This is a genomic window from Mycetocola sp. Y719 (assembly GCF_056713205.1).
This window is the reverse complement of sequence record NZ_JBWYGY010000003.1, coordinates 1-111,276: the sequence shown is the minus strand read 5'-3', so window position 1 is coordinate 111,276 and position 111,276 is coordinate 1. Positions and strand designations below refer to the sequence as shown.

Annotated in this window: 109 protein-coding genes, 1 tRNA gene and 1 pseudogene (1 of these 111 only partly in view); 59 read left to right on the top strand and 52 right to left on the bottom strand. The window is 66.9% G+C overall.

Annotated features, from left to right (window positions below):
* The 3 genes from AC1M0F_RS12420 to AC1M0F_RS12410 form a co-directional block, all read left to right on the top strand.
* Positions 1 to 159, top strand: partial view of a DUF2306 domain-containing protein gene (locus AC1M0F_RS12420; protein ID WP_480238568.1) — the final stretch only. Its footprint begins 537 nt before the window's first position; the window shows 159 of its 696 coding nt (coding positions 538-696); its start codon lies off the left edge, out of view; it ends in the stop codon at positions 157 to 159.
* A 74-nt stretch (positions 160 to 233) separates the two neighbouring features.
* Positions 234 to 1,313, top strand: a complete 1,080-nt coding sequence (locus AC1M0F_RS12415; protein WP_480238567.1) for an NAD(P)-dependent alcohol dehydrogenase — start codon at positions 234 to 236, stop codon at positions 1,311 to 1,313.
* Between the two features lie 219 nt (positions 1,314 to 1,532).
* A complete protein-coding gene (locus tag AC1M0F_RS12410; protein WP_480238566.1) occupies positions 1,533 to 1,952 on the top strand; it encodes a DUF7144 family membrane protein in 420 nt (139 codons plus the stop codon).
* Positions 1,953 to 1,973: 21 nt separating this feature from the next.
* Here the strand turns inward: AC1M0F_RS12410 and AC1M0F_RS12405 are convergent, their stop codons facing one another.
* Positions 1,974 to 2,462 (bottom strand): heme-degrading domain-containing protein, encoded by a 489-nt coding sequence (locus tag AC1M0F_RS12405; protein WP_480238565.1) that lies wholly within the window; start codon positions 2,460 to 2,462, stop codon positions 1,974 to 1,976.
* A 132-nt stretch (positions 2,463 to 2,594) separates the two neighbouring features.
* On the opposite strand from AC1M0F_RS12405, the gene AC1M0F_RS12400 reads away from it, so the two are divergent.
* On the top strand, positions 2,595 to 3,467 hold the full coding sequence (locus AC1M0F_RS12400; RefSeq protein WP_480238564.1) for an SGNH/GDSL hydrolase family protein: 873 nt from the start codon (positions 2,595 to 2,597) through the stop codon (positions 3,465 to 3,467).
* A gap of 21 nt (positions 3,468 to 3,488) precedes the next feature.
* Here the strand turns inward: AC1M0F_RS12400 and AC1M0F_RS12395 are convergent, their stop codons facing one another.
* Genes AC1M0F_RS12395 through AC1M0F_RS12385 form a run of 3 tightly spaced genes read right to left on the bottom strand, consistent with a single transcriptional unit; the run spans position 3,489 to position 5,883 of the window.
* Positions 3,489 to 4,211 (bottom strand): CE1759 family FMN reductase, encoded by a 723-nt coding sequence (locus tag AC1M0F_RS12395; RefSeq protein WP_480238563.1) that lies wholly within the window; start codon positions 4,209 to 4,211, stop codon positions 3,489 to 3,491.
* Positions 4,208 to 4,693, bottom strand: a complete 486-nt coding sequence (locus AC1M0F_RS12390) for a MarR family winged helix-turn-helix transcriptional regulator (protein ID WP_480238562.1) — start codon at positions 4,691 to 4,693, stop codon at positions 4,208 to 4,210. Before AC1M0F_RS12390 ends, AC1M0F_RS12395 begins: the two co-directional genes overlap by 4 nt.
* 2 nt (positions 4,694 to 4,695) lie before the next feature.
* On the bottom strand, positions 4,696 to 5,883 hold the full coding sequence (locus AC1M0F_RS12385; RefSeq protein WP_480238561.1) for a CE1758 family FMN-dependent luciferase-like monooxygenase: 1,188 nt from the start codon (positions 5,881 to 5,883) through the stop codon (positions 4,696 to 4,698).
* Between the two features lie 156 nt (positions 5,884 to 6,039).
* On the opposite strand from AC1M0F_RS12385, the gene AC1M0F_RS12380 reads away from it, so the two are divergent.
* From AC1M0F_RS12380 to AC1M0F_RS12355, 6 genes are all read left to right on the top strand, one after another.
* Complete coding sequence (locus AC1M0F_RS12380; protein ID WP_480238560.1) at positions 6,040 to 6,960, top strand: ketopantoate reductase family protein; 921 nt, start codon at positions 6,040 to 6,042, stop codon at positions 6,958 to 6,960.
* Positions 6,961 to 7,026: 66 nt separating this feature from the next.
* Positions 7,027 to 7,431: a TOBE domain-containing protein gene (locus AC1M0F_RS12375; protein WP_480238559.1), complete on the top strand. Its 405-nt coding sequence runs from the start codon at positions 7,027 to 7,029 to the stop codon at positions 7,429 to 7,431.
* A 3-nt stretch (positions 7,432 to 7,434) separates the two neighbouring features.
* Entirely contained in the window at positions 7,435 to 8,214 is a 780-nt protein-coding gene (gene modA / locus AC1M0F_RS12370; RefSeq protein WP_480238558.1) for a molybdate ABC transporter substrate-binding protein, read from the top strand.
* Between the two features lie 4 nt (positions 8,215 to 8,218).
* Positions 8,219 to 9,037 carry an ABC transporter permease gene (locus AC1M0F_RS12365; protein WP_480238557.1) on the top strand — a complete coding sequence of 273 codons (819 nt, stop codon included), beginning with the start codon at positions 8,219 to 8,221 and terminating at the stop codon, positions 9,035 to 9,037.
* Positions 9,034 to 10,083 carry a sulfate/molybdate ABC transporter ATP-binding protein gene (locus AC1M0F_RS12360; protein WP_480238556.1) on the top strand — a complete coding sequence of 350 codons (1,050 nt, stop codon included), beginning with the start codon at positions 9,034 to 9,036 and terminating at the stop codon, positions 10,081 to 10,083. The genes AC1M0F_RS12365 and AC1M0F_RS12360 overlap by 4 nt, the downstream gene beginning before the upstream one ends.
* 23 nt (positions 10,084 to 10,106) lie before the next feature.
* Entirely contained in the window at positions 10,107 to 10,298 is a 192-nt protein-coding gene (locus AC1M0F_RS12355; protein ID WP_480238555.1) for a hypothetical protein, read from the top strand.
* 25 nt (positions 10,299 to 10,323) lie between these two features.
* On the opposite strand, the gene AC1M0F_RS12350 is transcribed toward AC1M0F_RS12355, so the two are convergent.
* The 3 genes from AC1M0F_RS12350 to AC1M0F_RS12340 are packed head-to-tail and all read right to left on the bottom strand — an operon-like array spanning position 10,324 to position 13,602.
* On the bottom strand, positions 10,324 to 10,953 hold the full coding sequence (locus AC1M0F_RS12350; RefSeq protein ID WP_480238554.1) for a class I SAM-dependent methyltransferase: 630 nt from the start codon (positions 10,951 to 10,953) through the stop codon (positions 10,324 to 10,326).
* 23 nt (positions 10,954 to 10,976) lie between these two features.
* Positions 10,977 to 12,842, bottom strand: a complete 1,866-nt coding sequence (locus AC1M0F_RS12345) for a D-apionate lactonase family protein (RefSeq protein ID WP_480238553.1) — start codon at positions 12,840 to 12,842, stop codon at positions 10,977 to 10,979.
* A gap of 7 nt (positions 12,843 to 12,849) precedes the next feature.
* Positions 12,850 to 13,602 (bottom strand): SDR family NAD(P)-dependent oxidoreductase, encoded by a 753-nt coding sequence (locus AC1M0F_RS12340; protein WP_480238552.1) that lies wholly within the window; start codon positions 13,600 to 13,602, stop codon positions 12,850 to 12,852.
* A 233-nt stretch (positions 13,603 to 13,835) separates the two neighbouring features.
* Between AC1M0F_RS12340 and AC1M0F_RS12335 the strand changes: the two genes are divergently transcribed.
* From AC1M0F_RS12335 to AC1M0F_RS12320, 4 genes are all read left to right on the top strand, one after another.
* Positions 13,836 to 14,483: a DUF2291 family protein gene (locus AC1M0F_RS12335; protein WP_480238551.1), complete on the top strand. Its 648-nt coding sequence runs from the start codon at positions 13,836 to 13,838 to the stop codon at positions 14,481 to 14,483.
* Positions 14,480 to 16,033, top strand: coding sequence for a sugar ABC transporter ATP-binding protein (locus AC1M0F_RS12330; RefSeq protein ID WP_480238550.1), 1,554 nt, complete (start codon positions 14,480 to 14,482; stop codon positions 16,031 to 16,033). Before AC1M0F_RS12335 ends, AC1M0F_RS12330 begins: the two co-directional genes overlap by 4 nt.
* On the top strand, positions 16,030 to 17,163 hold the full coding sequence (locus AC1M0F_RS12325; RefSeq protein WP_480238549.1) for an ABC transporter permease: 1,134 nt from the start codon (positions 16,030 to 16,032) through the stop codon (positions 17,161 to 17,163). Before AC1M0F_RS12330 ends, AC1M0F_RS12325 begins: the two co-directional genes overlap by 4 nt.
* A gap of 65 nt (positions 17,164 to 17,228) precedes the next feature.
* Positions 17,229 to 18,215, top strand: a complete 987-nt coding sequence (locus tag AC1M0F_RS12320; RefSeq protein WP_480238548.1) for a substrate-binding domain-containing protein — start codon at positions 17,229 to 17,231, stop codon at positions 18,213 to 18,215.
* Positions 18,216 to 18,278: 63 nt separating this feature from the next.
* Here AC1M0F_RS12320 and AC1M0F_RS12315 read toward each other — a convergent pair whose 3' ends face one another.
* Positions 18,279 to 19,016, bottom strand: a complete 738-nt coding sequence (locus AC1M0F_RS12315) for a FadR/GntR family transcriptional regulator (protein ID WP_480238547.1) — start codon at positions 19,014 to 19,016, stop codon at positions 18,279 to 18,281.
* Positions 19,017 to 19,273: 257 nt separating this feature from the next.
* Here AC1M0F_RS12315 and AC1M0F_RS12310 point away from each other — a divergent pair, with 257 nt between their 5' ends.
* From AC1M0F_RS12310 to AC1M0F_RS12280, 7 genes are all read left to right on the top strand, one after another.
* Positions 19,274 to 20,545 (top strand): MFS transporter, encoded by a 1,272-nt coding sequence (locus AC1M0F_RS12310; protein ID WP_480238946.1) that lies wholly within the window; start codon positions 19,274 to 19,276, stop codon positions 20,543 to 20,545.
* A gap of 63 nt (positions 20,546 to 20,608) precedes the next feature.
* Positions 20,609 to 22,339 carry a dihydroxyacetone kinase family protein gene (locus AC1M0F_RS12305; RefSeq protein WP_480238546.1) on the top strand — a complete coding sequence of 577 codons (1,731 nt, stop codon included), beginning with the start codon at positions 20,609 to 20,611 and terminating at the stop codon, positions 22,337 to 22,339.
* Positions 22,339 to 22,806, top strand: coding sequence for a ribose-5-phosphate isomerase (locus AC1M0F_RS12300; protein WP_480238545.1), 468 nt, complete (start codon positions 22,339 to 22,341; stop codon positions 22,804 to 22,806). Before AC1M0F_RS12305 ends, AC1M0F_RS12300 begins: the two co-directional genes overlap by 1 nt.
* On the top strand, positions 22,806 to 23,576 hold the full coding sequence (locus AC1M0F_RS12295) for a triose-phosphate isomerase family protein (RefSeq protein ID WP_480238544.1): 771 nt from the start codon (positions 22,806 to 22,808) through the stop codon (positions 23,574 to 23,576). Before AC1M0F_RS12300 ends, AC1M0F_RS12295 begins: the two co-directional genes overlap by 1 nt.
* The gene (locus AC1M0F_RS12290) at positions 23,573 to 24,367 is read left to right on the top strand and encodes a sugar phosphate isomerase/epimerase family protein (RefSeq protein ID WP_480238543.1); all 795 of its coding nucleotides are present in this window, start codon (positions 23,573 to 23,575) and stop codon (positions 24,365 to 24,367) included. The genes AC1M0F_RS12295 and AC1M0F_RS12290 overlap by 4 nt, the downstream gene beginning before the upstream one ends.
* Entirely contained in the window at positions 24,364 to 25,227 is an 864-nt protein-coding gene (locus AC1M0F_RS12285; protein WP_480238542.1) for a phosphogluconate dehydrogenase C-terminal domain-containing protein, read from the top strand. Before AC1M0F_RS12290 ends, AC1M0F_RS12285 begins: the two co-directional genes overlap by 4 nt.
* 93 nt (positions 25,228 to 25,320) lie before the next feature.
* Positions 25,321 to 26,067 carry a hypothetical protein gene (locus AC1M0F_RS12280; RefSeq protein WP_480238541.1) on the top strand — a complete coding sequence of 249 codons (747 nt, stop codon included), beginning with the start codon at positions 25,321 to 25,323 and terminating at the stop codon, positions 26,065 to 26,067.
* Here AC1M0F_RS12280 and AC1M0F_RS12275 read toward each other — a convergent pair.
* On the bottom strand, positions 26,046 to 26,384 hold the full coding sequence (locus tag AC1M0F_RS12275) for a nuclear transport factor 2 family protein (RefSeq protein WP_480238540.1): 339 nt from the start codon (positions 26,382 to 26,384) through the stop codon (positions 26,046 to 26,048). The two genes, AC1M0F_RS12280 and AC1M0F_RS12275, sit on opposite strands and share 22 nt — an antisense overlap.
* A gap of 271 nt (positions 26,385 to 26,655) precedes the next feature.
* Here AC1M0F_RS12275 and AC1M0F_RS12270 point away from each other — a divergent pair, with 271 nt between their 5' ends.
* Positions 26,656 to 27,939 carry a vanadium-dependent haloperoxidase gene (locus AC1M0F_RS12270; protein WP_480238539.1) on the top strand — a complete coding sequence of 428 codons (1,284 nt, stop codon included), beginning with the start codon at positions 26,656 to 26,658 and terminating at the stop codon, positions 27,937 to 27,939.
* 145 nt (positions 27,940 to 28,084) lie between these two features.
* Here the strand turns inward: AC1M0F_RS12270 and AC1M0F_RS12265 are convergent.
* A tRNA-Gly gene (locus tag AC1M0F_RS12265) sits at positions 28,085 to 28,155 on the bottom strand.
* A gap of 73 nt (positions 28,156 to 28,228) precedes the next feature.
* On the opposite strand from AC1M0F_RS12265, the gene dcd reads away from it, so the two are divergent.
* The 5 genes from dcd to AC1M0F_RS12240 all read left to right on the top strand — a co-directional run bounded on the left by dcd (position 28,229) and on the right by AC1M0F_RS12240 (position 32,787).
* Positions 28,229 to 28,834 (top strand): dCTP deaminase, encoded by a 606-nt coding sequence (dcd, locus tag AC1M0F_RS12260; protein ID WP_480238538.1) that lies wholly within the window; start codon positions 28,229 to 28,231, stop codon positions 28,832 to 28,834.
* 16 nt (positions 28,835 to 28,850) lie between these two features.
* Entirely contained in the window at positions 28,851 to 29,372 is a 522-nt protein-coding gene (locus AC1M0F_RS12255) for a hypothetical protein (protein ID WP_480238537.1), read from the top strand.
* A gap of 183 nt (positions 29,373 to 29,555) precedes the next feature.
* Complete coding sequence (locus AC1M0F_RS12250) at positions 29,556 to 30,632, top strand: sugar ABC transporter substrate-binding protein (protein WP_480238536.1); 1,077 nt, start codon at positions 29,556 to 29,558, stop codon at positions 30,630 to 30,632.
* Positions 30,633 to 30,754: 122 nt separating this feature from the next.
* Complete coding sequence (locus AC1M0F_RS12245; protein WP_480238535.1) at positions 30,755 to 31,507, top strand: ATP-binding cassette domain-containing protein; 753 nt, start codon at positions 30,755 to 30,757, stop codon at positions 31,505 to 31,507.
* On the top strand, positions 31,504 to 32,787 hold the full coding sequence (locus AC1M0F_RS12240; RefSeq protein ID WP_480238534.1) for a sugar ABC transporter permease: 1,284 nt from the start codon (positions 31,504 to 31,506) through the stop codon (positions 32,785 to 32,787). The genes AC1M0F_RS12245 and AC1M0F_RS12240 overlap by 4 nt, the downstream gene beginning before the upstream one ends.
* A gap of 38 nt (positions 32,788 to 32,825) precedes the next feature.
* On the opposite strand, the gene AC1M0F_RS12235 is transcribed toward AC1M0F_RS12240, so the two are convergent.
* The 3 genes from AC1M0F_RS12235 to AC1M0F_RS12225 all read right to left on the bottom strand — a co-directional run bounded on the left by AC1M0F_RS12235 (position 32,826) and on the right by AC1M0F_RS12225 (position 35,342).
* The gene (locus AC1M0F_RS12235) at positions 32,826 to 33,623 is read right to left on the bottom strand and encodes an isocitrate lyase/PEP mutase family protein (RefSeq protein ID WP_480238533.1); all 798 of its coding nucleotides are present in this window, start codon (positions 33,621 to 33,623) and stop codon (positions 32,826 to 32,828) included.
* A 79-nt stretch (positions 33,624 to 33,702) separates the two neighbouring features.
* Entirely contained in the window at positions 33,703 to 34,452 is a 750-nt protein-coding gene (locus AC1M0F_RS12230) for an SDR family NAD(P)-dependent oxidoreductase (protein ID WP_480238532.1), read from the bottom strand.
* A 14-nt stretch (positions 34,453 to 34,466) separates the two neighbouring features.
* Positions 34,467 to 35,342, bottom strand: a complete 876-nt coding sequence (locus AC1M0F_RS12225; protein WP_480238531.1) for a fumarylacetoacetate hydrolase family protein — start codon at positions 35,340 to 35,342, stop codon at positions 34,467 to 34,469.
* 183 nt (positions 35,343 to 35,525) lie between these two features.
* Here AC1M0F_RS12225 and AC1M0F_RS12220 point away from each other — a divergent pair, with 183 nt between their 5' ends.
* The 5 genes from AC1M0F_RS12220 (at position 35,526) to AC1M0F_RS12200 (ending at position 41,214) form a co-directional block, all read left to right on the top strand.
* Positions 35,526 to 36,806 (top strand): L-fuconate dehydratase, encoded by a 1,281-nt coding sequence (locus AC1M0F_RS12220; RefSeq protein WP_480238530.1) that lies wholly within the window; start codon positions 35,526 to 35,528, stop codon positions 36,804 to 36,806.
* Positions 36,803 to 37,759, top strand: a complete 957-nt coding sequence (locus tag AC1M0F_RS12215; protein ID WP_480238529.1) for an aldo/keto reductase — start codon at positions 36,803 to 36,805, stop codon at positions 37,757 to 37,759. Before AC1M0F_RS12220 ends, AC1M0F_RS12215 begins: the two co-directional genes overlap by 4 nt.
* Complete coding sequence (locus AC1M0F_RS12210) at positions 37,756 to 38,598, top strand: amidohydrolase family protein (RefSeq protein ID WP_480238528.1); 843 nt, start codon at positions 37,756 to 37,758, stop codon at positions 38,596 to 38,598. The genes AC1M0F_RS12215 and AC1M0F_RS12210 overlap by 4 nt, the downstream gene beginning before the upstream one ends.
* 31 nt (positions 38,599 to 38,629) lie before the next feature.
* The gene (locus AC1M0F_RS12205) at positions 38,630 to 39,049 is read left to right on the top strand and encodes an RbsD/FucU family protein (RefSeq protein WP_480238527.1); all 420 of its coding nucleotides are present in this window, start codon (positions 38,630 to 38,632) and stop codon (positions 39,047 to 39,049) included.
* 122 nt (positions 39,050 to 39,171) lie between these two features.
* Positions 39,172 to 41,214: a MinD/ParA family ATP-binding protein gene (locus tag AC1M0F_RS12200; RefSeq protein ID WP_480238526.1), complete on the top strand. Its 2,043-nt coding sequence runs from the start codon at positions 39,172 to 39,174 to the stop codon at positions 41,212 to 41,214.
* Positions 41,215 to 41,449: 235 nt separating this feature from the next.
* On the opposite strand, the gene AC1M0F_RS12195 is transcribed toward AC1M0F_RS12200, so the two are convergent.
* Complete coding sequence (locus tag AC1M0F_RS12195) at positions 41,450 to 42,319, bottom strand: sugar phosphate isomerase/epimerase family protein (RefSeq protein ID WP_480238525.1); 870 nt, start codon at positions 42,317 to 42,319, stop codon at positions 41,450 to 41,452.
* 211 nt (positions 42,320 to 42,530) lie between these two features.
* On the opposite strand from AC1M0F_RS12195, the gene AC1M0F_RS12190 reads away from it, so the two are divergent.
* The 4 genes from AC1M0F_RS12190 to AC1M0F_RS12175 all read left to right on the top strand — a co-directional run bounded on the left by AC1M0F_RS12190 (position 42,531) and on the right by AC1M0F_RS12175 (position 47,311).
* Complete coding sequence (locus AC1M0F_RS12190) at positions 42,531 to 44,039, top strand: sugar ABC transporter ATP-binding protein (protein WP_480238524.1); 1,509 nt, start codon at positions 42,531 to 42,533, stop codon at positions 44,037 to 44,039.
* Positions 44,040 to 44,044: 5 nt separating this feature from the next.
* Positions 44,045 to 45,067: an ABC transporter permease gene (locus AC1M0F_RS12185; RefSeq protein WP_480238523.1), complete on the top strand. Its 1,023-nt coding sequence runs from the start codon at positions 44,045 to 44,047 to the stop codon at positions 45,065 to 45,067.
* 220 nt (positions 45,068 to 45,287) lie between these two features.
* A complete protein-coding gene (locus tag AC1M0F_RS12180) occupies positions 45,288 to 46,268 on the top strand; it encodes a substrate-binding domain-containing protein (RefSeq protein ID WP_480238522.1) in 981 nt (326 codons plus the stop codon).
* Positions 46,269 to 46,348: 80 nt separating this feature from the next.
* Positions 46,349 to 47,311 carry an aldo/keto reductase gene (locus AC1M0F_RS12175; protein ID WP_480238521.1) on the top strand — a complete coding sequence of 321 codons (963 nt, stop codon included), beginning with the start codon at positions 46,349 to 46,351 and terminating at the stop codon, positions 47,309 to 47,311.
* Here the strand turns inward: AC1M0F_RS12175 and AC1M0F_RS12170 are convergent, their stop codons facing one another.
* The 9 genes from AC1M0F_RS12170 to AC1M0F_RS12130 form a co-directional block, all read right to left on the bottom strand.
* Positions 47,312 to 48,271: a phosphotriesterase family protein gene (locus tag AC1M0F_RS12170; RefSeq protein ID WP_480238520.1), complete on the bottom strand. Its 960-nt coding sequence runs from the start codon at positions 48,269 to 48,271 to the stop codon at positions 47,312 to 47,314. It abuts the gene before it with no gap.
* Entirely contained in the window at positions 48,268 to 49,182 is a 915-nt protein-coding gene (locus tag AC1M0F_RS12165) for a shikimate dehydrogenase family protein (protein WP_480238519.1), read from the bottom strand. Before AC1M0F_RS12165 ends, AC1M0F_RS12170 begins: the two co-directional genes overlap by 4 nt.
* On the bottom strand, positions 49,179 to 49,805 hold the full coding sequence (locus AC1M0F_RS12160) for a bifunctional 4-hydroxy-2-oxoglutarate aldolase/2-dehydro-3-deoxy-phosphogluconate aldolase (protein ID WP_480238518.1): 627 nt from the start codon (positions 49,803 to 49,805) through the stop codon (positions 49,179 to 49,181). Before AC1M0F_RS12160 ends, AC1M0F_RS12165 begins: the two co-directional genes overlap by 4 nt.
* A gap of 2 nt (positions 49,806 to 49,807) precedes the next feature.
* A complete protein-coding gene (locus AC1M0F_RS12155) occupies positions 49,808 to 50,764 on the bottom strand; it encodes an NAD(P)-dependent oxidoreductase (protein WP_480238517.1) in 957 nt (318 codons plus the stop codon).
* Positions 50,764 to 52,263 carry a xylulokinase gene (gene xylB, locus AC1M0F_RS12150; RefSeq protein ID WP_480238516.1) on the bottom strand — a complete coding sequence of 500 codons (1,500 nt, stop codon included), beginning with the start codon at positions 52,261 to 52,263 and terminating at the stop codon, positions 50,764 to 50,766. The genes AC1M0F_RS12155 and xylB overlap by 1 nt, the downstream gene beginning before the upstream one ends.
* 5 nt (positions 52,264 to 52,268) lie before the next feature.
* The gene (locus AC1M0F_RS12145) at positions 52,269 to 52,847 is read right to left on the bottom strand and encodes a glucose-6-phosphate isomerase family protein (protein ID WP_480238515.1); all 579 of its coding nucleotides are present in this window, start codon (positions 52,845 to 52,847) and stop codon (positions 52,269 to 52,271) included.
* Positions 52,848 to 52,945: 98 nt separating this feature from the next.
* Positions 52,946 to 53,764 carry a GntR family transcriptional regulator gene (locus tag AC1M0F_RS12140; protein WP_480238514.1) on the bottom strand — a complete coding sequence of 273 codons (819 nt, stop codon included), beginning with the start codon at positions 53,762 to 53,764 and terminating at the stop codon, positions 52,946 to 52,948.
* A gap of 22 nt (positions 53,765 to 53,786) precedes the next feature.
* The gene (gene rbsD / locus AC1M0F_RS12135) at positions 53,787 to 54,191 is read right to left on the bottom strand and encodes a D-ribose pyranase (RefSeq protein WP_480238513.1); all 405 of its coding nucleotides are present in this window, start codon (positions 54,189 to 54,191) and stop codon (positions 53,787 to 53,789) included.
* Positions 54,188 to 55,150, bottom strand: a complete 963-nt coding sequence (locus AC1M0F_RS12130) for a ribokinase (RefSeq protein WP_480238512.1) — start codon at positions 55,148 to 55,150, stop codon at positions 54,188 to 54,190. The genes rbsD and AC1M0F_RS12130 overlap by 4 nt, the downstream gene beginning before the upstream one ends.
* A gap of 163 nt (positions 55,151 to 55,313) precedes the next feature.
* Here AC1M0F_RS12130 and AC1M0F_RS12125 point away from each other — a divergent pair, with 163 nt between their 5' ends.
* Positions 55,314 to 55,970: a transaldolase family protein gene (locus AC1M0F_RS12125; RefSeq protein ID WP_480238511.1), complete on the top strand. Its 657-nt coding sequence runs from the start codon at positions 55,314 to 55,316 to the stop codon at positions 55,968 to 55,970.
* A 15-nt stretch (positions 55,971 to 55,985) separates the two neighbouring features.
* Here AC1M0F_RS12125 and AC1M0F_RS12120 read toward each other — a convergent pair whose 3' ends face one another.
* The 4 genes from AC1M0F_RS12120 to AC1M0F_RS12105 all read right to left on the bottom strand — a co-directional run bounded on the left by AC1M0F_RS12120 (position 55,986) and on the right by AC1M0F_RS12105 (position 59,994).
* Positions 55,986 to 56,660 (bottom strand): FadR/GntR family transcriptional regulator, encoded by a 675-nt coding sequence (locus AC1M0F_RS12120; RefSeq protein WP_480238510.1) that lies wholly within the window; start codon positions 56,658 to 56,660, stop codon positions 55,986 to 55,988.
* A 35-nt stretch (positions 56,661 to 56,695) separates the two neighbouring features.
* Entirely contained in the window at positions 56,696 to 58,036 is a 1,341-nt protein-coding gene (locus AC1M0F_RS12115) for an MFS transporter (RefSeq protein ID WP_480238509.1), read from the bottom strand.
* A 73-nt stretch (positions 58,037 to 58,109) separates the two neighbouring features.
* Positions 58,110 to 58,784 (bottom strand): LuxR C-terminal-related transcriptional regulator, encoded by a 675-nt coding sequence (locus tag AC1M0F_RS12110; protein WP_480238508.1) that lies wholly within the window; start codon positions 58,782 to 58,784, stop codon positions 58,110 to 58,112.
* Entirely contained in the window at positions 58,771 to 59,994 is a 1,224-nt protein-coding gene (locus AC1M0F_RS12105; RefSeq protein ID WP_480238507.1) for an ATP-binding protein, read from the bottom strand. The genes AC1M0F_RS12110 and AC1M0F_RS12105 overlap by 14 nt, the downstream gene beginning before the upstream one ends.
* A 114-nt stretch (positions 59,995 to 60,108) precedes the next feature.
* Here AC1M0F_RS12105 and AC1M0F_RS12100 point away from each other — a divergent pair, with 114 nt between their 5' ends.
* The 9 genes and pseudogenes from AC1M0F_RS12100 to AC1M0F_RS12060 form a co-directional block, all read left to right on the top strand.
* Positions 60,109 to 61,596, top strand: a complete 1,488-nt coding sequence (locus AC1M0F_RS12100; RefSeq protein ID WP_480238506.1) for a PspC domain-containing protein — start codon at positions 60,109 to 60,111, stop codon at positions 61,594 to 61,596.
* A complete protein-coding gene (locus AC1M0F_RS12095) occupies positions 61,593 to 61,997 on the top strand; it encodes a hypothetical protein (RefSeq protein WP_480238505.1) in 405 nt (134 codons plus the stop codon). The genes AC1M0F_RS12100 and AC1M0F_RS12095 overlap by 4 nt, the downstream gene beginning before the upstream one ends.
* 250 nt (positions 61,998 to 62,247) lie before the next feature.
* Positions 62,248 to 64,119 (top strand): molecular chaperone DnaK, encoded by a 1,872-nt coding sequence (dnaK, locus tag AC1M0F_RS12090; protein WP_480238504.1) that lies wholly within the window; start codon positions 62,248 to 62,250, stop codon positions 64,117 to 64,119.
* A gap of 2 nt (positions 64,120 to 64,121) precedes the next feature.
* Positions 64,122 to 64,748 (top strand): nucleotide exchange factor GrpE, encoded by a 627-nt coding sequence (locus AC1M0F_RS12085; RefSeq protein ID WP_480238503.1) that lies wholly within the window; start codon positions 64,122 to 64,124, stop codon positions 64,746 to 64,748.
* A gap of 5 nt (positions 64,749 to 64,753) precedes the next feature.
* Entirely contained in the window at positions 64,754 to 65,743 is a 990-nt protein-coding gene (locus tag AC1M0F_RS12080) for a DnaJ C-terminal domain-containing protein (protein WP_480238502.1), read from the top strand.
* Between the two features lie 5 nt (positions 65,744 to 65,748).
* Positions 65,749 to 66,162: a heat shock protein transcriptional repressor HspR gene (locus tag AC1M0F_RS12075; RefSeq protein ID WP_480238501.1), complete on the top strand. Its 414-nt coding sequence runs from the start codon at positions 65,749 to 65,751 to the stop codon at positions 66,160 to 66,162.
* 216 nt (positions 66,163 to 66,378) lie between these two features.
* Positions 66,379 to 67,497: a DUF2062 domain-containing protein gene (locus AC1M0F_RS12070; protein ID WP_480238500.1), complete on the top strand. Its 1,119-nt coding sequence runs from the start codon at positions 66,379 to 66,381 to the stop codon at positions 67,495 to 67,497.
* Between the two features lie 4 nt (positions 67,498 to 67,501).
* The gene (locus AC1M0F_RS12065; protein WP_480238499.1) at positions 67,502 to 68,644 is read left to right on the top strand and encodes a class I SAM-dependent methyltransferase; all 1,143 of its coding nucleotides are present in this window, start codon (positions 67,502 to 67,504) and stop codon (positions 68,642 to 68,644) included.
* A 9-nt stretch (positions 68,645 to 68,653) separates the two neighbouring features.
* Positions 68,654 to 69,502, top strand: a pseudogene (locus AC1M0F_RS12060) (DUF817 domain-containing protein); the annotation flags it as partial.
* Here AC1M0F_RS12060 and AC1M0F_RS12055 read toward each other — a convergent pair.
* From AC1M0F_RS12055 to fgd, 3 genes are read right to left on the bottom strand one after another with little or no spacing between them, the layout of a single operon-like run.
* Positions 69,503 to 70,147 carry an NADPH-dependent F420 reductase gene (locus tag AC1M0F_RS12055; protein WP_480238498.1) on the bottom strand — a complete coding sequence of 215 codons (645 nt, stop codon included), beginning with the start codon at positions 70,145 to 70,147 and terminating at the stop codon, positions 69,503 to 69,505.
* Positions 70,144 to 70,902 carry an MBL fold metallo-hydrolase gene (locus tag AC1M0F_RS12050; protein WP_480238497.1) on the bottom strand — a complete coding sequence of 253 codons (759 nt, stop codon included), beginning with the start codon at positions 70,900 to 70,902 and terminating at the stop codon, positions 70,144 to 70,146. The genes AC1M0F_RS12055 and AC1M0F_RS12050 overlap by 4 nt, the downstream gene beginning before the upstream one ends.
* Before the next feature lie 60 nt (positions 70,903 to 70,962).
* Positions 70,963 to 71,967 carry a glucose-6-phosphate dehydrogenase (coenzyme-F420) gene (fgd, locus tag AC1M0F_RS12045; protein WP_480238496.1) on the bottom strand — a complete coding sequence of 335 codons (1,005 nt, stop codon included), beginning with the start codon at positions 71,965 to 71,967 and terminating at the stop codon, positions 70,963 to 70,965.
* A 156-nt stretch (positions 71,968 to 72,123) separates the two neighbouring features.
* Here fgd and clpS point away from each other — a divergent pair, with 156 nt between their 5' ends.
* From clpS to AC1M0F_RS12020, 5 genes are all read left to right on the top strand, one after another.
* Positions 72,124 to 72,408, top strand: coding sequence for an ATP-dependent Clp protease adapter ClpS (clpS, locus tag AC1M0F_RS12040; RefSeq protein ID WP_480238495.1), 285 nt, complete (start codon positions 72,124 to 72,126; stop codon positions 72,406 to 72,408).
* Positions 72,405 to 72,932 (top strand): DUF2017 family protein, encoded by a 528-nt coding sequence (locus AC1M0F_RS12035; protein ID WP_480238494.1) that lies wholly within the window; start codon positions 72,405 to 72,407, stop codon positions 72,930 to 72,932. The genes clpS and AC1M0F_RS12035 overlap by 4 nt, the downstream gene beginning before the upstream one ends.
* A 32-nt stretch (positions 72,933 to 72,964) precedes the next feature.
* Entirely contained in the window at positions 72,965 to 74,179 is a 1,215-nt protein-coding gene (locus tag AC1M0F_RS12030) for a glycosyltransferase (protein WP_480238493.1), read from the top strand.
* Between the two features lie 129 nt (positions 74,180 to 74,308).
* Entirely contained in the window at positions 74,309 to 75,688 is a 1,380-nt protein-coding gene (locus tag AC1M0F_RS12025) for an LLM class flavin-dependent oxidoreductase (RefSeq protein ID WP_480238492.1), read from the top strand.
* Positions 75,689 to 75,738: 50 nt separating this feature from the next.
* Entirely contained in the window at positions 75,739 to 76,092 is a 354-nt protein-coding gene (locus AC1M0F_RS12020; protein WP_480238491.1) for a hypothetical protein, read from the top strand.
* Positions 76,093 to 76,257: 165 nt separating this feature from the next.
* Here the strand turns inward: AC1M0F_RS12020 and solA are convergent, their stop codons facing one another.
* Complete coding sequence (gene solA / locus AC1M0F_RS12015) at positions 76,258 to 77,421, bottom strand: N-methyl-L-tryptophan oxidase (RefSeq protein WP_480238490.1); 1,164 nt, start codon at positions 77,419 to 77,421, stop codon at positions 76,258 to 76,260.
* Between the two features lie 126 nt (positions 77,422 to 77,547).
* Between solA and AC1M0F_RS12010 the strand changes: the two genes are divergently transcribed.
* The gene (locus AC1M0F_RS12010; RefSeq protein WP_480238489.1) at positions 77,548 to 79,695 is read left to right on the top strand and encodes an ATP-dependent Clp protease ATP-binding subunit; all 2,148 of its coding nucleotides are present in this window, start codon (positions 77,548 to 77,550) and stop codon (positions 79,693 to 79,695) included.
* 104 nt (positions 79,696 to 79,799) lie between these two features.
* Here AC1M0F_RS12010 and AC1M0F_RS12005 read toward each other — a convergent pair whose 3' ends face one another.
* The 4 genes from AC1M0F_RS12005 to acs form a co-directional block, all read right to left on the bottom strand.
* Complete coding sequence (locus AC1M0F_RS12005; RefSeq protein WP_480238488.1) at positions 79,800 to 80,390, bottom strand: nitroreductase family protein; 591 nt, start codon at positions 80,388 to 80,390, stop codon at positions 79,800 to 79,802.
* A gap of 163 nt (positions 80,391 to 80,553) precedes the next feature.
* Entirely contained in the window at positions 80,554 to 81,546 is a 993-nt protein-coding gene (locus AC1M0F_RS12000) for an LLM class F420-dependent oxidoreductase (protein ID WP_480238487.1), read from the bottom strand.
* Positions 81,547 to 81,660: 114 nt separating this feature from the next.
* Complete coding sequence (locus AC1M0F_RS11995) at positions 81,661 to 83,568, bottom strand: RICIN domain-containing protein (protein ID WP_480238486.1); 1,908 nt, start codon at positions 83,566 to 83,568, stop codon at positions 81,661 to 81,663.
* Between the two features lie 192 nt (positions 83,569 to 83,760).
* Positions 83,761 to 85,809, bottom strand: a complete 2,049-nt coding sequence (gene acs, locus AC1M0F_RS11990) for an acetate--CoA ligase (RefSeq protein ID WP_480238485.1) — start codon at positions 85,807 to 85,809, stop codon at positions 83,761 to 83,763.
* A gap of 138 nt (positions 85,810 to 85,947) precedes the next feature.
* On the opposite strand from acs, the gene AC1M0F_RS11985 reads away from it, so the two are divergent.
* The gene (locus AC1M0F_RS11985) at positions 85,948 to 86,925 is read left to right on the top strand and encodes an SDR family oxidoreductase (RefSeq protein ID WP_480238484.1); all 978 of its coding nucleotides are present in this window, start codon (positions 85,948 to 85,950) and stop codon (positions 86,923 to 86,925) included.
* Between the two features lie 17 nt (positions 86,926 to 86,942).
* Here AC1M0F_RS11985 and AC1M0F_RS11980 read toward each other — a convergent pair whose 3' ends face one another.
* The 6 genes from AC1M0F_RS11980 to AC1M0F_RS11955 all read right to left on the bottom strand — a co-directional run bounded on the left by AC1M0F_RS11980 (position 86,943) and on the right by AC1M0F_RS11955 (position 92,739).
* Positions 86,943 to 88,415 (bottom strand): amino acid permease, encoded by a 1,473-nt coding sequence (locus AC1M0F_RS11980; protein ID WP_480238483.1) that lies wholly within the window; start codon positions 88,413 to 88,415, stop codon positions 86,943 to 86,945.
* A gap of 92 nt (positions 88,416 to 88,507) precedes the next feature.
* Complete coding sequence (locus AC1M0F_RS11975; RefSeq protein WP_480238482.1) at positions 88,508 to 89,596, bottom strand: threonine aldolase family protein; 1,089 nt, start codon at positions 89,594 to 89,596, stop codon at positions 88,508 to 88,510.
* Between the two features lie 75 nt (positions 89,597 to 89,671).
* Positions 89,672 to 90,208 carry an SRPBCC domain-containing protein gene (locus AC1M0F_RS11970; protein WP_480238481.1) on the bottom strand — a complete coding sequence of 179 codons (537 nt, stop codon included), beginning with the start codon at positions 90,206 to 90,208 and terminating at the stop codon, positions 89,672 to 89,674.
* 85 nt (positions 90,209 to 90,293) lie between these two features.
* Entirely contained in the window at positions 90,294 to 90,644 is a 351-nt protein-coding gene (locus tag AC1M0F_RS11965) for a hypothetical protein (protein ID WP_480238480.1), read from the bottom strand.
* Positions 90,645 to 90,748: 104 nt separating this feature from the next.
* Complete coding sequence (locus AC1M0F_RS11960) at positions 90,749 to 91,858, bottom strand: ABC transporter permease (RefSeq protein ID WP_480238479.1); 1,110 nt, start codon at positions 91,856 to 91,858, stop codon at positions 90,749 to 90,751.
* A complete protein-coding gene (locus tag AC1M0F_RS11955; protein WP_480238478.1) occupies positions 91,855 to 92,739 on the bottom strand; it encodes an ABC transporter ATP-binding protein in 885 nt (294 codons plus the stop codon). The genes AC1M0F_RS11960 and AC1M0F_RS11955 overlap by 4 nt, the downstream gene beginning before the upstream one ends.
* Before the next feature lie 143 nt (positions 92,740 to 92,882).
* Here AC1M0F_RS11955 and AC1M0F_RS11950 point away from each other — a divergent pair, with 143 nt between their 5' ends.
* Positions 92,883 to 94,079, top strand: a complete 1,197-nt coding sequence (locus AC1M0F_RS11950) for an MFS transporter (protein WP_480238477.1) — start codon at positions 92,883 to 92,885, stop codon at positions 94,077 to 94,079.
* A 95-nt stretch (positions 94,080 to 94,174) separates the two neighbouring features.
* On the opposite strand, the gene AC1M0F_RS11945 is transcribed toward AC1M0F_RS11950, so the two are convergent.
* From AC1M0F_RS11945 to AC1M0F_RS11930, 4 genes are read right to left on the bottom strand one after another with little or no spacing between them, the layout of a single operon-like run.
* Positions 94,175 to 94,849 (bottom strand): response regulator, encoded by a 675-nt coding sequence (locus AC1M0F_RS11945; RefSeq protein WP_480238476.1) that lies wholly within the window; start codon positions 94,847 to 94,849, stop codon positions 94,175 to 94,177.
* Positions 94,846 to 96,231 (bottom strand): sensor histidine kinase, encoded by a 1,386-nt coding sequence (locus AC1M0F_RS11940; RefSeq protein ID WP_480238475.1) that lies wholly within the window; start codon positions 96,229 to 96,231, stop codon positions 94,846 to 94,848. The genes AC1M0F_RS11945 and AC1M0F_RS11940 overlap by 4 nt, the downstream gene beginning before the upstream one ends.
* A gap of 52 nt (positions 96,232 to 96,283) precedes the next feature.
* Positions 96,284 to 96,946, bottom strand: a complete 663-nt coding sequence (locus AC1M0F_RS11935; protein ID WP_480238474.1) for an SDR family oxidoreductase — start codon at positions 96,944 to 96,946, stop codon at positions 96,284 to 96,286.
* Positions 96,939 to 98,354 carry a DUF6421 family protein gene (locus AC1M0F_RS11930; RefSeq protein WP_480238473.1) on the bottom strand — a complete coding sequence of 472 codons (1,416 nt, stop codon included), beginning with the start codon at positions 98,352 to 98,354 and terminating at the stop codon, positions 96,939 to 96,941. The genes AC1M0F_RS11935 and AC1M0F_RS11930 overlap by 8 nt, the downstream gene beginning before the upstream one ends.
* A 163-nt stretch (positions 98,355 to 98,517) precedes the next feature.
* On the opposite strand from AC1M0F_RS11930, the gene AC1M0F_RS11925 reads away from it, so the two are divergent.
* Complete coding sequence (locus AC1M0F_RS11925) at positions 98,518 to 99,255, top strand: DNA alkylation repair protein (protein WP_480238472.1); 738 nt, start codon at positions 98,518 to 98,520, stop codon at positions 99,253 to 99,255.
* Positions 99,256 to 99,397: 142 nt separating this feature from the next.
* On the opposite strand, the gene AC1M0F_RS11920 is transcribed toward AC1M0F_RS11925, so the two are convergent.
* Together AC1M0F_RS11920 and AC1M0F_RS11915 are read right to left on the bottom strand one after the other, a co-directional pair.
* Positions 99,398 to 100,564 carry a Glu/Leu/Phe/Val dehydrogenase family protein gene (locus tag AC1M0F_RS11920; protein WP_480238471.1) on the bottom strand — a complete coding sequence of 389 codons (1,167 nt, stop codon included), beginning with the start codon at positions 100,562 to 100,564 and terminating at the stop codon, positions 99,398 to 99,400.
* 135 nt (positions 100,565 to 100,699) lie between these two features.
* Positions 100,700 to 101,515, bottom strand: a complete 816-nt coding sequence (locus tag AC1M0F_RS11915; protein ID WP_480238470.1) for a class II glutamine amidotransferase — start codon at positions 101,513 to 101,515, stop codon at positions 100,700 to 100,702.
* Positions 101,516 to 101,595: 80 nt separating this feature from the next.
* Between AC1M0F_RS11915 and AC1M0F_RS11910 the strand changes: the two genes are divergently transcribed.
* Positions 101,596 to 102,702: a carboxylate-amine ligase gene (locus tag AC1M0F_RS11910; protein WP_480238469.1), complete on the top strand. Its 1,107-nt coding sequence runs from the start codon at positions 101,596 to 101,598 to the stop codon at positions 102,700 to 102,702.
* A 21-nt stretch (positions 102,703 to 102,723) separates the two neighbouring features.
* Here the strand turns inward: AC1M0F_RS11910 and AC1M0F_RS11905 are convergent, their stop codons facing one another.
* The 3 genes from AC1M0F_RS11905 to AC1M0F_RS11895 all read right to left on the bottom strand — a co-directional run bounded on the left by AC1M0F_RS11905 (position 102,724) and on the right by AC1M0F_RS11895 (position 105,697).
* Positions 102,724 to 103,650 carry an ABC transporter permease gene (locus tag AC1M0F_RS11905; protein ID WP_480238468.1) on the bottom strand — a complete coding sequence of 309 codons (927 nt, stop codon included), beginning with the start codon at positions 103,648 to 103,650 and terminating at the stop codon, positions 102,724 to 102,726.
* A gap of 66 nt (positions 103,651 to 103,716) precedes the next feature.
* Positions 103,717 to 104,757 carry an aliphatic sulfonate ABC transporter substrate-binding protein gene (locus AC1M0F_RS11900; protein ID WP_480238467.1) on the bottom strand — a complete coding sequence of 347 codons (1,041 nt, stop codon included), beginning with the start codon at positions 104,755 to 104,757 and terminating at the stop codon, positions 103,717 to 103,719.
* Positions 104,758 to 104,812: 55 nt separating this feature from the next.
* Positions 104,813 to 105,697 (bottom strand): ABC transporter ATP-binding protein, encoded by an 885-nt coding sequence (locus AC1M0F_RS11895; RefSeq protein ID WP_480238466.1) that lies wholly within the window; start codon positions 105,695 to 105,697, stop codon positions 104,813 to 104,815.
* A 130-nt stretch (positions 105,698 to 105,827) separates the two neighbouring features.
* Here AC1M0F_RS11895 and AC1M0F_RS11890 point away from each other — a divergent pair, with 130 nt between their 5' ends.
* Both AC1M0F_RS11890 and AC1M0F_RS11885 read left to right on the top strand, forming a co-directional pair.
* Positions 105,828 to 106,844, top strand: a complete 1,017-nt coding sequence (locus tag AC1M0F_RS11890; RefSeq protein WP_480238465.1) for a magnesium and cobalt transport protein CorA — start codon at positions 105,828 to 105,830, stop codon at positions 106,842 to 106,844.
* Entirely contained in the window at positions 106,835 to 108,217 is a 1,383-nt protein-coding gene (locus AC1M0F_RS11885; protein ID WP_480238464.1) for a cryptochrome/photolyase family protein, read from the top strand. The genes AC1M0F_RS11890 and AC1M0F_RS11885 overlap by 10 nt, the downstream gene beginning before the upstream one ends.
* Positions 108,218 to 108,227: 10 nt before the next feature.
* On the opposite strand, the gene AC1M0F_RS11880 is transcribed toward AC1M0F_RS11885, so the two are convergent.
* Complete coding sequence (locus tag AC1M0F_RS11880) at positions 108,228 to 109,046, bottom strand: alpha/beta fold hydrolase (protein WP_480238463.1); 819 nt, start codon at positions 109,044 to 109,046, stop codon at positions 108,228 to 108,230.
* 90 nt (positions 109,047 to 109,136) lie between these two features.
* Here AC1M0F_RS11880 and AC1M0F_RS11875 point away from each other — a divergent pair, with 90 nt between their 5' ends.
* Positions 109,137 to 110,057: an AEC family transporter gene (locus AC1M0F_RS11875; protein WP_480238462.1), complete on the top strand. Its 921-nt coding sequence runs from the start codon at positions 109,137 to 109,139 to the stop codon at positions 110,055 to 110,057.
* A 205-nt stretch (positions 110,058 to 110,262) separates the two neighbouring features.
* Here the strand turns inward: AC1M0F_RS11875 and AC1M0F_RS11870 are convergent.
* On the bottom strand, positions 110,263 to 111,276 hold a 1,014-nt coding region (locus AC1M0F_RS11870; RefSeq protein ID WP_480238461.1), incomplete at its 5' end, for an HNH endonuclease signature motif containing protein.

Sequence of the window (111,276 nt, the reverse complement as noted above, 5' to 3'; positions counted from 1 at the left end):
TTCGGCCCCACTCACGAGCCGTCGCGCGCGGTCCTCATGGGCGCCGCCTGGGTGGCGAACCTCGCCACCGCCGAATTCATCATCCGTCGCCGGTCGGCGCGTCCAGCCGGACCGACACATCGCAGGGCGGCGCATCGCGAAACTGCCAGGCCCTCTTGACAGGCGTACGCCGTACACTTTAGTCTCCTCGTGAGAGGTGTATACCGTACACCTTCTGATCCAAGGGACTCGTCATGAAAACCACTTCTTCTCCCACCGCATCCATGCTGCGCCAGACCGACAGCGAACGCGCGGAACCGGCGGGCACGATGGCGGCCGCCGTCTACCGCCGCTTCGGGTCGCCGGACGTCGTGCGGATCGAGACCGTCGCCAGGCACACGCCAGGTGAGGACGAGATCCTCATCAGGGTCGAAGCGAGCACAGTGAGCATCGCCGATCATCGCGCCCGCAGCCGTTCCGTTCCGAAGGGCCTTGGACTGCTTGCCGCGTTCGGACTCGGATTCTTCCGCCCCCGCCACCGCATCCTGGGGATGGACGCGGCCGGCGTGGTTGCAGCAGTCGGATCGAGAGTCACCCGATTCGCCCCCGGTGACGAGGTCATCACGATGCTCGGAGCCCACTGGGGTGGGCACGGGGAATACGTCTGCGTGAATCAGGATGCCGCCGTCACGGCGAAGCCACGCAACATGACGTTCGAGGAGGCGGTTGCGCTCGTCTTCGGCGGGATCACCGCCCGGATCTTCCTGAACCGGGCGGACATCAGGCCGGGCGACCGCGTCCTCGTGAACGGTGCGTCCGGGGCGGTGGGAACGGCGGCCGTGCAACTGGCGAAGCACCTGGGCGCACACGTGACCGGAGTCTGCAGCGGCGGCAAGGCCGACCTCGTCGCCTCCCTCGGCGCCGATCGGGTGATCGACTACAACACGGAGGACTTCGCCGCAGACCCGGCCACCTACGACGTCATCGTCGACTGTGCGGGCACCGCCACGTTCACGCGGGTGGAAGCATCCCTCAGGCCGGGTGGCGCGTTGCTGATGGTCGTCACGGATCTCGCGGGGATGATCCGGGCCGCGAGCCGCACCCGGAAGAGCGGAAAGCTGGTGACATACAGCGGCGGTCCGAATCGGGCGGAAGACCTCGCATACCTCGTCGACCTCGCGGAATCGGGCCGGTTCCGTCCGGTGATCGACCGCACGTTCGACCTCGAAGACATCGCCGAGGCCCACCGGTATGTGGATGCCGGTCACAAGACGGGGAACGTCGTGCTGCGAGTATCGTCCAGCGCACGTCGCCATACCGCGGCGATGGAATGACTCCCATCCGCCCCACGACTTCGGCCCGGCGATGCCTGCCTCAGGCCGACACTGTCATCCGCAACGGGTGAACTTGGGCCGCGGTGGGTGCAACCGGTGTCCACTCCGTTGACCGTGTGGCTGTGCCAGGAGAATAATCGGTGCCGTCACGAGCAGTTATGCACGTCTGCGCCGACCACGAGGCCGGCTGCAGGGCATCAATGGAAAGTGGTCGGGATCATGAGTGCTTCCTCAGGGACACAAGAGTCAACGTCGGTCGGCTGGGCCGGTTGGGCCTATTTCGCGGCGGCAATCCTCTTCGTCAACGGCATGTTCAGCACCACCCAGGGCCTCGTGCTGCTGATCGGACCGGAGAACTACCACTCGGCAAATGTGAACGGCGAACTCGTGCTGTTCAACCTGGTCGGCTGGGGGTGGTGGAACCTGATTCTCGGCGTGCTTCTGATGATCGCCGCCAGCGCGCTCTTCGCCGGGGCCACGTGGGCGCGCGTCGTCGCCGTCATCTTCGCCGTCATCAGCGCAACCCTGCAGCTCCTGCTGATTCCGGTGCAGCCGTTCTGGTCATTGATCGTCATCGCGATCGACGTCATCGTCATCTTCGCGATCGTCGTTCATGGCGACGAACTCCGCAAGGCCTGAGCCGACCCGCTGAGCTCTCGGTCAGCGCGACCCTGCAGCGAGGTACTCGGCGATCGAGTCGACGACCAGTTGGTGGTCGTCGTCCGAGGCCAGCCCGGACACGGTGATGACCGCGACGACACCGGCGCCGGCGACCCGCACGGGAAAAGCGCCGCCTGAGGTCGAATACTGGGTGGGGTCAAGCCACCCGTCGACGGACGGGTCCACCCCATTGGCGGCGAACTGCTCGCCGAGAAGCGCCGTGCTCGACTCGAACCGGAAGGCGGATGCCGACTTCCGCTGGATCCAGGCTTCCTGATCGGCGGTCGACCCAGGCAGGGCTGCCCGGAAGAGAATGAGCCCGGGGCGGCGGATGTCGATGGCGATCCGGTGGCCGGCATCGAGTCCGCGCTGAGCGACCAGCGAACCCAGCCGCCAGGCATCTGTGTTGTCGAAGGACTCGAAGACGAGTTCTTCCTCGTGCCTTCGGAGTTCTGCGATTCTGGCGGTCCGGTCTTCGTTCGTCGTCATCCCGCCAGCATCCCACAGGAGCGTCGTTCGCGAGGGGGCGGCCGGTCCGGCCATCGAGCAGCGAAGAAATTCAAACATGAGGAAAGCTCAGACCCCGTGTCTTTTCGGCCCGAAGAGGAGTAGCTTGGCGCGATGAATCGCAAAAGCCGCCACTTCGCCGACGTCGGGGTCATTGCCCTCGCTGCGTCCATCCTGACCACAGGAATTCTCCTCCCGGCAAGTGCGCAGGCCTCGCCGTCCACAACCGCCACCGCCACGACGACAACGTCCGTCACCACCTACGTTGCACTCGGTGACTCGTACGCAGCCGGACAGGGTGGAGGGGCATACGAAAACGCCTGCCTGCAAACGCCCAGCAGCTATCCCGAGTTGCTCGACGACGCGGCCGGCATCGCGCTCAAAGCCGATGTCAGTTGCAGCGGAGCGACGACGACGACCGTGCTCACCCGCCAACTCCCCGCCGTCGTCAAGGCCGTGAAGAAGACCAGGGATATCGGACTGGTCACCCTGACCGTCGGAGCGAATGACCTGGGCGTCGGCACCATCACGGCATATTGCTCTGTTTCGTTCGTGTCGCCCGAATGTCAGGCGGCCCTCAACAAGGCGTATGCGCTCCTGACCCCGCAATCGCCACGCATCCCGAGCAAGCTGGCCTTGCGACTCGCCGCGACATTCGCTGGCGTCGCGCTCGTGGCTCCGAAGGCGAAGATCCTGGTGACGGGGTACCCCTACCTCTTCGAGACGCCTCCGCCGACGGATCCGAACTACGCCGCCATCGTCCAGCTCAATACTGCGACGGCCACGATGAACGCCACCATCCAGGGCGTCGTCGGCCAGCTCGCCCGAGCGCGCGTCAACATCCACTACGTCGACGTCACCACGGCATTCGCCGGGCATGGGATCGGCAGCCCGGTGTCGTGGATTCACGCAACGGGTCCTGACGCCTATCACCCGACAGTGGCCGGCCACCAGGCGTACGCCGCTGCGCTGACAGCGGCGCGCTGACACTCGGCGCTCGCGGCGGGGCTAGCGGGAGATTCCGCCGCCCGCCGCGAGTCGCATGAGGTCGGTATCGAAATCGACATCCGACGCGGCGCGCTCCGACCGCGTCGCGTTGCCCGAGAACTGGTGCTGGTACCCGGCCCAGGCGTCGTCGGCGATCGACCGGCCGACTCCGCTGCGCAGGAACAGGACGAGTTCGGTGGCGGCCCTTTCGATGCGGTCCCCGAGCGCTGAAGAGCCCCAGTCGTCCGGCGCGGCGAACAGCCCTGTCGGCACGGGCAGGGCACGGAGGAAGGCGAAGAGCGGCCGCAGGTGCTCGTCGACGACCATGGCGTGCCTGGAGGTCCCGGCCGTTGCGGCGAGGATGACGGGTTTGGCGATGAGCAGGTCGTTGTCGAGCAGGTCGGCGAACGATTTGAACAGGCCACTGATGCCGGCTTTGTACACAGGGGTGCTGGCGATCACGGCGTCTGCGGAGGCAAGGCGTTCGATCGCCGCCTGCACCCGCTCGTTGGGGAAACCGGAGACGATGGCCTGGGCGATGTCGACCGCGAGCGGACCGAGTTCGATGACGCCGACGGATGCCTGAATCCCACCTTCGCGCAGCAGGTCGAGTGTCTTCTGCGCGGTGCGATCGGCGAGCAGGCGAGTGGATGACGGGTCGCTGACCCCCGCGCTGACCACGACCAGACGCACCGGGGTGCCGTCTGTCGTCGTCTCGAGCGCGATGGACTGGCCGATGGTCATGAGAATGTCCTTTCAATGGCTGCCCGCTGCACGTCGGCGGCGGTTCCACTCGCACCGGCGAGAAGGGTCAGGCTGAGGTCGCGGAGTGTGATCAATTGGTCGGTGTCGAGGGCGCGGGTCATCGCCCCGGCGATCGTGCCGGTCAGCGCACGGCCGACGAGCCGCTGGATGGCGACGCCGTCTGCGGTGAGGCGGATGCGACGCGCGCGCGCGTCTGCGGCATCGCCACGTCGTTCGACGAGTCCGCGCTCTTCGAGGCGTGCGATGAGCCGGGACATCCCGGGCTGGGTGAGGAGCACGTCGTCACCCAGCTCGGTGATCCTGAGCCCGTCAGGTGCGGTGGAGAGGGCGTGGAGCACGGCGTACTCCTTCGGCTGCAGGCCGTGCCAGATGTCGGACTCGCTGAACTCCTGCGCGAGGGTGGCTTGGGCGCGGAAGTACGCCTCCCAGGCTTCGTTGGCGAGGCGTTTGTCGCTGATCACCCTCACACCGCCAGCGGGAACGACGCCCGCACATCGGCCGGGCTGTCCTGATAGGGCGAGGCGCCGGAGAGGTTGTCGCCGCGGTTCGGGTTCGGGCGGGGCTGTCGGGGCTCTGCGTCACCGTACTTCTCGGTGATCAGGCTGGAGTGGGTCGGGGCATCGGATGCTCCGGCTGCGCGCCTGGACGCCATCTCCTTGCGCAGCACTGGCACGACTTCGGTGCCGAGCAGCTCGACCTGCTCCAACGCCATCTCCAGGGGAAGTGCGAGTCCGTCGACGGCGAAGAGTTGACGCTGGTAGTCGCCGAAGCCCTCCTGGAAGGTCAGCGTCTTGTCGATGACCTCCTGTGGGCTGCCGACCGTCAACGGTGTGCGGGACATGTAGTCGTCGAGTGAGCTGCCCCTGAACACCGGGTAGTTCTCGAAATACGGTCGGAATGTCCTCACGGCATCCTGCGAACGTCTGGCGATGAACGCCTGACCACCGAGGCCGACGATCGCCTGCTCCTTCGTCCCGTGGCCGTAGTGCTCAAAGCGTTCGCGGTAGAAGTCGACCAGCGGCTTGAAGTGCAGGTTCGGGGCGAGGATGTGATTGGCGAAGTATCCGTTGCCGTAGTACGCGGCCTGTTCAGCGATCTCCGGCGTGCGGATGGAGCCGTGCCAGACGAACGGCGGGACGTCGTCGAGTGGACGGGGAGTGGAGGTGAAGCCCTGCAGCGGGGTGCGGAACGTTCCTTCCCAGTCCACGACATCCTCCCGCCACAGCCGGTGGAGCAGGTTGTAGTTCTCCAACGCGAGGGCGACGCCCTGTCGGATGTCCTTGCCGAACCAGGGGTAGACCGGGACGGTGTTGCCGCGGCCGACCATGAGGTCGAGCCTGCCTTTGGCCACGTGCTGCAGCATGGCGTAGTCCTCGGCGATCTTGACCGGGTCGTTCGTCGTCATCAGGGTGACAGAGGTGCTCAACATGATCTGCTTGGTCAGCGCGGCGATGTGGCCGAGAAGCGTCGTGGGGGATGAGGGGACGAAGGGGGGATTGTGGTGCTCCCCGATGGCGAACACATCCAACCCGACCTCATCGGCGCGTTGCGCGACGCGAACGATGTTGCTGATGCGCTCAGCCTCGCTCTGCGTGTAACCGGTGGTCGGGTCAGGGGCGATGTCGCCGACGGTGAAGATTCCGAACTGCATTGTGTCCGCCTTTCTGCGGTGTCTCACCGAAGTCAAACAACATGACTGCGCATGTATTCCCATCGCTGCGCATGTGGCCGCCGGCATCCGACTTCGCTGTCGTGCTGGGATACTGAGGGCTGGACCGACCTTCCTCCCCACCACCGAATCGAGCGAATGATGCGTGTACTCATAGCTGGAGCCGGCGCGACCGGCGGAGCGTTCGGAACCCGACTCCAGGAGGCCGGCCGCGAGGTCACCTACCTGGTCCGCCCGAATCGTGCCGCCGCTCTTCGCGACCACGGCCTGACGTTCGACGCGCCGGACGGCAAACGGATGAATCCCGTGCGGGTGATGACCGCCGCCGAGGTGTCGGAGCCGTTCGACATCGTCATCGTCGCGGTGAAGTCCAACGGATTCCCGGCCGTGATCGACGACATCGCACCGGTGGTCGGGGACGACACGTTCGTCATTCCGTTCCTCAACGGCATGGCCCATATCGACCAGCTGCAGGCGAGGTTCGGCGATCGCGTCCTCGGCGGGCTCGTCAAGATCGTGGCGACGGTGCGAGGCGATGAGATCGTGCAGATGACTCCGCTCGCGACCATGACGCTTGGCCCGCTCGGTGAGCGCCCCGAGAACTTCGATGCCGTCATGGACGTGATGCGTGTGCAGGGAATCGAGGTCACGGAATCACACGATGTGGTCGGAGCGCTGTGGGCCAAATGGGCGTTCATCGCCGCGGCCGGAGTCGTGAGCTGCCTGTTCCGTGGCTCGGTCGGCGACGTCATCGAGGCCGGCGGACTGGGCTACATTCACGCTGCGATCGATGAGACGGAAGCGGTCGCGGCGGCAGCCGGGCATCCGGTGAGTTCGAGCGCGCACGAGCAGGCGGTCGGGCTGCTGAGAGAGCCGGGCTCCTCGTTCACGTCGTCGCTGTACCGCGACGCGGCTGCCGGCAACCCGACGGAAACCGAGCACATTCTCGGCGACTACGCGTTCCGCGCGGCTGCACGGGGAATCGATACCCCGTTGCTTGACCTCACGCTGGTCCAGCTCCGTGCAGGCGAGATCGCCCGCATTCGCGGCTCGATCTGAGTCGAAGCCGCTGATGCGTCACCGGTACGCTACTTTCTCCGCGAATGCGGCGATAGCATGGGTCCTATGTCGCAGATAAGCGTGAAAAATGCAGCACTATATCTCGGCGTGAGCGATGACACCGTCCGTCGGTGGATCGACAACGAGCTGCTCTCGAGTGGCAAGGACGAGTCAGGTCGGACAGTCGTCGACGGCCTCGAGCTGGCGCACCTCGCGCGCAAGAACGCCGTCCTGCCCGTTGATCCTTCAGAAATCGGTCGGTCGGCACGCAACAGGTTCGTCGGGCTGGTCACCGACATCGTCGTCGACACAGTCATGGCGCAGGTCGAGCTGCAGTGCGGCCCGCACCGCGTCGTCTCCCTGATGAGCAGCGAGGCCGTGCGGGAACTCGGGCTGGAGCTCGGGTCGGTGGCCATCGCGGTGGTGAAGGCGACGACGGTCATGGTGGAGACCCCCGGGGGGAAGGTCTAGCGGATGCGCCGGAAGGTTCCCGGAGTCCTGCTCGCTGCGGCCGTCGCTGTCGGGCTCGGCGCCTGCTCGAGCGGTGAACCGTCATCACGACAGCCTGACGATGCTCTTTCCGGCTCGATCACCGTGTTCGCGGCTGCATCGCTCACGTCGACATTCACAGAACTGGCTGCCGAATTCGAGAACGCACACCCCGGGGCATCCGTCGATCTCAACGTCGCCGGCTCGGCAGACCTGGCCACGCAGATCATCGAGGGTGCGCCCGCCGACGTGTTCGCCTCCGCCGACGGGAAGAACATGGCGAGGCTGACCGAGGAGAACCTCCTCGACGGCGAGCCCACCGACTTCGCGACCAACGTCCTCCAGATCGCGGTCCCTCCGGCGAACCCCGCAGGTATCGAGACGTTCGCCGACCTCGCCGACGCCGACGTGCGGCTGGTCGTCTGTTCTCCCGAGGTCCCGTGCGGTGCTGCGACCGTGACGGTCGAGGAAGCGACGGGTGTCGTGCTGAGGCCCGTCAGCGAGGAGTCGTCCGTGACCGATGTGCTCGGCAAGGTCACTTCGGGTGAGGCGGACGCCGGCCTCGTGTACGTCACGGATGTCATCGCAGCCGGTGATGCGGTGAAAGGCATCGAGTTCGACGGGGCAGGTGAGGCGGTGAACACCTACCCGATCGCCACGCTGACGGCATCCGGGGCTGCGGACGTGGCTGAGGCGTTCGTCGCATTCATCACAGGGGATGCCGGACGGTCCGTGTTCGACGCAGCCGGATTCGGCAGGCCATGACATCGTGAAACCGGGCCAGACAGCATTCGCGGGTGTTCCGCGCTGGATTGCGGCGGTCGCCGCCGTCGGCGCTCTCTTCCTCGTGCTGCCGCTGATCGCGATGGTCACCCGGGTGAACTGGGCCGAGTTCGTCCCGCTGATCACGTCGGAGTCGTCGATCGCCGCACTCTGGCTGAGTCTTCGCACGTCGGTCGCTGCCACCCTGCTGTGCGTCGTCTTCGGAGTGCCGCTGGCGCTCGTGCTGGCGCGGGCACGATTCCCCGGACAGAAGGTGCTGCGGTCACTGGTGCTCCTGCCGCTGGTGCTTCCGCCGGTGGTCGGCGGAATCGCCCTGCTGTACACCTTCGGCAGACGGGGACTCCTCGGGTCGAGCCTCGAGTTCCTCGGCATCGACATCGCCTTCTCGACGACGGCCGTGGTTCTCGCGCAGACTTTCGTTGCGCTGCCCTTCCTGGTGCTCAGCTTCGAAGGGGCGCTGAGAACGGTCGGGACGAGGTTCGAAGGGATCGCGGCGACCCTCGGCGCGAAACCCACCACCGTCCTGCGGCGGATCACCCTTCCGCTGGTCACCCCGGCGCTCGTCTCCGGCGCCGTCCTGTCGTTCGCCAGGGCACTCGGCGAATTCGGCGCCACCCTCGCATTCGCGGGGAGCCTGCAGGGCACCACTCGGACGCTCCCGCTGGAGATCTACCTCCAGCGCGAGATCGACCCTGATGTCGCGGTGGCCCTCGCTCTCGTCCTCGTCGTCGTGGCCGTCCTCGTCGTGAGTTTCGCCCACCAGGCCAGCAGCCTTTCGCTGGTCGGACGGGGTGGACCCCGATGAGCTTCACCTTCTCAGCGGCCGTGCCCGAGCGGCGATTCCGGATGTCCCTCGGCGTGGAACCCGGGGAGACCGTCGCGATCCTCGGACCCAACGGTGCAGGCAAATCGACGCTGCTGAACGTCATCGCCGGGTTGCTCCGCCCCGAGAGGGGTCGCGCAGAACTCGACGGACGCGTCCTGTTCGATCTCGATGCCGGCAGCACGAACGTGTGGACTCCTCCCCACGGCCGCGGTGTCTCGATGCTTGCCCAGGACGCTGACCTCTTCCCTCACCTGACCGTGCTCGAGAACGTCGCTTTCGGTGCTCGCAGCAAGGGGATGCACCGTGCCGCCGCGCAGGATCTCGCTCGACACTGGCTGACGGAAGTCGACGGCCTGGAGTTCGCGGACCGCAGACCGGGCGAACTCTCCGGAGGACAAGCCCAGCGCGTCGCCGTCGCCCGCGCTCTCGCCTCGGAGCCCGAGCTTCTGCTCCTGGACGAACCGATGGCCGCTCTCGACATTTCGGTCGCGCCCGCGCTCCGTCGAATGCTGGCGCGCGTGCTCCGCGACCGCACAGCCATCCTCGTCACCCATGACATCCTCGACGCCCTCACGCTCGCCGACCGTGTCTACGTCCTCGCGGACGGTGCCGTCGTCGAACACGGACCGACCCGCGACACCCTCGATCGACCGCGTACCGCCTTCACGGCGCACCTTGCCGCCCTGAATCTGCTTCACGGGGTGCGCACAGCCACCGGGATGACCACCGACTCGGGCATCGACATCCTCACCACCGGGCCGAGCGCCGCAGCGCACGGGTCACGGGTCGCCGCGACTGTCCGTCCGTCGGCCGTGCGGGTATCCCTCGGTCGATCGGATCAAGCAGACAACCGGATCGGCGGGACTGTGATCGACCTGGAACCTCGCGGCGACGTCATTCGCGTTCGGTCGGAGATCATCTCGGCAGACCTCACACCTGCGGCCGTCGCGGATGCGGGAATCGAGACAGGAACGACGGTCTACTTTTCATTCGACAGAGGCTCCGTGACCATCTACCCGGCCTAGCCCAGGACTGGCAGACTGCCCCCATGAGCATTGAACAGTGGTGGCAGGCTCTACGCGCTTCGACCAGGGAGTGGCTGATCGCGAACAACGGTGAAGCCGTCACCCCCGAGATACGTGCCGAGATCGAAAGCGCTGGCGGCACGGTCGACGGCATCCACCTCTCCGACAAGGAGTCCGACTGGATCGAGGCCGTCGCCAACGACGAGTCGCCCTGACTCCGCACGGATCGCGGGGAACCGTTCAGGAAGTCCGCGTCGCCCGCACGATGACGTCATTCAGGGTCCGCCCCGTGTGCGTGCCAGTGCTCCTGGTGCGCTCTTCAGCCGTGTCGATGCGCCACGAACCGGAGTCGAGGCCGCGGATGATGTTCTCGAGCGTCGCTGTTGCTTTCTCAGGAGGATGATGATCGGCTTCCGTGGAGTCGGGGACGTGGAGGTGCCCGACGATCAACAGCGTTCCACCCGGGGCCACCCACTCCGCGATGCGCTCGTAGAACTTCAGTTGAGGGATCGTCGGATGCGCGTAGTTGGTCGTCACGAGATCGAACCGCTTGGCCGGCTCCCAGACGGTCAGATCCGCCTCGATCCAGGTCACGCGGTCGGTGACCGACGCCGCTTCGGCGCGCTCGGATGCCTGGGCGAGCGCGCTCGACGAGATGTCTGCTGCGCTCACCTGCCAGCCACGCCCGGCCAGCCAGATGGCTTCCGCGCCGGCGCCGCATCCGGCATCCAGCGCCGTGCCCGGTTCGAGGCCGCGCGTCTCCTCAACGAGGTACGGGTTCGGTGCGCTTCCGCGCAGGTTGGAAACCGACGCGTCCTGGGACTCCTCCCAGTGCCGTTCCCAATAGTCCTTCTCGAAGCTGTGCGTCATCGGCTCACCTTCTCCGTCCGTCATCATGGCCCGGCTCTGAAGGATACGCGCCGGACCGCACCGGGCCCGAGCGCGAACGCGTCCACTCCGTCGATCGCCACCGTCAGTGCGACGTCGCCGAGGTTTCCGACGATGCCCGTCGAGTCGTCCTCGAGGTTGCCCGCCTTCGAGATGGCCAGCCCGACGATCGCCGGATGGGCGGACTCGAGCGGGGCGACCGCGCCGCCGGAGAGGTCCGCGATCCACCCGAGCACCTCCGCAGCCGGGGTCCTCTGGCCGTCCGCGTCGGAAAGTCCGCGACGTCCGGATGCTTCGAAGTACGACACGGATGCCACCCCATCGACGGCAAGCGCGGCGACACTTGCGAGAACCCACGCTCCGAGTGACCGCGCGGCCTGCCGGATGTCGGTGGCCCCATCGACCAGCTCGGGCCCGAACCCCTCGTCGAGGGTGTCGGACCGGGGCACAGGGGGAGCGGATGTTGCGACGGCGTTGAATCGCGCTCCGAGCGTGATCGGGCCGACGTGCACCGGACGGCCATCCGCAATCGCCAGCGCTTCGCGCACGACGAGTCGCTGCATCGCCAGGGACTCGACGAGCTGATGCCCTGCCCTGTCGTGCATGAACGGCGTGATGCTGAACGTCAGCGGGCCGTCCCACTCCGTCAGCCGCGAGTGGTTCCGGTTGAGTTCGGTGAAATGGGCGCGGGTGCCGCCGAGCAGCTCAGTTGGGATCCCACGATCGTCGAGTCGCTTCCGCACGTCTGCCAGGAGCCCTGCTTCTGAGAGATGGGTTCGTCGGTCGAAGACGCCGATCCTGGCGATCGCCACGTCAGCACCCACCAGCCGGTCGAGCACGGGCTCGATCTCCCGGGCGTGCCCGACGATGAGCCGCAGGTCGAGCGGCCGCCCTCCGGATTCGATCACCGCGCGGTCGAGGACTGCGCTCCAGTTGGCCGTGGCAGGATCCAGCTCGCAGAGCAGCGGCCCGAACGCCGCGGGGATCGGCGCGCCCGTGGCTGGTCCGCTCGATACGGATGTCGTGATCGCCGGTAGTCGCACCGTGGCATCCGGTGGTCCGAACGTCGCCCGAGCGTGTGCGGGGCTCTCCGTTGCGCCGTCGTTGGTCGGGCTGTCGGCCGGATCGGCGCTCGTGCACTGCAGCTCGACCGCCTGCTCGACGACCGTTCCCGGTTCGAGATCGACAGGGAACGGGATCGACAGCGGTGTCGAGTAGGTCTTGAAGGAGGCGTCGGTCCAGTTGCGCTGGTCTTCCATCTCGAAGACGTCACCCGAGAAGCGGAGAACGCTGTCGACTGCTGGCCCGTGGTCGCCAGCACCGGCCCGCCACGACAGCGCGGTGATGTCCTGCGCCGGCTGATGGGGGGAGATGTGCTCCGGGAACACCGTCGTGGTCGCAGAGCCGTCAGGGTGGTCGACGCCGAACGAGCGACCTGCCAGCTGTGGCGGGTGCAGCACGATGAGGCCGAGCCGGTTGCGCCGGAAACGGCTGGTCGCCTCCGCCCGCGCAGCCACCTGGAGTGTGCCATCGTCGATCCGCACCGAAAGGGTCCAGGAGCAGACTCCGACTCCACCCCCGGCACGCCCACGCAGGGTGAGGACGGATCCGGTGCCGAGGCCGCGTGGGGGTTCTGCGCCGTCCAGCTGCATCGGCAGGGTGCCCCAGTCCTCGTCGCGCACGATGAGACGGATGCTTCGGAGGACGGGGACACCGTCGTAGGTGATGTCGTCGAGCTCGGCACCGCGAAGGGACAGCGACCACCGACCGTGAACGAGTGTGGTCTCCCCGGCCTCCCGGGTGAGGAGGAGGTCCGTCGGCGGCCGGACGCTTCCGGTCCAGGACGGTTTCGCTGACGATTCCATGGACATGGTGGGCCTACAGGGAAGTCATGCCGCCGTCGACGCGGAAGATCGCGCCGGTGGCGAACGTGGACTCATCGCTGGCGAGATAGACCATGATCCCTTCGACATCTTCTGCCCGGCCGGCGCGGCCGACCGGGATACGGGACACGATGGCAGCGCGTGCTTCGGCGTTCCCCGAGATCGCGGTGACCAGCGGGGTCTCGGTGTATCCGGGGACCACGGTGTTCACGCGGATGCCCTCGGCGGCATATGCGGCGGCGACGGTGCGGCCCATCCCGTGGATGCCCGCTTTGGAGGACGAGTACGCCGTGAAGTCCCTGCCCTCGCCGTTCAGGCCGGTCGGGCTTCCGGTGAGGATGATCGAACCGCCGCGACCGAGCATGGCCCGCACCGCGTGCTTGACCGTGAGGAACGTGCCGGTGAGGTTCACATCGATCGTGCGTTTCCAGGCCTCGAGCGAGAGGTCGGCGATCGGGGCATCGTGGCCGAACAGCTGCACGCCGGCATTGGCCACGACCACGTCGGGGGTGTTGCCCGTTCTCGCGAGCTCCGCGAAGCCTGCTTCGACACTCGACTCGTCGGAGATGTCGAGCTCAAGCGCGATCGACCCGGGGATCGCCGAGGCGACGGCCCTTGCGGCGTCACGGTCGCGATCAGAGATGACGGCAACCGCGCCCTCCCTGGCGAATCGCTCTGCGACCGATCGACCGATTCCCGACCCTGCCCCGGTCACGAGCGTCGTCTTGCCGTGTAGTCGTCCAGTCACTTGTCCATCTCCTTTGATCGAGACCCGTGTGGCCTGTGCCGGGTGCGCCGGCGGGCTGTGCACGCGTCACAGACATATTACGAGGAAAAGAGACAAACCGGTTGACCAATACCGGTGCAGTGGTACAGGATGGGCACGCCCGTCGATGAAATCGATATAACGCAGCACCTCAGAACAGCCGACGACACTGTCGCCGACGTCCTCGATGTGCCTGACCCGCAAAGGAGCGGTCGATGACCCTCTCAGCACCGCGACGCCGACTGTTCGTGAAGCTCACCGGGGCGGTGATCGCGCTGGTCGTCGTCGGAGCGGCGATCGCCAGCACCAGGGTGCTCTCGATCGAGGAGTCGGCCGAGGCATCCCAGGCCGGCGCATTCGAACCGGCCGACTACGCCGCTGAGCATTTCGACGAGGATATCGCCCAGACGATCACGGAAGAGGCTGTCGACCTGTCCACCCTTCTCGGCGATCTGGCCGGCGGTGCAGACGAAGCCGATTTCGGCCACTCCGCCGGGTCATCGAGCGCCTATTCCTTCCCGGTCACGTTCACGGGAGTCGCGGGGGCGCCCAACGGGTCGATCCTCCCGGTCACCGTCGAAGGGCTCCCCGATGGCGTCATCGTTCAGGTGCAGATCGGCCCGGCCATCAACGGCACGGCGATCCGGGATGCCACGGGCACCGTCAACTTCAACGACTTCACCAACCAGCTCGAGTTCCAGGAGGTCGCGACCGAGCTCAACACTCTCGTCAAGGAGCAGGTGCTCGCCGATGTGGACCCGGCGACGCTCGAGGGCAAGACTGTCACGGTCACCGGCGCGTTCACCCGGGTCAATCCGGCTCTCGTCTCGGTCGTTCCCGTCGAGTTCGGGGTGGAACAGTGAGTGACACCGATGACGTCGTGATGCGCGCCATCGGCATCACGAAGAGCTATGGAGCGACCCGCGCGCTGAAGGGCGTCGACTTTTCGATCCGCAAGGGCACGGTCACCGTGCTGTTCGGCGAAAACGGTGCTGGGAAGTCCACGCTGATGAAGATTCTGAGCGGCGTGGAGTCGCCGACGTCCGGCACTCTCGAACTGGACGGTGAACCGCTGCAGCTCCGGGACGCCGTCGACGCGGCATCCCGCGGCATCGCGATCATCCACCAGGAACTGAGCCTCGCACCGAATCTCAATGTGCGGGACAACATCTACATGGGTCGCGAAGAGGCGCGTGGGGGCATTCTCATCGACTATGCCGCGGAGAACGCCACCACCGTGCGGCTGATGGAGCGCCTCGAAGAGCGGCTCGATCCGAAAACACTCGTCGGTGACCTGCGCCTCGGGCAGCAGCAGATCGTCGAGATCGCCCGCGCACTCGCCGGCAACGCCCGTGTGCTCATCATGGACGAACCGACATCGGCGTTGAGCGGCAGCGAAGTCGAGGTCCTGTTCAAGCTCATCCGCGAACTGACGGCCGAGAATGTGGCGATCGTCTACATCTCCCACCACCTCGAAGAGGCGCTGGAGATCGCCGACCACGCCGTGGTCTTCCGCGACGGCGACCTCGTCGCCATCGGAGACCGGAACGAAATCGACCTCAGCTGGGTCATCTCCAACATGGTCGGCCGCGATGTCGGCGACCTGTCGCCTGATCTCCTCGAAGAGTTCGGCGAGCCCGTGCTGTCGCTCGAGAACATCGTGATCGCGGATCCGTCCAACCCGGCTCGACTCGCCGTCGACGACCTCTCGCTCGAGGTCCGGGCGGGAGAAGTCGTCTGCCTCTACGGGCTCATGGGTGCCGGTCGGACGGAACTCCTGGAGGCCCTTGCCGGCCGCATCCCGATCCAGTCGGGAACGGTGAAGCTCAAGGGCGAGGTGCTGGACAGGGAATCGGTGGCCGAGCGGATCGGGCTCGGTCTCGCGCTCGTTCCCGAGGACCGACAGCGTGACGGTCTCGTGCAGACCATGTCGGTGGGGGAGAACGCGTCACTCGCGAACCTGCTCTCCTTCGCGAAGGGCATCGTGCTCAACCGGCGCAGTGAACGCGCCAGCATCGACAAGGCCGTCGCCGACGTCAAGGTCAAGACCTCAGGACCCGGCGCAGCCATCTCCTCGCTGTCCGGCGGCAATCAGCAGAAGGTCGTGATCTCGAAGATCCTGATGACCGAACCGGACGTCATCCTCCTCGACGAGCCCTCCCGCGGGATCGACGTCGGGGCGAAAGCCGAGATCTTCGGGCTCATGGCCCGCGAAGCGAAACGTGGACTCGGGGTCCTTTTCGCGACCTCAGAAGTCGGAGAGGCCCTCGGCGTCTCCAACCGGGTGATCGTGCTCTCCAAGGGGCGCATCGTCGGCGAGTTCGACCCGAAACACACCGACCGCGAGGGCCTCATGGTCGCCTCCGGCGAATCAACCGAAGCTGCGGAACCAGAGAATGGACTCGTGAAGTGACTGCAACGAACACGGGCGTGCGCCCGTCCACGAACGGCCGAGGCCCCGACAACGGCAAGGCGGGGTCGGAGAAGCGGCAGATCGACTACCTCGGGATCCTCCTCGAGGGGCGTGCGTTCATCGCCCTCATCGTGCTGATCATCATCTTCGCGCTGCTCTCCGACTCGTTCCTGACGTTCAACAACCTGCTCACGATGACGAAGCACGTGGCGTACAACGCGATCCTCGCGCTCGGCATGCTCTTCGTCATCCTGAAGGGCGGCATCGACCTCTCCGTCGGCTCGACCGTCGGTCTCTCCGGAGTGGTGGCCGGTGTCTTGCTCCAGGGCTGGCAGCTCGAGATCCTCGGTGTCGTCGTCTACCCGCCGGTCTGGGTCGTGGTTCTCTGCTCGCTCGCCGTCGGCACCCTGGTCGGATACGTGAACGGCCTTCTGGTGACGAAGTTCAACGTCGCCCCATTCATCGCCACTTTGGGCATGCTGTACGTTGCCCGTGGTGCCGCGCTCCTCATCTCGAACGGTTCGACCTATCCGCGGCTTGGCGGTGAGGAATCGCTCGGGAACACCGGATTCGGGCTCATCGGCGGGGGGCGCCTGCTCGGCATCCCGACCGCGATCTGGATCATGGTGGTGTTCGCGCTCGTGGCCGCTTTCGTCCTCACGAGGACGCCGTTCGGCCGCTGGGTGTACGCCACCGGCGGGAACGAGCGCGCCGCAGAACTCTCCGGAGTCCCCGTCCGAAAGGTCAAACTGCGGGTCTACATGATCAGCGGCTTCTGCGCCGCGACGACCGGGCTCATCATCTCGTCCGAACTGACCAGCGCGGCGCCGCAGCTCGGAGAATCCTTCGAGCTCAACGCCATCGCCGCGGTCGTCATCGGTGGCGCAGCGCTCACCGGAGGGCGGGGCAACGTTCGTGGCGTCCTCATTGGAGCGTTCGTCATCGGGTTCCTCAGCGACGGTCTCGTGATCGTCGGAGTCTCCACGTTCTGGCAGATCACGATCAAGGGCGCCGTCATCATCCTCGCGGTGATGCTCGACCAGGCACAGCAACGCATCAAGCGGTCGAAGAACGCTGCGCTCGCAGCCAGCTCCCACAGTGACCCGGCGCCGGCTACCACCGCCACCTGAATTTCCTCCATCCCACCGCGATGTCAGCACCGCGGCACACCAAGAAAACGAAAGGCATCCAAGCAATGAAGCGACAGATACTCGCTGCGACAGTCGCAGCGTTCACCATCGTCGGCCTGGTCGGCTGTGCGGGGGCCTCCGGCGGCTCAGGCTCAGGAGACTCAGACAGCGGCTCGGGCGAGGCCGGCGGACTCATCTCGATCATCACTCCTGCGCAGGAGAACCCCTTCTTCAAAGCCGAAGCGGATGCCGCCAAGGCGGAGGCAGAGAAGCTCGGTTACGAGACCTCCGTCGCCTCGCACGATGACGACCCGAACAAGCAGAGTGAGCTCATCGACTCAGCGATCAGCAAGGGTGCGAAGGCGATCATCCTCGACAACGCGGGCGCCGACGCATCCATCGGCCCGATCAAGAAGGCCGAGGAGGCCGGCGTTCCCGTGTTCCTCATCGACCGTGAGATCAACGAGAACGGAATCGCGAAGGCGCAGATCGTCGCGAACAACGCGCAGGGCGCTGCAGCGGTCGCCGAGTCCTTCGTCGCCGCTCTTCCCGATGGCGGAAAGTACATCGAGCTCACCGGCAAGGAGTCCGACACCAACGCGGGAGTGCGCTCCGAAGCCTTCGCGAGCGTCATCTCCCAGTACCCCAACCTGGTCCCAGCGGCCAAGGAAACCGCGAACTGGAGCCAGGACGAGGCCTTCTCGAAGGTGGAGACGCTGCTCCAGCGGGACCCTGACATCCAGGGCATCATCGCCGGCAACGACACCATGGCGCTCGGCGCCGTCGCCGCCGTCGAGGCCGCAGGGCTGCTCGACAAGATCAAGATCGTCGGTTTCGACGGCAGCCCCGACGCCGTGCAGGCGATCAAGGACGGCAAGCTTGTCGCCACGGGACTGCAGCCGGCCGTGCTCATCTCCCAGCTGGCCGTCCAGCAGGCGGACGAGTTCATCCGCACAGGTGAGACAGGCGCCGAAGAGAAGCAGTCGATCGACTGCATCGTGATCGACTCCACGAACGCCGAGAAGTACACGAGCTTCGCGATCGAAGAGTAAGCGCACGAAGACGATCGGCGGGTTCGCTTTCGCGGGCCCGCCGATTTCGTGTTCCTGTCGTGCCTACGGCGTCATCGACCGGGAGAGCCTGGCGCCTGCGGTGTTCATGTGAACGGCCATGGCAGATGCTGCGGCATCCGGATCCCGCGTCGCGATCGCCGCATACACGGCGGCATGTTCCTGGATGGCAGCGGCGGCCTCTTCCGGTTGTTGAACCGCACGGTCCACCCAGACGCGCAGGAGGGACCGGATGCTTTGCAGGAGTTCGAGCAGCACGGTGTTGTTGATGCTTCGCGCGAGCTCGGAGTGGAACTGGAGGTCGGCCTCGACGAAGGCGCCGAGGTCGTCGATGTTGGCCCGCATCCCGGCGAGGTGCGAGCCGAGTCTCTCGAGCGCCTGATCGGAGATTCGTGATGCCGCCAGCCGGGCTGCGTAGATCTCGAGTGCTCCCCGCACTTCGATGAGCTCGATGGTGCGCGGCTCGCCGAGCATCAGACCCCAGCTGAGGGTCTGGGGGAGGAGCTCGCTGGTGGCTCCCCTCAGGTACGTCCCCGAACCTGGCCGCACCTCGACGATGCCGAGGATCTCGAGTGCGGCGAGTGCCTCACGCACTGCGGACCGTCCGACACCCAGAGTGGAGGCGAGCTGGCGCTCCGGGGGGAGGCGCGTTCCAGGCTCGATATCGCCCTTGGTGAAGATCTCCAGGAGTCGTTTCGCCACCGCGGAGACCGGGGTGCCGCCGGTCAGGCTTCCGATCGATGCAGCGATGTCTGACGAGGCGTCATTCGGATATGCGGGCATGGCTCAAAGGTACAAGATCTGGCCCGAAAAACATGTCGACCGGTTGACTGATATTGGTCAACCGGTTGACAGGATGGCGAAGTTGGCGAATACTTGTTTCTGCGACCACCGTGGGTTTCGGCCGAGGGGGTTGCAATTCCCCCCTCACCAAAGGAGTTAATGTGGCCTCCTCCACACAGACGATTCCCGCGCAGTCCGCGGTCGAAAAATCCGCCATCAAGAAGGTCGCTGTCCGGCTCGTACCCTTCGTGGCGCTGATGTTTTTCATCAACTACCTCGACCGCACGGCCATCGCCTTCGCAGCCCCGAACGGGATGAACGACGACCTCGCCCTGTCAGCGGCGCAGTTCGGCTTCGCATCCGGAGTCTTCTTCATCGGCTACATCCTGCTCGAGGTTCCGTCGAACCTCGCCCTGCACCGCTTCGGCGCACGCAAGTGGCTCGCCCGCATCATGGTCAGCTGGGGTATCGTCGCCCTCCTCTTCACGTGGGTCCAGAACTTCGAGCAACTCGTCGCCCTGCGCTTCCTCCTCGGCGTCGCCGAAGCCGGCTTCTTCCCCGGCGCGATCCTCTTCCTCAGCCTCTGGGTCCCCGCGGCGCATCGGTCCAAGATCCTCGCACTGTTCTACCTGGCACAGCCGCTCACCACCGTCATCGGAGCCCCCTTCGCCGCGATCCTCATCCAGCAGGGTGAACGGCTCGGCATCGAAGGATGGCGCTTCATGTTCCTCGGTGTCGCGATCCCCGCCATCATCATCGGCATCGTCGCCTGGTTCTACCTCAAGGACCGCCCGGCCGACGCCAAGTGGCTCACCCTCGAAGAGCAGACCTGGCTCACCGCCGCCCTCAAGTCGGAGCGCGCGAACACCGAGAAGGCCAACCACACCGTTCGCATCCGCGATGCGTTCAAGAGTGGCCGCGTCTGGGTGCTCTCCTTCATCTACTTCGGCTTCATCTACGGTCTCTACGCCCTCGCGTTCTTCCTGCCGACGATCATCGAAGGATTCCAGGCCGAGTTCGGTACCGAGTTCGACGTCTTCCAGAAGGGTCTGATCACAGCGATCCCGTACCTCTTCGCCGCCGTCGCGCTGTACTTCTGGGCACGGGACGCAACGAAGCGCGGGCTCAAGACCTGGCACATCGCAATCCCTGCGTTCGCCGGTGCCCTGAGCATCCCGCTCGCCCTCTTCGCCGGCTCGCCCGCAGCGACCATCGCTGTCATCTCGATCACCGCCATGGCCATCTTCTCGGCCCTGCCCAACTTCTGGACCCTGCCGACCCAGTTCCTCACGGGAGCCGCAGCGGCGGCCGGGATCGCGCTGATCAACACCGTCGGCAACCTGGCCGGGTTCTCCGCTCCGTATCTCACCGGCGCTGTGGCCGACTGGACGGGCAACTACGAAGTGCCGATGTTCATCGTCGGTGGTTTCATGGCCATCTCGGGTGTGCTCGTCCTGCTGCTTGCCAGGGCAAACAAGCGCCGCACCGCGGTTCCCAGCACGCTCGACGCGGAGCCGCACGAGCTATAGACACGAGTGGGGCGGCCGCTTCCGGCCGTCCCACCGACCCTCACAACCTTCGGAGCACAGAAAATGACTCGCCTGTTCAACGACCCCGTCGCCTTCGCCGACGAGATGATCGACGGATTCGTCGCCGCCAACGCGTCCCAGGTCCGCCGCGTTCCCGGCGGGGTCATCAGGAGCACCGTCTCGAAACCCGGATCCGTCGCTGTCGTCATCGGCGGCGGATCGGGCCACTATCCGGCCTTCGGCGGCCTCGTCGGCCAGGGCCTCGCCCACGGCGCGGCAATGGGCAACCTCTTCGCGTCGCCGTCTGCCCAGCAGGTGCATTCCGTCGGCGCGGCAGCGCACCTCGGTGGCGGTGTCCTGTTCAGCTACGGCAACTACGCCGGAGACGTCCTGCACTTCAACCAGGCGCAGGAGCGCCTCCTCGACGAAGGCATCGACTGCAGGACAGTCGTCGTCACCGACGACGTCGCGAGTGCATCGGGCGCCGAGAGGCACAAGCGCCGGGGGATCGCAGGCGACCTCACCGTGTTCAAGGCGGCCGCTGCGGCATCCGAGGCCGGTTACACACTCGACGAGGTCGTCCGCGTCGCCACGCTCGCCAACGAACGCACCCGCTCATTCGGCGTGGCCTTCACCGGATGCACCCTGCCGGGAGCCGACACCCCACTGTTCACGGTTCCTGAAGGCCGGATGGGTGTCGGCATCGGCATCCACGGCGAGCCGGGCATCGGTGAGACCGACGTTCCCACCGCCAACGGTCTCGCCGAACTCTTCGTCTCGACTCTGCTCGCGGAACTCCCTGAGGGCATCGCGGAGGCGAAAGGCCAGCGGGTCGGAGTCATCCTCAACGGCCTCGGATCCGTCAAGTATGAAGAGCTCTTCGTCGTCTACCGACGGGTCGCCGAACTGCTCGACGAAGCGGGCGTCACGGTCGTGGACCCTGAGGTCGGCGAACTCGTGACGAGCTTCGACATGGCCGGCGCCTCCCTGACCCTGTTCTGGCTCGACGACGAACTGGAGACCTTCTGGCGCGCCCCGGCCGACACCCCCGCGTACCGCAAGGGCGCCGTGGCCGCAGCCGAACAGGCCCCCGTCACCGACAGTGCCGACGAAACGGACGAGATCCCTGAAGCGAGCGACGACTCCCGCGCGGCCGCCCGTGCCGCGAGCCAGGTCATCGACGCCATCGCCGAGGTCATCGACGAGAACGTCGACGAACTCGGACGGATCGACGCCGTTGCAGGCGACGGCGACCACGGCATCGGGATGCAGAGGGGCGCGCAGGCTGCCCGCGCAGCCGCAGCCGACGCGCTCGAACGTGGCGCAGGCGCCAGGACGCTCCTCACCCGAGCCGCCGATGCGTGGTCCGATCGTGCAGGAGGAACATCCGGCGCGCTATGGGGCGCCGCCCTCACCGCTGTGGCCGTTGAACTCGGCGACACCGACGCACCGACGGCCGCGACGGTGAACGCCGGCGTACAGGCGGCGACGGCGAGGATCCTCACCTTCGGCGCCGTGCTCGGCGACAAGACCATGGTCGACTCGCTCGTCCCGTTCGCCGACACCCTGTCGAGCGAGATCGCCGGAGGAGCGCGGCTGGCTGCCGCATGGGCGACAGCGGCGGATGCCTCAACCGCCGCCGCTGCCGCCACAGCGGACCTGTTGCCTCGGATGGGACGCGCCCGTCCCCACACGGAGAAGTCGCTCGGCACACCAGACGCAGGTGCCCACTCGCTCGCGCTCATCGTGCAGCGCATCACGACAGTCCTCACCGACAACGAACAGGAAAAGTAATGGACAAGCTTCGAATCGTCATCGGATCGGATGACGCCGGTTTCGACTACAAGGAGATCCTCAAGAAGGATCTCCTCGCGAACGACCTCGTCGAAAGCGTCACCGACGTGGGTGTGGACGCTGACGGCCACACCCCATACCCCCGCGTCGGCGTCGCCGTCGGTGAGACGATCGCCGCAGGCGAAGCGGACCGCGGCCTCCTCATCTGCGGAACCGGGATGGGCGTGGCCATGGCGGCAGGAAAGGTCAAGGGTATTCGGGCATCCGTCGCCCACGACAGCTTCTCGGTCGAACGCCTCGTCCTGTCGAACAACGCACAGGTGCTCGCCCTCGGCCAGCGTGTGATCGGCGCAGAGCTCGCCCGCCGCCTGGTCCGCGAATGGCTCACCTACCGTTTCGACGAAACGTCGGCGAGTGCAGAGAAGGTCGCCGTCCTCGACACGTACGAATCCACCGGCAGCTGCTGATGTCTCCCGTCGTCGTCGGAGTGAGCCTGAAGATGTATTTCGGGCACGAGCGTGCCCGGGAGTGGTTCGGTTCCGTCGCCCGGCTTGCCGGGGAGAACGCGTCCGTGGCGAGCGGCGCGGTCGAGCTGTTCGTCATCCCCAGCTTCGTCTCCATCCCCGCGGCGATCAGCGCCCTCGCCGGCACACCGGTGACCGTCGGAGCCCAGGACCTGTTCTGGGAAGACAGCGGCGCGTTCACCGGTGAGGTCTCGGGCGTCGAACTCGCCGAACTCGGTGTCGGTGTCGTCGAGGTCGGCCACGCGGAGCGTCGACGGATCTTCGGCGAGACCGAGGAGATCGTGGCGGCCAAGACCGCTGCGGCCCTGCGCAACGGCATCGCCCCTGTGCTCTGCATCGGGGAGACCGTCCGGAGCGAACCGGATGTCGCGGCCGCCGAGGTCGAGCAGCAGCTGATCTCCGCGCTCGACGGCGCACCCGCCGGCCGGGTTCTCGTCGCCTACGAGCCCGTGTGGGCCATCGGCGCAGCCGAACCCGCCGCACCCGGCCACATCCGCGCCGTGTGCGCCCGGCTGCGCGGCGTGATCGCGTCGCTCGACGGTCGCGAGGGAAGCTCTGTGATCTACGGAGGCTCTGCCGGCCCCGGTCTGCTGTCCGCGCTGGGCGATTCGGTCGATGGGCTCTTCCTCGGTCGATTCGCGCACGACCCGGCCGCGCTGGCATCCGTTCTCGATGAGGCCGCGGTACTCGCCGAAACGACGGTGCGCGCATGATCGGCCTCGGAACCTACGCGTTCTTCTGGCAGCACTCCGACCGCGTGCCTGAACCGCTCAGCCTCGTCGGTGCGTTCGAACGCACACGGGAACTCGGCGTCGACCTCTTCCAGATCTGCGACTACGCGCCACTCCTGACGATGTCGGCATCCGAAATCGATGCGGCGGCCGCCGAGGCCCGCGCCCTCGGGCTCACGATCGAACTCGGCACCAAGGGAATCAACCCCGCCCACCTGACGGACTTCCTGCGCCTGGCCGACGTGTTCGACGCGACACTCCTCCGGAGCATGGTCTACTCGCCTGACTTCAGGCCGAGCCTCGACGAAGCGGCGCGGATCCTGGACGGCATCCTGCCCTCGTTCGAAGCCGCAGGCGTGACGCTCGCGCTCGAGACCTACGAGCAGGTGCCCACCGTCGATCTCGTCGGTCTCGTCGAAAGGGCAGACAGCGACCGGCTCGGCATCTGCCTCGACCCGGCGAACGTGGTCGCAGGACTTGAGCTTCCGAAGGATGCCGTGAACCGGTGCGCACCGCACACCCGCAACATCCACGTGAAGGATTTCGCCTTCGCGCGGCAGGACGGCTGGGTCGGATTCACCTACAGCGGCGCCCCGATGGGCGAGGGTCTGCACGACTACCCCCACCTGCTCGACGCCGTGCGGCCCGACGACCGCGGCATCAACGAAATCGTCGAACACTGGCTGCCCTGGCAGGGCGACCCCGAGACCACCGTCCAGGCAGAGATCGCCTGGACGGCCAACACCCTGGACTACCTAAGGAGAAACCGATGACCACCACACAGGACACCCCCACCATCGCCGTGATCGGCGCAGGAGGAAAAATGGGGACACGCGTCTCCGACAACCTCGCCAAGACCGACCACATCGTCTTCTACAGCGAGAACTCGCCCGTCGGCCAGGACCGCGTGCGCGCGGCCGGTCGTCAGCTCACGGAGACCGCAGACGCCATCGCCGACGCCGACATCATCGTGCTCGCCGTGCCCGACCTCGCACTCGGCCCGGTCACCGCCGAGATCGTTCCCCAGCTGAAGACCGGCGCCATCGTCCTCACCCTCGACCCCGCCGCCGCGTACGCCGGGTTGCTCACCACCCGCGACGACGTCATCCAGGCCGTCGCGCACCCCTGCCACCCGTCGATCTTCCTCCAGCGCACCACGCCGGAAGAGTACGCGGACACCTTCGGTGGAATCGCGGCCCCGCAGGATGCCATCGCCGCGATCGAATCGGACGACCCGGCCAAGCAGGCCATCGTCGAGGCCACCGTCCGGGCCATCTACGCGCCCGTCGTCGACGTGCACTGGGTCACGATCAAGCAGCTCGCGCAGCTCGAGCCCACGCTCGTCGAGACCATCGCCTGCATGATCGGCGCCCTCCTCAAGGAGGCCCTCGATGAGGCCGTCAACACCATGGGTGTCCCGGAGCCGGCCGCGCGGTCGATCCTTCTCGGCCACACCCAGGTCGCCCTCGCCAACGGTCTCCGTGGGGACAACCCGTTCAGCGACGCGTGCCTGATCGCGATGGACTACGGCAAGGACTCGATCATCAAGGAGGACTGGAAGAAGGTCTTCCAGGACGACGAGCTCGACAAGAACCTGGCCAGGATGCTGCACCTCGACAAGATCGAGCGCTAGGTCGTCGCCCGGCGGGGATGCCTTGCCGGGCCTCGTCACTCACCCTGATTGTTCACTTGACAGGCTGCTCGGCGCTCCCGCTAGGGTGAGCGCATGACGGCCACCGAGGTTCCCGATCTCAGCGCGCAGACGCGCCGCATCCCGTGGGCATCGGTCATCGGAGCGCTCACCGTGGCTGTGCTGTTCCTCGGTGCAGCGGCCCTGCAACTGACGGCCTCGCTTCAGCGATGGCTCGTGTTCCGAGGCTCGCGGACGGGCGACGATCGTTCAGCCGAGGACCACCTCTACGACTATTCCTATCCTTACGATCCATGGGAGCCGATCGGGACCGCCGCGCAGCTCTATGGCGTCGGCCTGCTGCTCACAGCGATCGGTGTGCTGGTTCTTCCTCTCGGAGTCGCAGCGATGAGGCAGCCCCGAACGCGTTATGGCGTGGTTCTTGCCATCGTTGAGATCGTGCTCGCCGTCCTCGTCGCCGGCGCGCTCGGAATCGACGGAGCGCATGCGCTCATTTCAGGCCTCACCGGTACTCCGTCGCCGCTGCAGCACACCGGCGCGGTGGGCTGGATCGCGTTCCTGGGGCTGATCGCCCTGGGTGTGACATGGCATAGCTCGCGCGCTGCAATAGCGACGTGCGCTTTCCTGATCGGGTCAACGTGGCTGGGCTATCTTCTGGCCGCGTTCTTCATCGCGCCGCTGTTCGCTGGAGGATCGCACGATACGACTCCATGGACGGAGACCGTCATCGCCGCGACGACGGCCGCGGCGGGGATCGCCATGATCGTCGGCGCCTGGGGCGTGGTCCGCAGACGTTCCGCTCAGACGCGACCGCCGAAGTAGACCTCGACTTCTCGGACCAGGCCGTCTTCCACGCGAAGTGCCTCGGCGTTCCGGTAGCGGACACCCTCCACGGCGTACTCGTACCTGTGCAACACGATCCCGTCCACTTCCACGATCTCCAGCGTGGAACCGGGGCTGTCGAAGTGATCGGCCGAGGGGAAGCACCGTTCGAGCCAGGCGGCTTTGTCGATGTGATCGTCCTGGGGACTCGTGAACACGAAGTCGTCGCTCATAAGCGCTTCTGCCGCCGAGCGATCCTGTTCGTGGAAGGCGCGCATGAAGTCGAGAACGATCCGTTCCGAAGGTGTACTGGTCATCGGTGTCAGTCCGCAATCTATTGAGATAGCCCTCGTTTTCGTACTCCGGATGAGAGGAAGGGTCTTTCTCGCTACCGGTGACATCCTCTCTCGTTACGACTGAAGCCACCGCCCGCCCGCCCCGAATTTTCCCGGCGGACTCCTTGCGGCACCGGAACGGACGGGCCATACTCGGCTGCAGCAGAGCTTGTTCGTCAAAAGCCTGCACCGTTCCCGAATCGAGCGCACCCTCTTCACGTGCAAGCCCTCCACAAACCGTTGGAGGTTCACCATGTTTCTCAAGTCTTTACGGGTTCTGATCCTCGCGACCGTCGCGACCGTCGGTGTCCTGACCCCCGTTACTTTCGACACACCGGCCGAGGCGAAACCTCCGGCCGTGGCCGACGCGGCGGTCATCACTCAATGGGACGCGATCGCCGCCCGCACCATCTTCACGGAGAACGCAACTCCTGCCCCGTCATCCAACCTCTATTTCGGCTACATCTCCATCGCCGTGTACGACGCTGTCGTGGCGATCAAGGGCGGATACGAGCCGTACAACCCACAGCGACGGGCTCATCGCCACGCCTCGGTCGAGGCGGCGGCCGCAACAGCGGCATACGGCGTGCTCCGCTATTACTTCCCCAGTTCAGCACGGGCACTCCGCGCCGACTATCTGAAGACACTGTCCGAGATGCCAAAGAACAAGGCGCTCGCTCGCGGGATCGTGGCTGGAGCGTCAGCCGCGGTATCCCTCATCCGTTCGCGGTACGGGGACGGGCTCAATGCACCGATCACGTTCGATGTCGAACCCGCCCCTGGAATCTGGCGTCCCACCCCGGATGGCTTCCTGCCTTTCGCGGTTCCGTGGTTGGGCTTCGTGCGCCCGCTGGCGCTCGAGTCGGCCACGCAATTCGACCTCCCCACGCCGTACCCGCTCGACAGCGAGGCGTACGCTGCGGACTTCGCCGAGGTGAAAGCATACGGTTCACTGACCGGTTCAGCGCGGAACGACGTGCAGACAGAGATCGCCCGGTTCTTCAGCGCCAACCCGGTACCGCAGTATCACGCGGCCCTGCGCGACGCTGTGACACGACGGGGGCTGAACATCGTCGACAGCGCACGAGCGTTCGCGCTGCTGGGAACGTCGAACGCCGACGCATTGATCACGTGCTGGCGCGCGAAATTCGACGTTCCCACCTGGCGCCCGATCACTGCGATCCGCGAGGCGGACACAGACGGCAACGATGCAACCGTGGCTGACCCAACGTGGACGCCTATGGTTCAGACTCCGCCCTACTCCGACTATGCAAGTGGGCACGCCTGCGTGACCGGCTCGACCACCAACGTCTTCGGCTACCTGTTCGGCGAGAATACTCTCGACATCGACATACCCGCCCTGGTGGACGGGACGACGACGAGGCACTACGACAGCACCGATGCCTGGGACCAGGATGCGATGAACGCACGAGTCTGGCTCGGGATCCACGTTCGTTTCTCGATGGGATTCGCGAACGAAGTCGCGCACAAGGCGTCGGACTGGGTCATTTCCACCACGTTCCTTCCGGTGGACTGAGCGTTCCGCCACCGGATTCGTCCGGTGGCGGAATTGGGGCCGCCCACCCGGTAACTCTCACGTCGCGTGCGAAAGGTCTCATCTGGCGTGGAAAACTGCAGTGGCTGCGCGCGCGGCCCCACAGGCCGAACCGAGGGCTGAAGAGAGCGGATGACGGGAATCGAACCCGCGCTATCAGCTTGGGAAGCTGAAGTTCTGCCATTGAACTACATCCGCGCGACACCCGGAGATCAAAGTCACCGAGCGACTTTCGCAATCTTAGCAAGGCCTTCCCCGATAAACTGACCCCGTGCTTCTCTCCGATCGCGATATCAAATCTGAGCTGGCATCCGGGCGCATCGGTCTCGAACCGTCGCACACCGAGATGGTCCAGCCCTCGAGTGTCGACGTGCGCCTCGACAGGTACTTCCGTCTGTTCGACAACCACAAGTACCCATACATCGACCCGGCCGAAGACCAGCCAGAGCTCACCCACCTGATCGAGACCCGGCCGGACGAGGCATTCATCCTGCACCCGGGCGAGTTCGTGCTCGGCTCGACCTACGAGCAGATCACCCTGCCAGACGACATCGCGGCTCGGCTCGAGGGCAAGAGCTCGCTCGGCCGGCTCGGTCTGCTCACGCACTCGACCGCCGGGTTCATCGACCCCGGTTTCAGCGGACACGTCACCCTGGAGCTCAGCAACGTCGCGACGCTCCCCATCAAGCTCTGGCCGGGCATGAAGATCGGCCAGCTCTGTTTCTTCCAGTTGAGCTCGGCGGCAGAGAAGCCGTACGGATCGGCCGAATACAGCTCCAGGTACCAGGGGCAACGCGGCCCGACGGCATCTCGGTCGTTCCAGAACTTCCACCGCACAGACGTCGGCGTCGTCGACGTCGGAAGTCCCGGCAGCTAGAAGAAAGGCCACCGCCATGAGTGACCCCGCCGACCTCCCTTTCGCCGATGCCCTCATCTCGGATGCCGCAACAACGCAGTACCCCACCCGCATGTCCCGGTTCGGCCGCATGGTCGGCAGCTGGGCGGTGCATTCCCGCCGTCTCGACGAGACGACCGGCCACTGGCACGAGTCCGACTTTCTCTGGATCATGTCGTTCATCCTCGACGGCAAAGCCGTTCAGGATGTCGCGCTGCATCCCCGTGAGGACGGCGGCTACGACGCGATCGGCACGGCCGTGCGCGTCTATGACCGCGACATGGGCGCATGGCGGGTCAGCTACTTCGAACCGCAGCGCGGGGAGTACGCCCACCTGGTGGCCACCGCTCACAAGCGTGACGGCATCCGCCAGGACGGAACCCGCAACGACGGGCTGCTGATCCGCTGGAACTTCTCGAAGATCACGGACGCCTCGTACATCTGGGAGAGCTTCGTGTCTGAAGACGAGGGTGCGACCTGGGTGCTCAATGAGCACAACGAAGGCAAGCGGATCCGTTAGCCCAACCCCCGATCGGAGGCGATGAGCAAACGGCGCTGGCCAGGTGGAGCGCTCTCATCGCAGTGATTCCGTTACCAGACGCCTCTACCCAGAAAGGTGAGGATCTGTCATCATCGAGAAGCGGCCGCCAACGACGACGGGGCACCAGGAGGGGTTCACCTCACCTCACAGAAGGGTAGAGACGTGAAGAATTCTTCATTTGTCTCCGCTGCCGCACTCGCCGGGATCTCGGCGCTGCTGCTGGCAGGTTGTTCTTCCGGTGGCGGCGGCGGCAACGGGGGTGGAGACGGCGGGAGCGACGCGGAAGCGACGCGTGCCTGTGTGATTCTCCCCGATGCTTCGTCCTCTCCACGCTGGGAAAACAACGACAGACCATATCTCCAGGACGGACTCGAAGCCGCCGGATACGAGGTCGACATCCAGAACGCCCAGGGCGACACCAACAAGTACGCCACCATCGCCGATCAGCAACTCACCAAGGGCTGCGGAGTGATGCTGCTCGTCGACTACAACGGTGCGGGTGGCGCCGTCGCCGAGAAGGCCAAGGCAGAAGGCATCCCGGTCATCGCGTATGACCGCCCGATCGCTGGTGCCGACTACTACGTGTCATTCGACAACGTCGAAGTCGGGCGCCTCGAGGGCCAGTCGGTCCTTGACGGGCTCGAAGCCGCTGGCAAGGACCCGGCCAGCGCCGTGGTCGTCTACATGGGTGGCGATCCTTCAGACGGAAACGCCAAGATGTTCCACGACGGCGCCGCTGAGGTCATGGAAGCTGCGGGCATCACGCCGGCGGCTGAACCACCGGGCATCTGGGACGGTGACAAGTCGGCGACCAACTTCGAACAGGCTCTCACCTCGCTCGGAGGCAAGGTTGACGCCGTCTGGGCCGCCAACGACACCAACGCGGCTGGCGTCATCACCATCCTCGACAAGAACGGCCTCACGGTTCCGGTCTCCGGGCAGGATGCCTCGGTAGCCGGCCTGCAGAACGTCCTGCTCGGAAAGCAGACCGCCACGGTCTACAAGCCGATCAAACTCGAGGCCGACGCGGCGATCGACCTGGCGGGCAAGCTCCTCGAGGGCGAGACTCCGGAGGCTGACCAGAAACTCGAGGACGGAACACCGTATATCGCGGTCACCCCGATCCTCGTCGGGCCTGAGGAAGTCGTCACTGTCGTCGACGCAGGCGACGCCGATGCCACCGAGCTCTGCGCGGGCGAAGTCGCAGCCGCGTGTGAGAAGTACGGCGTCAGCGGGTAACCATCCGGATGGGGTCCGGGCTGTGCCATCCGGCCGGCCCGGACCTCACTCCACCCCTCGCTCAGTGCTCGTGACCGCGTGCACACCGAGCGGGGACAATGTCGTGTGAAAGGGAGCCGGACATGGACGTGCCGCTCATCGAACTCTCCGGAGTGGTCAAAAGCTTCGGACCTGTCAGCGTCCTCAAGGGCGTCGGCTTGAAAGCGTACGCCGGCAAGGTGACCGCACTCGTCGGAGACAACGGTGCCGGCAAATCGACGCTCATCAAGGGCCTCGCCGGCGTGCAACCGTACGATGAAGGAACCGTGACGTTCGACGGCGAAGAAGTCACCCTTCACACGCCGCGGGATGCCGCGCGCCTGGGGATCGAGGTCGTCTATCAGGACCTCGCACTCTGCGACAACCTCGACATCGTGCAGAACATGTTCCTCGGTCGTGAGGAGACACAGTTCGGCACCTTCGACGAAGGCCGCATGGAGCGCGACGCGTCAGACACCCTCCGCTCGTTGTCGGTGCGCACCGTCACGTCGGTGCGGCAGAAGGTGTTGTCCCTCTCCGGAGGGCAACGACAAACTGTCGCCATCGCCCGCGCCGTACTGAAGAAGGCGCGTGTGGTCATCCTCGATGAACCGACAGCCGCCCTCGGCGTCGCGCAGACGGAGCAGGTTCTCAACCTCGTCAGGCGACTGGCTGAGCAGGGCGTCGCCGTCATCATCATCAGCCACAACCTCGTCGACGTGTTCGCCGTCGCGGACCATATCAACGTGCTGTACCTCGGTCAGATGGTCGCATCCATCGAGACGAAGGACACGACGAGCGACGAGGTCGTCGGCTACATCACCGGAACGAAGATCCCGGCAGGAGTGACGCCATGAGCGTGCAGCAGAAGGTCCCAGACTCAGGGTCCATGCCGGTTCCGGACCAGAGCCACCAGATCGGGAGCGGCCAGGAGGGCGGCGTCGCCGACCAGGTGCGTGCCTGGGCCCAGCGTGTGCGCGGCGGCGAAATGGGTGCGCTCCCCGCGGTCGGCGGTTTCATCGTCCTGAGCATCCTGTTCTCGATACTCAGCCCGGTCTTTCTCACCGAGCGCAACTTCGCGAACCTCATGACCCAGGCCGCGACGCTCGTCATGCTCGGCATGGCGCTCGTCTTCGTCATCCTCCTCGGTGAGATCGATCTCTCGGCCGGTGTCACGGCCGGTGTCACGATGTGTCTCTTCATCGTGCTCGTGAACGTGCAGGGCGTGAACTGGGTCCTGGCGCTGGCGATCGCATTCGGGTTGGGCATCGCCATCGGCACGTTCATCGGTTTCTTCGTGGCCAGGGTCGGTATTCCATCATTCGTCGTGACCCTCGGCCTGTTCCTCGGTCTGCAGGGTGTTGAACTGATGATCATCGGGGCCGGCGGCCTGTATCGCGTGCAGATCCCCGAAATCCTCGCCATCCAGAACCGCAATATGCCGCCATGGGCGGGCTGGACCATGCTTGTCGTCATTCTCGCGGTGTCGGCGGCAACGTCGTTCTGGGACCGGGCCCGCCGGTCCCGCGCCGGTGTGCTGAACCGCACCATCGCGCTCGTCTGGATCAAGCTCGGCGTCATCGCCCTGCTCGGCGGCTCCGTTGTGTTCATCCTGAACCAGGATCGCGGGCAGTCCATCCGTGCTGTCCAGGGCGTGCCCATTGTGGTGCCGATCGTGCTCGTGATCCTGTGGGCAGGAACGTTCGTGCTCGACCGCACCAAATTCGGGCGCAATATCTACGCGATCGGTGGCAACGCGGAGGCCGCGCGGCGAGCCGGCATCAAGGTCGTCATGGTCCGCTGGACGGCGTTCATCGTGTGCTCGACGCTCGCGGTGGTCGCCGGCCTCTTCTCGATCAGCAAGGTGGGCTCAGTGGACGCCGCCGCCGGTCGCGATCTCGTCCTGAGCGGTGTCGCGGCGGCGGTCGTCGGTGGCGTCAGTCTCTTCGGAGGGCGCGGTCGTCTCCTCCATGCGGCGATCGGTGCCCTGGTGATCGCCGTGATCACGAACGGGCTCGGGCTGCTCAACCTGCCCGCAGGCGTGAACTACGCGGTCACCGGCGGCGTTCTCATCCTGGCGGCCACTGTCGACGCCGTCTCCCGCAAACGGGCGGGCGGGTCCGTCGTGCGTGTCTGAGAGGGCACTACTGCTGCACGCTCGCGAGCGACGGCCGGCTACAGGTCGAACGGGAAGCGCAGGTCCTCAGGGAACTCACCCAATGCAGTGAGCGTCGTCGCGGCGCGCTGCAGCGCGGCGAGGGCCAGGCCCATCGTCTGCGGGCCGAAACTGACGCGCGAGATCCCGAGGTCGGCGAGACGCTGCAACGGGATGCCGCCGAAACCGCCGATGGTCGAGATCCGGCCGTTCACCTCATCGAGGGCACGCTTCACGAGGTCCTCGTCCTTCAGACCGAGGAAGAAGATGACGTCAGCACCGGCGTCGAGGTAGGCGTTGGCGCGCGTGACAGCGTCATCCCAGGTTCCACCGCTCACGAGTGTGTCCACGCGCGCGTTGATGACGAGCGGGATGCCTGTGGCGTCGCCGGCACCGCGAGCGGCAGCCACGCGGGCCACCGACGAGTCGATGTCGCGCTGTGGGCCGGTCGCCGACGCGAGCGAGTCCTCGATGTTGATGCCCACAGCACCGGATTCCTCGATCAGTCGACGGACGTTGGCGCCGACACCGGCGGCATCCGCGGCGTAGCCCTTCTCGAAGTCGATCGAAACAGGCAGGTCGACCGCGCCTGCGATGATCCGCGCGGCGCGAATCGCCTCGTCGACGGAGAGGCCTTCGTTGTCGGAGACGCCGTGGGCGAAGGAGACGGAGTGCGACGCACTCGCCAGGGCGGTGACGCCGGGCGCTTCGGAAACGATCTTCGCGCTGATGGCGTCCCAGACGTTCGTGACGATCAGGGGGTCGCCCGGTGCGTGGAGACGGTTGAGCAGTTCAGCTTTCTGCAGTTGTGAGGTCATCGTCCCAGTCTGCCGGGGACAGGGGCGCGATTGCCAGACCGTCCGCCCAGCGCGGAACGCGGGCGGACGGCGTGTCCGGTTACTCCGGGCGCAGGCGGAGTTCCTGCATGCCGCCGTCGACCGCGATGGAGGTGCCTGTGGTCGAGCCGGAGCGCGGGCTGGCCAGGTACGCGACGGCGTCGGCGACCTCGGACGCCGCAACGAGGCGCCCGTGCGGCTGGCGCGCGTTGAGCGCGGCACGCTCCGCCTCCGGATCGGCGGCGCTCGACAGCAGACGTCCGATCCACGGGGTGTCCGCGGTTCCCGGGTTGACCGCATTGACACGGATGCCTTCGCGCAGGTGATCGGCGGCCATCGCGCGGGTGAGTGCCAGCACGGCGCCCTTCGACGCGCTGTAGAGCGCGCGGGCGGGGAGCCCGGCCGTCGCAGCGATCGACGAGGTGTTGACGATCGCCGCTGACGGTGACTTCCGCAACCATGGCAGCGCCGCGCTCGACACCCGGGCGATGCCGGTGACGTTGATGCTGAACACCCGCGCCCACTCGGCGTCATCGTTGTCGGCGACAGTGCCCTGGGCTCCGATGCCTGCGTTGTTGACCACGATGTCGATTCGGCCGAACTTCTCAACGACTGCGGCGACGGCGGCGTCGACGGAGGCACGATCGGCGACGTTGGCTTCGACGGCGAAGTGCACCGGGTCGGCATCGGCCGGGTTGAGGTCGAACACCGCGACCTGTGCTCCGGCCCCGGAGAGTCGGGCCGCAATTGCGGCGCCGATCCCTGAAGCGCCACCGGTGACGACGGCGACGAGGTTGTCGAACTCTGGCATGGGGTTGCTCCTAGCTAGTGGTCTGCGGATGCGCGGTCGGCCGGGTGCGCGACGAATTGCTGCCTCTGGCGGCCGAGACCCTCGATCTCGATCTCCACGACATCACCGTCTGCGAGATACGGGAACCGGCCGGACAGTGCGACGCCCTCAGGTGTGCCGGTGAGGACGAGGTCTCCTGGCTCCAGCGCCAGGTACTGACTCAGGTGCCAGATGACATAGTCGACACCGAAGATGAGATCCGCGGTCGACGAGTCCTGCCTGGCGTCGCCGTTCACGAAGCTCGTCAGGCGCAGGTTGCCGTGGTCGACCTCATCCGGTGTGACGAGCCATGGCCCTGTGGGGTTGAAGCCGGGCGCGCACTTGCCCTTCGACCACTGGCCGCCCGAGACCTCGAGCTGGAACGTGCGCTCCGAAACATCGTTGGCGGTGACGAAGCCCGCGATGTAGTCGCCCGCCTCATCGGGGGAGTCCAGGTACGACGCCCGCTTGCCGATCACGACGCCGAGTTCGACCTCCCAGTCGGTCTTCGTACTTCCACGGGGGATCTGGACCGAATCGTTCGGGCCGACGACCGTGTTCGGGGTCTTCATGAACATGATCGGGATCTCGGGCGGCGCCGACCCCGACTCGGCGGCGTGGGCCGCGTAGTTCATGCCGATGCAGATGACGGCGCTCGGGCGCGCGATCGGCGCACCGATTCGCAGATCAGCCGCTCCGTCGAGTTCGGGGAGTGACCCATCGGCGACCGCGGTACTCACGCGCTCGACCCCGGCCGATGAGAGGAATGCGCCGTCCACGTCGCTGGTGATCGACGAGATGTCGAAATACGAGTCGTCGTGGAGAACGACGGGGGTCTCAGAGCCGATTGGGCCCAATCGAGCGAATTTCATGCGGCAACTCTCTGTCTCGGTGTGCAGCGTTCGCGCCCGATCGAGAAGCCCCGGCGGTGGAACGTCTGAACTATTCTGCCGTGGATCCCGATGCCTGAGCCGAGATCAGCGACACGTGTTCGTGATTGACATTCTATACATCGGATGTTTAGGGTGAGGAAGCCGACCAAGGAGATCATTTCCGTGAGCACCATCACCGCGCTGGAAACCAGCGACATCCGCTTCCCGACGTCGACATCTCTCGACGGTTCCGACGCCATGAACCTCGACCCCGACTACTCCGCGGCGTACGTCCGGATCCTGACTGACGCCGACGACGGTCTCGAAGGGCACGGCTTCGTCTTCACCATCGGACGCGGAAACGACGTGCAGGTCGCCGCCATCCAGGCGCTCGCCGGCCACGTCGTCGGCCGCAACGCCGAAGAGTTGCTCGCCGACATGGGCGCCACGTGGCGGGAGTTCGTCTGGGACTCACAGCTGCGCTGGCTCGGGCCGGAGAAGGGCGTCATGCACATGGCCATCGGCGCCGTCGCGAACGCACTCTGGGATCTCAAGGCCAAACGTGCCGGCCTGCCGCTGTGGCAATTGCTCGGACGGATGAGCCCGGAGGAGATCGTCGAACTCGTCGACTTCCGCTACCTCACCGACGCACTCACGCCCGATGACGCGCTCGAGATCCTTCGCGCGTCGGTCCCAGGGCGAGCCGAACGCGAAGCCGAACTCCTGTCCACCGGATACCCGGCATACACGACCACCCCCGGCTGGCTCGGGTACAGCGACGAGAAACTCGTCCGCCTGGCGAAGGAAGCCGTGGCCGACGGATTCAGCATGATCAAGCTCAAGGTCGGCGGCGACGTCGACGACGACATCCGGCGGATGCGACTGGCCCGCGAAACCGTCGGACCCGGCATCCGCATCGGCACGGACGCGAACCAGCGCTGGGGCGTCGACGAAGCGATCGAATGGATGTCCCGGCTCGCGGAGTTCGACGTCGCGTGGATCGAAGAGCCCACCAGTCCTGATGACATCCTCGCCCACGCCGCCATCGCCCGCGGTGTCGCCCCGATTCCCGTCGCCACCGGTGAGCACATGGCGAACCGGATCATGTTCAAGCAGTTCCTCCAGGCCGACGCCCTCCAGGTGCTCCAGATCGACGCCTCCCGCGTCGCCGGCGTCAACGAGAACATCGCCATCCTGCTGCTCGCAGCGAAGTTCGGTGTTCCGGTCTGCCCGCACGCCGGCGGAGTCGGGCTGTGTGAGGCAGTGCAACACCTGTCGATGTTCGACTTCGTCGCCGTCTCCGGTTCCCACGACGGCCGTGTCATCGAATTCGTCGACCACCTGCACGAGCACTTCGTCACCCCGGTCGACATGAAGGACGGGGCGTACCAGGCGCCGATCGCGCCAGGGAACGGTATGGAGATGCACGCGGCCAGCCGGGCCGAGTACGCTTTCGGCAAATGAGCGAACTGCACCTGCCCAGGCTCGGCTACGGCGCCGCCAACGTCGGCAACCTGTTCCGCGCGCTCAGCGACGACGACGCGTGGGAGATCCTGCAGTCGGCGTGGGATGTCGGCATCCGCTACTTCGACACCGCCCCACACTACGGACTCGGGCTGTCCGAGCGGCGCCTCGGCGCGTTCCTCGCCACCAAGCCGCGTGACCAGTTCGTCGTCTCGACCAAGGTCGGCCGGCTGCTCGAAGACCACCCGGAGGGCGCGGCGGAGCTCGATATGGAGAATGACTTCGCCGTCCCTGCCGACAAGCGGCGGGTCTGGGACTTCTCGGCCGACGGCATCCGGTCCAGCGTCGAGGATTCGCTCGAACGCACCGGTCTCGACCGGTTCGACATCCTCTATCTTCACGACCCCGAGCGGAACAGCCTGCGTGACGGGCTCGACGAAGCCGTCCCGGCGCTCGCCCACTTCCGCGACCAGGGCATGACGCGTGCCATCGGCGTCGGATCGATGGACACCGACGCCCTGCTCGCCTCGGCCAACACCGGGGCACTCGACCTGCTCATGGTCGCCGGCCGGTACACCCTCGCAGAACAGCCGGCACTCGCCGACGTGATCCCAGCCTGCCGGGTGAACGGAGTCGGGATCATCAACGCGTCCGTCTTCAACTCCGGGCTGCTCGCCACGGACAACCCTGGCGCCGACGCCAGGTACGAATACGGCGGTGTTCCCGCACCCGTTCTCGCGCGGGTGCAGTCGATCGCCGGGGTGTGCCGTGAGTTCGGCGTCTCACTCCCGGCCGCTGCCCTGCAGTACACGCTCCGCGACGACACGGTCCGCTCGATCGTCGTCGGCGGAAGCAAGCCCGAACAGCTTCGCCAGAACGCCGCGCGCATGATGGAGACGATCCCTGACGACCTGTGGTCGACGCTCACCGAGAGAGGGCTCATCCCGGCATGAACGCTCCGCTGCGCATCGACGCGCACCTGCACCTCTGGGACCTGACCGTTTCGGAGTACGGCTGGCTCGGACCGCAATTCGGCCCGCTGTACGCCAGCTGGTCCGCGGAGCAGGCCGAGCCCGAGCTCCGGCGTGCGGGCATGGACGGTGCGATCCTCGTCCAGGCCGAGGACTCCCACATCGACACGCAGTTCATGCTCGACACGGCCGACGCCCACGAGTGGGTGCTCGGCGTCGTCGGCTGGGTGCAGCTCGATTCGACGGATGCTGCGCGCCGCGACCTCGACGTGTGGACCCGGCATCCGAAATTCCGTGGCGTCCGGCATCTGCTCAACGACGACCCGCGTGACGGATTCCTCGACCTGCCCGACGTGCGTGCTTCGCTGGCCGAGGTCGCCAGGCGAGGGCTGGCCTTCGACGTGCACGACGCGTGGCCGCGCCACCTCGATGCGGCTGCCCGGCTGGCCGGCGACCTGCCCGAACTTACCCTCGTGCTCGACCACCTGGCGAAGCCGCCGCGCGGGCACCACGATTTCGCCGATTGGCAGGCGAGGATGACCCGGTTCGCGGCGCACCCGAACACGGTCGGCAAGCTGTCGTCGCTGCGTCGCTCCGACCAGCCGTTCACCGTCGACGCGCTTCGCGAGGTGTTCGAGCCGGCGCTCGACGCGTTCGGACCAGACCGGCTGATGCACGGCGGCGACTGGCCGATGACGATCCCGGCCGGCGGCTACCAGCCGACCTGGGAGGTCATGAGCGCGCTCATCGCCGAACTCAGCACAACCGAGCAGGATGCCATCCTCGGCGGGACCGCCGCCCGGGTGTACGGCATCCGATGATCACGATCACCAATCGAGAGGAACGAGCCACATGCTGCAGGGCATCAACCCCCTATTGACCGGCGAACTGCTGTTGCACCTGGACGAGATGGGGCACTCCGACACCGTCATCATCGTCGACGCGCACTTCCCGGCATCCCGGCTCGCCGAACGGCTGGTCACGCTGCCGGGGACCACGTCGCCTGAGGTACTCGAAGCGGTGCGCAGCGTGCTGCCGCTCGACGACAGCCCCGCCGTCGACCTGATGACCTCCGCCGACGGCACAGTGCTCGACGTGCAGAAGGAGCTGCTCACGGCCGCAGGTGTCACGGAATCCGATGTGCGTTTCGTCGACCGTTTCGACTTCTACGACGACGCCGAAGACGCCTATGTGATCATCCGCACGGGGGAGACCCGCACGTACGGTTGCGTGATCGTGCGTAAGGGACTCGTCGGACACGAATCCGCCTGATTGCAAGGGGATTGCGCCCCCGAACGCGGCACACGCGATACTGGTACTCGTGAAATGGTCGCGGAAACGCCGGGAGGGCGCCAACCGGCCACGGAGAGAAACGGTGACCAGACGTGTCAGACATGTCGAATGAGCCACACATCACTGCCCTTGTCCGTGCTGACGGCACGGGCGAAGTGTCCGTCGACGGCGACACGTCGCAGGTCCATGCCGACGACATCGAGGGCGTGCGGGCGGCGATCATCGCCCGCGTGACCGAGGTGGCTATCGAGCGCGACCGCCCGGTGCGGGTCGCAACGACGGACCTTGACGGCATCTACCCGCTGATCGTCCACCCCAACGGCTCGGTCGACTCCGACGGGCCCGTCATCCTGGCGGATGCCGCAGTGGGCGACGGCGACGTTCATGGGTCGCATGTGTCACATGCCGATGACGGCTCCGACGATGACGATTCGGATGATGACGATTCGGATGCCGCGGGCGAGGTCGACGAAGACGCCGACTCCGGCGAGGACCCGGCTTCCGCCGAGAACGCCGGTTTTGATCACGGCGCCGACGACGACTCCGATGACGACTCCGACCAGAACCACGGAGGCGACGACGGTCCCGATCGCGCCGACCAGGCATCGGATGATGACGCTCACGGCCCTGAGGCGAACCAGGGAGACAGCGGCGGTCATCCTTCCGTGGGCGACAGCAGCGACGACGCTCCGGTCGACGACGCTGACGGCGATGACACCGAGAGCGGCGTCTGGCGGCTCGGTGACGACACCCCCGTGCCCGTCGATTCTTCGGAGCCTGAATCGGACGACGAGTCCCGGCCCGACAATCAGGCACAGTCGGTGGAACCTGCCCTGATCCCGCCACCTCCATTCGGGTTCGACGACCTCCTCACCCCGTCGGATCCCGCAGACGGATTCGTCTCGGCGCCGACGAGACGGTCGACGTTCCAGTCGTTCGAAGCGGCGCTCGGATTCGCCGACAACCAGCCACACCAGGGCCACGACCGGGACGAACCACTCAACGACCCGGCTCCCCAGGGCGCCGGTGGCTTCCCGGTCTCTGACTCAGCGGACACCGCCGGAACCGATCCGACACTCGGCGCGGAATGGTCCACCGAATCCGGACCGACCTCGGCTCCAGAGAACGCGGCCCCGGTTCCCGACCTTCCCGTAGCCGGCCTCCAGACGTTCTCGCCCCCCGCCGTCGCGGCCGGTGATGCCGACGACTCGGCGCCGACCCTCGACGATTTCCTGCAGTCGCGGCCATCGGCATCCGTCGGCCCGGCGAAGAAGGGCTGGCAAGGGCTCATCACGCGCATCACCGGCGGGCTCATCTCGCCGAAACCCGGCAAGGCCGAGCGCGCGCACCGTGATGCGATCGAACGGGTGCAGCGGAGCCTCAAGGGCCCGCGCACCATCGTCGTGCTCAATCCCAAGGGTGGGGCGCACAAGACCACGGCGACGCTGCTGCTCGCCGCGACCTTCGGCACGCATCGAGGAGGGTCCACCCTGGCGTGGGACAACAACGAGACCCGCGGCACGCTCGGCTGGCGGGCACAGCCGTCGCGCCATTCGAACACAGCGGTCGACCTGCTCCGCGACCTCGACCGGTTCGCCGACGTGAAGTCGGCGAGGGTCGGCTACCTCGACAGTTACGTACGCGCGCAGGGTGATGCGCAGTTCGATGTGCTGGCTTCGGACGAGGATGCCGCCGCATCGTCGACGATCGACGCCGCCGCGTTCAGGAGCCTTCATTCGACGTTGAGCCGCTTCTACCGGGTGCTCGTCATCGACACCGGAAACAACATGAGGGCGTCGAACTGGGAGGCTGCCGTCGAGGCTGCCGACCAGCTCGTGGTCGTCACGACCGTCAACGAGGAGACAGCAGCCAGTGCCGCCTGGCTGCTCGATGGACTGCGTCAGAAGGGTCACCAGGACAAGGTCGGCAAGGCCGTCACGATCCTGTCGTCACCCGGGGACACCGTGCAGCCGGAACTCTCCCAGCGCCTGCACGCCCACTTCTCTGCCCTCACCCGGGTCGTGCTCGAGGTGCCGTACGACCCGGGATTCCAGAGCGGTGGCCCGCTCAACGTCGACCTGCTCGACCCGAAGACACGTGAGGCGTGGCTGCAGGTGACGGCCGCGGTGGCCGACGGGCTGTAGCCAGGACCCGAACCCGACCGCGGTCGGTGAGCCGGGGACAAGGACAGCAGGCATCCTTGTGTGGGGGCTCTGCCCCTGTGCGATGGTGATGCACTCGCCCGGATAGCAGGAGATCACACGGTTCGCAGGACAGTTCGGGGGGAAAAGTCCTGACAACCGTGCGATCTCCTGTTTTGATGCCGATCTCGATACGCGGCCTCGCTTCGCTCGCCCGCTACTCGATCAGCGGGGAGGCCTAGTGCAGACTGATCGACTCCACCGCACGCAACTGGTCACGGATGAAGCGGTTCGCGTGCGCGGCGAGGTCGTCGGAGTCGTCCCACAGGTTGCGCCAGATTCCGAGCATCCTGCTGAGGTCCTGATTGACGACCGCCGACGAGAACGACTCGAATACGACGGGTCCGTCGTACGAGACGCGGGCGAGGCCACGGAAGAACGACCCGAAGTCCACGGTGCCCGAGCCGAGGTAGCCGCGGTGGCTCTCGCCGATGTGCACGTACCCCAGGCGCGAGTCGACATCGAGCACCGGGGTGTAGAGGTCCGACTCCTCGATGTTCATGTGATACGTGTCGAGGTGCACCGAGACGTTGGAGTGGCCGACCTCGTCGAGAAACCCGAGCGCCTGCCTGCCCGTGTTGATCACGTTGGTCTCGTAGCGGTTCACGACTTCGAGGGACAGGTGCACACCGACGCCCTCCGCCCTGGAGGCCAGACGTTTGAGCGCAGCGGCACTCGATGCCCGGCCGGAGGGAGTGACCGGTTCCATGTATTTCTTCATGGCGCTGTAGATCACGCCGCAGAGTCTCGTGCCTCCCATGGCGTGCACGATGTCGATGCATTCCTCGAGCATCCGTTCGCCTGCGGCCACGACGACGGGGTCGTCGCTGGTGAGGTCGGTGGCCTCGCTGAGGCCGAGCGATGCGCTCACGGCGAGGTCGTTCTCCTTGAGCAGGCGTGCCGCAAGCATCCGATCAAAGCCGAACGGGTCCATGAGGGGAATTTCGATCAAGTCGAAGCCGGCCTGCTTAGTCTTCTCGATAGCCAAGGTCAACCCCGCCTGCTCGAATGAGCCGGTGAAGACGAGAGCGTGTGCGCCAATGAGCACGATCGTGTCCTTTCACTTCACAAGCGCCCCAGATCGGGACGCCGGTTTTGGATCCACCCTATTCGGATGCTGCGGAATTAGATACATTAGGGTACAACTAGTAGTCCGGCCGAGGAGAAATCTTAAATTGGTCGGATCTTTGAGTAATTCCGTGGCATGATCATCATGACCGGAACCTCAGGTTCCATCCTCCGATGAAGTAGGTGAATGAGTGACTACCCAATTGCTGAAGGTCAGCGGGATCAGCAAGAGCTTCCCCGGCGTGCAGGCACTCCAGGACGTCCAGTTCGAGCTGAACCGCGGTGAGGTCCTCACCCTCGTCGGCGAGAACGGCGCAGGCAAGTCCAGCCTGATGAAGATCCTCTCGGGCATCTACGCGAAGGATGCCGGCACGATCGTCCTCGAGGGCGAAGAGGTCGACATCGACAGCCCGCGCACGGCGCAGCACCTCGGTATCAGCATCATCCACCAGGAGATGAACCTGATGCCGCACCTCACGGTCGCCCAGAACATCTACATCGGACGTGAACCGCGCACGATGGGCTTCGTCAACGAACGCAAGCTCAACAAGCAGACCGACGAACTCCTCAAGCGGTTGGGCATCCACCTGAAAGCGCGCCAGAGCGTCGGCGAACTGACCGTCGCCCACCAGCAGATGGTGGAGATCGCCAAGGCGCTCTCGTTCGACGCCAAGGTCCTGATCATGGACGAGCCCACGTCGGCGCTGACCGACTCAGAGACCGAGACGCTGTTCTCCCTCATCGCCGGCCTCAAGGAGCACGGCACGGGGATCATCTACATCTCCCACCGGATGGAGGAGCTGCGCCGCATCGCCGACCGGGTGACCGTGCTGCGCGACGGGCGCTACATCGGCAGCCTCGACAAGAACGAGATCGACATCCCGACAGTCATCGAGATGATGGTCGGCCGTCACATCGAAGAAGGCGCCCGCCCCGAAGCCCGCGAACACGCCCACGACGACATCGTGCTCAAGGTCGAGACTCTCGGCACAAGGCACCTGCTCAAGGACATCAACTTCGAACTCCGCCGTGGCGAGATCCTCGGTTTCGCCGGCCTGATGGGTGCAGGACGCACCGAGGTGGCCCGCGCGATCATCGGAGCAGACCCCTCGGAGGGGTCGGTGATCACCGTGCAGGGCAAGCAGGTGAAGATCTCGCAGCCGGCGGATGCCGTCGCGCACGGAATCGGCTACCTCTCCGAAGACCGCAAGGCGCTCGGCCTCCTGCTCGAGCGCGACGTGAACACGAACATCCTGCTCGCGTCTCTGAAGGACTACACCGGGCCGCTCGGCTTCATGCGCCCCGGTAAGGGGAAGCAGAAGTCCCGCGGGTACGTCGAATCACTCCGGATCAAGACGCCGTCGATCAACCAGATCACCAAGAACCTGTCCGGTGGCAACCAGCAGAAGGTCGTCATCGCCAAGTGGCTGGCCAGGGACTGCGACATCCTCATCTTCGACGAACCGACGCGCGGCATCGACGTCGGTGCCAAGGAGGAGATCTACAAGCTGCTCAATGACCTCGTCGCACAGGGGAAATCGATCATCATGATCTCCTCCGAGCTTCCTGAGGTGCTGCGGCTGTCACACCGGATCGTGGTGATGGCCGGGGGACGCATCACCGGCATCCTCAACAACGAAGACGCCAGCCAGGCGAAAATCATGGACTATGCGACCAACATGGGCGACGAGAAAGAGTAAGAGCAATGAACGCATCTCCTGTCATCGAACAGACGCCGAAGGCACCGGACGCCGCTCCGGCGAAGTCGGGTGGGGCCATGTCCTTCCTCCGCGCCAAGCTCCAGCAATCGCTGGCGTTCGGCACACTCATCGTGCTGGTGATCTTCTTCTCGATCGCGAGTAGCAACTTCTTCAGCTGGTCGAACATCTCGAGCATCCTGCTGGCCACGGCCGTGATCGGCATCCTCGCGCTCGGCACGACATTCGTGATCATCACCGGCGGCATCGACCTGTCCATTGGAACGGGCATGACACTCGCCGCGGTGATGACCGGCATCTTCCTCGTGAACATGCAGCTGCCGCTCATCGTCGGGGTGATCGGCGGGATCCTCACCGGTGCGTTGATGGGTGTCATCAACGGTGTGAACATCGCGATCCTGAAGCTGCCGCCGTTCATCGCGACGCTCGCGATGATGCTCATCGCCCAGGGCCTCGCCCTGGTCATCTCCGGCGTCCGTCCGATCTACTTCTCCAGCGTCGAGGGCTTCAAGAACATCGCACTCGGTACCCTCATCCCCGGGCTGCCCAACGCGGTGCTCATCCTCTTCCTCCTCGCCATCGTCGCGTACCTGCTGTTGAGCAAGACCATCTTCGGCCGGTACACCTTCGCCATCGGCAGCAACGAAGAGGCCACCCGCCTCTCCGGTGTCAACACCCGCAAGTGGCTCATCGTGGTCTACACGGTCGCCGGCGTCTTCACCGGTTTCGCCGGCGTCGTCATCGCCGCCCGCCTCGACTCTGCCCAGCCGCAGATCGGCGTCGGCTACGAACTCCAGGCGATCGCGGCAGTCATCATCGGCGGTACCTCGCTCCTCGGCGGACGCGGCTCGATCATGGGCACCGTGATCGGTGCCCTCATCATGAGCGTGCTCATCAACGGCCTGCGCATCATGTCGATCCAGACCGAGTGGCAGAACGTCGTGGTCGGCATCGTCATCCTCATCGCCGTCTTCACCGACACCCTCCGGCAGCGGAGGTCGGTCTCCTAGGCCGTCACAGACCGGGAAGGGCTGGCAGTACCCGAGAGGCCGGGCTGCTCTTCCCCAGCCGATCGCGAAATCGATTGCATCGGCGGGATTACAGGGATATAACGATCTTGTATCTACATGTACTTTCGCCACCATACGGTCACTCGAACGAAATAGCATGGCCGAGTCAGCCCCCCGGCTGGCCCCGAACGAACAATGGAGTTATTCGATGAAAACAGGTATGAAAGTCGCAGTCCTCGCGACCGCGGCCGCGGTGGCACTCAGCCTCGCCGGCTGTTCGAACGGTGGCGGCGGCGGAACGACCGACGACGCCGAAGGCGGCGACGGCGACATCACGATCGCACTCGTGTCCAAGGGCTTCCAGCACCAGTTCTGGCAGGCAGTCAAGACCGGTGCCGAACAGCGCGCTGAAGAGCTCGGTGTGACAGTGACCTTCGACGGCCCTGCCGCCGAAACCGAGATCGACGGCCAGCTGCAGATGCTGCAGGCAGCCATCGACAAGAAGCCGGATGCCATCGGTTTCGCAGCCCTCGACCCCGAGGCCTGCATCCCGCTGTACGAGTCCGCTGAGTCCGCAGGCATCCCGATCGTCGAGTTCGACGCCGGCTGCTCGAGCGAATACGGCCAGAGCATCGCCAAGACCGACAGCCTGGGCGCCGGCGCACTCGCCGCCGACCACATGGCTGAACTGATCGGCGGAGAGGGCGAGGTCGCGATCGTCGGCCACAGCCAGATCAACTCCACCGGTGTCGAGCGTCGTGACGGATTCGTCGAGCAGATGGAAGCCGAATACCCCGACATCGAGATCGTCGACATCCAGTACGGTGACGGCGACCACCTCAAGTCGGCTGACATCGCCAAGGCCATGATCTCGGCCCACCCGGACCTCAAGGGCATCTACGGCACCAACGAGGGTTCTGCCATCGGCGTCGTCAACGCCGTCGGTGAGCTCGGCCTCGACGAGGGCGAACTGACCGTCGTCGGCTTCGACTCCGGCCAGGCCCAGATCGATGCCATCACCAACGGCATCATGGCCGGCGCCATCACCCAGAACCCGATCGGTATCGGCGAGGAGGTCGTTCAGGCGGCCTACGACATCATCCAGGGCGACACCCCTGAGGAAGTCATCGACACCGGCTACTTCTGGTACGACGCCACCAACATGGAAGACGAAGAGATCGCGTCCGTCCTCTACAAGTAACACCGCTCCATTGCAGTGCCCGGCCCCTTCCCCGTTCGAGCGGGGGAGGGGCTGTGCTGCACCCGGAAGGATCCGCCCCAGTGACGACCCCTGCGAGCCCCATCGACTTCGGCCGCCTCTCCTTCGGCGGAGCATCACTCGGCAACCTGTTCCGGGCCGTCGACGACGCGCAGGCCGCCGCGACACTCGAGACGGTCTGGGACCTCGGCATCCGTTACGTGGACACGTCGCCGCACTATGGGCTCGGGCTGTCCGAGCGGCGGATCGGCGAGTTCCTCACCGGCAAACCACGTGACGAGTACCTCATCAGCACCAAGGTGGGACGGCTCCTGGAGCCCACCCCTGAGCGTGCCGGAGAGCCTGACGACACCTGGTTCCTCGTGCCCGCGACAGCGCGGAGGGTCTGGGACTACTCGGCCGAGGGCATCCGTCGCAGCCTCGACGACTCGCTCGATCGGCTCGGGCTCGACCGTATCGACATCCTCTACCTGCACGACCCCGAGCAGTACGGGGTGCAGGATGCCATCCCCGGCGCGCTCGACGCGCTCGCCTCCCTGCGGGACGAGGGACTCGTGCGTGCGGTCGGCGTCGGCACGAGCGACGTGGGCATTCTTCAGGCCGCCGTCGACGGCAGTGACCTCGACCTCGTGATGGTCTCGAACCGGTACACCCTGCTCGATCAGTCGGCCCGGTCAGCCCTCTCGGAGCTCTGCCTCGCGAGGGGTGTCGGCATCGTCAACGTGGGTGTCTTCAACTCCGGACTGCTCGCGACCCCCGAACCCCGCGCAGACGCACACTTCGAATACGGGCCCGTGCCGCCTGCGATGCTCGAGAAGGCCGGGCGGATCGCCGCGGTCTGCGCAGCGCACGGAGTGGAGCTCCCGGCCGCGGCGCTGCAGTACAGCCTCCTGGACCCTGCCGTCCGCACGGTTGTCGTCGGATCGGCGGACCCGGCCGAGATGCGTCAGAACGCCGAACGGATGGCTGCGGTCATCCCCGATGCGTTGTGGAGAGACCTGGCCGCTGAAGGCCTCGCGGCCTGATCAGTGACCGTCCCACGCCAGCCAGCGTTGCGGGCTGTCGGAAAGGATGCCGCGAACGGCCTCACCGCCGATCCGATCGGCCAGGCGGGGAAGATAGCGCTGCCCGAGGTACGCGAGTCCTGGCATCCCGCCGTACGCAACGTACCGCGTGCTGCGTGCGACGTCGCCACCGAGAAGCACCGAGGCGCCCCCCGCGACGACCTCCGCGGTGAGGTCGAGCAGTTCGGCATCCGTGCGCGTGCGGGGCCGAGCCATCCCGTCGTAGCCGAGAAACGCGCCGCGGGCGGCCAGTTCGAGATGCAGCCCGGCGTCCGGGTTCCTGTCGGCGTGGGCGAGAGCGACACGGTTCGACGGCACACCGCCCTGCTCGAGAAGGTCGAGCACGTCGTGTGCGGCCGTGCAGAATTCGAGGTGCACCATCACCGGCGCGCCCGTTTCGGCGTGCGCGCCCGCGATCGCGTCGATGACGGTCCGCTCGAACGCCGAGATGTTCCAGTAGTCGATACCCGCCTTGAGCACTCCGGCGCGCACCGGCGTCCCATCGGGGCCGGATGCCCGTTCCCCTGAGCCGTCGATGCGCGGCATCCCCGCCGTCAGGTCCGCGAGGAAGAGTGCCGTCAGCGCCGTGACATCCAGGTCCCTCAGCCAGTGATCCGCCGGGTAGTGGGCATCCCGGTGGGCGCCGGTCGTCGCCACGACCGTGAGGCCGGTGGCCCAGCTGATCCTCGCCACCGCTGCCGGGTTCCGCCCCAGGCCGACCGGGGTGGCGTCGACCATCGTGTCGAAGCCGCTCGACCGCAATGAGGCGGCCTCCGCCTGCGACGCTGCCTCGTCGGTCAGTTCGTCCCCCGGCAGGAGCGGTGAGACCTGGAAGAGGTGCTCGTGGTAGTCCACCCGGCCGAGGTCGCCTGCGGGCACGTCGCCGAGCACCGTGCGAACGAGACCGGGCACGCTGGTCATCGAGCGTCCGCCGCCGATTCGGCGAGACGCTCGACGAGCGCGTCGGTGAGGTCGATGGCGAAGACCTCGGCGATCACCTGCGTCCAGCCGTGGATGAAGTACCTCCAGCCGTCGATGACCACGAGGTCGGATGCCGACTCCTGCTCCCTGGCCTGTGCGAGGAACTCGAGGCTTCCGCGGTAGTTGAACTCCCAGACGAACGCTCCGTGGGGGAACGTGGCGTCGTCGGGGACGGGGGAGCCGGGCCGGTCCTTACCGAGCCCTGACGCGTTCACCACGAGGCTGGACGCCGGCAGCGCTGCGAGCAGGTCCCTGGTCACCTGCGCGTCGGATGCCAGGACGTAACGGATGAGCTCCGCCGGTGTGCCGCGGCGAGAGTGGACATCGCGGAGGTGGTCGAGCCTCGCTGTGCTCGTGTCGGTCACGACGATCGCGCGCGGACGGTCGTCGCGCTCGCTGAGGTACCAGCTGAGCGCCGTCCCTGCGCCGCCCGCTCCGAGGATCAGGACCTCGGCGCCGGTCGATGCGAAATGGTCCGAGGGGAGGAACTCGCTCGCCGCGAGTCCAGCGGTGATCGGGTCCTTGGCGTGACCGAGCAGGGCGCCGTCACGCTTCGAGATGCTCGACACCTCGCCGCAGAGGGTGCTGAACGAGTCGAGGTCGTCGAAGAGGTCGCTCGCGGCCTCGAACAGCCCCATCTTGTGCGTGGTGACGAGGGCGCCGAGGTGGTCGGGGTCGTCGCGGATCTGCTCGACGAGCGTGCGGTAGTCCGCGGCCGAGGCGTCGAGCGGGAGGTCGTGCCCGACGAGGGTCCTGGTCGGCAGGTCGAGGATCTCGGCCCAGCGCGGGAAGATCTTCATGATCGATGAGCCGGAGGTGCTGACCCCGACGAATCCCATGTGTCCGCTCATACGGATGCCCCCGTGCGCGAGAACAGCTCGGCGCGGCGGGTGATCTCCGCCCAGTCCTGCGCGGACAGTGCTGCGGCCGGGCAGAGGTCTCCACCCGCGCCGACGGCGATCGCACCTGCATCGAACCATTCATCGATGTTCTCGGGGGTGACGCCCCCTGTTGGCATGAGTGGCACGCCGGGGAATGGCCCGCGAAGGGCTCTGAGATACGCCGGTCCGCCGAGTGATGCCGGGAAGATCTTGACCACGTCGCTTCCGTACTCCACTGCGGCCATGACTTCGGTGGGGCTGAGAGCGCCCGTCATGACCATGAGACCCGTGGCCTTCATCGCGGCGATGAGCGACTCGCGCGTGCCGGGGCTGACGAGGAATCGTGCACCGGCATCCGCTGCCCGTTCCGCCTCCCGCGCCGTGGTCACCGTTCCGGCTCCGAGATAGATCCTGTCGCCGTACTTCTCGTCGAGCGCTCGGATCACGGCTGGCGCGTCCGGGGTCGAATAGGTGATCTCGAGGCCTGTGACGCCACCGTCGACCAGGGCGTCGGCGGCGCGGATGGCGCTCTCGGCGGACGGCGCACGCAGCACGGCGAGCACACGGGTGGACTTCAGGGTTTCGAGCGACATGCTCAGCCTTTCGACGGGACGGGATGAGGAGGAGCGGCGCCGCCCAGCACGGCGAGCACGTTGTCGACGGCGAGCGAACCCATGCCGTCGACCGCTTCGACCGTCTGGGCGCCGAAATGCGGGGTCACGATGACCCGGTCGGCGATGTCCTCCGCCAGCAGCGCGGAGGGGAGGCCGCTCGTGTCCCCTGTGAGAGTGTCCGCGGCGAATCCGGCGATGACGCCGTTCCGGAGGGCGGTGGCGACCGCCTCCTCGTCGACGAGGTCGGGGCGGGCCGTGTTCACGAGCACGAGACCAGGGCGGGCGGATGCCAGCCAGCCGGCATCCACGATCGCGGTTCCGCCCGGTGCGTGGAGGCTGACGAGGTCGCACCGTGCCGCCATCGACGCGACGTCGAGGGGTTCTGCGCCTGCTGCGCGGATGGCGTCGCCTGCCAGCCACGGGTCGTGGGCGACGACTCTGGAGCCGAAACCGGACAGTCGTCGGGCGACCCCCTGGCCGATCCGTCCGAATCCGACGATGCCGACGGTCAGCGACCCGAGTTCACGGCCGCGGAGCACCGACCAGTCGCCTGCGCGCACCCGGCGATCGCCCTCGGTCGTTCCGCGGAGCACGGCGAGCATCAGTCCGACCGTGTGGTCCGCCACGGCGCTGCTGTTGGCGCCGGGGGTGTTGGTCACGACGACTCCGCGCTCGCGGGCCGCTTCGAGGTCTACGGCCTCGAAGCCGACACCGTACCTGGCGACGACCTTCAGCCGAGGGGCGGCAGCCAGGTGTTCAGCGGTCACCGGGCCGGTCCCTGCGATCCACGCGACGGCATCGGCGAGGGCGGGGCGGAGCTCGTCGAGGTCGTGGCCGGAGCCGGCGATGGTGACGGTGTGGCCCGCGGAGGCGAGCTCACCGATGAGGTCGCGGGAGCCCGAGGAGAACGACCTGCTCGTAGCGAGGATCACGGCCATCAGCGCGAGATCCTGCCGCTGTTCCAGGCTTCGAGCCCGGCGTAGCCGTCGAGGAAGACCCGGTGCCTGCCGAGGTAGTCGGAGTGCCTGGAAGCGTCGGGGGAGAACTCGGCGGTGACCTCGGAGAGGCCGCGCGCTGCGCCGAAGTCGTCGACGAGGCCGAGTCCGACCGCCGCAGTGACGGCAGCGCCGAGGCTGTTCGCCTCCTCCACGATGCTCCGGCGGCGCACAGGAACGCCCCAGACGTCGGCGAGGATCTGCAGCCACACGTCGCTCGCCGCGCCTCCACCGATCGCGTCGATCCTGTCGACTGTCGCGCCGGATTCGCGGAAGGCCTGGATGCAGGTGAGCAGGTTGAAGGCGACGCCCTCGAGCACGGCACGCGTCATGGCGGCCCGCCCGTGGTGCCTGCCGATTCCGAGAAAGGCGCCTGCGGCATCCGGGTTCCAGTACGGGGAACGCTCGCCGAGGAGATAGGGGAGGAAATAGAGCCCGCTCGTCGAGGCACCCGCCGTGGAGGCATCGGCGACGAGCGCTGAAAGTGAGGCGCCGGACGGCTCAGGGCTGAGCAGCTCGTTGACCCACGCGAGCGCAGCGCCTCCCGCCTGCATGGTGGCCGTGGGCACGTAGCTCCCCGGCACGACGTTGTCGAACGTCATGGTCCGCATCAGAGGGTCGTAGACCGGGGTGTTGCTGGCGAAGGAGATCCACGAGGAGGTACCGAGGCAGACGTATGCACCGTCTTCGGGAGCGACGATCCCAGCGCCGACCGCGGCGATGGGGCCGTCGCCTCCGCCCATCACGACACGGGTGCCGCGGTTCAGCCCCGTGGCGCTCGCCGCATCCGCGGTGAGTTCGCCCACGATCTCCGTCGACTCGAGGACGTCGGGGAACAGAGCGGGGTCGAGCCCGGCCGCGGCGAGCATGTCGGGCGACCAGGTGCCACGCCCCTGGTGGTATGCGTTCGTGGCGGATGCATCCGACCGGTCTGTGGCAAGACGCCCGGTGAGCCGGTGGATGACGAAGTCCTTGGCGACGCAGAAATGCGCGACCCGCGCGAAGACGTCGGGTTCGTTGTCGCGCACCCACATGATCTTCTCGAGCGAGTAGGTGGGGTTGAGCCGGTGCCCGAGCAGTGAGTACGCGCGGCCCTGGCCGATGACGGACTCCAGTGCCGAGGTCTGCGCGCTCGAGCGCGTGTCTGCCCAGATGATCGCCGGTCGCACCGGGCGGTAGGCGGAGTCGAGGAGGACGGCGCCCATCATCTGGCCGCTGATGGCCATCCCTGTGACCTGCCCAGGGTCGACGTCGGAGCGCGCGATCAGGTCGCGCGTCGCCTGGACGACCGCGTTCCACCAGTCCTCAGGGTCCTGCTCGGCGACGCCGCCGTCGGCGAAGTGAGCGGGGTAGCCGACCGTGACGGCGCTGACCAGGCGGCCGTCGTCGGTGTGCAGCGACGCCTTGTTTCCCGTGGTCCCGAGGTCGTGCGCGATGATCATGTCGATCAGCTCGCGTCGTAGTCGACGAACTCGACGCCGGAATCCCCGGCGAGAACACGGCGGCCCATCCCGTGCTCGAGGACCCAGCCGTAGTCGTGGCCGGCGCCGCCGGGGTACACGGCGAGGAACGAGTAAGGCTCGTCTCCGACGTTGATGCTGCGGTGTGCCCAGCCAGGCGGCATGTAGCCGATCGTTCCCGGCGTCATGTCGACCCACTCGGTCTCCGTGCCGTTGAACATCAGCAACCCGCCGTGACCGGAGATGCCCAGGTAGATCTCGCCCTGGTGGTTGGGGTGCTGGTGCCCCTTGGTCATCCAGAGCTCGCCTGCGGTCGCCCCCGGCTGGATCGTCGTGATCGACTGGGGGAGTTCGCGTTCGACCTCAGGCACACGCGACGAGACGACGGAGTAGACGACGGGGTCGCCGTCCGCGACGGCCTTCTCCCAGGCCGCGTGGTCGCGGAACAGTCCTTCGAGATCTGACATGCGACGGGTGAGGGTCGGTCCCTCCGGCTGGAGCGTCCCTCCGGCCGGGTCGAAACGGATGCTCATCGGCGGAACGGGAAGGGCGGAATAGGTCGGCACGGTGTCTCCTCGGTCGGCGCAGCGGCGATGCTGCAGTTACAGAGTACCTGTAATTACAGGTGACATGTAATTACAGGTTGAATCCGGTCTCCGGTTGATCAACGCAGCCCGGTGTGGCGCAGCGACGCAGTGCTGGGGTCGTCGGGAGACGCGTTGAGCTGGAACTCGAAGCGGCTGCGATCACCACGGTGGTACGCGATGAAGAACTCCATCGGCCGGTCGTTCTCGTCGTAACCGACGCTTCGAAGCACGAGGAGGGCTTGGCCGGTTCCGACTCCGAGCAGGTCGCCCTGCTCCTCTGTCGCAGACGCGGCCTCCGCTGAGCGCACGCCGCGGACCGCACGGATGCCGTGGGTCCCGAGCAACGCGTAGAGCGACTGGTCCCGCAGGTCGTCCTCCAGGACGAGAAGGCCGATGTCGTGAGGCAGGTACGTCGTCGACCAGGACCACGGCTCGTCGTCGACGTGCCTGAGTCGATCGATGACGACGACGGGGGCGCCTGGGGCGACTCCGAGGGCATCCGCGACCTCGTCGTCGGCCGGGGCGACCTCCTGCCTGCGGACGTCGCTGTGCACGTGGCCGCCGCGGGCGGCGACCTCTTCGTACAGCCCGGTGAGCGTGTGGACGAGGCTTTCCGGGGTCTTCTGGTGTGCCACGAAGGTGCCCTTGCCCTTGACGCGCTCGATCACGCCCTGGTGCTCGAGTTGCGACAGCGCCTGCCGGACCACCGTGCGCGACACGCCGAACTGCTCGCAGAGCCGGTGCTCCCCGGGCAGAAGGTCTCCCGGGCGCAGGCCGAGCCTGGCGATGTCGTCGATGATCCGGTGTTTGAGCTGGTGGTACATCGGCACTGGAGCCTGCCGGTCGATGTCCGCGGCGGTGCCGCGGTCGAGTTCTGGGTCGGTCGCGAGGGTCACTGGGGTCGATTCTGCCTGGGCGTTAGTAGGCCACGCCGGCCTGGAGGATGACGTTGGCGTACGGGGTGAACTCGCCCGAGCGGACGAATGCCCTGGCGTCATGGGTGCGGAGCTTGAATTCCACGTGGGGGATGAGTTCGATGGTCACGCCGAGGGGGTCGAGCCGGTCGCGGAGGCCCTGGAGGACCTGCGGGCTGCGCTCTTCGACTTCGGCGGAGACGATGGCGCCCTCGATGACGAGTTCGGCGAGGACGGTGTCGAGCACGTCGAAGAACGCCGGGTCGCCCGGGCGGTAGGCCAGGTCGACGCGTTCGGATCCGGAGGGGATGGGCAGGCCGGCGTCGGTGACGACGAGAAGATCGGTGTGCCCGGTCTCCGAGATGATCCGGGAGAGCTGCGGGTTGATCGTGGTGTTCGAGCTCCTCATCGGCTGACGGCTTTCTGTGAGGCGGCGAGAGCGTCGACCTCGTCGCGGTGGGGGAGGCTCGGGGAGGCGCCTCGGCGGGTCACGGTGAGCGCACCGGCGGCGATCGCCCGGCGGATGGCATCCGTGATCCCGTAGCCGTCGGCGAGGGAGGCGCCGAGGTAGCCGGCGAAGGCGTCACCTGCCGCAGTCGTGTCGACGGCGTCGACCTGGATCGAGTCGAACGTCTCGACGTCCTCCGCTGTGACGAGGACGGCTCCGGCCGCTGCCATGGTGATCAGCGCGCTCGTGGCTCCCCTCGCGGTGAACCAGCGGCCGGCTTCGATGGCGGATGCCTGATCGGTGACGGCGATTCCCGTGAGGATCGATGCCTCGGTCTCGTTCGGTGTGACGATGTCGACCAGCGGCCAGATGCTCTCGTCGAGGGCGGCGGCAGGGGCGGGGTCGAGGACGACCGTCAGCCCGGCGTCATGCGCCTTGCGGACGGCGTACTGGGTGAGCGCCCAGGGGATCTCCAGCTGGGTCAGGAGCACCCGGCAGCGGGCGCCGAGCTCGTCGAACGCGGTGTCGATCTGCGACTCGCTCAGCGATGAGTTCGCCAGCGGCACCATGACGATGTCGTTCTCGCCTGAATCGTCGACGCGGATGTGGGCGATCCCGGTCGGACCTGGCACGGTACGGACGTGGTCGATGTGCACGCCGGCATCCCTCAGTCCGCCGGTGACGAGATCGGAGAAGAGGTCGGTGCCGACGCAGCCGACCATGTGGGCATTGCCCCCTGCCAGCCCGGCGGCGACAGCCTGGTTCGCGCCTTTCCCGCCGAGCACGAGGGTGAAGTTCTCGCCGAGGATGGTCTCGCCTCGTGCAGGAAGTCGGGAAGAGAACGTGGTGAGGTCGGCGGTGATGCTGCCGACGATCAGCACGCCGCCCGGCGCGGATGCCGACGACTGTGTCTGGCTCATTGTTGCCTTTCGCAGGGCGTTGCGCCCGTCACGGGAACCCCTCGTCGGGTCCCCTGTTGCTTGTCATTACATTAGCGGACAGGTGGGCCAGCCGCGTGGTTTTCCGGGGTGGGAACTTGGTACGCTTCCCGGGACGAGATCCCCGTGAACCGAAGGTGCTCCCATGCCAGCCGAACCCCGTTTCTACGCCGACAGCGCCGATGTCGATGCGGTCGCCGAGTTGCTCACCTCCGGATTCGTGCACGGTGTCACGACGAACCCGACCATTCTCGAACGCGGCGGGAAGAGTGTGAACGACATCCCCTCCCTCTACGCGCGGTGGGAGTCAGAGGGTGCGAAAGAGATCTTCTTCCAGACCTGGGGCGGGACGACCGCAGACATGCTCGCGAACGCCGACGACATCCTGGCCCTCGGTGACCTCGCCGTCGTGAAGGTGCCGGCGACACGGGCCGGATTCGCCGCGGCATCCGAGCTGGTCAGAAACGGTGCTTCGGTGCTGATCACGGCCGTGTACTCATCGGCGCAGGCGCTCGCGTCAGCAACGATCGGCGCACGCTACATCGCACCGTACCTCGGCCGGTTGAACGACTCTGGCAGGGACGGGCTCGCCGAGATCGCCGCGATGCAGGCTCTCGTCGCCGGCAGCGGCACAGACGTGCTCGCGGCGAGCCTGCGCAGCCCGTCGGACATCGTCGATCTGGCACTGCGCGACGTGCCCTGCTTCACCGCGGCGCCCCCAGTGCTGCTTGCCGCGTTCCAGCACGATGTCAGCGACTCCTCGGCCGTCGAGTTCGAGGCGGCAGTGGCACGCGGGCTCTAGACCCGCTCACCTTGATCAGCCGACGGCATCCCTGAGCCACTGTTCCACACCGGAGATGTGCACGACGGTGAGCGCCTGCGCGAGTTCCGCGTCTCCGCGCTCGAGCGCGTCGACGATGGCCCTGTGCTCGGCAAGCGTTCGGTCCACCGAGTTCTTCTGGGTGAGTCCCCGCCAGATCCGTGCGCGCACCGTGTGACTCGACAGGGATTCGATCAGGCTGCCGAGATAGGCGTTCCCGGCCGTGGCGACGATTGCGCCGTGGAACTCGAGGTCGTGGGCGACGAGCCCCTCGACGTCAGTGGCGTTGTCGACGGAGTCGATCCTGGCGCGGAGCTCGGTGATGACGGCATCCGTCATGTGCCCGGTGGCGAGGGCGACAGCCGCCGGTTCGAGGATGCGGCGCACCGCGAACAGTTCGAGGATCGATGAGTCGTCGTGCAGGTCGACGACGAAGGACATCGCCTCGAGGAGGAGCCGGGGTTCCAGGCTCGTGACGTAGGTTCCGTCGCCACGACGGACATCGAGGACCCGGATCACCTCGAGCGCCTTGACCGCTTCGCGCATCGAACTGCGGGAGAGGCCGAGGCGTTCGGAGAGCTCCTTCTCGGGCGGCAGCCTGTCGCCAGGACCGAGCTCGCCTGAGATGATCATCTCTTTGATCTTGAGAATTGCCTCGTCGGTGACCGCCATGCAGAGATCCTATCTTTCGGCAGGGCGTGAGGCCGCTATTTCAGGGATTGCTGCTTCGCCTGAACCGGGAGGAGCAGCAGAAGTCCGACGAAAATGACGAGGACGATACCGAGGATGCCCCAGTACTGTTCTCCGCCGACGGTCACGAAGAGGGCGAACGCGGTGGGGGCCAGGAACGAGACGGCTCGGCCCGTTGTTGCGTACAGACCGAACACCTCGCCCTCGCGACCGGCGGGGATGAGCCGTGCCAGGAACGACCGGGACGCCGACTGCGCAGGGCCGACGAAGAGGCAGAGGGCGAGACCGAAGGTCCAGAAGACGATCTGGCCGCCGTCGTGGAAGAAGAAGACGGCGAGACCGGCGATGACGAGGCCGATGAGGGATGCCATGATCACCGGCTTGGCGCCGAGCCGGTCGTCGAGAAGGCCGACGGTCATGGTCGAGATTCCCGCTACGACGTTCGCGGCAATGGCGAAGACGATGACCTCGCCGGCCGAGAAGCCGAACGACCCGGCCGCGAGAACGCCGCCGAAGGTGAAGACGCCGGCGAGTCCGTCGCGGAAGACCGCGCTGGCGAGCAGGAAGTAGACGGTCTGGCGGCTCTCGTCCCAGAGCTTCCTGATGTCGTTGAAAAGGCGGCGGTATGAGGCGAAGAAGCCGATCTTCGCTCTGCGGGCGCCGACGCCCTCGTACTCAGGAACGGACAAGAGCACGGGGAGGGCGAAGACCCCGAACCAGATCGCCGAGATGAGCACGGTGACCCTGATGTCCATCCCGTTCTCGCCGGTGATCCCGAACAGTCCGACGTCGGGCTGGATGAAGCCGAAGTACACGATGAGCAGCAGGACGATGCCGCCGAGGTAGCCGAGTCCCCAGCCGATGCCTGATACGCGGCCGACCGTCTTCGGGGTGGAGACCTGGGCGAGCATGGCGTTGTAGTTGACACCGGCGAACTCGAAGAACACGTTGCCGGCGGCGACGAGGAACAGACCGAGCCAGAGGTATTCCTGCTCGGGTGCGACGAAGAACATGCATGCCGTGAGGGCGACGACGATGTAGGTGTTGACGGCGAGCCAGAACTTGCGTCGGCCGGAACTGTCCGACCGCTGCCCGGTGACCGGGGCGAGGACGGCGATGAGGAGGCCGGCGCCTGCGAGTGCCCAGCCGAGCTGAGCCGACACCACCGCCTCCCCACCGAACGCATCAGAGGTGAGGTAGACGGTGAAGACGAACGTGGTGACCACGGCGTTGAACGCAGCGGATCCCCAGTCCCAGAGCCCCCAGGCCAGGACCCGTTTCGGGCTGATCGCCTTCGGGGTCTCGGAGAGGGCAGGGGCGACGGTTGGCGGGTTGCCGTCGCTGGCATTCGTGCTCATGAGGTCAGGCTAGTGGCATCCGGGAAACCGGAGGTGAAGTTTCTGCCCGCAACACCTGCGCCGTGTCGACGCTTCAGAGCAGTTTTCGCTCGAGAGCCCATGCGGTCAGTTCGTGCCGCGACGACAGCTGGAGCTTGCGCAGCACGCTCGACACGTGGGTCTCTACGGTCTTCACGGAGATGAACAAGGCGCTGGCGACCTCCTTGTATGCGTAACCGCGGGCGATGAGGCGCATCACCTCCTGCTCGCGTGCGGACAGCCGGTCGAGTTCGTCAGAAGCTTCAGCGGTCTCACCGGACACGGCGCCGAAGGCGTCGAGCACGAAACCGGCGAGCCGCGGCGAGAAGACGGCGTCACCGTCTGCGACCCGGTGGGCTGCATCGGACACGTCGGCACCCGATGCGCTCTTGGTGATGTAGCCGCGAGCTCCGCTCCGGATGACGGTGACGACGTCGTCAGCGGCATCCGAAACGCTCAACGCGAGGAATTTGGTCTGCGGGGCCGCGGCTGCGGACCGTCGGATGACCTCGGCTCCGCCCCCACCTGCCCCTCCCGGCAGGTGGACATCGAGCAGGACGACCTGCGGCTGGGTGGCGGAGACGAGGGCGACGGCCTCGTCCACTGTCGCCGCTTCGCCGATGACACGGATGCTGTCGGCCAGGTCGGAACGCAGCCCTGAGCGGAAGATGGAGTGGTCGTCGACGATGACGACCGTGAGGTCCGGCCTGGTCGGTTCAGCTGTCGACATGGTGCACTCCATCGGTCAGGGGAAGAAGAAGACGGACTTCGGTGCCTGTGCCGCCTGGGCCTGGGCGGAGCTCGGCGGTGCCGTCGATCCGTCGCATCCGCCCGAGGATCGACTCCCGCACGCCCATCCTGTCGTTCGGGATGTCGTCGAGGTTCAGACCGGGGCCGCGGTCGGTGACGGTGAGCTCGACGCTCGTCGGCGAGGACTCGAGGTAGACCGAGACGGTTCCGCCTGCGTGCCTGGCCGCGTTGAGCATGGCCTCCCTCGCCGCGCCGAGGAGCGCGTCTGGCACCGTGTCCGGGCTCTGCCCTGCGGACACGACGTCGATGTGCGCCGCGTACTCCTGCTCGATCACCGCGGCGATCCTGCGGAGTTCGTCGGCCAGATTCACTGAGGCCCCTGGGGATCCGGCGAACAGCCAGTCGCGCAGTTCGCGTTCCTGGGCCCTGGCCAGCCGTGAGGCTTCGCTGGCCGGGTCGGCCTTCTGCTGGATCAGGGCAAGGGTCTGGAGCACGGAGTCGTGCAAGTGTGCGGCGATCTCGGCGCGGTCGGCTTCGCGGACGCGGGCGGCACGCTCGTCGGCGAGGTCCCTGGTCAGCCGGACGAGCCACGGCGCGACGACGATGGCGACACCGACGAGGACGGCGATGGCGGCGACGAACACGGTCCAGAGGTTCGGTTCCTCCCCGGTCACGAAGAACAGCAGGATGCCGAGGGCGACGAGCACGAGCGCGCCGAGGGCGCGGACGAGCAGCGCGGAGGACGAGGACGATCGCTGCCGGCGGAGGTCGTCGAACTGCCGCCAGGCCAGGCCGGCCCCTGCGAGCACGACGATGGTGGGGATGATGAATGCGAGCGGGACATCGACGCCCATTCGCGACGCCACGAGCGCGCCGCCGGCCGCCAGCAGGGCGAGCCCAAGCAGGATCTCCGTCACGGGGGCGGAGCGCCTGTCATGTGGCGCGTCCATTGCGTCCGGTTGTTCCGCGGGGCGGGTGAGTGTCCTCTTCACCGGCTCGACGGCATCCGTCCTGGTCGGGGTCGTCGCCCACAGCCAGCCGTAGAGGAGGAATCCGGCGCCGCCGCACACCGCGAGGACGACCGTGGCGGTGCGGACGAGCGCGAGGGGAAGACCGGTGTGATCGGCGAACCCCGCGCAGACGCCACCGATGAGCCGCACCTGCGGGCGGGTCATCACGGGGGTATCCATATGAGCCATCCAAGCACCCTGACTGCGCGAATACAGCCGCCCCCGACGCATCTCAGGGTGCGATCAGGGTGATACCCCATGGCAGCGGCCGCCCGGCCGCTCCACACTCGAAGCATGACGAACGCACCATCAAGCCCGGCAGGACCGTCGGCGACACCGCCAGGAGCGCAGTACTCCGGCTCATTCTTCGACTGGATCCGGGGACTCGGCCTCAGTCGCTCAGACGACCACTGGCTCGCCGGTGTGGCCGGCGGGATCGCGGCCCACACCCGGCTCGACCCGCTGATCATCCGCGGCGCCATCCTCGTCGTCGCGATCCTCGGTGGCCCCGTGCTCTTCCTCTACGCCGTCGCCTGGGCGCTCCTGCCCGACTCCAGCGGCCGGATCCACGTCGAGCAGGCGATCAAGGGCGTATTCGAACCCGCCATGGTCGCCATCGGCGTGCTGATCGTGCTCACCTTCCTTCCCTTCATGCAGGGCGTGTGGTGGCGCGGGGTCCCCGACTGGTGGAACATGCCCGGCTGGCTCGAGGCCACCCTGCGCACCGGCTGGATCCTTGCTCTGGTCGCCGGGCTGATCTGGCTCACCGTCTACATCGCCCGCCGGGTGCCCCGGGCGCCGGTTCCTGCAGGCACCTCCCACGCGGAGTTCTGGACGCCGCAGCCGACAGCTGCTCCGACTGCGGGCACGGCGGATGCCACTGCAGCCGCCGGCGCCGCCGGTGCTGCATCCACGGCAACCGGGTTCCCGGAGTCCCCATCGACGCCTGCGGATGCATCGCAACCCCTCACCGGCTCGTCCACCGCGGGCTCGTCGAGCTGGTTCGCCACCCCGTCGGCGGCACACCACGGGTTCCCGAACCCGAGCGTGGCCGAAAGAGAAGCGCAGCGGCGTCAGCGCGACGCCGCTCGGGCCGAACAGCGTCGCGAACACGAGGAGCGCTATCGTCGACGCCAGCCGGGCGCCGCATACGTCTCGATCTCCCTCGGGCTCGCCGTCGTCGCCGGAGCGCTCGCGCCCCTGCTCTTCGGTTACCGGGAGTGGTCGAACGCGGCTCTCGTCCTCGGCCTGGGAACCGCCCTCGGCGTCCTCGCGGTCGCAACGATCATCGCCGGCATCCGGGGCAAGGAGAGCGGGGCGCTCGGTTTCTTCTCGGTCCTCGCCATCATCGCGATCCTGTTCGCCGGAGTCTTCCCCCGCGGCACTTCCGTGTCGGTGGTCGGAAACACCACCTGGATGGTCTCTGACGCACCTCAGGACGAGTCGACAGGGTACGCCATGGTTGCCGGCGCACCCACGCTCGACCTCACCGGACTGGACGACCAGTCGGCGGACGTCGGGGGAACGGTGGACCTCTGGCTCGCCGCGGGCTCCCTCGACATCGTCCTCCCGGAGGACGTGCCCGTCATCATCGAGGTCAACGGCCTCGTCGCCGGGCTCAACTACGTCGATGAGGATGGCGACAACCACAGCCGCGGAGGCGTCTTCTACCGGGACGAGGTCCGCTACGGCCTCACCGCCTCGGACGACACGACGACCGTGAGGGTCTGGGTCGCCGCGGCCGGAGTGAACATCGATGACAGCGTGAGGAGCGGACGATGACCGACAACGACAACGACAACGACAACCGACCGACCGTGCCGATCGACCCGGCCGGAACGACGCGGCCGACGGAGCCGATCAGCCCGGACAGCCCGACCAGGCCGACGGAGCCGGTCAGCCCGACCGAGGACGCCACGGACCCGGCGTCCTGGTTCCGGACCGACTACACGGCTCCGGCGGCGACGCCCCCCGCGCCTGCCGCGGACCGCAAGCGGCTGCCCGCACGGTTCGGGACGATCTTCTGGGGTGTGCTGCTGCTCGTGTTCGCGGGATTCATGGTCGCGAACGCGGTCGTGCCGTTCGTGCAGGACCCGGTGACCTGGCTGATCGCCGGCCTGATCGCCGCCGGCGCTGTTCTGGTGATCGCGGGGATCGCTGCCGCCGTTCGCCGAACCGAGTGACGGCATCCGCCGACTGACGTGAAACGGGCGGTCCCTGCGGGGGCCGCCCGTTTCGTCGCATCCGGATGTCCGGCAAAGTTGAGTCGGGCTGGCTCAAGATTCGCTGTGAGAAGTTGACAGGCCTCCACGCGCCGGTAAACTTGAGTCATCGCCGCTCAACTATGAGGGGCTTTCACGAACTTCGACTCCGGCCGCTTTTCAGGCCCCATTCGAATCAGACCGTACCCGGTCTCAAAGGAGATAGAAACACATGGCACGTGCAGTAGGAATCGACCTCGGAACCACCAACTCGGTCGTTGCCGTCCTCGAGGGTGGTGAGCCCACCGTCATTGCGAACGCCGAGGGCCTCCGCACCACCCCGTCGGTCGTCGCGTACACCAAGGACGGCGAGGTGCTCGTCGGTGAGACCGCCAAGCGTCAGGCCGTCACCAACGTCGACAGGACGATCGCATCAGTCAAGCGCCACATGGGCACCGACTGGACCTTCGCCGTCGATGACAAGAAGTACACCCCGCAGGAGATCTCGGCACGGATCCTCGCCAAGCTCAAGCGCGACGCCGAGCAGTACCTCGGCGACACGGTGACGGATGCCGTCGTCACCGTCCCCGCGTACTTCAACGACGCCGAGCGCCAGGCCACGAAGGAAGCCGGCGAGATCGCCGGACTCAACGTGCTCCGCATCATCAACGAGCCGACCGCTGCCGCACTCGCCTACGGCCTCGACAAGGGCAAGGAAGACGAGCTCATCCTGGTCTTCGACCTCGGTGGCGGAACCTTCGACGTCTCGCTGCTCGAAGTGGGCAAGGACGACGACTTCTCGACCATCCAGGTCCGCGCGACCGCCGGTGACAACCGCCTCGGTGGAGACGACTGGGACCAGCGCGTCGTCGAGCACCTGATCAAGCGCTTCAAGGAGACCACAGGCGTCGACGTCTCGAACGACAAGATCGCCAAGCAGCGTCTCAAGGAAGCCGCTGAGCAGGCCAAGAAGGAACTGTCTTCTGGCATGTCCACGTCGATCCAGCTCCCGTACCTCTCGCTCACCGAGAACGGTCCGGCCAACCTCGACGAGACGCTCACCCGCGCCCAGTTCGAGCAGATGACCAGCGACCTCCTCGACCGCACGAAGAAGCCGTTCCAGGACGTCATCCGTGAGGCAGGCATCAAGGTCGGCGACATCGCGCACGTCGTGCTCGTCGGTGGTTCCACCAGGATGCCCGCCGTCTCAGCGCTCGTGAAGGAAGAGACCGGTGGACAGGAGCCCAACAAGGGTGTCAACCCTGACGAGGTCGTCGCCGTCGGCGCCGCACTCCAGGCCGGTGTGCTGAAGGGCGAGCGCAAGGACGTCCTCCTCATCGACGTCACCCCGCTCTCCCTCGGCATCGAGACCAAGGGCGGCATCATGACCAAGCTCATCGAGCGCAACACGGCCATCCCGACCAAGCGCAGCGAGACCTTCACGACGGCGGACGACAACCAGCCGTCCGTCGCGATCCAGGTCTTCCAGGGTGAGCGTGAGTTCACCCGCGACAACAAGAACCTCGGAACGTTCGAGCTCACGGGCATCGCCCCTGCGCCTCGCGGCATCCCGCAGGTCGAGGTCACCTTCGACATCGACGCCAACGGCATCGTGCACGTGTCCGCCAAGGACAAGGGCACGGGCAAGGAGCAGTCGATGACGATCACCGGCGGTTCCTCGCTGGCGAAGGAAGACATCGAGCGTATGGTGCGCGAGGCTGAAGAGCACGCTGCAGACGACAAGGCTCGCCGTGAGGCAGCCGAGACGCGCAACACGGCCGAGCAGCTCGCCTACTCGATCGACAAGCTCATCAAGGAGAACGACGACAAGCTGCCTGAGGACGTCAAGAGCGAGGTCCAGGGCGACGTCGACGCACTGAAGTCCGCCCTCGCGGGCGACGACGAGGCCGCGGTGAAGACCGCGTACGACAAGCTCAACGAGAGCCAGGTCAAGCTCGGCGAAGCGATCTACTCGCAGGCCCAGCAGGCGGAGTCGGCTCCGGCCGAAGGCGCTGAGCAGCCCACCGAGACGGCGTCCGATGAGGATGTCGTCGACGCCGAAGTCGTCGATGACGAGACCGAGACCGAGAGCGACAAGAAGTAAACATGACTGACAAGAACCCGACTCCAGACAACGGTGACGAGGTTCAGCCAGTGGACGAGGGGTCGGAAGCGCGAGCTTCCGACCCTGAGTCGCAGGTGGACTCCGAACTGCCCGAGACGACCGAAGACGAACTGACGGTCCAGGACATCCTCGACGCCGCGCAGGCCGACGGCCTCGACGAGGATCTCGGCGAGCGCGTCGCTGACGCAGATCCTGAGCACGAGCACCTCGTCGACCTCAAGCGTGTCACCGCCGAATACGCCAACTACCGCAGGCGCACCGAGGCGAACCGTGAGGTGGAGCGCGAGCGCGTCACCGGTGATGTCATCAAGCTGCTGCTGCCTGTGCTCGACGACCTCGACCGCGCTGAGAAGCACGGAGACCTCGAGGGCGACGCGCCGTTCGCGACGATCGCGGCGAAGCTGCGTGGGAGCGTCGAGAAGATCGGCCTCGTGCCGTTCGGCGCGAAGGGCGATGCGTTCGATCACAACGTCCACGAGGCTGTCTTCCAGCAGCCGTCGCCGGACGTCGAGGCTGCCACTGTGATCGATGTCGTCGAAACCGGCTACCTCGTCGGCTCGACTCTGCTTCGCGCGGCCAAGGTCGTCGTCGCGGTTCCCGCCGAGTAGACGCGATGGCAAGTCAGGACTGGTTCGACAAGGACTTCTACAAGATCCTCGGCGTCAAGAAGGATGTGACGCCGGAGGAGCTGAAGAAGACCTACCGCAAGCTCGCGCGCAAGTACCACCCCGACTCGAACGCGGGAGACGCCAAGGCTGAATCCCGGTTCAAGGAGGTCAGCGAGGCATACTCGGTGCTCAACGACCCCGAGCAGCGCAAGGAATACGACGCCGTGCGCGCGATGGGATCAGGAGCCCGCTTCACCGCCCCAGGCGGCGGCGGGGCATCCGGTGGCTTCGACGACGTCTTCGGCGGGATGTTCGGTGGCGGCGCACGCGGCACCAGCACCAGCTACCAGCAGGCCGACTTCGAAGACATCCTTGGCGGGATGTTCGGGCGCAGTGGGGGCTTCGGCCAGCCCACGGGCGGATACCGCGGGTTCGGCGGGCCGACGCCCGGCCGCGACGTCACAGCATCCACGACGATCGACTTCCTCACGGCGACCAAGGGTGAGCAGATCACCCTGCAGACTGCCGAAGGCCGCACGATCAAGGTCAACATCCCGGCCGGCGTCGCCGACGGACAGAAGATCAAGTTGCGCGGCAAGGGGCACCCGTCTCCGGACGGCGGCCCTGCCGGCGACCTCGTTCTCACGGTCACCGTGCGCAAGCATCCGGTGTTCGAACGAGACGGGCTCAACCTGCGCGTGAACGTGCCTGTCACGTTCGTGGAGGCCACCCTCGGCGCCACGATCGAGGTGCCGACACTCGGCGGCGACCCCGTGAAACTGCGGGTCGCTCCTGGGACCCCCTCTGGCCGGATCCTTCGGGTCAAGGGCAGGGGCGTATCGACAGCGAAGGGCACCGGCGACCTGCTCGCGGTCGTCCAGGTCGCGGTCCCGTCGCACCTCAGCGCGGAAGCCAAGGCCGCTCTCGAGCACTTCCACGAGCTGGAACCGCACGAGAACCCACGCGAGGACCTCATCCACCGGGCGCGAGGATAACGAGGATGGACGAGAATTCGCCGATCTTCGCGATCGCGATGGCGGCCGAGCTGGCCGGAATGCATCCGCAGACCCTGCGGCAGTACGACCGGCTCGGCCTCGTCTCCCCGACGAGAACCGCGGGCAAGTCCCGCAGGTACTCGATGCGTGACGTCGCACAGTTGCGCGAAGTCGCCCGACTGAGCGCGGAGGGCGTGAGCCTCGAGGGCATCAGTCGCATCCTCACCCTCGAAAACGAGGTGGCGGCGCTGGCCTCGCGCGTCCGCGAACTCGAGCATGCCCTCGCGAGCGAGCTGGTGAAGTCGCCCGGGCGCCGCGTGTTCGCGGCCGGATCGCAGGGCGACGTCGTTCCGCTGAAGAGCGGCACGCGCGCCCAGCGACGCACGGAGCTCGTGATCTGGCGGCCGTTCCAGCGCTAACCGCGGCCGGCATCCCGGACCCGCCAAGCGTCGAGTGGGCCCGAATGGTCGTTCGGATGCCGCGCGGGCAGCCGTTCAGGACCACTCGATTCTGCTGGCTGCCCTTTGGACCCGACCGGCCGGGGCTTTCGGGCTGATCGGAGGCAAAATCCGACTCGGCCGACCGATTTGGCCGCGTGGGTTACGCGGATGCGAACGGGTCGTTAAGCTGGCGGCATGAGCGAGCACGAACAGCACGTTCCCGACAATCCTTCGACCCCAGGAAAGCAGCCGGGTCCTGACCCGACGGCACCGCAGCCGCCGGTGGAACCTCAACCGCCCGCAGCGTCGGACGGCCCGCCGCCCGGATCACCGCTGGCCCCGCCTCCCGGCGCCCCGGCGCCTCCTGCCCCTGACTCGCCCGAGGCTCCGGCACCCGGGCCCATGCAGGCTCCCGCGTACCCGACCGCCGGGTATCCGCAGCAACCGGGCTATCCGCAGCAACCGGGCTATCCGCAGCAACCGGGCTATCCGCAGCAACCGGGCCATGCACAGCAGCCGGCTGCGTATCCGCACCAGCAGCAGGGCTATCTCCAGCAGGCGCCTGGGTACACCCAGCAGCAACCGGGATACGCACAACCGGGGTATCAGCAGCAGGCACCCATCGCGTACGCGCCAGGGCCGACGGTGCCCCGCCGTCCGCCGCTCGGCCCGCGTCAGAAGCGCGGTGCCATGATCGCCGGCGCCGTCTCCTTCACCCTGATGAGTCTCGGGTTCGCCCTGGTGATGATTCCACTGGCCATCGCGGCGTTCGGCGCATTCTTCGGAGCCTTGTTCGGCTGGATCGCCAGCCGCAACCCTGAAGACTTCTCCCAGGACGGCCTCGCCGGCCCTGACGTCGTCGAGCAGTTCGTCCGGGATGCCTGGTCGACGGCGGCTCCCTGGTTCATCGGGATGGTGATTCTCGGCGTGATCATCTGGGTCCTCGGCTACCTGTCCAGTATCTGGATTCTTCGCGGCCACACGGTGAACCGCCCGGTGGCCGTCACCTGGAGCGGACTCGGCATCGCGATCGTCGCCAACGGCTTCATCAGCGGCATCACCTCGCCTCTCCTCAACCTGGGGAACATGTTCACCCCGACCACGAATGTGCCCGAGGGCCTCGGCGACCCCGGCGGGCTCGATTCACTCTCCGACTTCGACTTCACCCCGCTGGTCACCGTTGCCGCTGTCGGCGGCATCGTCAGCCTCATCGTGAGCGCCCTGATCGGGCTGCTCAGCTGGTGGTGGATGGCGCACGCCTTCCGCGAGCGGCCCACGGGAGACACGTCAATGCAGGCGCCACCGATACCCTGATTCAGTGACAGACTTCCCGTTCGACCGGCTCCGCCGGTGGCCAGACGTGGAAGCACCGAACCTCCTCGCGTCAGACGCCACCGACCGGCTCCTCCTCGGCACCGCGGCAGAAGCGCTCGCTGCGTCAGCACCAGGCGACGTCGTCGTGATCGGCGACCGTTACGGGGCGCTGACGCTCGCCGCGGCGACGGCAGGAGCCACAGGCATCCGCGTGCACCAGGACGAGCTGTCCGGTGAGCGGGCACTCGCCGCGAATGCGGACAGCTTCGGGCTGACGGATGCATTCACGAGCGTGCCGCTCGAGGCATCCGCCCTCCGCGGGGCCAGGACCGTCCTGCTCCAGCTGCCCCGCTCACTGGACGCACTCGCCGAGATCAGCGAACTGCTCGCGCTCACCGCGAGCCCGGACGTCGTGATCTTCGCCGGCGGCCGGGTCAAACACATGACCCACGCCATGAACGACGTGCTCGGACGATCCTTCGAGACAGTGGCAGCATCGCTGGCGCAGCAGAAATCACGGGTGCTCGTCGCAAGCGGACCTCGGCATGCGACGGGCGATCCGGCCTGGCCGGCCCGCGAGTTCCACGACGACCTCGGGCTGTGGGTGTGCGCGCACGGAGCCGCATTCGCCGGCACGAAGATCGACATCGGCACGCGGTTCCTGCTCGGCTTCCTCGACTCTCTGCCCGCCGCCAGGGAGGCCATCGACCTCGGCTGCGGCGCCGGGGTCCTCGCCACCGCCGTCGCCCGCGCCCACCCGGACATTCTCGTCACCGCCACCGATCAATCGGCGGCCGCCGTGGCATCCGCACGCCAGACCGCCCTCGCGAACGGTGTGGCCGACCGGGTGAGTGTCGTGCGGGATGACGCTCTGTCCGCGTGGGCGGACGCCTCCGCCGAGCTCATCCTGCTGAATCCTCCGTTCCACGTCGGAGCGACCGTGCACGCCGGCATCGCGGAGAAGCTGTTCCAGGATGCGGCTCGCGTGCTGAAACCGGGAGGCGAACTGTGGACAGTGTGGAACTCCCACCTCGGCTACCGCCAGACGCTCGAACGGCTTCTCGGGCCCACCCGCCAGCTCGGGCGGAACTCCAAGTTCACCGTGACCGTCTCCGTGAGGCGCCGGGCGGAGGACGCCCGCGGGTAGGTTGGACCAATGGCTCGCAGGTTCACGTCGGTCGAACAGCTGATCGACGATGCCGCGCATCGCCTGCTCGATACGGCGCCGACGGACGGCATCCGCTCCAAACTCGTCGAATTCCTGGTCTTCGGAGCGAAACAGGCGTGGGCGTGCGCGTTCGGTGCAGCGCTCCTGGTCGTCATCGTCGCGGCACGGCTGTGGTACCCGGATGACGCGGCGCTCGCCCGCAACGACGCCCTGACCCTCGCCGCCATCGCGATCCAGATCGTCATGGTCGCCGCGAAACTCGAGACCCTGCGGGAACTGCGGGTGATCATCCTCTTCCACGTCGTCGGCACGGTGATGGAACTGTTCAAGACCGACGTCGGATCATGGATGTACGAGGCGGAGGGTATCCTGCGCATCGGCGGAGTGCCCCTGTTCAGCGGGTTCATGTACGCGGCGGTCGGGTCGTACATGGTCCGCGTCTACCGGCTGTTCGACCTGCGCTTCGACCGCTACCCGCGGCGCTGGATCACCGCCATCGTCGCCTCGGCGATCTACCTCAACTTCTTCACGCAGCACTACATCGTCGACCTCCGCTGGCTGCTGCTCGCCGCGGTGATCGTCGTGTACCTGCGGACCGTGATGCACTTCCGCATCTTCCGGCGCACGTTCCGGATGCCGTTGCTCATCGCTTTCGCGCTCGTCGCGATCTTCATCTGGCTGGCCGAGAACATCGGGACGTGGGCGGGCGCCTGGCTCTACCCGGACCAGCTCGATGGCTGGAGCCTCGTCAGTGCCGCGAAACTCGTCTCGTGGTTCCTGCTGATGATCATCTCGGTCGTGCTGGTGGCGTGGGTCTACAAACCACGCCCGCCGGACTCAGTGCCCGCCGGGCCGCTGGGCCTGGGCGATGTCGATCTCGAGCTCCTCGCGGTCGCGCCGCGGCCCGTAGGCGGCCGTTCCGACCTGGATGCGCCAGCTCTCCGCGAGTCCGCCGATGTCGAGCACATCGAATCCGATCGCGTCGATGAAGGCGCCCACGGTGACCTTGGCAGCCGCGTCCTCCCCGGCGACGATGAGGGCCCGCCGTTCAGCGGTCCCCGCTGACTGGGCGTCGTCGGTGATGGCCGACGCGTAGATGTGATTGAACGCCTTCACGATCCTGGCGTCGGTGAAATGCGCCTGCACCAATTCGGAGACCGTCGTCTGCTCCTCGTCGAGCACCGCGATGCGTCCGTCCCGCTGAGGGTAGTAGTTGCTCGTGTCGATGACGACCTTGCCGGCGAGGAGGTCGGCAGGCAGGTTCTCGATCTCCCTGAGCGGGATCGCGACGGCGACGAGGTCGGCCGCCGCGGCATCCGCTGTCGTCCCTGCTGTCGCCCGTTCACCGAGTTCGAGGATGAGCTCGGTGAGGGACTCGGGTCCGCGGGAGTTCGAGACGATCACGTCGTAGCCGTGCGAGACGGCGGCGCGTGCGAGCTGGGAGCCGATGTGGCCTGACCCGATGAGTCCAAGAGTTGTCATGCTGAGTGGAAGCCCTTCTGCGTCGGGTTTGTTCCCTCAGCGGCGGAGTCGATGGCGTCGAGATACGCGAGCTGCGCTTCGACCGAGTACTCGGCGGCGAAGCGGAGTGGAGGGTCGATGTCGGCGTAGACGATGTCAGTCACCGCAGCGACCGTGGCATCTGCGCCGAGCAGCACACGCGCCGACCGCACGTCGTCGAGACGTGAGCGCCGGTGGGCGAGGTACTCGTCGCAGGCTGCCTCGAGATCGGGGAGCATCGGCCCGTGAGCGGGGAGCGCTGTCAGGGGTCCGAGTGATCGGAGCCTCTCGAGCGACGACAGGTACGCCGCGAGGTCGCCGTCGCCGCGCGCGATCACCGTCGAGCCGCGCCCCAGGATCGTGTCACCGGTGAGAATCGACCCGTGAGGTCCATCCCCGCCGATGACGAAGCAGACCGAATCGGCCGAGTGGCCGGGAGTGGCAACGACGCGGATGCTCGTGCCCGCTGCCGCGATGACCTCCCCGTCGAGAAGCGGCGCACCAGCGATGCAGAACGCCGGATCGAACGCACGGACAGGAGCCCCTGTGAGCCGGTGGAGCTCAGCGCTGCCACCCGTGTGATCGAGATGGTGATGCGTGATCAGGATCAGGTCGATCCGGCCAGCGGCCGCCAACCGACCGACATGCCCGGCATCGTCCGGTCCGGGATCGACGATCACGATGCCGCCCGATTCCCGGGCGCCGACCAGATAGCTGTTCGTGCCGTTCAGGGTCATCGGCCCCGGATTCGGTGCCCGTATGGCCCTGGTCAGCGGAGTGTTCTCCCCGAGCATTCCCTAGCCGAGCTCGCGGAGCCGCGGGGCGAGGTCACGCTCGAAGAGGTCGAGGAACCGCTTCTGGTCGCCGCCGGGGCCGTGGAAGACGAGGTGGTTCAGGCCGGCGTCGATGTACGGCTTGATCAGCGAGACGGCTTCGTCGGGGTCGGAGGAGACGATCCAGCGCTTGGCGACCTGTTCGATCGGGAGGGCGTCAGCCGCCGCCTCCATCTCGATCGGATCCTCGATGGAGTGCTTCTGCTCAGGCGTGAGCGAGAGCGGGGCCCAGAAGCGCGTGTTCTCGAGCGCGACATCGCGGTCCGTGTCGTAGGAGATCTTGATCTCGATCATCTTGTCGATCTCGTCGGCATCGCGGCCGGCCTTCGCTGCGCCCTCGGCGACAGCGGGGAGGAGTTTGTCGGTGTACAGCTCCATGCCCTTACCGGACGTGCAGATGAAGCCGTCACCGGCGCGACCGGCGTACCTGGCGACGACGGGACCGCCCGCCGCCACGTAGACGGGCACGCCGCCGTCCGGCACGTCGTAGATCGACGCACCGCGGGTCGTGTAGTACTCGCCGTCGAAGTCGACACGGTCGCCGACCCAGAGCTGGCGCATGAGGTCGACGGCTTCACGCAGGCGGGCGAAACGTTCCTTGAACTCGGGCCACTCGCCCTGGTAGCCGGTCGCGATCTCGTTCAGGGCCTCGCCGGTGCCGACGCCGAGGAAGACGCGGTCAGGGTAGAGGCAGCCCATGGTGGCGAAGGCCTGCGCGACGACGGCCGGGTTGTACCGGAAGGTCGGCGTCATCACCGATGTCCCGATGCTGATGCGCTCGGTACGCTCACCGACCGCGGTCATCCACGCGAGGGAGAAGGGCGCGTGGCCGCCGTTGTGTCGCCACGGCTGGAAGTGGTCGCTCACGGTGACGCTGTCGAATCCGTGCTCCTCGGCCATGACGCCGATCTCGACGAGGTCGCGCGGGCCGAACTGCTCCGCCGACGCCTTCACTCCAAGTTTCAACACGTTCACTCCCGTCGTCGATGGGCGCGATGCCCTTCTGACGACAATACGCAACGACCGGGGAACGCCGCTGAGGATTGTGGTCCTCCGGCCCCGGCGACGGGGCCTCGCCCCGTCCGCGGGCTGTGCTTTGGACGCGTCGAGTGCAAAGCTGGGAGCGTGCCGCAACTAGACCACCGCAAGGACCTCGCCGAGTCGCTCACGCTCGGAACGCCGTGGAACGCTGTGGTGTGGGATGACCCGGTGAACCTGATGACCTACGTTTCGTGGGTGTTCCGCAGCTATTTCGGGTTCAACCAGGCGCGTGCCGACGAACTCATGCTCCAGGTTCACAACTCGGGCAGGGCCGTCGTGGCGACGGGGAGTCGCGAGGAGATGGAACGCCACGTGGTTGCGATGCACGGCTACGGATTGCTGTCGACGCTGGTCAAGGTGCCCGAATGAGAGCGTTCGACGCACTCTCCGGTGGAGACCTCCTTGCCGAATTCGAGGTGCAGGAGGTCGTCGTCTTCACCGACCTCGTGCAGCAGATCATCGGACTGCTCGAGCGGGTGAAGGAAGGCGAGGCGAACGTCGACCCCGGCGTGCTGGCCCGTCTGTTCCCGGATGCATACGCAGACGATCCGGAGGCGGCAGACGAGTTCCGCCGGTTCACCCTCGACGACCTCATCGACCGCAAGATCGAGAACGCCAGGGGCGTCCTCGTCTCGTTCGACAACGCCGAGACCCTCCGGACGGGCGACGGAGAGGTGCGCACCGTGCAGCTCGACCGCGAGTACGCGATGTACTGGCTCGGAACGCTCACTGACCTGAGGCTCGTCCTGGCCACGAGCCTCGGCATCGCCACGGGAACCGAGCCGGACGTCGACTCGGACAACGACTACGTCGAGAGCCTGTACGACTGGTTCGGTTTCGCGCAGGGGTCGCTGCTCGAGGCGCTGGAAGAGGTCGAGGGCATCAGCGGCTGACCGCAGGGTTGCCCGGCTACGCTTGTTGGACCATGCACATTCTGATGTTCAGCGACCAGCACGCGGACTCCCTCGGCGGAGTGCAGGTCTCACTCAGACTGCAGAAGCGTTTCCTCGAGAAGGCCGGGCACACGGTGACGGTCTGTGCCCCGAAGATGCACCGCGAGCATCCCGGCGACCCGGACTACGTCGACACGCCGTCCGTGCCGATCACCCTCGACCGCGAATACTCGATGACTCTCGTCTCCCGCCGCACCGACCGCTTTCTCGACGCGGCACTTGCCACGCGAGCGCCGGTCGACATCGTCCATGTGCAGGCCGACTACTGGGGCGCGATGCTCGGATACCGCTATGCCGCGAGGCACGGCATCCGCACCGTGCACACGTTTCACAACCACATGGAGTTCGGGATCGAGCAGGTCGTCCCGTTCCCCCGGCTGGCGGTGCGTGGGCTGCTCTGGTGGCAGCACCTGGTGCTCAAGCCGACGCGGTCCCGCCTCGCCCCCAGCGCGTGGTCATTCCTCAACGAACTCGCCGTTCGCGCGGATGCCTCGACGGCGCCGAGCGGGCACTTCGCGTCGCTGCTGGAACGGAAGGGCGTCGCCGCGGACGTCGACGTGATCTGGACAGGGGCGGACGACGCCGTGGTCGAAGAGGTGCTCGCCGACGCCGTGCCGAGGCAGCGCTCCCGGCCGCTGTTCGTCTGGATGGGGAGAATGAGCGCGGAGAAGCGAATCCTCGAATATCTCGAGGCGATTCGGGTGGCCGACGTGGACGCCGAGTTCCGGCTGTACGGTGCAGGCCTGCTGCTGTCGAAGGCCCAGGCGTTCGTGCGCGACCACGGCCTCGTCGGCCGGGTACGGTTCGCGGGCAAGGTGCCGTACCGGGATGCCCTCACGGCGATCGCCTCAGCCGACGCCCTCGTGCAGACGTCGATCGGCTTCGAGACCCAGGGCATGACCGTGTTCGAAGCTGCCGCGCTCGGAACACCGTCGATCGTGAGCGACCCGAACATCGCCGGGGAACTCCCGAAGGACACTTACTGGCAGCCGGACGACGGGTCGGTGGCGGCGCTCGCCGAGGTAATCCGTCGCGTGGCCGCCGACGTGGCATCCGGAACGACACTGGTGGTGGAGCCTCAGACCAGCCAGGAGTTCAGGCAGAGCTATCAGACGGCCCGCATGATCGACGTGTACGAGCGGGTGCTCGCCGGTCCGCCCGCGCGCTCAACAGGAACCGCCCGCTGAAATCGGGCGCTTGCTCCTGTCGAGCGTCGCGCGCGAGCAGTTCGTCCTGTTGAGCGCGCCCCGGGTGTTCTGTGACGCCGTGTGTCGGCCCGCCCAGCGCGAAAGCCGGATTCCCCGCACGATGGGACGATGGCCCGTCACATTCGCTTCAATGCCTTCGACATGAACTGCGTCGCCCACCAGTCCCCAGGGCTCTGGCGCCACCCGGACGACCAGTCGCACCGGTACACCGACCTCAGCTACTGGACCGAACTGGCCCAGCTGCTCGAGCGCGGCAAGTTCGACGGGCTGTTCATCGCCGACGTGCTCGGTACCTACGACGTCTATGGCGGCAGCAACGAAGCCGCGCTGCGCAACGGCGCGCAGGTCCCGGTGAGCGACCCCCTGCTGCTCGTCTCGGCCATGGCGGCCGTGACGAAGAACCTCGGCTTCGGGATCACCGCAGGAACGGCCTACGAGCACCCGTACCCGTTCGCACGGCGACTCTCCACACTCGACCACCTCACCAAGGGTCGTATCGGCTGGAACGTGGTCACCGGTTACCTGCCCAGCGCCGCGCGCAACATGGGTCACGACGACCAGGTCGAACACGACGAGCGATACAACATCGCCGACGAATACCTCGAGGTGCTCTACAAGCTCTGGGAGGGTTCGTGGGAGGACGACGCCGTCGTCCGTGACCGCGAGACGGGGATCTTCACCGACCCGGCCAAGGTGCACGAGATCGGGCACGCTGGGAAGAACTTCACCGTGCCAGGCATCCACCTGTCCGAACCGTCCCCGCAGCGCACCCCGGTGATCTTCCAGGCCGGCGCCTCAGGGCGTGGCATCCAGTTCGCCGCCGAGAACGCCGAGGCCATCTTCGTCGGATCGCCGACGAAGGCCGTCCTGAAGTCGACGGTGTCGAAGATCCGGGATGCCCTCGAAGCGGCTGGCCGCGACCGGTACTCCGCGAAGATCTACCAGCTCGTCACGATCATCACCGATGAGACGCCCGAGAAGGCCCAGGCCAAGCACGAGGACTACCAGCAGTACGCCAGCGCTGAAGGCGCCCTCGTCTTCATGTCAGGGTGGATGGGAGTCGACCTGTCCCAGTACGACCTCGACGACCCGATCGGCGACGTGAAGAGCAACGCCATCCAGTCGGCGGTCGCGAACTTCCAGGCGGCATCCGAAGACGGCAGCGAGTGGACGGTCCGTGACATCGCGAACTGGGCCGGGATCGGCGGCCTCGGGACCCGGATCGTCGGTTCGGGGGCCGAAGTGGCCGACCAGCTGCAGTCGTGGGTGGACGAGACCGACGTCGACGGATTCAACCTCGCCTATGCGATCACGCCGGGCACGTTCGAGGACATCGTCGAGTTCGTCGTCCCCGAGCTCCAGAAGCGCGACGCCTACCCGAGCGACTATGAGCCGGGAAGCCTTCGCAACAAGCTCCACGGGCGCGGCGACCATCTCCCGGCCGAGCATCGCGGCGCCGGCTTCAAGGTCAGTCCGACCCTCGCCTGATCGTCTGTCAAGGGTCTTGCCGTCGATATCCCCGCGCGTAGCGTCGGGGTATGAACGAAGAACGAGACATCGAAGACCAGGTGAAGATCACCGACGCTGACGGAGAAGTCAGCACGGCCGATCGCACGGGGCCTGTCACCACCGGCTCCGAATCCGTCGACGCCACGAGCGAGAACGTGGGCGTGCTGGGCGACGTCGCCCACCCGTTCGACCAGACCAACGGCATCCTCGACGATTTCGACGAGACGCACCCCGGGAACGTCACAGGCGAGTCGCCCAGCGAGTTCGCCGCAGCGGCGACGCCGGAAGGGGCCGAGGCACCGAGCGCGGACCGTTCCGACGACACGTATATCGACAACGACACGCCCGTCATTCCACCGCCAGGGCCACCCGCCGGGCGATAATTGAAAGGTTGCGGCTCAGACCGCATTTGCGCAAAACGACCCGCTTTCCCAGTGCCCCCTGGGAAAGCGGGTCGTTGTTTTGCGTTCGGACGGGTCCGATTTTGCAGTCAGCGTAGTCCTGTGTGCCGCCGATCTCACCCTCCGAGATAGAGCTCATGGATCGACTCAGAATTGCAGTGCTGGCCGGTCGAGCGAGAACAGGTCGATCGGCAGGTCCGTGCGTCCCCTCGTCGACAGGTCGGCGGCGATCTGCCCGACGACCGGCACGAACTTGAAGCCGTGGCCGCCGAAGCCGGTGGCGACCGTCACCTGCGAGAACTCGGGGTGCAGGCCGATCATGAAGTGGTCGTCAGGAGAACTCGGGTACAGGCAGGTCTGCGCATCGAGCAGGCGGCCGGTGAGGTGCGGGAAGAGTTCGAGCGCTCGCGCCTGCATGCGAGCGACTTCGAACGGGAGAACCTCGCGATCGACGGCATCCGGGTCCGTCGGCCGCTCGTCGCGGAAGAACCCGATCTTGATGCCCCCGGCCGGGCCGTCAGCGATCGGGAACCCGTAGACCTGGTCGTTACCGTCGGTGCGTTCGATGAACACCGGCTGTCGACCTGCGGCGTAATCCTCGTACGCAGGGCGACCCGGCGCATAGCCGGGAGCGAACCAGTAGACGACCTGGCGCTCGGGGGTCACAGGCGCCCCGACCTCGCCGAGCAACTGGGCCGACCAGGCGCCAGGCGCGACAACGAGACGGTCGGCCCCGTACTTTCCCTGACTGGTCACCACTTCGACACCGCCACCGCGGGTCGCCGACCACGACAGCACGGTCTCGCCGAAATGCATCCGTGCTCCATGCTGCGTCGCGACCTGGATGTTCGCCGCGGTCGTCAGCTCCGGGTTCACGAACCCGGCGTTCGCCTCGTAGAGGCCTACCGCGTGGTCGGCGGGGCGCATCGCCGGGAAGCGAGCGGTGATCTCCGCGCTCGTCAGCACCTCATGCGGCAGGTTCCATTCCTGTGCCGACCGCAGCGCGCCCGTGAAGGTCTCCTCCCCGGGGTCGCCGATGTAGATTCCCCCTGTGAGAGAGACGAGAGCGCGCCCTGACTGTTCCTCGAGCCGGCGCCAACCCTCGTATGCACGACGGAGGAGCGGGACGTACTCGACGCCTTCGTAGTACGACTGGCGGATGATCCGGGTGCCGCCGTGCGCTGAACCGCGGTCGTGGGACGGCCAGAACCGCTCGAGGCCGAGCACTTTCAGTCCGCGCTGGGCCAGGGTGTTGGCTGCGGCTCCTCCCATGGAGCCGAGGCCGATCACGATCACGTCGACATCGGGCATGGCGCGGCCTCTCACTGGGAATTCGCTGGTTCACCCAGCCTACGATCCCGCGGCGCTGGCATCACCCGTCGAGTCGCGCTAAACTTGAGTCAGTTCGACTCAACTTTCACGTAGGAGAAATCACACATGCAGCCTGGCCAGCAGTCGCAGGAGGAGCAGAAGAGCGCCCTGGAACTGTACGGGGTGAACCTCACCCAGATCGCGGCATCCGGCAAACTCGATCCGGTCATCGGTCGCGACGCAGAGATCCGCCGGGTCAGCCAGGTCCTGACGCGCCGCACCAAGAACAACCCTGTCCTCATCGGAGAACCCGGTGTCGGCAAGACCGCCGTCGTCGAGGGCCTTGCCCAGCGGATCGTCGCCGGTGACGTCGCCGACTCGCTCAAGAACAAGCAGATCGTCTCCCTCGATCTCGCCGCGCTCGTGGCGGGCGCCAAGTATCGCGGGGAATTCGAGGAGCGCCTCAAAGCCGTGCTTCAGGAGATCAACGACGCCGAAGGCTCGATCATCACCTTCATCGACGAGCTGCACACCCTGATGGGAGCCGGCGCGGGTGAGGGCTCCGTCGCCGCAGCCAACATGCTCAAGCCGATGCTGGCCAGGGGTGAACTCCGCATGATCGGCGCGACGACGCTCAATGAGTACCGCGAATACATCGAGAAGGATGCCGCCATGGAGCGGCGGTTCCAGCAGGTGTACGTGGGGGAGCCGAGCGTGGAAGACACCGTCGCGATCCTCCGCGGGCTCAAGGAGCGGTACGAGGCGCACCACAAGGTGACGATCGCCGACTCGGCGCTCGTGGCCGCGGCATCCCTCTCGAACCGGTACATCCCGGCCAGGCAACTGCCGGACAAGGCCATCGACCTCATCGACGAGGCCGCCTCGCGGCTGCGGATGGAGATCGACTCCGCCCCGGTGGAGATCGACGAACTGCGTCGCAGCGTGGACAGGCTCAAGCTCGAGGAGTTGGCGCTCAAGAAGGAGAAGGACGACGCGTCGAAGGAACGCCTCGCCAGGCTCCGGGAAGACCTCACGGAGCGCCAGCAGACACTCGGTGAACTGCAGGCCCGCTGGGACAAGGAGCGTGCCAACCTCAACCGGGTCGGTGAGCTCAAGGGACGTCTCGACACCGCGAGGATCGCCTCCGAACGCGCACAGCGTGAGGGCAACCTGGAGAAGGCCTCCCGTCTGCTCTACGGCGACATCCCCGTGATCGAGCGCGAGCTTCAGGAAGCGGAGCAGGCCGAGACCGACGGACCCCTCATGGTCAACGACCAGGTCACGTCGGACGACATCGCCGCGGTGATCGCCGCGTGGACGGGTATCCCCGTTGGTCGGCTGCTGCAGGGGGAGACCGAGAAGCTGCTGCATCTCGAGACCGAACTCGGCAAGCGGCTGGTCGGTCAGAAGCAGGCGGTCAAGGCGGTGGCGGATGCCGTTCGGCGCACGCGGGCGGGCATCTCGGATCCCGACCGGCCGACCGGCTCGTTCCTCTTCCTCGGCCCCACCGGCGTCGGAAAGACCGAGCTCGCGAAAGCCCTCGCCGAGTTCCTCTTCGACGACGAGAAGGCCATGGTCCGCATCGACATGTCCGAGTACGGCGAGAAGTTCTCGGTCTCGCGACTCGTCGGAGCCCCTCCCGGCTACGTCGGCTACGAGCAGGGCGGGCAGCTGACCGAGGCGGTCCGTCGCCGCCCGTACTCCGTCGTGCTGCTCGACGAGGTGGAGAAGGCCCACCCCGAGGTCTTCGACGTGCTGCTCCAGGTACTCGACGACGGCAGGCTCACCGACGGCCAGGGCAGGACTGTCGACTTCAGGAACACGATCCTCGTCCTGACCTCGAACCTCGGTTCGCAGTACCTCGTCGACCCCGACCTGTCGTGGTCCGAGAAGGAGGACGCTGTGCAGCAGCTCGTCCGGCAGGCGTTCAAGCCCGAATTCGTGAACCGGCTCGACGACATCGTCGTGTTCTCGTCGCTCACCGAGTCCGACCTCAGTCAGATCGTCGAGTTGTACATCGATCGCCTGCAGCGCCGGCTGCACGAACGTCGACTCGAACTCGCTGTGACTCCCGATGCGCGGAGCTGGCTGGCCGAGCGCGGGTACGACCCGATCTACGGGGCGAGGCCGCTACGCCGGCTCATGCAGAACGAGATTGACGACCGGCTGGCCACGGCCATCCTCGAAGGATCGATCCGCGATGGCAACACGGTTCGCGTCGACCTCGACGCCGCCAGGGATGAACTCACCGTGGCCGCGGTGGCGGGCGATTAGACCGCGAAACGGCGAATCGAAAACGGGCGGATGCTTCGGCATCCGCCCGTTTGTCGGTGAGAGCCGCGACGGTACGCTGACGCCCGCGGTTCGGTGAGAGTGACCTACGCGTTGACGAGAACGAGCTCGTCGAGAGGGCGCCTGCTGCGCGGCGCGACTTCACGCTCGCGAAGCACGTCGCTGGACAGGGCATCCGGTTCGCCCAGAACGCCGAGTGCAGTGACGGAGATCGGCTCCAGGTCGGTGGCGATGCCGAATGCGTTGCGCAGGCCGGCGACGTCGATTCCGCCCATCTGATGAACGTGCAGGCCGTCGTGGTGGGCCTGGATGGTCAGGTTGGCCACGGCCTGGCCGAGGTCGTACTGGGCCCAGCGCAGTGGGGTTCCTTCTGGCGTCGTCACCGAGGCGAGGTTGACGATGAGGACCTGTGCTGATGCAGCCCAGGTCTGGTTGAAGCCGACGAGGTTCTCGACGATGGTGTCGTGCTCGGCCGATCCCCTGCGGGCGACGATGAAGCGCCACGGCTGGGTGTTCGACGCTGAGGCCGACCAGCGGGCGGCCTCGAGGGCAGCGGTGATCTTCTCGTCGGCGACCTCGACGCTTGAATCGAACGAGCGCGGGCTCCAGCGCTCGGCCAGCACCCCGTGGATCGGTGTGCTGGTGACGGCGGTGCGGTTGAGGGTTGAGGTGGTCATTCCGGCTTCCTTCGCTGGGTCGAGTGCAATGTCGGGTCGCCGTTGATCCATTCATATGCAAGCAAAAGGCGCCGCGGAGTATTCCACGGCGCCCTCGCCACTCTCTTCACTGTACGTCGGCAACTGTTCGTCTCGCCGAGCGCGACGAAACGTTACGCCGCGGTCAGCTCAGCGCTGGGATGACCTCACGCTCGAACAGCTCGATCCCGGACCGGTCGTACGCCGCCTCGGGGAAATAGGTGATGGCATACGCGAGGCCGAGGTCCCCCATCGCGCGGAGGCGTTCGACGATCTGTTCAGGGGTTCCGACGCCAAGCGCTTGGCCGCTGCGGTACTCGGCCAGGAAGTCAGCGGCCTTCGCCGCACCGAGGTACGGGGTGACGCGTGCTTCGATGGCGTCGAGGCGGTCGGCGACCTCGGCCTCTGTCGAGGCGATGACGACGTTGTAGTTGGAGCTGCGCACGATCTCGTCGAAGTCCCTGCCGATCTTCTCGCAGTGCCCGCGCAGTATCTCGCTCTTGTGGGTGAAGCCCTCGGGCGAACCGTCGAAGTTGGTGTACTGCGCGTACTTCGCGGCGATCCGCAGCGTCACCTTTTCTCCGCCGCCGGCGATCCAGAAGGGGATGCTGTCGGCCTGCAGCGGCTGCGGCCGGACGATGGCGCCGTCGACCTGGTAGTGCTTGCCGTCGAGGGTGGCCGTGCCGGTCTCCCAGGCCTGTTTCATGATCTGGACGCCTTCGTCGAGCCTGCCGAGGCGGTCGCCTGCGCCGGGGAAACCGTACCCGTATGCCCGCCATTCGTGCTCGTACCAGCCGCCGCCGATCCCCATCTCGACCCGTCCGCCTGAGATGATGTCGATAGTGGCCGCGACCTTGGCCAGGTAGGCCGGGTTCCTGTAGCTCATGCACGTGCACATCTGTCCGAGCCGCACCCGCTTCGTCGTCGCGGCGAAGGCGGACATCAGCGTCCATGCCTCGTGAGTGGCCTCCTCCGAGGGCACGGGCGTTGTGTGGAAGTGGTCGTACACCCAGATCGATTCCCAGGGTCCGGCGTCCGCATGGGCCGCAAGGCTGTTCATCGTCGCCCACTGCTCTGCGGGGTCGATTCCAACAAGGTCGTATCGCCATCCCTGAGGGATGAAGGTTCCAAATCGCATGGGGATCAGCCTAGGGGCGGCGTCCGTCTGCGAGATGGCAGTTGCGCACTCACGAACTCCGTTGTAGAGGGTTTTGGGTGCGCAACTGTGATCTCGATGAAATCGCGACGCGGGTCAGCCGCAGTTATAGGTCCGTGTCGTTGTCGTCGGGTAGAGCGTGATGTTCACTACTCCGGTCCCGATCGCCGTCTCGCTTCCGTCCGACAGGATCCTGGTGACGAGGACGGTGGAGCGGCCGAGCGGAATGGTCGACGGCACGTTGTACTGGGTCAGCTGGACGTACGAATTCCAGCCGTCTGCCGAGTGTGTGAGTTTGACGCCGTTGACGTAGAGGTTGTACCTCAGGGAGGACTGGGGAACGCCTGCGGGAGGCGTCCACGAGTACGTGGCCATCCAGGTGGACGAGGAACAGCTCAGGCTCGGGATCACTGCGAGACTCACCGAGTTCGATGCCGGCGAGAGGTTTCCGGCGGCATCCTTCGCCCGCACCGTGTATGCGTAGGTCGACCCGGACGTGAGTCCGGTGTTCGAGAACGTCCTGACCGCTGCCGTCGTCTCGCCCACCTGGACGCCGTTGCGGTACACGACGTACCCCGTGACGCCCGTGGCGTCGGTCGAAGCCGACCATGACAGCGACGCCGTCGTGCCGTTCAGGGAACCGCTCAACGTGGGCGTGGTGGGGGCGGTGGTGTCGACCGCACGGAAGCTGAAGGTCTGGGCGGGGTCTGCAGCGTTGCAGGTGACCTGCTCGTAGCCGACATCGACGGCGAGTGAACCGCCGACGACGGCCATGCACTTGCTGCTGTTCCTGGCCATGAACTGGTAGGTGTCCGGTGCCACCAGGCGAACGGTCCACTGCTGGTTCACTCCGCCGTGCGGCCCGTACAGGATGACGCGGGCGGCGTTGTCGCCGGATGCCGCTTCGATGTCCCAGACCACCGTGCTGGTGTGTCGCGGCACGACGGTGTAGTACCCGTCGGCGTTCGGCCCGGAGAACGACCAGGTCTGGTTCATCGGCGCCGGGTTGATGCAGGTGTTCTGGACGAGAGGGGAGAAGTTGACGGTTCCTGCGCCCTTGGCGTCGATGCACAGGCCGCTCTTGGTGTTGACGAGCCGGTGCCAGCCACTCGGCGGGGCGGCCGTCAGAGTGGTGACACTCGCCGATGCTGGTGCTGAGGTGTGAGCGGCACCGTCCTTCGCCCTGACCGAGAACGTGGTCGTCGTCGAGGACGAGAGCCCGGTGACCGGGAACGTGGTTGCCCCCGTCGTGCTGCCGATCAGCGTTGCTCCGTTGTAGATGTCGTAGCCGGTGACGGCAACGTCGTCAGTGGACGCGGTCCAGGTGAGGGTCGTCGTCGTCTGGGTGGTTCCGCTGAAGCCGAGGCCGGTCGGAGTGGACGGTGGGGCGTCCACGAACGTCTGCACCACTGCCGCCGTCGAGGAGCTCGTCCAGGTGTTGCGCTTCATGGCGGTGGTGAACGTTCCGGTGACCGACGTGTTGGACGCCAGCCCGACCGGTGTGGTGAGGTTCGTCTTCACGCAGTAGAACTGCGAGGCGCCCGCACCGAGAGTGCCGGTCAGGACGGGGAACGAGGACCACGTGCCGGTGACCGGGGACACCGGCGTCGTGCATCCCGCAGCGGCAGTCGATTTCCAGACGACGACCTGGACTCCGCCGGCAAGGGCGGACGAACCGGTGGCGGTCGTCGTCGTGGTGTACGTCGCATCCACGGTGCCTGAGTTCGTGATCGTCAAACCACCGACCTTCTCGGTCGTCCCGGCCGAGAACGTCACAGCCGGCGATGGCGCGACCGCAGTGGCGGCGTTGATCGAACCCGCAGTGAAGAGCGACGCCGGCTGCGAGCCGGTTTCTGACCACTGCGCCATCGTTCCGCCTGGCGTGCCCGAGAGGGCGAGGGCGACGACCGAGGCGATCGCGGCAGCGGCGACCCACAACGGTTTCAGCGATCGCTTCCTCGCAGCGGCAGGCGTCGCCGGGCGGTCGGAGGCAGGAGCGGACATGTCTTCACCATGGTCGGGAGGCGGTGGACTCTCATCCTAAACGACGACCCTGTCGCCAAGCCGGGAACGTCCGACCCAGTTCGGGGCGCAGGGCCACGGCGATCGAGCAGGCCGCGTGAGGGCCCATCGAGATCGTGCGGGCTGGTCTCGATACTCCTTCGTCACTGGCGCACTGAGCTTGTCGACAGGCGATCACCGATTGCCCGACGCGAGGTGAATCTCCTCGATCCTCCCCGGCACCGTGTCGTCCTGCAGGCTCGTCACGTCGCCGAGCGGGCGGCCGTCGGAGATGTCGCCGAGCAGCCGACGCATGATCTTGCCCGAGCGTGTCTTCGGCAGGTCGGGCACGATGATGACGTCCCGTGGTTTCGCGATCGGTCCGATCTGCCTGGAGACGTGTGACCGCAGGAGTTCGGTGAGTTCGTCACTCAAGCCAAGCCAGTAGTCGGGATGCTCCGCCTCGGGCCCCGAGGACCGGGTCGCCGGGATGACGTACGCCGCGATGGCCTGCCCGGTGATGGCATCCGTCACGCCTACCACTCCCGCCTCGCCCACAGCGGGGTGGGCGACGAGCGACGATTCGATCTCGATGGTGGAGAGCCGGTGCCCGGAGACGTTGATGACGTCGTCGACCCGGCCGAGCACCCAGATGTCTCCGTCGGCGTCCCATTTGGCACCGTCGCCGGAGAAGAAGTAGCCCTGCTTCCAGAACCGGGACCAATACGAGTCGCGGTAGCGCTCGGGGTTGCCCCAGACGGTGCGGGCGAGGGCCGGGCCAGGGCGGTCGACAACGAGGTATCCGCCTTCACCGAACGGAACAGGGTCGCCGGCGTCGTCGACGATGAGCGTCGACAGGCCGGGCAGGGCGCGGTTCGCCGACCCCGGCTTGAGCGTTGAGACTCCCGGGATCGGCGCCATTGCGGCAGCTCCTGTCTCCGACTGCCACCAGGTGTCGACGATGGGTGCCTGTCCGCGGCCGAGATGGGTGTGGAACCAGACCCAGGCTTCAGGGTTGATCGCTTCGCCGACGGTGCCGAGCAGACGGATCGACGACAGGTCGTAGCCGGCGGGCGGGCCGTCGGGGAACCACGTCATCAGCGTCCTGATCAGGGTCGGCGCCGTGTAATAGGTCGTCACCCCGTACCGCTCGATGATCTCGAAATGCCGCGCCGTGTGCGGCGAGCTCGGGGTGCCCTCGTAGATCACCTGCGTGAGGCCGTTGGAGAGAGGCCCGTAGATCTCGTAGGTGTGCGCGGTGACCCAGGCGAGGTCGGCGGTGCACCAGTGCACGTCGTCGGCTTTCGCATCGAAGATCGCCCAGTGGCTCCACGACGCCTGGGTGAGGTAGCCACCGGAGGTGTGAACGAGGCCCTTCGGCTTCCCGGTCGTACCGGACGTGTAGATGATGAACAGCGGGGTCTCTGCGTCGAACGCCTGCGCCTGATGGGTGTCAGGCGCGGAGTCGACGACGTCGTGCCACCAGACATCCCGGCCCTGGGTCCAGGCGATCGGGGGGATCTCGTCGCCCGTTCTGCGGACGACGAGGACGTGTTCGATGCTCTCGACGCCGTCCACAGCGGCGTCCGCGTTGTCCTTCACAGCGACAGCGGCCCCGCGCCGGTACTGCCCGTCCGTCGTGATGAGCAGCTTCGCGCGGGTGTCCTCGACGCGGAACCGCAGCGCTTCGGCGCTGAACCCGCCGAAGACGAGGGAATGGATGGCGCCGATCCGCGCGACCGCGAGGGTCGCGATGACGGTCTCCGGGATCACCGGCAGGTAGATGACGACACGGTCGCCCTTCCCGACGCCGAGCGCTTCGAGCGCGTTCGCGGCCTTCGACACCTCGCGTTGCAGTTCGGCGTAGCTGATCGCACGGCGGTCGCCCTGTTCGCCCTCGAAGTACAGGGCGATCCTGTCGCCGTTTCCGGAGGCCACGTGGCGGTCCACGCAGTTCACCGCGACGTTGAGCGTCCCCCCGGCGAACCACTCGGCCTTCGGCACGGTGAGTTCGCCGTCGGCACCCTCCGTGACCGGTTCCCAGGTGTGGGTCGTGTGCCACGGCTCGACCCAGTCGAGCCGTTTCGCGGCATCCGCCCAGAACGCCTCAGGATCGGCGTCGGCCCTCGCCCAGTCCTCGGCCGTCACGTTGGCCTGCGCCGTGAACGCCGCGTCGGCGGGGTAGCGCCTGGTCTCGGTCAGCAGGTTGGCGATCGTGGGGGCGGATGCGTCGAGGGCAGGCATCCTTCGACGTTACGGCGGGTGGGCGCGACGGCCGAATCGCCGAGCAACGGAAGGTAACGTTCGCGAGTTGCCAGGTTTGAGGGGGTCTTCGGGTGGTCCAACCCCTGCAAACCCAGCAAGTCGCGAGAGGATGGGCACATGAGTGCAAAAAGTGTGTTGTTCATCGGTGGCACAGGTGTCATCAGCTCCGCCTCCGTGGCCCTCGCCGCCGAGCGCGGCTGGGACGTCACGGTCCTCAACCGCGGACGGTCCGGCGACCGTCCGCTGCCGGACGGTGTCGAGTCGCTCAGCGCCGATGTCCGTGACGCGGATGCCGTCGGTCGCGCGATCGGCGGTCGCTCGTTCGACGTCGTCGCCGACTTCCTCAGCTTCACCCCCGACCAGCTGCACCTCGACGAGGTGCGCGGGAACACGGGACAGTACGTGTTCATCAGCTCGGCCTCGGCGTACCAGACCCCGCCGACCCGGCTCCCTGTGACCGAATCGACACCGCTCCGGAACCCGTTCTGGGAGTACTCGCGCAACAAGATCGCCTGCGAGGACACCCTGATCGGCGAATACCGCGACAACGGATACCCGGTGACCATCGTGCGTCCTTCGCACACCTACGACCGCACCCTGCTGCCCACCCTCGCCGGCTGGACCGACATCGACCGGATGCGCCGCGGCGCTCCCGTCGTCGTCCACGGCGACGGCAGCTCGCTCTGGACCATCACCCACACCACGGACTTCGCCGTCGGCTTCGTCGGACTCCTCGGCAACCGGGCGGCGATCGGTGAGGCGTTCCACATCACCGGCGACGAGGCTCCGACCTGGGACGCGATCTACCGGATGCTCGGAGCCGCTGCCGGCGTCGAGCCGATCCTGGCCCACGTCACCAGTGACGCGATCGCCGCAGCAGCACCCGACCTCGGCGACGGCCTGCTCGGTGACAAGGCCCACTCGATGGTGTTCGACAACAGCAAGCTCAAGAAGCTCGTGCCCGACTTCGCGCAGCGGACGCTCTTCGCCGACGGCGCCAGTGAACTGATCGACTGGTACGACGCGGATGCCTCCCGTCGCGTCGTCGACGGCGAGAAGGACGCGTTGTTCGACCGTTTGGTGGGGCAGGCCTAGAGCCTGCCCACCCTTCGCTACTCGGCCTGCGGGCTCGGAGCGGGCGGCTCCACCCGCTCCGAGTGGCGCGGGCTCTTCGGGTTCATCAGCGAGTGCCTGCGGCCGTAGAAGAAGTAGATGACGAGACCGATCAGCAGCCATACACCGAACCGCAGCCAGGTCTCCCAGTGCAACTGCAGCATGAGGAACCCGGACGCCAGCACACCGAAGGCCGGGACGATCGGCATCCACGGCAGCCGGAACGTCCGCGGAGCGTTCGGCTTCTTGTAGCGGAACACGATCACCGAGGTGCAGACGACGACGAATGCGGCGAGGATGCCGATGTTCGTCAGGTCGGCGACCTCTTTGATCGGGAACACCCCGGCGAGGAACGCCGCGGCGATGCCGGCGATCCAGGTCACCCGCTGCGGTGTGCCGTGCGTGTCGGTCTTCGAGAACCAGCCGGGCAGCAGGCCGTCCCTGCTCATCGAGAACCACACCCGGGTGACGCCGAGGAGGAAGGTGAGCATGACCGTCATGATCGAGATCACGGCGAAAACGGCGATGATCGTCGCGATGACCGGCAGACCCACGCTCGTGAACGCCGAGGCGAACCCGGCCGTCGGGTCGATCTCCGTGTAGTTCTGCATCCCGGTGAGCACGAGGGTCGCGGCGACGTACAGGATCATGGCGATGATGAGCGACAGGATGATCGCCTTCGGCATGTGCTTCTTGCCGTCGGTGGCTTCCTCCGCTGCCGTGCTCATCGCGTCGTAGCCGAACACGGCGAAGAACACGGTGGCCGCACCGGCGACGACGGGGCCGAACCCGCTCGGCATGAACGGGTCGTAGTTCGCTGTGTCGATGTAGAAGACGCCCAGTCCGATGATGAACAGGATCAGGAGGACCTTGATGGCGACGGCGACGAGCTCGAACCGGCCGAACGTCCTGGTGCCCCTGCTGAGGATCCACGTGACGAGGAGACAGACGACGATCGCGGGAAGATTGACGATCCCGCCCCTGCCTTCATCGGCCGTCGACGTCATCCAGGCGGGCATGTCGATACCGATTCCCGACAGGAAGGCATCGAAATACCCGGAGATGCCGATGGCGACGACCGCGACGATGGCGATGTACTCGAGAAGGAGATCCCAGCCGATGAACCAGCCGATGATCTCGCCGAGGGCAACGTACCCGTAGGTGTACGCAGACCCGGCGCGGGGGATCATCCCGGCGAACTCTGCGTAGGAGAGGGCGGCCGCCGCAGACGCCAGTCCGGCGATGAGGAAGGAGATGAGAACGGCTGGGCCGACCCCCGGGGTGTCCTCGCTCCCGGCCGCAACGAGGCCGGCGAGCGAGAAGATGCCGACACCGATGATCCCACCGACGCCGATGGCTGTCAGCTGCCAGAGTCCCAGACTTCTGAACAGGCCGCTGTGCTTGTTCTCTTCTTCGATCTCTTCGATCGGTTTGCGTCGCAGAATCGATTGCGCTGGATCTCGTGCGGTCATGGTGACCCCCTTACTGGGGTCAAGCTTGGCGTGCACGATCACCTTTTGGCAAGGATTTTCGACCGCAGGCGCACCGGGTGCCTGAGGACCGGTCAGGCGGCGAGTTCGGCCCTGATGCCCTCGACGAAGGCGTCGATGTCTGCCTCGGTCGTGTCGAACGACGCCATCCACCGCACCTCGTTCTGTGCGGCATCCCAGTCGTAGAAACGGAAGATCTCACGCAGCCGGTCGGCCGAGCCGGCCGGGAGGGTCGCGAAAACCGCGTTCGACTGGGTGGGCTGGCTGAACTGCAGCCCGGCGATCGTCCCTGTGGACTGGAGGTCCTCGAGCGACGCACGCAACCTGGCCGCCATGGCGTTCGCGTGTGATGCCGAGCGCAGCCACAGGTCGCCCTCCAGCAGGGCGATGAGCTGGGCAGAGACGAAGCGCAGCTTCGACGCCAGTTGCATGTTGAGCTTGCGCAGGAAGATCAGGCCGTCGGATGCCTCCGCGTTGAGCACGACGACCGCCTCACCGAACAGCAGGCCGTTCTTCGTGCCTCCGAACGACAGGACGTCGACGCCGGCGTCGGTCGTGAAATCCCTGAACGGCACGCCGAGCGACGCGGCCGCGTTCGAGAGTCGTGCGCCGTCCATGTGCAGTTTCATGCCGTGGCTGTGCGCGTGGTCTGCGATGGCACGCACCTCGTCGACGGTGTAGAGCGTGCCGAGTTCGGTCGACTGTGTGATCGAGACCACGAGCGGCTGGGCACGGTGCTCGTCGCCCCAGCCCCACGCCTCCTGGTCGATGAGCTCGGGGGTGAGCTTGCCGTCAGGGGCGTCGACCGTGAGGAGTTTCATTCCGCCGACCCGCTCAGGGGCGCCGTTCTCGTCGACGTTGATGTGGGCAGTGGATGCCGCGATCACCGCTCCCCAGCGGGGGAGCATCGACTGCAGGCCGATGACGTTCGCGCCTGTGCCGTTGAAGACGGGGAACACCTGCACGCCGCCACCGAAGTGCGACGCGAAGACCTCCTGCAGCTTGTCGGTGTAGACATCCGCCCCGTATGCCGTCTGGTGGCCGCCATTGGCGGCGGCGATCGCCTCGAGCACTTCGGGGTGCACCCCGGCGTAGTTGTCGCTGGCGAAGCCTCGGGATTCAGGGTCATGCAGGGTTTCAGTCACACCCCTAGTTTTGCGCATGCCGGCGGGCGGCGACGAACCAGAAACGTGCACGGACAGGGGAGGGCTGCACGAACGATGCGTCCAGGCCCGGTTTCAGTCCCCGAACAACTCGCTGTACTTCTCGTGGAGGTCGTCCCAGCCGTGCAGTTTCGCCGCGTCGCCGACCATCCGCGGAACATCCTTGCCGCCGGCCACGCCGTCGAGCGCTGTGAGGCAGAGGTGCCAGCCGGCCGCGTAGCTCGCGGCGTTTGAGCGGTCGTCGAAGGTGTGGCTCAGCCGTACGACGGTGTCGGATGCCGTCGGTGCCAGCTCGATGTCGAGGGGGTCCCCGCCCCAGATCAGCGACAGCATCCGCTGGGGTGCGACGGTGACGATCGTTCCGATCGAGTCTTCGGTGTCGTCGTCCCTGCGCTCGATTCCCGCCTCGGGCAGGGCGACGAACCCCGTCTCGGTGAGGTCGCGGTCCGGGTCGAATGGTGCCCACCGGCTGACCAGGTCGCGTTCGGTGACCGCGGCCCAGATCGCCTGGGGCGGATGGGGGAGGGTGCGTTCGACGGCGAGGAGCCAGCGCTGGCCGAGATTGGTGAGCGTCGCCTCGATCGGATGCTCCTGAACCTGCGTCTGCGACATGGAACCCTCCCTCTCAGTGGGTACCAGTCTCGTCGGCGACGCCGCGTCCGTCCAGCGGGGAAACCGGACGGACACGACGTCGCGGTCAGCCCCCCAGGACCGCCAGCAGCGGAGGAGTCAGGGCAGCCCATGCGGCGCCGAACACGGCCGCTGCGACGATGCCGGTCACCGACAGCGCCTTGCGTGTCGGCTCGAGGCCGACGCCGAGGATGCCGAAGACGATCCCGGCGACCGGGATGATCACGGTGAAGCCGAGGAAGAGTGAAGACAACCCAAGCACCAGGGAGGTGACGCTCAGGCGCTTGGGCTGTACTTCGATGTGCACAGGTTCGGGGATGTGCACGGGGTTCACCATCGGGTGATAGCGGAGCGGGTTGAGTGCTGCTTGTCGTTCACGGCGGGTGAGAACGGGTTCAGGCACGATCGAGTGAGTCATTACGGTCCCTTCGGGTAGACACCGAGTAATGACCGCAGACTATTCCTGAGAAATCCTCATGTCACTAGGGTTCCCCCAAATGACCCCTGAAGACGGGTCAGGGCTCAGCCCTTCAACGCCTCGCCCCACTTCACCCGTGCGCCCATCTTGAGCAGTGAGTTCTGGTAGATCCGCGATCCGAGCCAGATCACAACGAGGGTCGTCGCCGCGAGGATGCCGAGGGAGAGGAGGGGCTCCCACCACGCCGCCGAGCCGAGGAACAACCGGACGGGCATGGCGACGGGCGCCGAGAACGGCACGTACGACATGATCGCGAGAACCGTGGGGTTGTCGTTGAAGAAGATCACCAGGAAGTACGGGAGCATGACGAGCATCGTCACCGGAGTCGTGGTCGCCCCGATGTCCTCCTGCCGGGAGACCATCGACGCCGTTGCCGCGAACATCGCTGCCAGCAGCACGAACCCGACGGCGAAGAACAGGGCGAACCAGACGATCGGCATGCCGAGACCGGCCAGCAGGTCGGTCTGTCCGGTGATGGTCAGACCGATGATCGACAGCGCCGAGATCACCGCGATCTGACCGAAGGCGAGGATCGAGTTGCCGAGCACCTTGCCCGCCAGCAGTGCGTGGACCGGGATGGCCGACATGAGGATCTCGACCACGCGGGTCTGCTTCTCCTCGACGACGTTCTGGGCGATGGTCGAGCCGAACGTCATGGCAGACATGAAGAACACGAGACCGAAGCCGAGCGCGACCAGGTAGGCGATGAGCGGGTTGGTGGCGCTTTCGTCGAGCAGCAGCACCGGTGGCGCCAGGCTGAGCTGGCTGACCAGCGACGTCGGGACCTCGGTGTCGGCGATGACGGCGATACCGAGAGGCGTGGAGTCATCGGGCACGACGGCCGCATCGACGGTGCCGTCCTCGACCAGAGCGGTCGCCTCGTCGACACTGCCTGCCTCGGTCACGTCGAGACCTTCGGCGTCGCCGAGAGCCTGCGAGGCCGTGCCGACGACGGCGACGGGGGTGTCTTCGGTGTTCTGCGCCGCGAAGCCCCCGATGACGATCGACGCCAGGACGAGCAGCAGCAGGATGCCGGTGGAGATGAGGAAGGTCTTGCTGCGCAGGCGCATGGTCACCTCGCGTTCCGCGACGAGCCACGTGCTCTGGGCGGGGCTGGGGGAAGCCGGGCGTGCGGTCCGTGTCGAGATGCTCATCGGACGACCTCCTTGAAGATCTGGGCGAGTGATGGATGCTGTGGGGCGAATGTTGCGACGTCGCCGCGGCCGATGGCGTCGCGGAGAACGGCCTGCGCCGTGCTCTCGGAGTCGACGTCGAAGAGGGCGTAACCCCCGTCGAAGTTCACGACGCTGACGCCGGGGACCGATCGCAACCAGCCGGCATCCCCGCTGGAGATGAGCTCGTAGCGGAGGGTCGAGTGCTGGGCGCGGAGCGACTCCCGTGACCCGTTCGCGCGGATCTCTCCGTTGGCGATGATGACGAGGTCGTCGCAGAGTCGCTCGACGATGTCGAGCTGGTGGGAGGAGAACAGCACGGGGGCGCCAGCTGACGCCCGGTCCTTGAGAACGCCGACGACGACGTCGACGGCCATCGGGTCGAGACCGGAGAACGGCTCATCGAGGACGAGCACTTCGGGGTCGTGAACGAGCGCAGCGGCGATCTGGGCCCGTTGCTGGTTGCCGAGAGAGAGGCTCTCCAGGGTCGACGTGGATCGTTCGGCGAGGCCGAGTTGCTCGAGCAGCGCTGAGGCGTTCCGCTTGGCGGCCGTCGTGGTGAAGCCGTGCAGCCTGGCCAGGTAGACGAGCTGCTCCTCGACCTTCATCTTCGGGTACAGTCCGCGCTCCTCCGGCATGTAGCCGAACAGGCGCCGGTCGTCCGGGGTCAGCTTCGCGCCGCCGAGGGTGACGGTGCCGCCGTCAGACGAGAGCACACCGAGGATGATGCGCATCGTCGTCGTCTTGCCTGCGCCGTTGCCACCGACGAATCCGGTCATTCTCCCCTCGCGGACATCGAAGCTGACGTCCGTGAGCACGTGCTTCGTGCCGAAATGCTTGTTGACGTCTCGAATCTCGAGCATGTGGGTCTCCTCTGTGACTGTGGTTCCACGGTACGTCCGGGAGCGTCCCAGTGGCATCCGCCTGTCGACGGGTCTTTCGGCTCCGCCTGAAGGGGGAGTCTCGTCTGGCCATGGTGGCTTCCCGACGGGCATACGCTTGGCTGGTGTTCCGAGTCCCGCTGATCCGCCGTCCGGCGGCCGATCGACCGCGACTGTCCCGCGACGTCAAAGTGCTCGGTGTCGTCGCCTTCTTCGTCATGGTCGGGTTCGGGGTCGTCGTTCCTGTCCTTCCCGTCTATGTGCGCAGTTTCGACGTCGGCTACCTCGAGGTCGGGGCAGTGGTCTCGGCTTTCGCGCTGATGCGCTTCGTCGCCAGTCCATTCTGCGGGCGGCTGATCGACCTGTTCGGGGAACGGGTGCTCCTCGCCATCGGCATCGGGATCGTCGCGGTCTCGAGCGGGCTCGTCGGGCTGGCCCACAGCTACGTCGAAGTTCTCCTTCTGCGCGGGGCAGGCGGAATCGGCTCGGCGATGTTCACGGTGTCTGCGATGACGCTGCTCCTGCGGTCCACGTCTCCGGACATGCGCGGGAGATCCGTCGGCTTCTACCAGGGCGGGTTCCTCATCGGCGGCATGGCCGGTCCGGCGATCGGCGGTGTGCTCGCCACCATTTCGCTGACGGCCCCGTTCTTCTTCTACGCGGGCACTCTCGCTGTGGCCGGCCTCGTCGGTATCCTGATGCTTCGCCCGAAAGACGCCGGGACGGAGCTGGCGAGCGGGCCGGGCGTCCCGCTGCGAACCGTGTTGCGCGACCCGAGGTTCAGGGCCGCGTGCCTCGCCAACTTCGCCAACGGATGGACGTCACTCGGGGTCCGGAGCGCCCTCGTCCCCGTCCTCGTCGTCGACGTGCTCGCCGGGACCGCGGCGTGGACCGGCGTCGCATTCGCCATCGCCGCCGTCGTGCAGACGATCGCCCTCGGGCCTGCCGGGCGGTTCGTCGACACCGTCGGGCGCAGACCGGCCATCCTCGGCGCATACGCCGTCGCGGCGGTCACCGTGCTCGGCATCTCGGTGGCGCCGAATTTCGCTGTGCTCACCGTTCTGCTCTGCGTGTACGGTGTCGCTGCCGCGTTCATGGGCACGGCGCCTGGCGCCGCTGTGGGCGACGCGACCGGTGGGTCACGCGGTGGACGACCCGTCGCGTTGTTCTCGATGGCCAGCGACCTCGGCGCGATCGTCGGGCCGCTCGTGGCCGGCTGGCTCGTCGACGTGGCGTCGTTCCCGGCCGCATTCGCGGTCGCTGCCGCGTTCCTCCTGATCGCGTCGGCGTCGGCACTGCGGATGCCACGTGAGCGGGTCTGATTCTTCGGGAGGAAAATCGGGGGGTCTGTCGTCCATACGTCGAAGGACTGCCTGATTCTCCTCCCGAAACGCAGGCGCGGGGTGTGCGGCAGCCGTCAGCCGCCGGGGACCGCCACGCGGTTCTCGTACGCCCACACCACGGCCTGGATGCGGTCGCGAAGCCCGAGCTTCTGCAGCACCTTCGACACGTGTGACTTGACTGTCGCCTCTCCGACGAACAGGCTGCGCGCGATTTCAGCGTTCGACAGGCCCTGGGCCACGAGCTGGAGCACCTCCGCCTCGCGGTCGGTGAGCGTGTCGAGTTCGGCCGGCGGCGCAGCGGGGTGCTTTGGGGCATCCGTCTGCGTCCCGAAGCGTTCGATCACCCGGCGGGTGACACCCGGAGAGAGCAGGGCGTCACCGGCAGCGACCACCCGTACAGCGTCGATGAGTTGCTCGGGCGTCGAGTTCTTCAGCAGGAACCCGCTCGCCCCCGCCTGCAGCGCTTCGAACAGGTAGTCGTCCCGGTCGAACGTGGTGAGGATGAGAACGGAGGATGCCACGGTGTCGTCTGCGACGATCCGCCTAGTTGCTTCGAGCCCGTCCATGTCCGGCATCTGGACGTCCATGCAGATGACGTCGGGGGAGAGCTCAGCCGCGCGGGCGATGGCTTCAGCGCCGGTCGCTGCTTCACCGACGATCTCGATGTCCGGTTGCGAGCCGAGGATGATCCGAAATCCGGCGCGAACCATCTCGTGGTCGTCGGCGAGGAGGACGCGGGTCGCGGTCATCGGGTGCTCCTCGGCTGTGCGGGTTGGGTCGTGTCGGTGTTCTCGGCCGGCTCGCCGGTCCGGTCGTCTGCCGCCGGACCCGGGGCGTCGCCCTCCCCAGGTGTGCCACCGAGCGGGACCCGCGCACGGACGAGGTAACCGCCCCGCTGACGCGGCCCGAGCTCGAGGCTCCCGGCCAGCGCGTCGATCCGTTCGCGCATTCCGACGTGCCCGAGCCCGCCCCGACGGGGCGTGAGCGGAACACTTCCGGTGTTCGAGACCTCGAGCTCGATGGCGTCGTCGAGGTACCGCACCCGCACATCGGCGGTCGCCCCTGCGCCCGCGTACTTGCGGGCGTTCGTGAGGGCTTCCTGCGCGATCCGGTAGAGCGAGAGCCGCACCAGCCCGGAGACCTCGGCGGGCTCCCCGATGACCTCGAGGGTGGTCGGCAGTCCGGATGCCGTCGAGTCGGCGACGAGCGCGGACAGGGACTCGAGCCCGAGCGTCGACGCGCTCGCAGACGCCGGATCCGCGTTGTCGTTCTCCCGGAGCGTGTGGAGCAGCTTCTGCAGCTCGTCGATCGCCGTTCGGGCCCCCAGTTCCACGTTCGCGAGGGCGTCGCGCGCCGCAGGCGGGTTCGAGTCGAGCACGGTGCGGGCTGCACCGGCCTGCACTCCCATCACCGACACGTGGTGGGCGACGACGTCGTGCAGCTCGCGGGCGATCCTCACCCGCTCGAGCGCGACCGCCTGCCCGGCCGTCCGCTCTCGTTCGCGTTCCAGCTCGTCCGTCCTGTACTCGAGCAGCGCCTGCTGGCGCGCGGACGCGTACGACCGGTCACCGAAGAAGTACGCGCCTCCGAAGTAGAGCAGGTTGGTGAGGATCTGGATCATCAGGAACGCGACGAGTGGCGAGAAGGTCCCCACCCGGGAGAACCCCTCGAGTGCCTCCGGATCTGTGGTCTGCCTGAACATCGACAGCACGAGCCAGATCAGCATGGCCACGATGATCCCTGCACGGACGAGGAGCGCCGTGCGGCGGTTGTCCACCCAGGCGCCGACGGCGTAGAGGGCCATGAACAGGGTGATGTTACAGATCAGCAGTTCGGGAACGTGCAGTTCGCCGCCTGCGATGAACGCTGCGGCCACGACGATGGCCGCGGCGTTGGGCCAGCGCCGGCGCACCGCCAGCGGCAGGGTGATCAGCACCGCCCAGATCAGGCTCAGCCACATCGGCGCCGGGTCGTCGTAGACGCCGGCGACCTGGTAGAGCATCAGGCTGAGGAGAGCACCGACGAAGAGCACGACGGCGAGGATCGCGTCCGTACGAAGTTCCCGGCGGGTCACCGGCGGGCGTCGCCACCGGGGATCGGTCGGGTCGGCGGGAAGAACAGGGCTGGTCACAGTCCTACGCTAGCGAGGGGCCGGACTGCCGGCATCCGTCTGAGGGCGGAAATCAGCCGTCGCTCAACACGACACGGTGAAGCGGGGCGGATGCTCCCGCGTCGTCCCAGAGACCGGCGACGGCGCTCGCCAGTTGCTGTTCCAGTCCGTCGAGTGCCCGGACGGAGAAGATCGTTGCGGATGCCGTCGGTGCCGACTTCTCGAACCCGTTCGCGATCGCCGTGACCCACGTCTCGGCCGCGGCCTTGGCTGCCGCGTAGTTGGCTCCGCCAGGCATCGGCTTGTCGAGGGAGGTGCTGGAGACGATTGCCAGCCGGCCGGCATCCGATTCGCGCAGGTCGTCGACGAACGCGCGTGTGGTGTTGCGGAGAGTCGCCACGACCCGGCGGTGCAGGAACTCCCAGTCCTCATCGCTCTGACCGGCCAGCCCGCCCCCGCCGCGCCAGCCGCCGACGAGGTGGATGAGGCCGTCGACCCGGCCGTGTTCGGCATGGATCCGCTCGGCCAGGGCGGTGACGTCGGCGAGGTCGGCGAGGTCGGCGACGAGACCGACGGAGCCGGGGACCTGTCGGGTCACAGCGCCGACCCGCTCGGCGTTCGAACCGACGGCGAGCACGCGAGCTCCTGCCGAGGCCAGTCCTGCGCAGACGGCGATGCCGGCCGCGCTGGTCGCACCGGCAACGAGCACGGTGCGACCAGCGACGGACTCAGTCACGACCGGTGATCCCGGCCGTCGACTCGATCACGTCACGCATCTTCTTGGAGAGGGCCTCGTAGAACATCGACAGCGGGAACTCATCGTCCATCACGAGGTCCGTGTAACCCTTCGGGGCCCCGGTGAGGACGTCGTCAGGCAGTCCGCGCGCCCACGCCGATGCGGGGTGCGGCTCGACCGTGCCGGACACGAGTTCGTACGCGGCCAGCCAGTGTGACACCTTCGGCCGGTCGATCGAACGCCAGTAGAGCTCGTCGATGGCCGTACCGAGCGAGACGACGACATCCGGCACCTCGGCCCAGTCGATGGTCAGCGCCGTGTCTGTCCAGTGCAGCACGTGGTGCTGGTGCAGCCAGGCGAACAGCAGCTGGCCGCCGAGCCCGTCGTAGTTGCGCACCCGGCTGCCGGTCAGGGCGAACCGGAAGATGCGGTCGAAGATCACCGCGTACTGCACGAGCTTCGCGTGGGCGAGGATCTGCGTCTCGGCCTCGGTCAGTTCGGCAGGACTCTGCGCGGACAGCGTGCGTTCGAGCTTCACCGATTCACGGAACGCGGTGAGGTCGCAGCGCAGCTCCTCGAGCGAGTAGAGGAAGAACGGCATCCGCTGTTTGATCATGAACGGATCGAACGGCAGGTCGCCGCGCATGTGGGTGCGGTCGTGGATCAGGTCCCACATGACGAAGGTTTCCTCGGTGAGCTTCTGGTCGTCGAGGAGCGCCTGCGCGTCTGCAGGCAGCTCGAGCTTCGTGATCTCGGCAGCGGCCTTCACCACCCGACGGAACCGTGCGGCCTCGCGGTCGGCGAAGATCGCACCCCAGGTGAACGTCGGGATGGCACGCATCGCGACGGTCTCGGGGAACAGCACGGCCGAGTTGGTGTCGTACCCCGGCGTGAAGTCGATGAACCGGATCGGCACGAACAGCTTGTTCGAGTACTCACCGGCCTCGAGCTCGGCGATGAAGTCCGGCCAGAGCACCTCGATGAGCACGGCCTCGACGAGCCGGTCGGTCGACCCGTTCTGCGTGTACATCGGGAACAGCACCAGGTGGGTGAGCCCGTCTGTGCGGTGCTGTTGCGGCTGGAACGCCATCAGGGCGTCGTAGAAGTCCGGAACGCCGAACCCTTCTGCCGCCCAGCGCTCGAAGTCGCCGACGACGGCGTCGAGGTATTCCGCGTCCCACGGGAACAGCGGCGCGAGTTCGCGGACCGCTGCCGTGATCGTGGCGACGTGCCCGAGGGCGGATGCGTGGGCATCCGGATCCGGGATCGACCCGTCCTTGACCTGCAGCGGGCGGATGCCTGCGGCGGCGGCCTTGAGACGCAGCCAGGCCGGGTGGGTGGCGAGGGTGTGTGCGTCCTCCAGCACCTCGGGCTCGCCAACGATCACATGCGTGTGAATTTCAGACATAACAACCCTCCCGGTGCCGGAATCGAATAGTGGATATGACGAGCGTATCCGGGGGTCGTCAGGCGTTTCTTTGACTCCGGCGGAGTTTGGCTGCGCAGACGGCCGTGGGCGCGCAGCTTAACTGCGTGGCGTGCCATTCCGGCTCCGGTCTAGAGTTCGAGGCATGACGGATGCCACAGCCGCAGACGTGCGTGACGCCCTCGACGCCGTCTCCTCGCCCGAGCGCGCGCTCGGTTCTGCCCGGTTCTTCAAGACCGGCCCCGGCGAGTACGGGGAGGGTGACGTCTTCCTGGGCGTGACGGTGCCGGCCACCCGGGTCGTCGTCAAACGGTTCGCCTGGCTCCCTCTCCCGGAGGTCGATGTGCTGCTCGACAGCCCGGTGCACGAGCACCGGCTCGCCGGGCTCTTGATCCTCGTCGCGCGCTTCGAGCGGGCGAGTGCCGCAAGGACGCGCGACGATGCGCTGCGCCACGAGCTGGCCGCGTTCTACCTCGCGGCCGTTCGCCGCGGCCGGGTCAACAACTGGGATCTCGTCGACTCGTCGGCGCCGACGCTGCTCGGGGGCTACCTGCTCGACCGGCCACGTGACATCCTGTTCGACCTCGCGGCCAGCGACATCCTCTGGCATCGTCGGGTGGCAATGATCGCGACCGCCGGGTTCATCAACGCCGGCGACGCCTCGACGACGCTCGACCTCGCCGAGCGGCTGCTCGACGACCGCGCCGACCTCATGCAGAAGGCCGTCGGCTGGATGCTGCGCGAGGTCGGCAAGAGAGTCGGCTGCGGCGTGCTCACCGGTTTTCTCGATGAGCACGCCGCCGCTCTCGGCCGGACGGCGCTGAGCTACGCCACCGAGCACCTCACCGCAGAGGACCGGGCGCGATACCGCGCCATGCGCTGATTCGCGGCCCTGCCGCATCGCTCGAGTCGCCACGTTCGGTGGTTGCGGGTGCTCGAGTCGCCACGTTGTGTCGCTCATGAGAGCCGTGGGCAACGTGTCGTGGCGACTCGACCCCATCGAGCCCGAACAGTCACCGCCGCCGCTAGGCCGGCTGCAGGAACTGCCCTGTCGTGGGAGCAGACGGGGCCTCGACCGGAGCCGACGGCATCGCTTCGGGTGCGGGCGGCAGTGTCGCGCCCTCGAGGCGGTCGGTCGCGAGCTTCTCGGCGGCGGCCAGGGTGGTGATGCCCTGCTCACTCGCCGAGCGGTAGACCGCGCGCATCGTGTCGCCGATGCCGTCGACCCGCTGAAGGATGGACTCGAGGTCCGCGCCCGGCTTCGACGCCATGTCGAGGTAGATCACGCCACCGGCGTTCGCCACGAAGTCCGGCGCCCAGAGGATGCCGCGCTCAGCGAGCTGTTCGGCGCCGTCCTGGTCGGCGAACTGGTTGTTCGCAGCACCGACGACCGCTGCGCATCGCAGCTGGGAGATCACGTCGCGGCTGAGCGCGCCACCCACGCCGCACGGCACGAACAGGTCGGTCTCGAACAGGTGCTCGTCGCCCGGGTCGATCCAGCTGGCGCCGATCGACTCGGCGAACGCGCGCCTGGCCGGGTTCACGTCGGTGACGATGAGGGATGCTCCAGCGTCGGCGAGCCGGCGGGCGAGACGTCCGCCGACCTGCCCGAGCCCCGAGATCGTGGCGCGCCGGCCTCGCACGAGGGGGCTGCCGAAGGTGGTGTCGAGGGTGGCGAGGATCGCCGAGTAGACGCCTGCTGCCGTTGCGTCGCTCGGTTCGCCGACGCCGCCGCGGTCGGCGGGGAGCCCGCTGACGTGGCTGGTGCGCTCGGAGACGACGGCCATGTCTTCTGCGCTCGTTCCGACGTCTTCTGCGGTCTGGTACATGCCGCCGAGGCTCTCGACGGCATCGCCGAGGTCGAGCATGGCCGCACGCTTGGCGGTGGCGTCGAGGGTGGTGCCGCTCGGGACGAAGACCACTGACTTGCCGCCGCCGCGGGAGAGGCCGGCCGCCGCGTTCTTGAGGGTCATGCCCGCTGAGAGCCGGAGGGAGTCCTCGACGGCCTCGAGCCAGGAACCGTAATGCCAGACCCGTGCGCCGCCGAGCGCTGGTCCGAGGCGAGTGGAGTGGACCGCGACGCTGATCGTGAGCCCGGAACGGATGCCGCGGGTGATCAGGACTTTCTCGTGGTCCAGTGAGGGGGAGTGCAGAGCGTCCAGGGACGCGCCTGCATTGAATGCTGACGTCATTGTCGTATCTCCTTGTGGGTGATGTCATGCCCTTGGTGTGGGCTCGTCGGCGATCGCGCGGGTGGCGCGGGTACCGACAGATCCATCACACCAACAACGGGCGATTTTGACAAGGGCGACGTGCCCCGGGCGCCTCTAGCCGGCGGCGGCGCGGCGGTCGATGTGCGGGACCAGGTGGGTCATCGCGCGGGTGGCGAGGTCGATCCTCACGGCGGTGTCGGACGGCATCGGTGTCCAGCCGGCGGCATCCAGACCGCTGGAGATGACGTGGACGGCGTCGTCCGTCACCCGGTAGTCCATGGCGTAGTACTCGGTGGCGTGCCTGGCCGGCATCGAGTCGTCGCTTTCGAACAGCCGCCGGAGTGCTCGCGGCGGCGACTCCGCCCGGCTGTTGATGTGCACGGCGAACAGGGCGCTCGGCGTCAGCAGCAGGGCGTTGAGGCTGCAGTCGGGAAACTCCCGCTGGAGGATGCCGAGACCGAGGACGACCCCTTCGGTCTCGTCACCGGTCTGCTCGATGCACTGCAGCAGCAGGTGGAAATAGCGCTCGGTGTCCGTGTCGCCCTGCAGCCTCGCCCTGGATGAGGGCGTGAGCAGCCCTTCGAGCCGCGGTATCGGCGAGATGTTGCCGTTGTGGGCGAAGGCGTACTCGCCGTCGGTGAACGGATGCGTGTTTTCGGCGGACACCGGGAGCCCGGCAGTGGCCCAGCGCAGGTGCAGCAGGCCGCTCGAAGCGAGCGGCTCGTTTGCCAGCTCGGAGTAGGTCTCGTCGAGGACGGCCGTCGCGGTCGATTTCATCGATCGGATCCGCCCATCGGTATCGTGCCAGGCGGCGCCCCAGCCGTCGCCGTGTACGGCGGTGAGGGAGGTGAATGCCTCGAAATCATCCTCGCCGAGAACGTCGACGACGGAGGTCGGGCGAGCGGAGACATACCCGAGCAAACGGCACACGGCAACCACCCTCCCGAAATCGTTTCTTCGAGCTTTGCGGATTACTTACCAAGAGGCAACTCAACTGGCAGAGTGGCCTCATGCGAACCGTCGGGGTCGAGGAAGAGCTGCTGTTGGTCAGTGCGGACACGGGGCGCCCGGTGTCCGTCGCAGGGGAGGTGCTGAGACGCGTTCAGGATGCCGGCGAAGGCGGCCATGTCGGCGGCGCTCTCGACCACGAATTCAAGCAGCAGCAGGTGGAGACGGCCTCGGCGCCTCACCGTTCGATGATGGATCTGCGCGACGACGTCAGATCCTGGCGGACCACAGCGATCGCTGCCGCACGAGCGGCCAATGCGCTGGTCATCGCGTCGGGGACGTCGCCGCTGCCTGCCGAGTCCGAGCTCATGCCCGATGCGCGGTACGCGCAGATCGCCGACCTCCTCGCGCAGACGGCCAGGGACCAGCTGGCCTGCGCGTGCCACGTCCACGTCGCCGTCGAATCGGATGAGGAGGGCGTCGGCGTCCTCGACCGGATCCGGGAGTGGCTGCACGTTCTCGTCGCGCTCAGCGCGAACTCGCCGTTCTGGCAGGGGCTCGACACCGGGTACGCGAGCTACCGCTCCGAGGTGATCCGGCGCTGGCCGACGGCCGGTGTCCAGGAAGTCTTCGGCACACCGGAGAACTACCACACCCTGGTTGCAGCCATGAAGGCGTCCGGGGTGATGCTGGACGAGGGGATGGTGTACTTCGAGGCCCGGCTGTCGCACCACTACCCGACCGTCGAGATCCGCGTGGCCGACGTCTGTGCCGATCCCGATGACACCATTCTCATCGCCGCGCTGTGCCGTGCCCTCGTGGACACCGCTGCAGCCGAATGGCGGGCGGGAACAGCCGTCCGACCGGTCCCTGCTGCGGTGATCCGCCTGGCCGCGTGGCATGCCGGACGGTTCGGGATCAGCGGTGATCTGCTCGATTCGGCGACCATGACGCCGATGCCGGCCAGGACCGTTGTCTCCGCGCTGGTCGACCACGTGCGGAACGCCCTCAGGGAGAACGGCGACGAAGAGTTCGTGGACGAGCAGGTCCGGCGCATCCTCGACCGGGGCAACGGTGCCGACCGTCAACGTGCGGTGCTCCTGCGCACCGGAGCGCTGGCAGAAGTGGTTGCGGACCTGGCCAGGGCGACCGCGGGTCTGCCCGGGTAGCTCCCCGGGCGCGCCGAGGTGCTACGCCCAGCGCCGGTTGACCCAGCGCTCGAACACGCCCACCAGTGAATCGGTGAGCTTGCCGAGGATGGCGAGCAGGAGGATGGCCAGGAAGATCCTGTCGATGCGGCCGTTGTTCTGCGAATCCGTGAGCAGGAACCCCAGCCCCATCGATGAGGCGATCAGCTCGGCGGCGACGAGGAACAGCCAGGCCTGGGCGAGGGCGAGGCGCAAGCCGGAGACGACGGAGGGGAGCACGGCAGGAAGCTGGACGGTCGTGAACAGGCGGGTGCCGTTCAGTCCGAAGGCGCGTCCGGCCTCGACGAGCTGCCTGTCGACGTGCCTCAGCGCTGCAGAGACCGTCGTGTAGACGGGGAAGAACGCGCCGATCACGATGAGGATGATTTTCGACTCTTCGCCGATCTTGAACCACAGGATGAGGAGCGGGATCCAGGCGAGCGACGGCACAGCGCGGATCGCGCCGAGGACGGGGGAGAACAGGATGTCGCCGAGGCGCGACAGCCCGACGATGGCTCCGAACACGAGGCCGAGTGCCGCACCGATGAGGAATCCGATGAGAACACGCTGGGTCGAGATCGCGATGTACTGCCCGAGGAGGCCGCGTTGCACGAGGTCGACGGCGGACTGCCACACCATCTCAGGGGACGGCAGTTGCGAGACGGAGACGAGTCCGAGGGAGGTGACGGTCTGCCACACGACGAGGATGAGAATCGGGATGATCGCGCCGCCGACGATCCTGAACCAGGTCCTCCTGGTCAGGGGGACGCGGCCCACGGCGCGATCGGATGCCTGATCGGCGGCTTCGGTGGACGCGACGACCCCGGGCCTTGCACGCACCGCCACCGGCTGCTGGCTCTCCAGGCCGGTCGACGAGACGAGGCCTGTTCGGACCCGGTCGCTCGTCGTGAGGTTGTCGTTTCGGCTCATTCTCAGTCCTGGGAAGTGGGAGGGACGGGGGAGGCGGGGCCGGAGTATCCGGCCCCGCCCGTGCGGCTAGCCGATGGCGTCGGCGTCTGCCTGCTTCGCGAACTCGTCGTTGATGATCGAGTCGAGCGCTTCGTCGACCTGTGCCTGAGTCGCGACGTCACCGGATTCGACGAAGATCGGGCCGATGATCTCGAGCACGTCGCGCTGGGCGCTGCCGGGAATCGGGTCGACATCGAGGTTGGAGCGTTCGTCGATGACGCGCGTGGCGACCTCGATGTCGAGACCGGCGACATCCGCGAGGATCTCTGCGGTCTCCTCGGGGTTCTCCGCAGCCCAGACCCGAGCGTGTTCGTAGGCGTTCACGACGGCCTGTGCCAGGTCGGGCTTCTCGGTGAGGAACGCCTCGGTGGCGTTGAGGAAGCCGTAGCTGTTGAAGTCGACGTTGCGGTAGATGAGCTTGGCGCCCGCCTGCTCCGCGCCGGCCATGATCGGGTCGAGACCCGACCAGGCGTCGACCGAACCGTTCTGCAATGCAGCCCAGCCGTCGGCGTGCTGGAGGTTCTCGATCGTGACGTCGGTCTGGCTCAGGCCGGCTTCCTCGAGCGCCTGCAGCAGGAAGAAGTACGGATCGGTGCCCTTGGTGGCTGCGATCGTCTTGCCCTTGAGCTCGGCGACATCCGTGATCGTAGACTCGGGACCGACGACGAGGGCCGACCATTCCGGCTGCGAGTAGAGGCTGATGACCTGGATCGGCGACGCGTTGGACCTGGCGAGCAGCGCCGCGGAGCCCGCGGTCGAGCCGACGTCGATGGCGTTCGCGCGGAGCGCCTCGTTGGCCTTGTTGGAGCCGGCCGACTGGACCCAGTTGACGGTCACGTCCTGGTCTGCGAGGGCGTCTTCGAGCCAGCCCTTCTCCTTGATGATGAGGGAGAGCGGGTTGTAGGTGGCGAAGTCGATGTTGAGCGCGCCGCCCTCGGTGACAGTGTCGTTCCCGGAGCCGGAGGAGTCAGCCTCCGGTGCGGCGTTCTCGCCGGCGACGCAACCGGTGAGAAGAAGAGCGGCGACGCCTGCGACGAGTGCCGCGGCGGAGAGTCGCTTACGAATCATGGTGAGGTCCTTTGCTGGGTGCTGGGTGCTGGGTGCTGGGTGCTGGGTGCTGTGATCAGTACGGGAAGTGCGGGACGTTCTTCGTCGACTCCACGCCGCGGACATCGCCGTGGCGGTCGATACCGAGGCCGGCGAGCAGCCGGCCGCGAAGCTCTGCCAGTTCGGCCGAACCCCTGTCGCGGGGTCGACGACCGGGAACGACGATCTCCTGGACGATCGATGACCCGTCGACTCCGTCTTCCCGGCCGAGCAGGATGATCCGGTCGGCGAGCTGGAGGGCTTCGTCGACGTCGTGGGTCACGAGGAGGACGGTCGTCGGTGCAGCGGAGTGAACGTCGAGGAGCAGGTCCTGCATCTTCAGGCGGGTCAGCGCGTCGAGGGCGCCGAATGGTTCATCGAGCAGCAGGACGCCAGGGTTCCTGGCCAGTGCCCTCGCGAGGGATGTGCGCTGCGCCATTCCCCCGGAGATCTCGCGAGGGCGGTGGCCGGCGAAGTCGGTCAGCCCGACGAGTTCGATCAGCTCGCGGACCCGGTCTGCTCCGTCGGCCTTCGGAGTGCCGCGGGGCAGTCCGAGGGCGACGTTGTCTGTGACGCTCCGCCACGGCAGGAGCCGCGGCTCCTGGAAGCCGACCGCCGTGCGGTCGTCGAAGTCGGCGACCGGCTGGCCGTCGATCAGGACCTGGCCGGTCGATGCGGAATCGAGCCCGCCTGCGATCCGCAGCAGGGTGGACTTTCCGCAACCGCTCGTACCGAGGATCGCGAGGACCTCGCCGGGTTCCACAGCGATCGAGACGTCGCGGAGCACCTGGCGCGCCGTGCCGCCCTCGCCGGGGAAGGAGCGGCCGACGGCCGCGAACTCGACCGTGTATGCGGCATCCGTCGTCCCAGACACAGCGTGCGCGGTGCCGGAGAGAGCCGGTGCGGTGCTGGAAGATGGCATACGGGACTCCCGGAGGAATGTCGAGGGCAGGTCTCACCACGTTAGTGACGGGTCAGCCCCGGTGTCGTCCCGGCTGCAACACTGTGTAACACTGGCGCGGCAGGACGAATGAGCAGCAGGGAGCGTGAACATGGTCGTCGTAGACAATGCGGTGTACGTCCGGGGCGAACGCGTGGCGACCCCGCCGAGCCTCGACGACACCTACGAGGTGCTGCACGAGAAGAAGGGCATGGCCTGGATCGGCCTGTACCGGCCGGATGAAGCCGAACTCCACTCGGTCGCCGCCGAATTCGGCCTGCACGCCCTCATGGTCGAAGACGCGCTGTCCGGTCACCAGCGGCCCAAGATCGAGCGCTACGCCGACACTCTGTTCGCCGTGTTCAAGGCAGCCCGCTACCTCGACGCCGAGGAGCGCCTGGAGTTCGGCGAAGTCCACGTCATCATCGGACCCGACTTCGCCATCACCGTCCGGCATTCGGAGACGCCGGACATCGGCGCGATCCGCAAGCGACTCGAGGGCGACGCCCGGCTGCTTTCGCTCGGTCCCGAATCGGTCCTCTATGCCGTGCTCGACGAGATCGTCGACGGTTACGTCCCGGTCATTGCCGGACTGCAGAACGACATCGACGAGATCGACGACGCCCTGTTCGCCGAGGGCAGGGAGTCATCGAAACGCATCTACGCGCTCAGCCGGGAAGTGATCGAATTCCAGCGGGCGACGAAACCGCTGGTCGGGATCTTCGAGGCACTCGCCTCGGGCTTCGAGAAGTATGACGTGGACCTCGAACTCCGCCGGTACCTCCGCGACGTGCACGACCACGTCCTCCGGGTCGTCGAGCGGGCGGATTCCTTCCGCGCGGTTCTGCAGAACGCCCTCACGGTGAACAGTGCCCTCGTCGGCCAGCGCCAGAACGAGGAGACGAGGCGGCTGTCCGAAGCCAGCTATGCGCAGAGCGAGCAGGTCAAGAAGATCTCGAGCTGGGCGGCCATCCTGTTCGCCCCGACCCTGATCGGCACCGTGTACGGGATGAACTTCACCTACATGCCCGAACTGAAATGGCTGTGGGGGTATCCATTCGCGCTCAGCCTGATGGCCGGGATGGGCATCACCCTCTACATCGTCTTCAAGAAGAACAAATGGCTGTGACACCCTCCGTCGTCTGGTTCCGCGACGACCTCAGGCTCGACGACAATCCCGCGCTCACGGCCGCCGTCGAACGCGGCGGACCCGTTGTCGCCGTCTTCGTGCTCGACGAGGAATCCGACGGCATCCGCCCCCACGGCGGAGCCGCACGGTGGTGGCTGCACCAGAGCCTCACCTCCCTGACCGCCGACCTCGCGGCTGCCGGAGTGCGCCTGATCCTGCGCCGCGGACCCGCGGAGGCGGTCCTCGCCGGCCTTGTCGAGGAGACGGATGCCGGAGCCGTGTTCTGGAATCGCAGGTACGGCCAGGCGGAACGCACGGTCGACGCCGGCATCAAGACGCGGCTCCGCGACGCCGGACTCGAGGTGTCGAGTTTCGCCGGGTCGCTGTTGTACGAACCGTGGACCATCGCGACCGGGCAGGGCACGCCGTACTCGGTGTTCACGCCGTTCTGGCGGGCCTGCCAGGCCGCGCCACCGCCGCGAGTCCCCGTCGACGCGCCCGAAGCCATCCACGGCTGGACAGGTGATGCCATCGGCGACGACATCGACGACTGGGGTCTCGAACCGAGCCGTCCGGACTGGGCGGGCGGACTGAGGGAGGCCTGGCAGCCGGGCGAAGCATCCGCCCACCGGTTGCTGGAGACGTTCCTGGCCGACAACCTCGACGGCTACGCCGAGGAACGCGACCTTCCCGCCCAGCAGGCGACGTCCCGTCTGTCACCTCACCTGCGCTGGGGCGAGATCAGCCCGCACAGGGTCCTGCACGAAACCGACGCCGCCCGCAGGGGAGCAACAGGCCGTCGCGCCGAAGGTGCCACCCGATTCCTCACCGAACTCGGCTGGCGTGAATTCTGCTCGCACGTGCTGTTCGCCGCCCCCGACCTCGCAACGGTCAACTGGAGGCGCGAGTTCGACGCGTTCCCGTGGCCACCGCTTGACCGTGCCGCGCTGGAGGCCTGGCAACGAGGCGAGACCGGAATCCCGATCGTCGATGCGGGCATGCGTGAACTCTGGCGCACCGGCAGCATGCACAACCGGGTGCGGATGGTCGTCGCGTCGTTCCTCACCAAGAACCTGCTCATCGACTGGCGCCTCGGCGAGCAGTGGTTCTGGGACACGCTCGTCGATGCCGACGCGGCCAGCAACGCGTTCAACTGGCAGTGGGTCGCCGGTTCCGGGGCGGACGCCGCCCCGTACTTCCGGATCTTCAACCCGGAACTGCAGGCGAAGAAGTTCGACCCCCAGGGCGAGTACATCAGGCAGAATGTGCCCGAATGGGGAACGGATGCCTACCCGCAGCCGATCGTCGATCTCGCCGAGACGCGCCGCGCGGCGCTCGCCGCGTACGAGGTGGTCACGCAGTCGAAACGTTGACGGGTTCCTGTCACAGGCCGTTCTGGGCCAGCCAGGGCGACACGACGGCCAGGAATTCGTCCGCATGTTCCACGCTGGGCAGGTGGGCGGCATCCGTGAAGAGGTGCCTTGTCGCGCCGGGAATGGTCGCAGCCAGGTATTCGAACTGCACGAGTGCCGGGGTGATGTCGAACTCGCCGACGGTGACGAGGGCCGGGATGTCGAGGTCGACGACGCGGTCGTACGCCGGGGGCTCGAGCTCATCCGCCGCGTGCTCTTCGGGCGACTGGTGGTGCAGGTTGGCGCGCCCAAGGGCATACGCCGTCCTGACGAAGTCCTGCTCGAGGTCCTCCTCGTCGCGCAGCGGCCCGATCGCCCACAGTTTTGTCTCGAGGTCGATCATCTTGCCGTAGTCCCGCGCCTCCCAGGCGGCGTCGAGGTCGGTGCAGAGCGACTCCTCCTGGTCGGTGAGCTCGACCTCGGGGAATCCGCCTGGGCCCGAGCCGATGGTGACGATCCCGGTGACGCGCTCCGGTGTCTCCACGGCAACGTCCAGGGCGATCCGGCCGCCGCGTGAGGCGCCGATGAGCGTGGCGCCGGCGACACCGAGGTGATTGAGGATGGCCCTCGCGTCGTCGCGGTTGGAGAAACCGGATGCCTCGCAGCTGGTCTGCCCGAACCCGCGGGTGTCGTACCTGATGACGTAGTGGTCGGCGGCCAGGGCCTCGATGAGTGGGTCCCACATCCTCAGCGTCGCGATTCCCGCGTGGATCAGAAGGAGTGGCTCTCCTGAAGCGTGACCTTCGGTTTCGTAGTACAGCCGGGCTCCCGGCACGTCGACGTGGGGCATGGTTCGAGACTAGCGAGGCGTGGGCGGCACAGCTATAGAGCGGAGGTACTTCTGGCGGAATGCGCACCAACGACCTGTCAGACTGGGCAGATGTCTGGCGTCCTCACGGGTTTCGGCGTCATCGGCGTCATCATCGCCGTCGGCTACATCGTCGGCCGGATGAACCTCCTCGGGCCGACGGCCCAGCCGGTGCTCGCGCGCATGGTCTTCTTCGTGCTCTCGCCGTTCCTCCTGTTCACGGTGCTTGCCGACGCCGAGGTCGAACGGCTGTTCTCCCCGCTGCTCGTGGTGTCCCTCCTTGCTGCGGTCGTCGCCTTCGTCGTGTTTCTCGCTATCGCCGGCCTGATCTGGCGCCGTTCGCTTCCCGACGCCACGATCGGAGCACTGGCGTCCGGTTACGTGAATGCGAACAACATCGGTATCCCGGTAGCCGTGTACGTGCTCGGGGATGCCGCGTATTCGGCCCCGGTCGTCCTGCTCCAGCTGCTTGTCTTCACCCCGATCGCCCTGACACTTCTCGACCTGGGCACGGGAGGGAAGGCATCCGTCGGCCGGGTCCTCAGCCAGCCGTTCAGGAATCCGATCATCATCGGTTCGCTGCTCGGGCTGCTCGTGTCGGTCACGGGGCTGGAGATCCCCGCACCGGTGATGGAGCCGTTCCATCTCATCGGCGCAGCTGCCGTGCCGATGATCCTGATCAGCTACGGCATGTCACTGCATGGGACGAAGGTTCTCGAGCCGGGAGCAGGCAGACGTGACGTGGTGCTCGCGACGACGATCAAACTCGCGATCATGCCGGTCGCGGCGTGGTTGATCGGCCAGTACATCTTCGGCATCACCGGGGAGGAGCTGTTCGCGATCGTCGTGCTTGCGGGGCTCCCCACTGCGCAGAACGTCTTCAACTACGCCCAGAGGTACAACCGTGGTGAACTCGTTGCGAGGGATACGATCCTGCTGACCACCATCGGCTCTGTCGGAGTGCTGCTCGTGGCGTCGCTGCTTCTGCACTGAACCAGATTGCGGCCGACGTGTGGGTGTGTCGGGCTGGATGAGAATTTTCTCCTCAGCTCAAACAATGAGGCGTGAGTCCAGGGGCGCCGAGTCGCGCGGATCGTGATGGCCGGGGTTCAGCCCCTGGCCTCACGCCTCATAACTCGACACCCCGAAAACACCCATTCAGCCCTCGCGTCGACCAGGCCTCGGCTGTGGTGGTGCGTCAGAACGGTGGCGGTTCGTCCCAGTTCGGCGGGGGCAGCGCGTTCCGCGGCTGCACTTCGGTTGGATTCTTTCGCAGCGCCTTCGGCGGCTGCAGCTGGGTTCGTTCGCTTCGCAGCGCCTTCGGCGGCTGCGGGTGTCGCAGCGCGTTCCGCGGCTGCGGTTCGCTCGGCGGCGGCGGGTCTGGGGTGGTGAGCAGGACCTCGGGTTGGGTGACGTAGCTGTGGGCTCCGGGGGAGGTCCATTCTTGGACGCCGTTGCCGAGCTGCCTGGTGTGCCAGGTGGTCTGGTGTTTCAGCCGGTGGTGCTTCGGACAGAGGTGGGACAGGTTCTCGCATTCGGTCGGACCGCCGAACGCGTACGCGGTGGTGTGGTCGATGTCACAGTGCCGTGCCGCCCGACGGCAGCCGGGGAACCGGCAGGTACCGTCCCGGTACGCGAGGAAGCGTTTCATCGCCTTCGACGGCCGATACGTCGTCGAATCCAGGGCGAGCGGTGCTCCGGACTTCGGGTCGGTGAGCATCCGGAACCAGGTGCTCGATTGGCCGGCGAGCCGTCGTGCCGTGTCCGGGTCGATCGGCCCATACCCCTCCAGGGTGGCGGGCTCATCGCTCAGGCCCAAAAGGGTGAGAGCGGGAACTGTGACCGTCACGGTGGGTCGGATCCGGCGGAACGCGCTGGCGGGGTCGGCCCCGAACCCGGTGCTGACGGCCATCGTCGATGGTGGTGACCCGGCGCTGGTATCAGTGGGCCGGGCAACTCCGAACGCGATACCGGCACCTCCGCCGGTGGGTTCGGTGGCGGCAAACCTGGACGGCAGCTCGCCGGACAGGGCCGCGGAGAGGGCATCGGCACAGACGTCTGCGGTCAGTTGGGCCAGGGTTCGCGGCTCGGCCGGGTTCTTCAACGCCACGGCCCGGTCGCGGATGGTTGTGTAGATCGATGTTGCTTGGGGTGCGGTCGTGTAGAGGTTCAGCCACGCCATCCCGTCTGGGGCGGGCTGGAACTCCAACCG

Coding starts and splice junctions, on each gene's coding strand:
- AC1M0F_RS12320 (WP_480238548.1), top strand. CDS start 17,229: ATGAAGCGACAGATACTCGCTGCGACAGTCGCAGCGTTCACCATCGTC.
- AC1M0F_RS12415 (WP_480238567.1), top strand. CDS start 234: ATGAAAACCACTTCTTCTCCCACCGCATCCATGCTGCGCCAGACCGAC.
- AC1M0F_RS12285 (WP_480238542.1), top strand. CDS start 24,364: ATGACCACCACACAGGACACCCCCACCATCGCCGTGATCGGCGCAGGA.
- AC1M0F_RS12215 (WP_480238529.1), top strand. CDS start 36,803: ATGAGCGAACTGCACCTGCCCAGGCTCGGCTACGGCGCCGCCAACGTC.
- AC1M0F_RS12395 (WP_480238563.1), bottom strand. CDS start 4,211: ATGACCATCGGCCAGTCCATCGCGCTCGAGACGACGACAGACGGCACC.
- AC1M0F_RS12360 (WP_480238556.1), top strand. CDS start 9,034: ATGAGCTTCACCTTCTCAGCGGCCGTGCCCGAGCGGCGATTCCGGATG.
- AC1M0F_RS12130 (WP_480238512.1), bottom strand. CDS start 55,150: ATGAGCCAGACACAGTCGTCGGCATCCGCGCCGGGCGGCGTGCTGATC.
- AC1M0F_RS12000 (WP_480238487.1), bottom strand. CDS start 81,546: ATGCGATTTGGAACCTTCATCCCTCAGGGATGGCGATACGACCTTGTT.
- AC1M0F_RS12170 (WP_480238520.1), bottom strand. CDS start 48,271: ATGACCAGCGTGCCCGGTCTCGTTCGCACGGTGCTCGGCGACGTGCCC.
- rbsD (WP_480238513.1), bottom strand. CDS start 54,191: ATGAGGAGCTCGAACACCACGATCAACCCGCAGCTCTCCCGGATCATC.
- AC1M0F_RS12030 (WP_480238493.1), top strand. CDS start 72,965: ATGCACATTCTGATGTTCAGCGACCAGCACGCGGACTCCCTCGGCGGA.
- AC1M0F_RS12380 (WP_480238560.1), top strand. CDS start 6,040: ATGATGCGTGTACTCATAGCTGGAGCCGGCGCGACCGGCGGAGCGTTC.
- AC1M0F_RS12155 (WP_480238517.1), bottom strand. CDS start 50,764: ATGGCCGTGATCCTCGCTACGAGCAGGTCGTTCTCCTCGGGCTCCCGC.
- solA (WP_480238490.1), bottom strand. CDS start 77,421: ATGCCCGATGTCGACGTGATCGTGATCGGCCTCGGCTCCATGGGAGGA.
- AC1M0F_RS12110 (WP_480238508.1), bottom strand. CDS start 58,784: ATGTCGACAGCTGAACCGACCAGGCCGGACCTCACGGTCGTCATCGTC.
- AC1M0F_RS11965 (WP_480238480.1), bottom strand. CDS start 90,644: ATGACTCACTCGATCGTGCCTGAACCCGTTCTCACCCGCCGTGAACGA.
- AC1M0F_RS12230 (WP_480238532.1), bottom strand. CDS start 34,452: ATGCCAGAGTTCGACAACCTCGTCGCCGTCGTCACCGGTGGCGCTTCA.
- AC1M0F_RS11975 (WP_480238482.1), bottom strand. CDS start 89,596: ATGCGCAAAACTAGGGGTGTGACTGAAACCCTGCATGACCCTGAATCC.
- AC1M0F_RS12245 (WP_480238535.1), top strand. CDS start 30,755: ATGGACGTGCCGCTCATCGAACTCTCCGGAGTGGTCAAAAGCTTCGGA.
- AC1M0F_RS12115 (WP_480238509.1), bottom strand. CDS start 58,036: ATGAGCACGAATGCCAGCGACGGCAACCCGCCAACCGTCGCCCCTGCC.
- AC1M0F_RS12315 (WP_480238547.1), bottom strand. CDS start 19,016: ATGCCCGCATATCCGAATGACGCCTCGTCAGACATCGCTGCATCGATC.
- AC1M0F_RS12100 (WP_480238506.1), top strand. CDS start 60,109: ATGACGAACGCACCATCAAGCCCGGCAGGACCGTCGGCGACACCGCCA.
- AC1M0F_RS12020 (WP_480238491.1), top strand. CDS start 75,739: ATGAACGAAGAACGAGACATCGAAGACCAGGTGAAGATCACCGACGCT.
- AC1M0F_RS11890 (WP_480238465.1), top strand. CDS start 105,828: ATGGTCGTCGTAGACAATGCGGTGTACGTCCGGGGCGAACGCGTGGCG.
- AC1M0F_RS12080 (WP_480238502.1), top strand. CDS start 64,754: ATGGCAAGTCAGGACTGGTTCGACAAGGACTTCTACAAGATCCTCGGC.
- AC1M0F_RS12075 (WP_480238501.1), top strand. CDS start 65,749: ATGGACGAGAATTCGCCGATCTTCGCGATCGCGATGGCGGCCGAGCTG.
- AC1M0F_RS12185 (WP_480238523.1), top strand. CDS start 44,045: ATGAACGCATCTCCTGTCATCGAACAGACGCCGAAGGCACCGGACGCC.
- AC1M0F_RS12160 (WP_480238518.1), bottom strand. CDS start 49,805: ATGTCGCTCGAAACCCTGAAGTCCACCCGTGTGCTCGCCGTGCTGCGT.
- AC1M0F_RS12010 (WP_480238489.1), top strand. CDS start 77,548: ATGCAGCCTGGCCAGCAGTCGCAGGAGGAGCAGAAGAGCGCCCTGGAA.
- modA (WP_480238558.1), top strand. CDS start 7,435: ATGCGCCGGAAGGTTCCCGGAGTCCTGCTCGCTGCGGCCGTCGCTGTC.
- AC1M0F_RS11905 (WP_480238468.1), bottom strand. CDS start 103,650: ATGAGCCGAAACGACAACCTCACGACGAGCGACCGGGTCCGAACAGGC.
- AC1M0F_RS12205 (WP_480238527.1), top strand. CDS start 38,630: ATGCTGCAGGGCATCAACCCCCTATTGACCGGCGAACTGCTGTTGCAC.
- AC1M0F_RS11945 (WP_480238476.1), bottom strand. CDS start 94,849: ATGACCGCGACCCGCGTCCTCCTCGCCGACGACCACGAGATGGTTCGC.
- AC1M0F_RS11985 (WP_480238484.1), top strand. CDS start 85,948: ATGAGTGCAAAAAGTGTGTTGTTCATCGGTGGCACAGGTGTCATCAGC.
- AC1M0F_RS12165 (WP_480238519.1), bottom strand. CDS start 49,182: ATGAGCGGACACATGGGATTCGTCGGGGTCAGCACCTCCGGCTCATCG.
- AC1M0F_RS12410 (WP_480238566.1), top strand. CDS start 1,533: ATGAGTGCTTCCTCAGGGACACAAGAGTCAACGTCGGTCGGCTGGGCC.
- AC1M0F_RS11900 (WP_480238467.1), bottom strand. CDS start 104,757: ATGATTCGTAAGCGACTCTCCGCCGCGGCACTCGTCGCAGGCGTCGCC.
- AC1M0F_RS12295 (WP_480238544.1), top strand. CDS start 22,806: ATGTCTCCCGTCGTCGTCGGAGTGAGCCTGAAGATGTATTTCGGGCAC.
- AC1M0F_RS12105 (WP_480238507.1), bottom strand. CDS start 59,994: ATGGATACCCCCGTGATGACCCGCCCGCAGGTGCGGCTCATCGGTGGC.
- AC1M0F_RS12280 (WP_480238541.1), top strand. CDS start 25,321: ATGACGGCCACCGAGGTTCCCGATCTCAGCGCGCAGACGCGCCGCATC.
- dnaK (WP_480238504.1), top strand. CDS start 62,248: ATGGCACGTGCAGTAGGAATCGACCTCGGAACCACCAACTCGGTCGTT.
- AC1M0F_RS12345 (WP_480238553.1), bottom strand. CDS start 12,842: ATGTCCATGGAATCGTCAGCGAAACCGTCCTGGACCGGAAGCGTCCGG.
- AC1M0F_RS12335 (WP_480238551.1), top strand. CDS start 13,836: ATGACCCTCTCAGCACCGCGACGCCGACTGTTCGTGAAGCTCACCGGG.
- AC1M0F_RS12070 (WP_480238500.1), top strand. CDS start 66,379: ATGAGCGAGCACGAACAGCACGTTCCCGACAATCCTTCGACCCCAGGA.
- AC1M0F_RS11930 (WP_480238473.1), bottom strand. CDS start 98,354: ATGTCTGAAATTCACACGCATGTGATCGTTGGCGAGCCCGAGGTGCTG.
- AC1M0F_RS12240 (WP_480238534.1), top strand. CDS start 31,504: ATGAGCGTGCAGCAGAAGGTCCCAGACTCAGGGTCCATGCCGGTTCCG.
- AC1M0F_RS12200 (WP_480238526.1), top strand. CDS start 39,172: ATGTCGAATGAGCCACACATCACTGCCCTTGTCCGTGCTGACGGCACG.
- AC1M0F_RS12035 (WP_480238494.1), top strand. CDS start 72,405: ATGAGAGCGTTCGACGCACTCTCCGGTGGAGACCTCCTTGCCGAATTC.
- AC1M0F_RS12225 (WP_480238531.1), bottom strand. CDS start 35,342: ATGAAATTCGCTCGATTGGGCCCAATCGGCTCTGAGACCCCCGTCGTT.
- AC1M0F_RS11960 (WP_480238479.1), bottom strand. CDS start 91,858: ATGAGCATCTCGACACGGACCGCACGCCCGGCTTCCCCCAGCCCCGCC.
- AC1M0F_RS12305 (WP_480238546.1), top strand. CDS start 20,609: ATGACTCGCCTGTTCAACGACCCCGTCGCCTTCGCCGACGAGATGATC.
- AC1M0F_RS11895 (WP_480238466.1), bottom strand. CDS start 105,697: ATGCCATCTTCCAGCACCGCACCGGCTCTCTCCGGCACCGCGCACGCT.
- AC1M0F_RS12310 (WP_480238946.1), top strand. CDS start 19,274: ATGTTTTTCATCAACTACCTCGACCGCACGGCCATCGCCTTCGCAGCC.
- AC1M0F_RS11970 (WP_480238481.1), bottom strand. CDS start 90,208: ATGTCGCAGACGCAGGTTCAGGAGCATCCGATCGAGGCGACGCTCACC.
- AC1M0F_RS12275 (WP_480238540.1), bottom strand. CDS start 26,384: ATGACCAGTACACCTTCGGAACGGATCGTTCTCGACTTCATGCGCGCC.
- AC1M0F_RS12290 (WP_480238543.1), top strand. CDS start 23,573: ATGATCGGCCTCGGAACCTACGCGTTCTTCTGGCAGCACTCCGACCGC.
- AC1M0F_RS11955 (WP_480238478.1), bottom strand. CDS start 92,739: ATGCTCGAGATTCGAGACGTCAACAAGCATTTCGGCACGAAGCACGTG.
- AC1M0F_RS12355 (WP_480238555.1), top strand. CDS start 10,107: ATGAGCATTGAACAGTGGTGGCAGGCTCTACGCGCTTCGACCAGGGAG.
- AC1M0F_RS12085 (WP_480238503.1), top strand. CDS start 64,122: ATGACTGACAAGAACCCGACTCCAGACAACGGTGACGAGGTTCAGCCA.
- xylB (WP_480238516.1), bottom strand. CDS start 52,263: ATGATCATCGCGCACGACCTCGGGACCACGGGAAACAAGGCGTCGCTG.
- AC1M0F_RS12095 (WP_480238505.1), top strand. CDS start 61,593: ATGACCGACAACGACAACGACAACGACAACCGACCGACCGTGCCGATC.
- acs (WP_480238485.1), bottom strand. CDS start 85,809: ATGCCTGCCCTCGACGCATCCGCCCCCACGATCGCCAACCTGCTGACC.
- AC1M0F_RS12300 (WP_480238545.1), top strand. CDS start 22,339: ATGGACAAGCTTCGAATCGTCATCGGATCGGATGACGCCGGTTTCGAC.
- AC1M0F_RS12400 (WP_480238564.1), top strand. CDS start 2,595: ATGAATCGCAAAAGCCGCCACTTCGCCGACGTCGGGGTCATTGCCCTC.
- AC1M0F_RS12210 (WP_480238528.1), top strand. CDS start 37,756: ATGAACGCTCCGCTGCGCATCGACGCGCACCTGCACCTCTGGGACCTG.
- AC1M0F_RS12050 (WP_480238497.1), bottom strand. CDS start 70,902: ATGACCCTGAACGGCACGAACAGCTATCTGGTCGGCGCCCGGGAATCG.
- AC1M0F_RS12385 (WP_480238561.1), bottom strand. CDS start 5,883: ATGCAGTTCGGAATCTTCACCGTCGGCGACATCGCCCCTGACCCGACC.
- AC1M0F_RS12270 (WP_480238539.1), top strand. CDS start 26,656: ATGTTTCTCAAGTCTTTACGGGTTCTGATCCTCGCGACCGTCGCGACC.
- AC1M0F_RS12375 (WP_480238559.1), top strand. CDS start 7,027: ATGTCGCAGATAAGCGTGAAAAATGCAGCACTATATCTCGGCGTGAGC.
- AC1M0F_RS11980 (WP_480238483.1), bottom strand. CDS start 88,415: ATGACCGCACGAGATCCAGCGCAATCGATTCTGCGACGCAAACCGATC.
- AC1M0F_RS12255 (WP_480238537.1), top strand. CDS start 28,851: ATGAGTGACCCCGCCGACCTCCCTTTCGCCGATGCCCTCATCTCGGAT.
- AC1M0F_RS12025 (WP_480238492.1), top strand. CDS start 74,309: ATGGCCCGTCACATTCGCTTCAATGCCTTCGACATGAACTGCGTCGCC.
- AC1M0F_RS12005 (WP_480238488.1), bottom strand. CDS start 80,390: ATGACCACCTCAACCCTCAACCGCACCGCCGTCACCAGCACACCGATC.
- AC1M0F_RS11920 (WP_480238471.1), bottom strand. CDS start 100,564: ATGACGTCAGCATTCAATGCAGGCGCGTCCCTGGACGCTCTGCACTCC.
- AC1M0F_RS11910 (WP_480238469.1), top strand. CDS start 101,596: ATGCGAACCGTCGGGGTCGAGGAAGAGCTGCTGTTGGTCAGTGCGGAC.
- AC1M0F_RS12055 (WP_480238498.1), bottom strand. CDS start 70,147: ATGACAACTCTTGGACTCATCGGGTCAGGCCACATCGGCTCCCAGCTC.
- AC1M0F_RS12350 (WP_480238554.1), bottom strand. CDS start 10,953: ATGACGCACAGCTTCGAGAAGGACTATTGGGAACGGCACTGGGAGGAG.
- AC1M0F_RS12120 (WP_480238510.1), bottom strand. CDS start 56,660: ATGGCGGTCACCGACGAGGCAATTCTCAAGATCAAAGAGATGATCATC.
- AC1M0F_RS12235 (WP_480238533.1), bottom strand. CDS start 33,623: ATGACCTCACAACTGCAGAAAGCTGAACTGCTCAACCGTCTCCACGCA.
- AC1M0F_RS12180 (WP_480238522.1), top strand. CDS start 45,288: ATGAAAGTCGCAGTCCTCGCGACCGCGGCCGCGGTGGCACTCAGCCTC.
- AC1M0F_RS12125 (WP_480238511.1), top strand. CDS start 55,314: ATGCCAGCCGAACCCCGTTTCTACGCCGACAGCGCCGATGTCGATGCG.
- AC1M0F_RS11995 (WP_480238486.1), bottom strand. CDS start 83,568: ATGTCCGCTCCTGCCTCCGACCGCCCGGCGACGCCTGCCGCTGCGAGG.
- AC1M0F_RS11885 (WP_480238464.1), top strand. CDS start 106,835: ATGGCTGTGACACCCTCCGTCGTCTGGTTCCGCGACGACCTCAGGCTC.
- AC1M0F_RS11925 (WP_480238472.1), top strand. CDS start 98,518: ATGACGGATGCCACAGCCGCAGACGTGCGTGACGCCCTCGACGCCGTC.
- AC1M0F_RS12405 (WP_480238565.1), bottom strand. CDS start 2,462: ATGACGACGAACGAAGACCGGACCGCCAGAATCGCAGAACTCCGAAGG.
- AC1M0F_RS11875 (WP_480238462.1), top strand. CDS start 109,137: ATGTCTGGCGTCCTCACGGGTTTCGGCGTCATCGGCGTCATCATCGCC.
- AC1M0F_RS11880 (WP_480238463.1), bottom strand. CDS start 109,046: ATGCCCCACGTCGACGTGCCGGGAGCCCGGCTGTACTACGAAACCGAA.